Source organism: Curtobacterium sp. C1, assembly GCF_021049325.1.
GTDB classification, from domain to species: domain Bacteria; phylum Actinomycetota; class Actinomycetes; order Actinomycetales; family Microbacteriaceae; genus Curtobacterium; species Curtobacterium citreum.
This window is the reverse complement of sequence record NZ_CP088076.1, coordinates 2,718,594-2,832,294: the sequence shown is the minus strand read 5'-3', so window position 1 is coordinate 2,832,294 and position 113,701 is coordinate 2,718,594. Positions and strand designations below refer to the sequence as shown.

At 73.6% G+C, this 113,701-nt stretch carries 107 protein-coding genes (2 of these 107 only partly in view); 49 read left to right on the top strand and 58 right to left on the bottom strand.

All coding sequences use genetic code 11. From position 1 onward, the window contains the following. From LQK89_RS13540 to LQK89_RS13520, 5 genes are all read right to left on the bottom strand, one after another. Positions 1 to 373: the beginning of an ABC transporter permease gene (locus tag LQK89_RS13540; RefSeq protein ID WP_231049412.1), read on the bottom strand. Its footprint begins 704 nt before the window's first position; 373 of the gene's 1,077 nt are visible here — the first part of the coding sequence; its start codon is at positions 371 to 373; its stop codon lies beyond the left edge, outside the window. Then, entirely contained in the window at positions 370 to 1,251 is an 882-nt protein-coding gene (locus tag LQK89_RS13535) for an ABC transporter ATP-binding protein (protein ID WP_231049411.1), read from the bottom strand. Before LQK89_RS13535 ends, LQK89_RS13540 begins: the two co-directional genes overlap by 4 nt. A 128-nt stretch (positions 1,252 to 1,379) precedes the next feature. Continuing rightward, on the bottom strand, positions 1,380 to 2,111 hold the full coding sequence (locus LQK89_RS13530) for a response regulator (RefSeq protein WP_231049410.1): 732 nt from the start codon (positions 2,109 to 2,111) through the stop codon (positions 1,380 to 1,382). Then, positions 2,093 to 3,367, bottom strand: coding sequence for a sensor histidine kinase (locus LQK89_RS13525; protein ID WP_231049409.1), 1,275 nt, complete (start codon positions 3,365 to 3,367; stop codon positions 2,093 to 2,095). The genes LQK89_RS13530 and LQK89_RS13525 overlap by 19 nt, the downstream gene beginning before the upstream one ends. A gap of 31 nt (positions 3,368 to 3,398) precedes the next feature. Next, positions 3,399 to 4,058: a hypothetical protein gene (locus LQK89_RS13520; protein ID WP_231049408.1), complete on the bottom strand. Its 660-nt coding sequence runs from the start codon at positions 4,056 to 4,058 to the stop codon at positions 3,399 to 3,401. A 126-nt stretch (positions 4,059 to 4,184) separates the two neighbouring features. On the opposite strand from LQK89_RS13520, the gene LQK89_RS13515 reads away from it, so the two are divergent. Continuing rightward, positions 4,185 to 4,523 (top strand): YciI family protein, encoded by a 339-nt coding sequence (locus tag LQK89_RS13515; RefSeq protein ID WP_175325586.1) that lies wholly within the window; start codon positions 4,185 to 4,187, stop codon positions 4,521 to 4,523. Positions 4,524 to 4,530: 7 nt separating this feature from the next. On the opposite strand, the gene LQK89_RS13510 is transcribed toward LQK89_RS13515, so the two are convergent. Beyond that, positions 4,531 to 5,709: an MFS transporter gene (locus tag LQK89_RS13510; RefSeq protein WP_231049407.1), complete on the bottom strand. Its 1,179-nt coding sequence runs from the start codon at positions 5,707 to 5,709 to the stop codon at positions 4,531 to 4,533. Between the two features lie 29 nt (positions 5,710 to 5,738). On the opposite strand from LQK89_RS13510, the gene LQK89_RS13505 reads away from it, so the two are divergent. Then, entirely contained in the window at positions 5,739 to 6,287 is a 549-nt protein-coding gene (locus LQK89_RS13505) for a TetR/AcrR family transcriptional regulator (protein ID WP_229666961.1), read from the top strand. 148 nt (positions 6,288 to 6,435) lie between these two features. Here LQK89_RS13505 and LQK89_RS13500 read toward each other — a convergent pair whose 3' ends face one another. The 5 genes from LQK89_RS13500 to LQK89_RS13480 all read right to left on the bottom strand — a co-directional run bounded on the left by LQK89_RS13500 (position 6,436) and on the right by LQK89_RS13480 (position 11,097). Next, positions 6,436 to 7,107 carry a peroxiredoxin-like family protein gene (locus LQK89_RS13500; protein ID WP_231049406.1) on the bottom strand — a complete coding sequence of 224 codons (672 nt, stop codon included), beginning with the start codon at positions 7,105 to 7,107 and terminating at the stop codon, positions 6,436 to 6,438. Positions 7,108 to 7,228: 121 nt separating this feature from the next. Further along, positions 7,229 to 7,903 carry a hypothetical protein gene (locus tag LQK89_RS13495; protein WP_231049405.1) on the bottom strand — a complete coding sequence of 225 codons (675 nt, stop codon included), beginning with the start codon at positions 7,901 to 7,903 and terminating at the stop codon, positions 7,229 to 7,231. Beyond that, complete coding sequence (locus tag LQK89_RS13490) at positions 7,903 to 8,577, bottom strand: hypothetical protein (RefSeq protein WP_231049404.1); 675 nt, start codon at positions 8,575 to 8,577, stop codon at positions 7,903 to 7,905. Before LQK89_RS13490 ends, LQK89_RS13495 begins: the two co-directional genes overlap by 1 nt. Beyond that, complete coding sequence (locus LQK89_RS13485) at positions 8,574 to 10,397, bottom strand: alpha/beta hydrolase (RefSeq protein WP_231049403.1); 1,824 nt, start codon at positions 10,395 to 10,397, stop codon at positions 8,574 to 8,576. The genes LQK89_RS13490 and LQK89_RS13485 overlap by 4 nt, the downstream gene beginning before the upstream one ends. Before the next feature lie 238 nt (positions 10,398 to 10,635). After that, the gene (locus LQK89_RS13480) at positions 10,636 to 11,097 is read right to left on the bottom strand and encodes an ATP-dependent zinc protease family protein (RefSeq protein ID WP_058740852.1); all 462 of its coding nucleotides are present in this window, start codon (positions 11,095 to 11,097) and stop codon (positions 10,636 to 10,638) included. Between the two features lie 70 nt (positions 11,098 to 11,167). On the opposite strand from LQK89_RS13480, the gene rimK reads away from it, so the two are divergent. From rimK to LQK89_RS13460, 4 genes are read left to right on the top strand one after another with little or no spacing between them, the layout of a single operon-like run. Next, positions 11,168 to 12,346: a 30S ribosomal protein S6--L-glutamate ligase gene (rimK, locus tag LQK89_RS13475; protein WP_058740865.1), complete on the top strand. Its 1,179-nt coding sequence runs from the start codon at positions 11,168 to 11,170 to the stop codon at positions 12,344 to 12,346. Between the two features lie 57 nt (positions 12,347 to 12,403). After that, complete coding sequence (locus LQK89_RS13470) at positions 12,404 to 13,486, top strand: 3-oxoacyl-ACP synthase III (RefSeq protein ID WP_376983783.1); 1,083 nt, start codon at positions 12,404 to 12,406, stop codon at positions 13,484 to 13,486. Next, the gene (locus LQK89_RS13465; protein ID WP_231049402.1) at positions 13,483 to 16,254 is read left to right on the top strand and encodes an alpha/beta fold hydrolase; all 2,772 of its coding nucleotides are present in this window, start codon (positions 13,483 to 13,485) and stop codon (positions 16,252 to 16,254) included. The genes LQK89_RS13470 and LQK89_RS13465 overlap by 4 nt, the downstream gene beginning before the upstream one ends. Beyond that, complete coding sequence (locus LQK89_RS13460) at positions 16,251 to 17,216, top strand: NAD-dependent epimerase/dehydratase family protein (RefSeq protein WP_231049401.1); 966 nt, start codon at positions 16,251 to 16,253, stop codon at positions 17,214 to 17,216. The genes LQK89_RS13465 and LQK89_RS13460 overlap by 4 nt, the downstream gene beginning before the upstream one ends. Positions 17,217 to 17,382: 166 nt before the next feature. Here the strand turns inward: LQK89_RS13460 and LQK89_RS13455 are convergent, their stop codons facing one another. From LQK89_RS13455 to LQK89_RS13415, 9 genes are all read right to left on the bottom strand, one after another. Continuing rightward, on the bottom strand, positions 17,383 to 17,772 hold the full coding sequence (locus LQK89_RS13455) for an MFS transporter permease (RefSeq protein ID WP_231049400.1): 390 nt from the start codon (positions 17,770 to 17,772) through the stop codon (positions 17,383 to 17,385). Between the two features lie 29 nt (positions 17,773 to 17,801). Further along, entirely contained in the window at positions 17,802 to 18,905 is a 1,104-nt protein-coding gene (locus LQK89_RS13450; protein ID WP_231049399.1) for an Asp23/Gls24 family envelope stress response protein, read from the bottom strand. 61 nt (positions 18,906 to 18,966) lie between these two features. Next, on the bottom strand, positions 18,967 to 19,140 hold the full coding sequence (locus LQK89_RS13445; protein WP_058740858.1) for a CsbD family protein: 174 nt from the start codon (positions 19,138 to 19,140) through the stop codon (positions 18,967 to 18,969). 74 nt (positions 19,141 to 19,214) lie between these two features. Then, the gene (locus tag LQK89_RS13440; protein WP_231049398.1) at positions 19,215 to 19,778 is read right to left on the bottom strand and encodes an alkaline shock response membrane anchor protein AmaP; all 564 of its coding nucleotides are present in this window, start codon (positions 19,776 to 19,778) and stop codon (positions 19,215 to 19,217) included. Beyond that, positions 19,775 to 20,353, bottom strand: coding sequence for a DUF6286 domain-containing protein (locus LQK89_RS13435; protein WP_231049397.1), 579 nt, complete (start codon positions 20,351 to 20,353; stop codon positions 19,775 to 19,777). The genes LQK89_RS13440 and LQK89_RS13435 overlap by 4 nt, the downstream gene beginning before the upstream one ends. A gap of 13 nt (positions 20,354 to 20,366) precedes the next feature. Continuing rightward, positions 20,367 to 20,699: a hypothetical protein gene (locus tag LQK89_RS13430; RefSeq protein ID WP_114850590.1), complete on the bottom strand. Its 333-nt coding sequence runs from the start codon at positions 20,697 to 20,699 to the stop codon at positions 20,367 to 20,369. Next, a complete protein-coding gene (locus tag LQK89_RS13425) occupies positions 20,696 to 20,887 on the bottom strand; it encodes a DUF2273 domain-containing protein (protein ID WP_022902999.1) in 192 nt (63 codons plus the stop codon). The genes LQK89_RS13430 and LQK89_RS13425 overlap by 4 nt, the downstream gene beginning before the upstream one ends. After that, positions 20,880 to 21,335: an Asp23/Gls24 family envelope stress response protein gene (locus LQK89_RS13420; protein WP_114850588.1), complete on the bottom strand. Its 456-nt coding sequence runs from the start codon at positions 21,333 to 21,335 to the stop codon at positions 20,880 to 20,882. The genes LQK89_RS13425 and LQK89_RS13420 overlap by 8 nt, the downstream gene beginning before the upstream one ends. Before the next feature lie 162 nt (positions 21,336 to 21,497). After that, positions 21,498 to 22,691, bottom strand: coding sequence for a helix-turn-helix transcriptional regulator (locus LQK89_RS13415; RefSeq protein ID WP_144804875.1), 1,194 nt, complete (start codon positions 22,689 to 22,691; stop codon positions 21,498 to 21,500). Between the two features lie 180 nt (positions 22,692 to 22,871). Here LQK89_RS13415 and LQK89_RS13410 point away from each other — a divergent pair, with 180 nt between their 5' ends. From LQK89_RS13410 to pgi, 4 genes are all read left to right on the top strand, one after another. Beyond that, positions 22,872 to 23,183, top strand: a complete 312-nt coding sequence (locus LQK89_RS13410) for a metal-sensitive transcriptional regulator (protein ID WP_174777589.1) — start codon at positions 22,872 to 22,874, stop codon at positions 23,181 to 23,183. A 45-nt stretch (positions 23,184 to 23,228) separates the two neighbouring features. Beyond that, positions 23,229 to 23,447 (top strand): heavy-metal-associated domain-containing protein, encoded by a 219-nt coding sequence (locus LQK89_RS13405; RefSeq protein WP_114850586.1) that lies wholly within the window; start codon positions 23,229 to 23,231, stop codon positions 23,445 to 23,447. Then, positions 23,444 to 25,702, top strand: coding sequence for a heavy metal translocating P-type ATPase (locus LQK89_RS13400; RefSeq protein ID WP_231049396.1), 2,259 nt, complete (start codon positions 23,444 to 23,446; stop codon positions 25,700 to 25,702). The genes LQK89_RS13405 and LQK89_RS13400 overlap by 4 nt, the downstream gene beginning before the upstream one ends. Positions 25,703 to 26,093: 391 nt before the next feature. Then, complete coding sequence (gene pgi / locus LQK89_RS13395) at positions 26,094 to 27,800, top strand: glucose-6-phosphate isomerase (RefSeq protein WP_058742471.1); 1,707 nt, start codon at positions 26,094 to 26,096, stop codon at positions 27,798 to 27,800. 130 nt (positions 27,801 to 27,930) lie between these two features. Here pgi and LQK89_RS13390 read toward each other — a convergent pair whose 3' ends face one another. After that, on the bottom strand, positions 27,931 to 28,836 hold the full coding sequence (locus LQK89_RS13390) for a LysM peptidoglycan-binding domain-containing protein (protein ID WP_058742472.1): 906 nt from the start codon (positions 28,834 to 28,836) through the stop codon (positions 27,931 to 27,933). A gap of 111 nt (positions 28,837 to 28,947) precedes the next feature. Between LQK89_RS13390 and LQK89_RS13385 the strand changes: the two genes are divergently transcribed. From LQK89_RS13385 to LQK89_RS13365, 5 genes are all read left to right on the top strand, one after another. Continuing rightward, positions 28,948 to 29,451 (top strand): hypothetical protein, encoded by a 504-nt coding sequence (locus LQK89_RS13385; protein ID WP_141862700.1) that lies wholly within the window; start codon positions 28,948 to 28,950, stop codon positions 29,449 to 29,451. 354 nt (positions 29,452 to 29,805) lie between these two features. After that, on the top strand, positions 29,806 to 31,263 hold the full coding sequence (locus LQK89_RS13380) for a sugar porter family MFS transporter (protein ID WP_231049395.1): 1,458 nt from the start codon (positions 29,806 to 29,808) through the stop codon (positions 31,261 to 31,263). A 162-nt stretch (positions 31,264 to 31,425) separates the two neighbouring features. Continuing rightward, positions 31,426 to 32,130: a DUF4396 domain-containing protein gene (locus tag LQK89_RS13375; RefSeq protein WP_231049394.1), complete on the top strand. Its 705-nt coding sequence runs from the start codon at positions 31,426 to 31,428 to the stop codon at positions 32,128 to 32,130. Between the two features lie 20 nt (positions 32,131 to 32,150). After that, positions 32,151 to 32,615 (top strand): MarR family winged helix-turn-helix transcriptional regulator, encoded by a 465-nt coding sequence (locus LQK89_RS13370; protein ID WP_058742475.1) that lies wholly within the window; start codon positions 32,151 to 32,153, stop codon positions 32,613 to 32,615. Between the two features lie 49 nt (positions 32,616 to 32,664). Further along, complete coding sequence (locus tag LQK89_RS13365) at positions 32,665 to 34,467, top strand: chloride channel protein (protein ID WP_231049393.1); 1,803 nt, start codon at positions 32,665 to 32,667, stop codon at positions 34,465 to 34,467. 61 nt (positions 34,468 to 34,528) lie between these two features. Here LQK89_RS13365 and LQK89_RS13360 read toward each other — a convergent pair whose 3' ends face one another. The 4 genes from LQK89_RS13360 to LQK89_RS13345 all read right to left on the bottom strand — a co-directional run bounded on the left by LQK89_RS13360 (position 34,529) and on the right by LQK89_RS13345 (position 38,282). Beyond that, positions 34,529 to 35,503, bottom strand: coding sequence for a zinc-binding dehydrogenase (locus LQK89_RS13360; RefSeq protein WP_231050805.1), 975 nt, complete (start codon positions 35,501 to 35,503; stop codon positions 34,529 to 34,531). Between the two features lie 27 nt (positions 35,504 to 35,530). Then, positions 35,531 to 35,953 carry an organic hydroperoxide resistance protein gene (locus tag LQK89_RS13355; RefSeq protein WP_058729284.1) on the bottom strand — a complete coding sequence of 141 codons (423 nt, stop codon included), beginning with the start codon at positions 35,951 to 35,953 and terminating at the stop codon, positions 35,531 to 35,533. Between the two features lie 26 nt (positions 35,954 to 35,979). After that, a complete protein-coding gene (locus tag LQK89_RS13350) occupies positions 35,980 to 36,462 on the bottom strand; it encodes a MarR family winged helix-turn-helix transcriptional regulator (RefSeq protein ID WP_231049392.1) in 483 nt (160 codons plus the stop codon). Positions 36,463 to 36,623: 161 nt separating this feature from the next. After that, positions 36,624 to 38,282, bottom strand: a complete 1,659-nt coding sequence (locus tag LQK89_RS13345) for a DHA2 family efflux MFS transporter permease subunit (protein WP_231049391.1) — start codon at positions 38,280 to 38,282, stop codon at positions 36,624 to 36,626. 119 nt (positions 38,283 to 38,401) lie between these two features. Between LQK89_RS13345 and mvk the strand changes: the two genes are divergently transcribed. From mvk to LQK89_RS13305, 8 genes are all read left to right on the top strand, one after another. Further along, entirely contained in the window at positions 38,402 to 39,394 is a 993-nt protein-coding gene (gene mvk / locus LQK89_RS13340) for a mevalonate kinase (protein ID WP_231049390.1), read from the top strand. Continuing rightward, positions 39,391 to 40,398, top strand: a complete 1,008-nt coding sequence (mvaD, locus tag LQK89_RS13335) for a diphosphomevalonate decarboxylase (RefSeq protein WP_175326001.1) — start codon at positions 39,391 to 39,393, stop codon at positions 40,396 to 40,398. Before mvk ends, mvaD begins: the two co-directional genes overlap by 4 nt. Continuing rightward, positions 40,395 to 41,474, top strand: a complete 1,080-nt coding sequence (locus tag LQK89_RS13330; RefSeq protein ID WP_058742479.1) for a phosphomevalonate kinase — start codon at positions 40,395 to 40,397, stop codon at positions 41,472 to 41,474. The genes mvaD and LQK89_RS13330 overlap by 4 nt, the downstream gene beginning before the upstream one ends. Beyond that, positions 41,471 to 42,535 carry a hydroxymethylglutaryl-CoA reductase gene (locus LQK89_RS13325; protein WP_114850574.1) on the top strand — a complete coding sequence of 355 codons (1,065 nt, stop codon included), beginning with the start codon at positions 41,471 to 41,473 and terminating at the stop codon, positions 42,533 to 42,535. Before LQK89_RS13330 ends, LQK89_RS13325 begins: the two co-directional genes overlap by 4 nt. Continuing rightward, a complete protein-coding gene (locus LQK89_RS13320) occupies positions 42,532 to 43,707 on the top strand; it encodes a hydroxymethylglutaryl-CoA synthase (protein WP_141862684.1) in 1,176 nt (391 codons plus the stop codon). The genes LQK89_RS13325 and LQK89_RS13320 overlap by 4 nt, the downstream gene beginning before the upstream one ends. A 166-nt stretch (positions 43,708 to 43,873) precedes the next feature. After that, the gene (locus LQK89_RS13315; RefSeq protein ID WP_231049389.1) at positions 43,874 to 44,374 is read left to right on the top strand and encodes a hypothetical protein; all 501 of its coding nucleotides are present in this window, start codon (positions 43,874 to 43,876) and stop codon (positions 44,372 to 44,374) included. Continuing rightward, positions 44,374 to 45,279, top strand: a complete 906-nt coding sequence (locus tag LQK89_RS13310; RefSeq protein WP_231049388.1) for a hypothetical protein — start codon at positions 44,374 to 44,376, stop codon at positions 45,277 to 45,279. The genes LQK89_RS13315 and LQK89_RS13310 overlap by 1 nt, the downstream gene beginning before the upstream one ends. A 4-nt stretch (positions 45,280 to 45,283) precedes the next feature. Next, positions 45,284 to 46,417, top strand: coding sequence for an alpha/beta hydrolase (locus LQK89_RS13305; RefSeq protein ID WP_231049387.1), 1,134 nt, complete (start codon positions 45,284 to 45,286; stop codon positions 46,415 to 46,417). A gap of 38 nt (positions 46,418 to 46,455) precedes the next feature. Here the strand turns inward: LQK89_RS13305 and LQK89_RS13300 are convergent, their stop codons facing one another. The 9 genes from LQK89_RS13300 to LQK89_RS13260 form a co-directional block, all read right to left on the bottom strand. Next, on the bottom strand, positions 46,456 to 48,243 hold the full coding sequence (locus tag LQK89_RS13300) for a sulfite reductase subunit alpha (protein ID WP_231049386.1): 1,788 nt from the start codon (positions 48,241 to 48,243) through the stop codon (positions 46,456 to 46,458). Beyond that, entirely contained in the window at positions 48,240 to 53,846 is a 5,607-nt protein-coding gene (locus LQK89_RS13295) for a glutamate synthase-related protein (protein ID WP_231049385.1), read from the bottom strand. The genes LQK89_RS13300 and LQK89_RS13295 overlap by 4 nt, the downstream gene beginning before the upstream one ends. A gap of 319 nt (positions 53,847 to 54,165) precedes the next feature. Next, the gene (locus LQK89_RS13290) at positions 54,166 to 55,446 is read right to left on the bottom strand and encodes a bifunctional glycosyltransferase family 2/GtrA family protein (RefSeq protein ID WP_175326007.1); all 1,281 of its coding nucleotides are present in this window, start codon (positions 55,444 to 55,446) and stop codon (positions 54,166 to 54,168) included. A gap of 75 nt (positions 55,447 to 55,521) precedes the next feature. Further along, positions 55,522 to 55,797: a hypothetical protein gene (locus LQK89_RS13285; RefSeq protein ID WP_175326008.1), complete on the bottom strand. Its 276-nt coding sequence runs from the start codon at positions 55,795 to 55,797 to the stop codon at positions 55,522 to 55,524. A gap of 108 nt (positions 55,798 to 55,905) precedes the next feature. Continuing rightward, positions 55,906 to 57,468: a sensor histidine kinase gene (locus LQK89_RS13280; protein ID WP_231049384.1), complete on the bottom strand. Its 1,563-nt coding sequence runs from the start codon at positions 57,466 to 57,468 to the stop codon at positions 55,906 to 55,908. After that, positions 57,465 to 58,187, bottom strand: coding sequence for a response regulator transcription factor (locus tag LQK89_RS13275; protein ID WP_144804916.1), 723 nt, complete (start codon positions 58,185 to 58,187; stop codon positions 57,465 to 57,467). Before LQK89_RS13275 ends, LQK89_RS13280 begins: the two co-directional genes overlap by 4 nt. Before the next feature lie 32 nt (positions 58,188 to 58,219). After that, positions 58,220 to 60,358, bottom strand: coding sequence for an ArnT family glycosyltransferase (locus tag LQK89_RS18050; RefSeq protein WP_269145899.1), 2,139 nt, complete (start codon positions 60,356 to 60,358; stop codon positions 58,220 to 58,222). An 85-nt stretch (positions 60,359 to 60,443) separates the two neighbouring features. Next, a complete protein-coding gene (locus tag LQK89_RS13265) occupies positions 60,444 to 61,256 on the bottom strand; it encodes a fructosamine kinase family protein (RefSeq protein ID WP_231049383.1) in 813 nt (270 codons plus the stop codon). Between the two features lie 29 nt (positions 61,257 to 61,285). Then, the gene (locus tag LQK89_RS13260; RefSeq protein ID WP_231049382.1) at positions 61,286 to 62,134 is read right to left on the bottom strand and encodes a LysR family transcriptional regulator; all 849 of its coding nucleotides are present in this window, start codon (positions 62,132 to 62,134) and stop codon (positions 61,286 to 61,288) included. Positions 62,135 to 62,204: 70 nt separating this feature from the next. Here LQK89_RS13260 and LQK89_RS13255 point away from each other — a divergent pair, with 70 nt between their 5' ends. Next, entirely contained in the window at positions 62,205 to 63,137 is a 933-nt protein-coding gene (locus LQK89_RS13255; protein WP_174777608.1) for a DMT family transporter, read from the top strand. Here LQK89_RS13255 and LQK89_RS13250 read toward each other — a convergent pair. After that, a complete protein-coding gene (locus LQK89_RS13250) occupies positions 63,122 to 63,859 on the bottom strand; it encodes a GntR family transcriptional regulator (RefSeq protein WP_231049381.1) in 738 nt (245 codons plus the stop codon). The genes LQK89_RS13255 and LQK89_RS13250 overlap by 16 nt on opposite strands. Before the next feature lie 142 nt (positions 63,860 to 64,001). Here LQK89_RS13250 and LQK89_RS13245 point away from each other — a divergent pair, with 142 nt between their 5' ends. The 6 genes from LQK89_RS13245 to LQK89_RS13220 all read left to right on the top strand — a co-directional run bounded on the left by LQK89_RS13245 (position 64,002) and on the right by LQK89_RS13220 (position 69,658). Continuing rightward, a complete protein-coding gene (locus LQK89_RS13245) occupies positions 64,002 to 64,865 on the top strand; it encodes a class II fructose-bisphosphate aldolase (protein ID WP_231049380.1) in 864 nt (287 codons plus the stop codon). Next, positions 64,862 to 65,644: an HAD-IA family hydrolase gene (locus tag LQK89_RS13240; RefSeq protein ID WP_231049379.1), complete on the top strand. Its 783-nt coding sequence runs from the start codon at positions 64,862 to 64,864 to the stop codon at positions 65,642 to 65,644. Before LQK89_RS13245 ends, LQK89_RS13240 begins: the two co-directional genes overlap by 4 nt. Beyond that, positions 65,641 to 66,270 (top strand): dihydroxyacetone kinase subunit DhaL, encoded by a 630-nt coding sequence (gene dhaL, locus LQK89_RS13235; RefSeq protein WP_174777611.1) that lies wholly within the window; start codon positions 65,641 to 65,643, stop codon positions 66,268 to 66,270. Before LQK89_RS13240 ends, dhaL begins: the two co-directional genes overlap by 4 nt. An 83-nt stretch (positions 66,271 to 66,353) precedes the next feature. Then, complete coding sequence (dhaK, locus tag LQK89_RS13230) at positions 66,354 to 67,349, top strand: dihydroxyacetone kinase subunit DhaK (RefSeq protein ID WP_231049378.1); 996 nt, start codon at positions 66,354 to 66,356, stop codon at positions 67,347 to 67,349. Between the two features lie 101 nt (positions 67,350 to 67,450). Continuing rightward, the gene (gene fdhA, locus LQK89_RS13225) at positions 67,451 to 68,671 is read left to right on the top strand and encodes a formaldehyde dehydrogenase, glutathione-independent (RefSeq protein ID WP_058743180.1); all 1,221 of its coding nucleotides are present in this window, start codon (positions 67,451 to 67,453) and stop codon (positions 68,669 to 68,671) included. Between the two features lie 105 nt (positions 68,672 to 68,776). Next, on the top strand, positions 68,777 to 69,658 hold the full coding sequence (locus LQK89_RS13220) for a UbiA family prenyltransferase (RefSeq protein WP_231049377.1): 882 nt from the start codon (positions 68,777 to 68,779) through the stop codon (positions 69,656 to 69,658). Positions 69,659 to 69,668: 10 nt separating this feature from the next. On the opposite strand, the gene LQK89_RS13215 is transcribed toward LQK89_RS13220, so the two are convergent. From LQK89_RS13215 to LQK89_RS13205, 3 genes are all read right to left on the bottom strand, one after another. Beyond that, the gene (locus LQK89_RS13215; RefSeq protein ID WP_231049376.1) at positions 69,669 to 70,847 is read right to left on the bottom strand and encodes an FAD-dependent oxidoreductase; all 1,179 of its coding nucleotides are present in this window, start codon (positions 70,845 to 70,847) and stop codon (positions 69,669 to 69,671) included. A 49-nt stretch (positions 70,848 to 70,896) separates the two neighbouring features. Then, the gene (locus tag LQK89_RS13210) at positions 70,897 to 72,108 is read right to left on the bottom strand and encodes an acyltransferase family protein (protein WP_181819265.1); all 1,212 of its coding nucleotides are present in this window, start codon (positions 72,106 to 72,108) and stop codon (positions 70,897 to 70,899) included. A gap of 67 nt (positions 72,109 to 72,175) precedes the next feature. Continuing rightward, entirely contained in the window at positions 72,176 to 72,748 is a 573-nt protein-coding gene (locus tag LQK89_RS13205; RefSeq protein ID WP_231049375.1) for a TetR/AcrR family transcriptional regulator, read from the bottom strand. Between the two features lie 94 nt (positions 72,749 to 72,842). On the opposite strand from LQK89_RS13205, the gene LQK89_RS13200 reads away from it, so the two are divergent. Then, the gene (locus tag LQK89_RS13200) at positions 72,843 to 73,745 is read left to right on the top strand and encodes an SDR family oxidoreductase (RefSeq protein WP_231049374.1); all 903 of its coding nucleotides are present in this window, start codon (positions 72,843 to 72,845) and stop codon (positions 73,743 to 73,745) included. 35 nt (positions 73,746 to 73,780) lie between these two features. On the opposite strand, the gene LQK89_RS13195 is transcribed toward LQK89_RS13200, so the two are convergent. The 3 genes from LQK89_RS13195 to LQK89_RS13185 form a co-directional block, all read right to left on the bottom strand. Then, complete coding sequence (locus LQK89_RS13195) at positions 73,781 to 75,112, bottom strand: NAD(P)/FAD-dependent oxidoreductase (RefSeq protein WP_229666944.1); 1,332 nt, start codon at positions 75,110 to 75,112, stop codon at positions 73,781 to 73,783. Positions 75,113 to 75,224: 112 nt separating this feature from the next. Continuing rightward, positions 75,225 to 75,773 carry a dihydrofolate reductase family protein gene (locus LQK89_RS13190; RefSeq protein WP_141862643.1) on the bottom strand — a complete coding sequence of 183 codons (549 nt, stop codon included), beginning with the start codon at positions 75,771 to 75,773 and terminating at the stop codon, positions 75,225 to 75,227. A 39-nt stretch (positions 75,774 to 75,812) separates the two neighbouring features. Then, entirely contained in the window at positions 75,813 to 76,262 is a 450-nt protein-coding gene (locus LQK89_RS13185; RefSeq protein WP_231049373.1) for a hypothetical protein, read from the bottom strand. A gap of 83 nt (positions 76,263 to 76,345) precedes the next feature. Here LQK89_RS13185 and LQK89_RS13180 point away from each other — a divergent pair, with 83 nt between their 5' ends. Both LQK89_RS13180 and LQK89_RS13175 read left to right on the top strand, forming a co-directional pair. Further along, on the top strand, positions 76,346 to 77,119 hold the full coding sequence (locus LQK89_RS13180; protein ID WP_231049372.1) for an alpha/beta fold hydrolase: 774 nt from the start codon (positions 76,346 to 76,348) through the stop codon (positions 77,117 to 77,119). Beyond that, positions 77,116 to 77,883 (top strand): esterase/lipase family protein, encoded by a 768-nt coding sequence (locus LQK89_RS13175; protein WP_231049371.1) that lies wholly within the window; start codon positions 77,116 to 77,118, stop codon positions 77,881 to 77,883. Before LQK89_RS13180 ends, LQK89_RS13175 begins: the two co-directional genes overlap by 4 nt. Positions 77,884 to 78,028: 145 nt before the next feature. Here the strand turns inward: LQK89_RS13175 and LQK89_RS13170 are convergent, their stop codons facing one another. The 5 genes from LQK89_RS13170 to LQK89_RS13150 form a co-directional block, all read right to left on the bottom strand. Next, entirely contained in the window at positions 78,029 to 78,418 is a 390-nt protein-coding gene (locus LQK89_RS13170) for a VOC family protein (RefSeq protein ID WP_167510131.1), read from the bottom strand. Positions 78,419 to 78,480: 62 nt separating this feature from the next. Beyond that, positions 78,481 to 79,488: a LacI family DNA-binding transcriptional regulator gene (locus tag LQK89_RS13165; protein ID WP_231049370.1), complete on the bottom strand. Its 1,008-nt coding sequence runs from the start codon at positions 79,486 to 79,488 to the stop codon at positions 78,481 to 78,483. Between the two features lie 90 nt (positions 79,489 to 79,578). Next, positions 79,579 to 81,099 carry a tripartite tricarboxylate transporter permease gene (locus LQK89_RS13160; protein ID WP_231049369.1) on the bottom strand — a complete coding sequence of 507 codons (1,521 nt, stop codon included), beginning with the start codon at positions 81,097 to 81,099 and terminating at the stop codon, positions 79,579 to 79,581. A gap of 1 nt (position 81,100) precedes the next feature. After that, positions 81,101 to 81,700, bottom strand: a complete 600-nt coding sequence (locus tag LQK89_RS13155) for a tripartite tricarboxylate transporter TctB family protein (RefSeq protein WP_144804938.1) — start codon at positions 81,698 to 81,700, stop codon at positions 81,101 to 81,103. Further along, positions 81,697 to 82,746, bottom strand: coding sequence for a tripartite tricarboxylate transporter substrate binding protein (locus LQK89_RS13150; RefSeq protein ID WP_442874048.1), 1,050 nt, complete (start codon positions 82,744 to 82,746; stop codon positions 81,697 to 81,699). Before LQK89_RS13150 ends, LQK89_RS13155 begins: the two co-directional genes overlap by 4 nt. Positions 82,747 to 82,881: 135 nt before the next feature. Between LQK89_RS13150 and LQK89_RS13145 the strand changes: the two genes are divergently transcribed. Both LQK89_RS13145 and LQK89_RS13140 read left to right on the top strand, forming a co-directional pair. Further along, positions 82,882 to 84,186 (top strand): ATP-binding protein, encoded by a 1,305-nt coding sequence (locus LQK89_RS13145; protein ID WP_231049367.1) that lies wholly within the window; start codon positions 82,882 to 82,884, stop codon positions 84,184 to 84,186. Then, positions 84,183 to 84,920, top strand: coding sequence for a response regulator (locus LQK89_RS13140; RefSeq protein WP_174777624.1), 738 nt, complete (start codon positions 84,183 to 84,185; stop codon positions 84,918 to 84,920). The genes LQK89_RS13145 and LQK89_RS13140 overlap by 4 nt, the downstream gene beginning before the upstream one ends. Before the next feature lie 22 nt (positions 84,921 to 84,942). Here LQK89_RS13140 and LQK89_RS13135 read toward each other — a convergent pair whose 3' ends face one another. From LQK89_RS13135 to LQK89_RS13125, 3 genes are all read right to left on the bottom strand, one after another. Beyond that, a complete protein-coding gene (locus LQK89_RS13135) occupies positions 84,943 to 85,674 on the bottom strand; it encodes a class I SAM-dependent methyltransferase (protein WP_231049366.1) in 732 nt (243 codons plus the stop codon). Between the two features lie 139 nt (positions 85,675 to 85,813). Continuing rightward, positions 85,814 to 86,287 carry a nucleoside deaminase gene (locus tag LQK89_RS13130; RefSeq protein WP_231049365.1) on the bottom strand — a complete coding sequence of 158 codons (474 nt, stop codon included), beginning with the start codon at positions 86,285 to 86,287 and terminating at the stop codon, positions 85,814 to 85,816. A gap of 47 nt (positions 86,288 to 86,334) precedes the next feature. Next, positions 86,335 to 86,985 carry a CatA-like O-acetyltransferase gene (locus LQK89_RS13125; RefSeq protein ID WP_231049364.1) on the bottom strand — a complete coding sequence of 217 codons (651 nt, stop codon included), beginning with the start codon at positions 86,983 to 86,985 and terminating at the stop codon, positions 86,335 to 86,337. Between the two features lie 62 nt (positions 86,986 to 87,047). On the opposite strand from LQK89_RS13125, the gene LQK89_RS13120 reads away from it, so the two are divergent. The 3 genes from LQK89_RS13120 (at position 87,048) to LQK89_RS13110 (ending at position 89,230) form a co-directional block, all read left to right on the top strand. Further along, entirely contained in the window at positions 87,048 to 87,719 is a 672-nt protein-coding gene (locus tag LQK89_RS13120) for a DUF2461 domain-containing protein (protein ID WP_231049363.1), read from the top strand. Between the two features lie 69 nt (positions 87,720 to 87,788). Continuing rightward, on the top strand, positions 87,789 to 88,610 hold the full coding sequence (locus tag LQK89_RS13115) for a hypothetical protein (protein ID WP_231049362.1): 822 nt from the start codon (positions 87,789 to 87,791) through the stop codon (positions 88,608 to 88,610). A 62-nt stretch (positions 88,611 to 88,672) separates the two neighbouring features. Next, the gene (locus LQK89_RS13110) at positions 88,673 to 89,230 is read left to right on the top strand and encodes a YbaK/EbsC family protein (RefSeq protein ID WP_231049361.1); all 558 of its coding nucleotides are present in this window, start codon (positions 88,673 to 88,675) and stop codon (positions 89,228 to 89,230) included. A gap of 81 nt (positions 89,231 to 89,311) precedes the next feature. Here LQK89_RS13110 and hrpA read toward each other — a convergent pair whose 3' ends face one another. The 6 genes from hrpA to LQK89_RS13080 form a co-directional block, all read right to left on the bottom strand. Then, complete coding sequence (hrpA, locus tag LQK89_RS13105; protein ID WP_231049360.1) at positions 89,312 to 93,187, bottom strand: ATP-dependent RNA helicase HrpA; 3,876 nt, start codon at positions 93,185 to 93,187, stop codon at positions 89,312 to 89,314. A gap of 82 nt (positions 93,188 to 93,269) precedes the next feature. Further along, positions 93,270 to 95,114 (bottom strand): thioredoxin domain-containing protein, encoded by a 1,845-nt coding sequence (locus tag LQK89_RS13100; protein WP_231049359.1) that lies wholly within the window; start codon positions 95,112 to 95,114, stop codon positions 93,270 to 93,272. 82 nt (positions 95,115 to 95,196) lie between these two features. Next, positions 95,197 to 95,724 carry an AAA family ATPase gene (locus tag LQK89_RS13095; RefSeq protein ID WP_231049358.1) on the bottom strand — a complete coding sequence of 176 codons (528 nt, stop codon included), beginning with the start codon at positions 95,722 to 95,724 and terminating at the stop codon, positions 95,197 to 95,199. A gap of 4 nt (positions 95,725 to 95,728) precedes the next feature. Further along, complete coding sequence (locus LQK89_RS13090; RefSeq protein WP_231049357.1) at positions 95,729 to 96,796, bottom strand: NAD-dependent epimerase/dehydratase family protein; 1,068 nt, start codon at positions 96,794 to 96,796, stop codon at positions 95,729 to 95,731. Between the two features lie 28 nt (positions 96,797 to 96,824). Beyond that, positions 96,825 to 97,685 (bottom strand): sulfurtransferase, encoded by an 861-nt coding sequence (locus tag LQK89_RS13085; RefSeq protein WP_231049356.1) that lies wholly within the window; start codon positions 97,683 to 97,685, stop codon positions 96,825 to 96,827. 192 nt (positions 97,686 to 97,877) lie between these two features. After that, the gene (locus tag LQK89_RS13080) at positions 97,878 to 99,428 is read right to left on the bottom strand and encodes an MFS transporter (protein WP_231049355.1); all 1,551 of its coding nucleotides are present in this window, start codon (positions 99,426 to 99,428) and stop codon (positions 97,878 to 97,880) included. Between the two features lie 145 nt (positions 99,429 to 99,573). On the opposite strand from LQK89_RS13080, the gene LQK89_RS13075 reads away from it, so the two are divergent. Next, positions 99,574 to 100,233: a TetR/AcrR family transcriptional regulator gene (locus tag LQK89_RS13075; protein WP_231049354.1), complete on the top strand. Its 660-nt coding sequence runs from the start codon at positions 99,574 to 99,576 to the stop codon at positions 100,231 to 100,233. A 268-nt stretch (positions 100,234 to 100,501) separates the two neighbouring features. On the opposite strand, the gene LQK89_RS13070 is transcribed toward LQK89_RS13075, so the two are convergent. Beyond that, a complete protein-coding gene (locus LQK89_RS13070) occupies positions 100,502 to 102,133 on the bottom strand; it encodes a dolichyl-phosphate-mannose--protein mannosyltransferase (protein WP_231049353.1) in 1,632 nt (543 codons plus the stop codon). Between the two features lie 55 nt (positions 102,134 to 102,188). Between LQK89_RS13070 and rsmI the strand changes: the two genes are divergently transcribed. From rsmI to LQK89_RS13045, 5 genes are all read left to right on the top strand, one after another. Next, positions 102,189 to 103,010 carry a 16S rRNA (cytidine(1402)-2'-O)-methyltransferase gene (gene rsmI, locus LQK89_RS13065; RefSeq protein WP_175326040.1) on the top strand — a complete coding sequence of 274 codons (822 nt, stop codon included), beginning with the start codon at positions 102,189 to 102,191 and terminating at the stop codon, positions 103,008 to 103,010. Between the two features lie 129 nt (positions 103,011 to 103,139). Further along, a complete protein-coding gene (gene metG / locus LQK89_RS13060; RefSeq protein WP_144804969.1) occupies positions 103,140 to 104,720 on the top strand; it encodes a methionine--tRNA ligase in 1,581 nt (526 codons plus the stop codon). Further along, a complete protein-coding gene (locus tag LQK89_RS13055; RefSeq protein ID WP_231049352.1) occupies positions 104,717 to 105,655 on the top strand; it encodes a TatD family hydrolase in 939 nt (312 codons plus the stop codon). The genes metG and LQK89_RS13055 overlap by 4 nt, the downstream gene beginning before the upstream one ends. Positions 105,656 to 105,657: 2 nt before the next feature. Beyond that, positions 105,658 to 106,506, top strand: a complete 849-nt coding sequence (gene rsmA / locus LQK89_RS13050; RefSeq protein ID WP_231050804.1) for a 16S rRNA (adenine(1518)-N(6)/adenine(1519)-N(6))-dimethyltransferase RsmA — start codon at positions 105,658 to 105,660, stop codon at positions 106,504 to 106,506. 58 nt (positions 106,507 to 106,564) lie between these two features. After that, positions 106,565 to 106,981, top strand: a complete 417-nt coding sequence (locus LQK89_RS13045; RefSeq protein WP_231049351.1) for a hypothetical protein — start codon at positions 106,565 to 106,567, stop codon at positions 106,979 to 106,981. 86 nt (positions 106,982 to 107,067) lie between these two features. Here the strand turns inward: LQK89_RS13045 and LQK89_RS13040 are convergent, their stop codons facing one another. Continuing rightward, positions 107,068 to 107,808 carry an SDR family oxidoreductase gene (locus LQK89_RS13040; RefSeq protein WP_231049350.1) on the bottom strand — a complete coding sequence of 247 codons (741 nt, stop codon included), beginning with the start codon at positions 107,806 to 107,808 and terminating at the stop codon, positions 107,068 to 107,070. Between the two features lie 101 nt (positions 107,809 to 107,909). Between LQK89_RS13040 and LQK89_RS13035 the strand changes: the two genes are divergently transcribed. Continuing rightward, positions 107,910 to 108,752 (top strand): helix-turn-helix transcriptional regulator, encoded by an 843-nt coding sequence (locus LQK89_RS13035; RefSeq protein ID WP_231049349.1) that lies wholly within the window; start codon positions 107,910 to 107,912, stop codon positions 108,750 to 108,752. Here LQK89_RS13035 and LQK89_RS13030 read toward each other — a convergent pair. Next, positions 108,745 to 109,332, bottom strand: a complete 588-nt coding sequence (locus LQK89_RS13030; protein WP_231049348.1) for a hypothetical protein — start codon at positions 109,330 to 109,332, stop codon at positions 108,745 to 108,747. The two genes, LQK89_RS13035 and LQK89_RS13030, sit on opposite strands and share 8 nt — an antisense overlap. Before the next feature lie 170 nt (positions 109,333 to 109,502). Here LQK89_RS13030 and LQK89_RS13025 point away from each other — a divergent pair, with 170 nt between their 5' ends. The 4 genes from LQK89_RS13025 to LQK89_RS13010 form a co-directional block, all read left to right on the top strand. Beyond that, positions 109,503 to 110,189 carry a response regulator transcription factor gene (locus tag LQK89_RS13025; RefSeq protein ID WP_175326046.1) on the top strand — a complete coding sequence of 229 codons (687 nt, stop codon included), beginning with the start codon at positions 109,503 to 109,505 and terminating at the stop codon, positions 110,187 to 110,189. Continuing rightward, positions 110,186 to 111,673: a sensor histidine kinase gene (locus LQK89_RS13020; protein WP_231049347.1), complete on the top strand. Its 1,488-nt coding sequence runs from the start codon at positions 110,186 to 110,188 to the stop codon at positions 111,671 to 111,673. The genes LQK89_RS13025 and LQK89_RS13020 overlap by 4 nt, the downstream gene beginning before the upstream one ends. 52 nt (positions 111,674 to 111,725) lie before the next feature. Then, positions 111,726 to 112,721 (top strand): ATP-grasp domain-containing protein, encoded by a 996-nt coding sequence (locus LQK89_RS13015; RefSeq protein WP_175326048.1) that lies wholly within the window; start codon positions 111,726 to 111,728, stop codon positions 112,719 to 112,721. Positions 112,722 to 112,806: 85 nt separating this feature from the next. Continuing rightward, a protein-coding gene (locus LQK89_RS13010; protein ID WP_231049346.1) for an LLM class flavin-dependent oxidoreductase crosses the window boundary here: on the top strand, positions 112,807 to 113,701 show its 5' portion. It continues 197 nt past the right edge of the window; the window shows 895 of its 1,092 coding nt (coding positions 1-895); the start codon lies at positions 112,807 to 112,809; its stop codon lies off the right edge, out of view.

Sequence of the window (113,701 nt, the reverse complement as noted above, 5' to 3'; positions counted from 1 at the left end):
GCGTCTCGCTCAGCGCGGTCACGACACCGGTCGGGGCGTCGTCGAGGGCGACCACCGAGTAGCCGAGCGCGTCGTCCGCGGGCACGATCGCCGCGTCGACGTCGCCGCTGCGAACCAGCCGCTCGGCCTGGGCGACGGAGCTGGTCGGCGTGACGTCGAGGCCCGCCGTGGACTGCAGCGAGACACCGTCGACCACGGCCACCGGGGTGGTGTCGTCGGCGGTGGCCTTGCCGACGACGCCGCCGATCACGATCGAGGCGACGACCGCCACGAGCAGGATCGCGGCGGAGACGATGAACGCCTTGCTGCGGATGCGTGCCTGGATCTCGCGGACGGTGACGAGCTGCACCGCGCCGAGGAAGGAGCCGTTCACCGGACCACCTCGCGGAAGACCTCGCTGAGGCGGGGGACCCGCGGCGCGAACGACCCGACGGTGCCGTGCTGCACGGCCCGCTGGAGCACGGCCTGCGCGGTGGCGTCGTCGGCCTCGAACACGGCGTAGCCGCCGTCGAACTCGCGGACCGTGACGCCGGGCTCGATGCGGAGCCACGCCAGGTCCCCGTCGACCAGGAGCTCCCATGCCGCGGGGCCGGCCGCACGGCGCAGGTCCTCCTGCGGTCCTGCTGCGCGGATGGTGCCGTCGGCGATCACGACGACGTCGTCGCACAGGCGCTCGACGACGTCGAGCTGGTGGCTCGAGAACAGCACCGGCACGCCGCGGGCAGCGGTCTCGCGGAGCACCCCGAGGACGGTGTCGACGGCCATCGGGTCGAGGCCGGAGAACGGCTCGTCGAGCACGAGGACCTCCGGGTCGTGCGCGAGCGCCGCGGCGACCTGGACCCGCTGCTGGTTGCCGAGCGAGAGCTTCTCGACGGCGTCGTCGGCGTGCTGGGTCAGGTCGAGCCGCTCGAGCAGCGCGGCCGTGCGCTCCGCCGCGGTGCGCTTGTCGACCCCGTGCAGCCGCGCCAGGTACGTGACCTGCTCGGCCACCGGCATCTTCGGGTAGAGCCCACGTTCCTCGGGCATGTACCCGAAGCGGCGCCGGTCGGCCGGACCGACGGTCGTGCCGTCGATCGACACCGTGCCGGCGTCCGCCTGGAGCACGCCGAGCAGGATCCGCATGGTCGTCGTCTTGCCGGCGCCGTTGCCGCCGACGAACCCCGTCAGTCGGCCGCTGCCGACCGTGAACCCCACGTCGTGGAGCACCCGGCGGTCGCCGAAGTGCTTCGTGACGCCTGCGATGGTGAGCATCGTCGTCCCCTTCCGTCGACGGTCCTCGCCGACGGCTCGACGCTACGGGCCGGGAGGCACGGGACGCCTCCGGCGGGAGGCGGGACTTCCCGACGCGGCGGCTCCACCGCACGGGGGAGCAGGGGCCGTCAGCTCGAGGCGGTGATGCCGCGCTCGAACGCCCACACGACCGCCTGGATCCGGTCGCGGACGCCGGTCTTCTGGAGCACGTTCGACACGTGGGTCTTCACGGTGGCCTCGCCGACGTAGAGCGTCCGGGCGATCTCGGCGTTGCTCAGGCCACGGGCGAGCAGGCGCAGCACCTCGGTCTCGCGCTCGGTCAGGCCGACCGCGGCGATCGCGGCGGCGCCGGTGTTGGTCGCTGGATCGCTCCCGGTGCCGGTGGCCGGCGTTCGTACTGGGTCGGGGGCGTGGGCGGCAGCCGCGGTCGTCGCGGTTGCCCGGCTGATCACCCGGCGGGTGACGTCGGGGTCGAGGAGTGCGTCCCCGGCTGCCACCGTGCGGACGGCGTCGATCAGCCGTTCGGGGGAGGCGTTCTTGAGCAGGAACCCGCTCGCCCCGGCCTCGAGTGCCGCGAACAGCGCCCCGTCGTCGTCGAAGGTCGTCAGGACGAGGACCGCCGGCGGGTCCGGGAGCGCGGCGATCCGCCGGGCCGCCTCGAGCCCGTCGACGCCCGGCATCTGCACGTCCAGGCACACGACGTCCGGCCGCAGCGCGACGACGGCGTCGACCGCGGCCGCTCCGTCCGGGGCCTCGCCGACCACGCGGAAGCCCGGCTCGGACTCCAGGATGACGCGGAAGCCGGCGCGGACCAGGTCCTGGTCGTCCGCGAGCACGATCGTCAGGTCGTCGGCAGCCATGCCCGCACCAGGTACCCTCCCCGGGCCCGCGGCCCGATCTCCATGCGGCCGCCGACCGCCGCGACGCGCTCGCGCATCCCGACGTGTCCCAGGCCGCTCCCCGACGCCCGGCGGACCGCGCGCTCACCGTGTCCGTCGTCGGCCACCTCGACCTCGATGCCGTCGTCGAGGTACCGGAGCCGCACGTCCGCACGTGCCGTCGGCCCCGCGTGCTTGAGGACGTTCGTCACGGCCTCCTGTGCGATGCGGAACGCGACGGCGCCCACGGTCGGCGGGACGGGACGTTCGTCGCCGACCACGACCAGGTCCGCGGCGTGCCCGGCCGTCCGGACCGCGTCGACCAGCTCGGGCAGTCGCCCGAGTCCGGCGGTGCTCGGTGCGGTGTCCGGTCCGTCCGCCGGGCCGCCGGTGTCGTCGGCGCGCAGGGTACCGAGCATCCGACGGAGTTCCTCGACCGCCGTGCGCGCGCTGTCCTCGACGACCCCGAGCGACGCCGTCGCCTGGGCCGGGTCGCGGTCGATCACGCGCCGTGCCGCACCCGCCTGCACGCCCATGAGCGAGACGTGGTGGGCGACGACGTCGTGCAGTTCGCGGGCGATCCGCACGCGCTCGAGCGTGACCGCCTGCGCCGCCGTCCGCTCCCGCTCGGCCGCGAGCTCCGCGGTGCGCTCGTCGAGCTCGTGCTTCGCGACGGCCGAGGCCCAGGCCCGGTTGCCGGCGTACCAGGCGCCGCCGAAGTAGACGACGTTGATCAGGATGTTGAGCAACGAGTACGCCACGTACGGCGCGATGATCGCGTCCCGGTCGTTCGGCAGCGCGTTCGGGACCGCCCACCCGAACGAGATCGCGAGGAACAGCCACACGAACATGCCGACGATGACGACCCACCGCACGACCTCGGCGCGCACCCGGTCCGAGCACCACGCCCCGACCGTGTAGAGCGCGATGAACAGCGTGAAGTTGACGAGGAAGACCTCGGGCACGTGGAGCAGCTGCGTCCCGGCGAACGCCAGGGCCGACCAGACCGCGACGGTCATCGGCCAGCGGCGGCGGAACGCGATCGGGACCGAGTTGGCGAGGATCATCAGCCCGGAGACCCACCACGCGGCCTGGTCGTCCTCGTAGAAGCCGGACGCGCTGTACAGCGTCGTCGTCACGACCATCCCTGCGGCCAGGACCACCGCGAGCAGGGCGTCCCTCCGTTGCTCGCGCGGACCGACCGGCAGCCGTGCCCAGTCCGCCGTCACCCGCCCCATGCGGACCACGGTAGCGGCACGGACTCGCCGCTCACCAGTCGCCGAGCGTCTGCCCCACGAGCAGTGCAGCGAGGGCCAGCACGGCGACCGCGATCACCACCCAGGCGGCGGCGGAGCCCCACTGCCGCTCGACGAGCCGCGATCGTACCTGCACCGCCGACGCCGTTGCGATACCCAGGGTCGCGGCGAAGCCCGCCCAGTGCGCGGCGACCACGAGCGACGGGAGGAGGTCACCCACCACCCGCAGGACGAAGGCGAGGGCGGTCAGCCCACCGGCCACGAGGAACAGCGACTCGGCCAGGTCGGGCGATTTCCGAGCACGCGCGGGAACGTCCATGAGCGTGCGGTACCGGTCGACGTCGGGCAGCAGCTCGACGAGCTCGGACGGCAGGTCACCGTCGCCGGGGAGCACCAGGAACGCCCGCAGGTCCTGCCGCGCGACGCCCGACGACGCCAGCAGGCGCGCTGCCCGGTCCCGCTCGACGAGTGTCGCGACCCCCGGGAGGCCGATCGCCCAGCGCCCGGCCTGGTCCGGGTGTCCCATCGACCGGTACCGCTCGACGAGCGCGAGGCGCCGCGCGGTGTCCTCCGGCGCCGCCTCGACCATCCGACGGAGCAGCAGGAGCGCACCCCGGCGGTCTCCGTCGGCCCAGAGCCGATCGGCGTCCTCAGTGATCGGGGCGACGTGCACGCGACCATCATCCGGTCTCGGCGGCTCAGGTGACGACGTGCTGGCGTCCCCGCGGGTGCAGGCGTACCGTCCCGGACGACGGCGTGGTCGACGAGGACGGCGCCGCACCGAGCAGGGGAGTACGCCGTGCAGTTCCTTCTCAACGTCATCGACGACGGACAGTCCCAGGTCGCCGGACGCACCGAGTCCGCCACGCAGACCGAGTCCGACGCCGTCGACCGGTTCAACGCGGGACTCGGCGACGCCGTGGTGTTCGCCGCCGGGGTGTCCGCGCCCGCTGACGCCACCGTCGTTGACGGCCGCGGCGGGCAGGAGTCGCGCACCTCCGGTCCGGCGTCGAACACCCCCGGCTACGTCGCGGGCTTCTGGGTGCTGGAGCTGGCGGACGCCGAGACCGCGTTGCGCACCGCGACCGAGGCGTCCGCGGCGTGCAACCGACGGATCGAACTCCGACCGATCCTCTGACCCGCGGTCAGGCGGTCCGCGCCGGACGCCGCCGCCGCGCCAGGGGCAGGACGGCGGCCAGGAGCACGACCACCGCGGCGGCCGTGCACGTCGCGCCGGTGCCGAGCGGCCCGACGAACGAGCCCGCCACGGCGGCGCCGACCGCCTGCCCGGCGACGAGCAGCACGAAGAGCATGGAGGTGCCGGCCGCCGCGTGTGCGGCGTCGACCTCGGTGGTCCAGGCGATGAGTGCCCCGGTCGCCGCGGTGTAGCCCCACCCGAACACCGCGCAGGCGACCAGCACCACGGGCGCGACGCCGGGTGCCGAGCCGATCGCGAGCACCGCGGCGGCGGCGGCCACGGCGGTGATCGCCCACTGCCGCCCGGCGGTCAGCCCGGACGTCCACCGCGCGGTGACGGTGACCGCGGCGCCGCCGAGCCCGATCGCGACCCAGGCGACGATCGTCACCGCCATCGGCAGACCGGCGTCGACGAGGGCTGCCCGACCGAAGGTCCAGACGACCGCGGACCCGGCGCCGAAGGCCAGGGCGGCGACGACCGGGACGCGGTGCGCGACGACCCAGCGTCGACCGGGCCACCGGCCGGCGGACGTCCCGCTGCTCGGGTTCTCCGTCGCCGGTCGTCCGCTGGGACGCCCCGCCGCGAGCAGCGTCGCCGCGCCGACCAGCAGGGTCACGGCCCCGGCCGCCGTCCATGCGGCCCGCCACTCCGGCAGCAGCAGCGCGAGCAGACCCGCGACCACGAGTCCCGGACCGGTCCCGGCGTTCACCACCGCCTGCGCCCGCGACCGGCCCTCGGCCGCGACCCGTTCGCGCACGAGCTGCACGAGCGCGGGGGAGGCCAACCCAGCGCCGGTCGACGCCACGACCGCGGCGGAGCCGAACACGATCGCGGTCGGCGCTGCCGCCATCACGACCGCGCCGAGACCAGCGGCCAGGGTGGCCGCGGCGACGAGTCGGCGCGCGGAGCGTCCGGCGGACACGAACCCGACGAGGGCACCGACGCAGTAGAGGACGGACGCACCGGAGGACACGGCGCCGCCGACCGCCGCACCGAACCCGAGGTCGCGCTGCACGTCCGGCAGGAACAGCCCGAGGGCCAGGCGGACGAGGCCGTACGTCGCGGCGATGGTCCCCAGTCCGGTCGCCACCAGGATCCGGTCGGACGACGAAAACGATCGTTTCACTTCTGCGATCGTAGGCTGGCTCCGTGGTCATGCGTCCAGGTACCGAGCAGCGCGTGCTCGACGCCGCCGAGGAGCTCTTCTTCTCGCGGGGCATCGCCGCGACCCCGATCGACGTGGTCCTCGAGCGCGCGCACGTGTCGTCCGCGACCCTGTACCGCGGGTGGTCGAGCAAGGAAGCCCTGGTCGCCGCCGCCCTCGACCGCCGTCACGACGACTGGGTCGCCACCTGGGACCGTGCGGTCGACCGGGCGCGGGACGACCGCGGGCGGCTCCTCGCGGTCTTCGACGCCCTCGACGACTACCGCGCGACGCCGGCTGGGTCACGCTGGTGCGCGTTCCTCGGCACGGCCGCCGAGTACGTGGACGCCCCGGCCGACGTGCGCGCCGTCCTCGACCGCGAGACCGACACGCTGCGTCGACGGTTGGCCGAGGCGGCCCGCCCGCTCGTGGGCGGACGGGCGTCGGCGCTCGCCGAGCAGCTCCTGCTCGTGGTGTCCGGGTCCCTGGCCATGCGCCTCCGGGACCCGGCGGCCGGGACGGTGACGGCCCGCGCGGTCGCCGACGCACTCCTGCCCTGACGCGGGCCCGGCAGTGACGCCGGCCCGGCGCGCGGACGCGCGGACGCGCAGACCGGACTGGAGGCACGGTGCGGGTGACGCGCGCTGGTCACCCGCCACGCGCCTCCAGTCCGTCACCGCCGCGTCGACGGCGGGACCGGTCGTCGGATCAGCGCGTCGCGACGCTGAGCGCGTCGACGGCGGCGAGCACCTCGGCGACCTCGGTGCGCGTCGTGTAGTCGACGTGCACGTCCGCGAAGCGGACGACCCCCGAGTCGTCGAGGACGAAGACCGAGGGGAACGGGACGGCCGCCGTGTCGTCCGCGTTGCTGTCGGCCACGTCGAAGCCGAGCTGCGTGTGCGCCGCCCGCGCGGCGGCGCTCGGTTCGGTGACGATGCCGAACCGCCCCGCGAGGACGTTCTCCGGGTCCGTGAGCACCGGGAACGCGAGCTCGCCGTTCGCGATGGACTGCTCCGCGGCCTCCGGCGTCTGCGGCGAGACGGCGACGAGCTGCACGCCGCGCTCCTGCAGCGCCGGCAGGAGCTCCTGCTGGTACGTCCGGAGCGTGATGTTGCAGTACGGGCACCAGGCGCCCCGGTAGAAGACGAGGACGGTCGGGGCGTCCCCACGCACCGCCTGCAGCGAGGTCGTCTCGCCGGTCGAGGTGACGAGCGGCCCGTCGGGCGCAGCGTCACCCACCGCGACGACACCGCCGGGCACACCGGCGCTCCGCAGGTCGCGCTGCTCTCCGTCGAAGACCGCGGACAGCTCCGGGCCGATCTGGGCCGTGAAGCCCTTGTTGAACTCGTCCACCTGGCGGGCGATGGTCTGGTCGGTCACGGTCGGCTCCTCGGGTCGGGCGGGGCGGAACTGCGGCGTCGGTGCCGGTGCGTGGAGCGTAGGCACGGACGGTCGTCGCCGGCACCGACTGCGTCACGGGAGGTCACGGAGCGTGCCGGGCTCAGATCTTCGGGGGGTTGATTATCGGGTCGTCCCAGTCCGGGAACGGCGGGTACTCGCCCGGCAGGGACTCCTCCGGGTGGACGCCGTCGTTGCGGCCACCGACCGCCTCGGAGAGTGCGTCGCCGTCGTTGGTCCAGAAGGGTTCGCTGTACACGGTGAGGACGTATCGGCCGTTGGGCTGGACGACGTACTCGATCTGCCAGCCGTCGTCCGTCTTGGCCCAGGTGTCGTGGGTCCCGGCGGGGTGCCCCTCACGGTGGCGCCAGCCCTGTTCGTCGAAGTAGTCGACCATCGGCTGCAGATCCCGAGGGTCCCCGGTCGCTCCCGGGGGCGCCCAGATCCGGTCGGTGCGGAGGAAGTAGCTGTTCACGGCGTCCGAGCCCGCGAGCGGGGCGACGCCGTCGCCACCGACCTCTGTGCCACGATCGCTGCCGGTCCAGTCCCACGGGCCGTCGTTGACCGCGCGTTGTGCGCCCGCCAGCAGCTCCTGCATGTGGTGGTAGCGCTGCCGGTAGGCGTCGAACTCCTCGTGCAGGGACATCGCCGCGACGTCTTCCTGGGTCAGGCCGGCGGCGTCGACGGGCATGGATCCTCTTCGTGTCGAGCACCCGGTGAACAGCATCGACACCACGAGGGCAGTGCCGACGAGCGAGAGCCGGTTCGGCCGGCGCATCAGATCTTCGGGGGGTTGATGATCGGGTCCTCCCAGTCCGGGAACGGCGGGTACTCGCCCGGCAGGGATTCCTCCGGGTAGACGCCGTCGCTGCGGCCGCCGACCGCTTCCATGAGCGCGAGGTCGTCGTTGGTCCAGAAGAGTTCGCTGTACACGGTCAGGGAGTACCTGCCGTTGGGTTGGACGACGTACTCGATCTGCCAGCCGTCGTCGGTCTTGGCCCAGGTGTCGTGGTCGCGGCCGGGGTGGCCCTCGCGGTGTCGCCAGCCCTGTTCGTCGAAGTAGTCGACCATCGGCTGCAGGTCCCGAGCATCACCCGTGGCTCCCGGGGGCTCCCAGATCCGATCGGTCCGCAGGTCGTAGCTGTTGAGCGTGTCTGCGCCCGGGAGCGGCTCGAGGCCGTCGCCACCGATGCCCGGCACACGGTCCCCACCGATCCAGTCCCACGGGCCGTCGTTGACCGCGCGTTGTGCGCCCGCCAGCAGCTCCTGCATGTGGTGGTAGTGCTGGCGGTAGGCGTCGAACTCCTCGTGGAGGGACATCGCGGCGACGTCCTCCTGGGTCAGGCCGGCGGCGTCGGTGGGCATTGGTCCTCCTCGGAGCGAGCAGCCCGTCAGGGTCCCGACGAGCAGGGCGGCGGTCAGCAGGGCGTGCAGTCGTCTGGCGCGGTTCATCGAAGCGCTCCCGTGGCGATGATCGAGGCGATGGTGTGCTGCGCGGTCGCGTCCGGACTCAGGTACCCGACCTGGCCGTCGCCCTCGGGGAACATGTCGTGCCCGGTGACCGCATCCGTGCCCGGTGCCGCCTCGGCGCTGAAGACCTCGACGCCCGCGATGTCCCGAGGATCGGTCCGGCCGATACGCCCCCAGATCGCGGTGTGGTCGGCCGCGCCCTCCGTCGCGAACACGTGGCGAGCGTGCAGGTGTTCTGGCTCGGTCGCCTCCGTGAAGCCCACCGACCCGTACGTGACGAAGTTGTCGACCGGGTACCGCACCTGCTCGAGCGCCTCGGCCGCGGTGGTCGAGCCGTACGAGTGGCCGAGGACCGACAGAGAACGTGGTGTGGTCACCCGACTGTCGTGGATCCCGTCCAGGAAGGACGCGAGCGTCGCGCCGCCGGCCGCGGCGCGCTGCTGGGCGGGCACTTCGGCGAAGGCCGGCGCGCGGTACCCGAACCAGGAGACGACTGCGAAGGAGTCCGTTCCGCTCTTTCTGGCAGCCGCCCTCAGGAGCGCGGACGCCGCCCGGACCTTCTGGCCGCTGCTGTCGAGGGTCGTGGTGGCGCCGGGCACGTTGACCGTCAGGTTCGTCGCGGTGTCGAGGTTGCCGATCGAGATCGCTGCGACCAGCGCACCGTTCGCCACGCCGAAGCCGACGAGCTGGGCGACGGTGTCCGATGGTGTGTCCAGGTCCGCCGCGAGTTGGTCGGCCTGCCGCAACCCCGCCGCCAGAGCCTGCACCTGCTCGGTGAACTCCTCGAGGCTCACCGCGCCGTACGTGTACGCCAGCCCGAACACGCGGTACAGCCGTGCGGGGTCCCGCAGCGCCGCCGCGAGGACCGCGCGCGAGACGACGTCCCGCGCGGCCGCAGGGATCCCGTCGAGGGCCGCCACCCGGACCTGGGTCGTCAGCGGGAGGGCTCGGAGGTCGTCGGCGGTCAGGCCGAGCTCCCGCCACCGCTCGGCGACCTGCGCCGGGGTCAGCGACGCATCGAGCAGCCGCTCCACCGCGGGTGGCAGGACCGAGCTCCCCGCGGCATCGAGCACGGTGTCCGCGAGCGTCTCACCCCCCGCCGCCGCGAACGCGTCCGCGATCCGCTCGGCCCAGGCCGCGTCCTCCTCGTTCTCCGCCAGGAGCTCGCCGAACCCGAGCGGCAGGGTCGCGACGTCGATCGGGACCCACCCGCACCGGCTCGTGAACCCCGACCAGGCGTTCCGCAGGCGCACGAGGTCCTGCTCCATCGCGCCGTCGAGCGCCCGGGTGGTGGCGGCGAACCGTCGGAGGTGCTCCGGGTCGGCACTGCTCCGACCGCCCGAGTGCCCCGCGGTCCGGGGTCGACGCCGGGGACGGAACGCGGCGGACACCGGCGTCGGACGGACCGGCGCGTCGGACGGCTCGGGGTCGAGCACCGCGGCACCTGCGTCGAGCACGGGCTCCCACACGGCGCCGACGCCCACCAATGCGCGTTCGCGGTCCGCCGTCCGCGCGCGCCAGGCAGCATGATCAGCGAGCCGGCGCCGTTCCTGGTCCGCCTGGTGCCGCACGATCCGCACCTGGTCGGCCAGGTCGTCGAGGGCCGCGGCGAGCCGCACCCGGTCGCCGGACTCGATCACCCGAGCAGCCTCGAAACACCTCGCGTACCCGCCCGCGAAGTCGCGGAGCGCGGCTTCCGCCGCTCCTCGGCGCGGCAGCGCGCTCCCGCGGAGCGCCAGCGCGGCCTCCGTCGCGCACGCGACGAGCCGCGCTGCCGCGGCCTCGTCGAACTCGATCCCCATCGCCCACCCCCATCACCATTCGGCAATGTGTGGAACGTAGCATTTCAAGGGAGCGTGAACCAAACATGTTCATTCCGGACGGGAGGCACGGGGCGGGCCCGACCCGTGCCTCCCGTCCGTCAGCGGCGCACGCTGGTGCGCTCCGCACAGCGCCGCGCACGCCGCACCATGGGTCGACGCGGTGCGACGTGCTTCCGGTTGTGCGGAAGCACGCCGCACCCATTCCGCGCCGCGCGCCTCAGGCGCGACCGCGGTTGCGGCGCCGGATCTCCTTCGGGGCGCGCCCGGCGGTGAACGACCGCGCGGGGTCGACGAGGAACGCCTGCCGGAGCGCCTGCCGCCCCACGAGCATCCGGAAGCCCATCTGGTCGCGGTTGCTCAGCGTGACCTCGGCGTCGACCGTGACCCCGGCGAGGGTGATCGGCGTGAGCACGACGATGCGCTCCTGGGTGTGGCCCGTCGAGCTGCGGACGATGCGGCGGTCGTGCACGGCGCACTCGTAGGTGACGGCATCGGCGTCGGAGTCCTGCCACGGGTGCACCGAGAAGCGCACGCGGTCCCCGGGGAGTTCCTCGAGGTCGAACGCGTGCAGCGCCGAGCTGCGGGCTCCGGTGTCGAGCTTCACCTTGATCCAGGGCAGCTCCAGGGCGGGCAGGGCAGCCCACTCACGCCATCCTGCGATCGTCGGGTTCCGGGCCATGCGCCCATCCTGTCGCATGCTTTGATTGAGCGTCGCCGTCGACGTCCTCGAACCCCCGTGGAGCACCCCGATGAAACTCGCCATCCTGTCGCGCGCCCCGCACGCGTACTCGACGCAGCGCCTGCGTGCCGCGGCGATCGACCGCGGGCACGACGTCAAGGTGCTGAACACCCTGCGGTTCGCGATCGACCTGACCGCCGACGAGCCCGACCTGCTCTACCGCGGCCGGCTCCTCAGTGACTACGACGCCGTGCTGCCCCGGATCGGGAACTCGATCACCTACTACGGCACCGCGGTCGTGCGGCAGTTCGAGCAGATGGACGTGTACACGCCGAACACCGCGACGGGCATCACGAACTCGCGTGACAAGCTCCGGGCGAACCAGATCCTGTCGCGGCACCACATCGGCATGCCCGCGACGACGTTCGTGAACAGCCGCGCGGACGTCCGCGGCGCCATCGACCGGGTCGGCGGCGCGCCCGTGGTGATCAAGCTGCTCGAGGGCACGCAGGGCATCGGCGTGATCCTGGCGCCGGAGGCCAAGGTCGCCGAGTCGATCGTCGAGACGCTGCACTCCACGAAGCAGAACGTCCTCATCCAGTCGTTCATCTCGGAGAGCCGCGGCCGGGACATCCGCGCGCTCGTCGTCGGCGACCGCGTGGTGGCCGCGATGCGCCGGAGCGCGAGCGGGGACGAGTTCCGCTCGAACGTGCACCGGGGCGGGACCGTCGAGAAGGTCACGCTGTCGCCGGAGTACGAGGAAGCCGCGGTCCGCTCGGCCCAGATCATGGGACTCCGGGTCGCCGGCGTCGACATGCTCGAGGGCAACGAGGGACCGCTGGTGATGGAGGTCAACTCGTCGCCGGGCCTCGAGGGCATCGAGCGCGCCACCGGCCTCGACGTCGCCGGGGCGATCATCGACTTCATCGGCAACCAGGTCGCGTTCCCGGAGATCGACGTCCGCCAGCGCCTCAGCGTCTCGACCGGGTACGGCGTCGCCGAGCTGCTCGTGCACACGAACGCGGACCTGGTCGGCAAGACGATCAAGGAGTCCGGGCTGTGGGACCGGGACATCACCGTGCTGACGCTGCACCGCGGCGCGACCGTCATCCCGAACCCCCGCAGCGGCGTCGAACTGCAGGCGAGCGACCGTCTGCTGTGCTTCGGCAAGCTCGAGGAGATGCGCTCGATGATCCCCGACCGCCGCCGCCGTCGGAGCAAGGTGCGCAAGCTCCCCAAGGACGCCTGACCCTGCGTTCCGCGGAGACGGACCCCACACCCAGCCATGATGCGGAAGTATGAGCCGGTGACGATACTCGCTGACCGCCCCGTCGACCCCACCCCGAACGACGACGTGGAGCGCCCGGGCAACGCCACCGCCAAGCACCACAACGTGTCGCTGCTGTCGGTGGCGACCACGACGGCGGAGCGCGTCACGACCTCCGCCGACATCGAGGCACGCCTCCGTGGTGCCCTGCGCCGCCTGCGGCTGCCGATGGGCCTGCTCGAGCGCGTCGCCGGGGTCACCGAGCGCCGCAACTGGGGCGAGGGCCAGACGTTCCAGGACGCCGCGATCGACGCCGGCCGCCGTGCCATGGCCGAGGCGGGCATCCGCCCCGAGGACGTCGGGCTGCTCATCAACACCTCGGTGACGCGCCCGCACCTGGAGCCGAGCGTCGCCGTCCGCCTGCACCACGGGCTCGGACTGCCGTCGTCCGCGATCAACTTCGACATCGCGAACGCCTGCCTGGGCTTCGTCAACGCCATGAGCGTCGCCGCCGGCATGATCGACTCCGGGCAGATCAAGTACGCGCTGGTCGTCGACGGCGAGGACGCCGACCAGGTGCAGCTCAACACGATCGACCGCCTCAACCAGGGCGGTCGGAACCGCAAGGACTTCATGAGCGAGTTCGCGAGCCTGACCCTCGGGTCCGGTGCCGCGGCCGCCGTGCTCGGCCCGTCCGACGTGCACCCCGAGGGGCACCGGATCGTCGGCGGCGTCACCCGCGCGGCGACCCAGTGGTACGACCTGTGCGTCGGCAGCGTGGACGGCATGTTCACCGACGCGAAGATGCTGCTCAAGGGCGGCATGGAGCTCGTCGTCGCCGCCTGGAACGAGGCGCGTGCGCACTTCGACTGGGCCGACATGGACCGGTACGTGCTGCACCAGGTGTCCGACGTGCACACGAACGCCTTCGTCGAGGCGATCGGCATCCCGCGTGCGAAGGTCCCGACGACGTACCAGCGGTACGGCAACGTCGGCCCGGCGTCCATCCCGATCACCCTCGCCGACGAGGTCGCCCGTGGCGGCATCACCCGCGGCGACCGGGTGTTCCTGGGCGGTGTGGGCTCCGGCATCAACACGGCGATGATGGAACTGCGCTGGTGAGGTCCGGCCTCCCGCGCGTCGCCGCCGCAACGGCTCCGGCGACGCTCCCGCCGCCCCTGCCCGGACTCGACCCGGCCTGGTCGCGACTGGTCACCGTGCCCAGTGGCTTCGACCGGCGCGGTGACACGGACCGGCCTGGAGGATCGGATCGCCCCGCGCGGACCTGGCACCTCCTCGACACGGCCGGCTCCCTCGACGCCCTCGGCGTCACCCCGGTCGGCACCGTCCTCTGCGTCCACGGGAACCCGACGTGGTCCTACCTGTGGCGCTCCGTGGCCGCGCGGACCCTCGAGGTCGCCCGCGCCGGCGGCCCAGCCTGGCGCGTGGTCGCCGTGGACCAGCTCGACATGGGCTTCTCGGAGCGCACCGGCACGCTGCACCGGCTCGCCGACCGCGTCCGGGACCTCGGCGCCCTCACCGACACGCTCGCCCTGACCGGTCCCGTCGTCACCCTCGGACACGACTGGGGCGGCGTGGTGTCCCTCGGCTGGGCGGTCGACCACCCCGGCACCGTCGTCGGCGTCATGACGTGCAACACCGCGGTGCACCAGCCGGACGACGCCCCGATCCCCGCGCCGCTCCGGCTCGCGCTCCGGCCACAGGTGCTCGGCCGCGGCACCGTCCTGACGCCCGCGTTCCTCGAGACCACCCTCGCGATCGCCCACCCGCGGCTCGACCGTGCGACGGCGGACGCCTACCGGGCGCCCTACCGCGGTGCCGCACGGCGCGGCGGCATCGGTGGCTTCGTCGCCGACATCCCGGTCGACGCGGCGCACCCGAGCGCGGCCGAGCTCGACCGCATCGCCGCCGGGGTCGCCGCCCTCGACGTCCCGGCCCTGGTGCTCTGGGGCCCTCGTGACCCGGTGTTCCTGGAGCGGTACCTCGACGACCTCACCGCACGGCTGCCGCACGCCGACGTCCACCGCTTCGAGGGCGCCGGGCACCTGCTGCCCGACGACGCCGACGTCGCGGGGGCGGTCACCGACTGGCTCGGCGACCACCTGCCCGACGGAGGGCCGCGGGACGGCGCCCACCCGGGCCTCCCGTCCGTCCTTGCCGACCCCGCGGCGGAGGCGGGCCGCCCGCTGTGGGCCGCACTCGACGACCTGCGTGCGTCGGACGGCCCCGCGCTCGTCGAGATGGCCGCACCCGGCGGCCCGCGCACGGTCTCCTGGCGCCTGCTCGCCCGCCGCGTCGACGAGATCGCGGTGGGGCTCGTCGACCTCGGCGTCCGACACGGCGACCGCGTCTCGCTCCTCGTCACCCCGGGGGCCGACCTGACCGCGGTCCTGTACGCGTGCGTCCGGACCGGTGCCGTCGTCGTGGTCGCGGACGCCGGACTCGGCCTGCGCGGTCTCACCCGTGCGGTCCGCGGCGCGCGACCGGACTGGATCGTCGGCGCGCTGCCCGGTCTCGCTGCATCGCGCGCACTCGGCTGGCCCGGCCGTCGGATCGCGACCCTCGCGCTCCCCGCACCCGCCCGTCGGGCGCTCCGTGTCGAGCACTCGCTGGCGGAGGTCGCCCGCCGCGGCGCCCGCCTGCTCGCGTCGGGTCGAGCCCTGCCGGCTGCACCGTCCGCCGACGACCGGGCCGCCGTGCTCTTCACGTCCGGTTCGACCGGTCCGGCGAAGGGCGTCGTCTACACGCACCGTCAGCTCGGCGCGGTCCGGGACGTGCTCGCGGCGCAGTACGACGTGGGCGTCGGGACCGGACTCGTCGCCGGGTTCGCGCCGTTCGCGCTCCTCGGGCCGGCGCTCGGCGCGCGCTCGGTGGCGCCGGACATGGACGTCACCGCGCCTCGGACGCTCACGGCGCGGGCGGTCGCGGACGCCGTGGCCGCGGTCGACGCGACGGTCGTGTTCCTGTCTCCGGCGGCGCTCGCGAACGTGGTCGCCACCGCCGGTGCGCTGACCGACGCCGACCGGACGGTGCTCGCCGGGGTCCGCCTGTTCCTGTCCGCCGGGGCGCCGGTCTCCGCGGCGCTGCTGGAGGCCGCCGCGCGCCTGATGCCGAACGCCTCGGCGCACACGCCCTACGGCATGACCGAGGGCCTGCTCATGACCGACGTCGACCTCGACGGGGTGCGCGGTGCCGCCGCCGGGTCCGGGTCGGGCGGCACGGGCGGGTCCGGCGCCGCGTCCGGGATCTGCGTCGGCGTCCCCGCGCCGGGCGTCCGCGTCCGGGTCGCGCCGCTCGACGAGCACGGGGCGCCGACCGGCGCGCCGACGGACGAGCCCGGGGTGACGGGCGAGGTCGTCGTCGCGGCGCCGCACGTGCGCGACCGCTACGACCGGCTCTGGCGCACCGACCGGGTCTCCCGCGACGGTGTCGACGACCCGCGCGGCCACCGCACCGGGGACGTCGGGCACCTGGACGCCGAGGGCCGCCTGTGGATCGAGGGGCGCCTGCAGCACGTCGTGACCACGCCCGCCGGGGTCGTCACACCGGTCGGACCCGAGCAGCGGATCGAGGGCGTCGACGGGGTCGGCCGTGCCGGGATCGCCGGCATCGGACCCGCCGGCACGCAGCAGGTCGTCGCCGTCGTCGAGACCGTGCCGCCGGTCCGCCGACCGGGACCCGCGTCCGCCGACCTGTCCGCCGCCGTCCGTGCGGCCGCCGGGGTGCCCGTCGCCGCGGTGCTCGTCGTCCCGGTGCTGCCGACGGACGTCCGGCACAACTCGAAGGTCGACCGTGCCCGGCTGGCGCGCTGGGCCACGGGCGTGCTCGGCGGCGGGCGGGTGCGCGACCCGCGACGGACCCGCTCGTGAGGGTCCTGGTCACCGGCGCGAGCGGGTTCCTCGGCGCCGCGACCGCGACCGCCGTGCGGGACGCCGGACACACCGTGCGCACGCTGCAGCGCCGACCGTCCGGGGTCGAGGGCGTGACCGACGTGCTCGGCTCCGTGACCGACGCCGACACCGTCCGCGCGGCCGTGGCCGACGTCGACGCCGTCGTGCACCTCGCGGCGAAGGTGTCGCTCGCCGGTGACCGCGCGGACTTCGCACGCGTCAACGTCACGGGGACGCAGATCCTGCTCGACGCGGCACGCGCCTCGGGGGTGCAGCGCTTCGTCGCCGTGTCGTCCCCGTCCGTGGCGCACACGGGGTCGTCGCTCGCCGGCGTCGGCGCGGGTCCGGCCGAGCCCGAGGCCGCGCGCGGCGACTACGCCCGGACGAAGGCCGCGGCCGAGCTCCTCGCGCTCGCGGCGGACGGCCCCGGGTTCGCGGTCGTCGCGGTCCGCCCGCACCTGGTCTGGGGGCCGGGGGACACCCAGCTCGTCGGACGGATCGTCGAGCGGGCCCGAGCCGGTCGGCTGCCGCTCCTCGACTCCGGGGCGGCGCTCATCGACACGCTCTACGTCGACAACGCGGCCTCGGCGATGGTCGCGGCGCTCGAGCACGCGGCCGACCCGGACGTGCACGGCAACGCCTACGTCGTGACGAACGGCGAACCGCGGCCGGTGGGGGAGCTGCTCGCCGGGATCTGCACGGCGTCGAGCGTCCCGGCACCGCGGTGGCACGTGCCCGCCGGGCTCGCACGGGTCGCAGGTTCCGTCGTCGAGGCCGTGTGGCGGGTCCGACCGGGGGCGGACGAGCCGCCGATGACGCGGTTCCTCGCAGAGCAGCTGTCGACCGCGCACTGGTTCGACCAGCGGCGGACCCGAGCGGACCTGCAGTGGGCGCCGACGGTGTCGATCGACGAGGGGCTCCGGCGGCTCGCCGGTCGTTGAGCCGCGGGCGTGTCCACGCGCTCAGCGACACCTCACGCGCGTCGACGCGCGTGAGGTGTCGCTGAGGCCGTGGAGTGGCGGGCGGCCGGGCCGCGCCCGCCGGCGTGAGTGAGCCGCGGCGAACCCGTGTTCGGGTCACGGGGTCGCCGCGGCGGTCTGAGGGCGGTCAGCCGGTGAAGCGCTGCCAGAGCTCGGTGACGATCGGCCACACGTCACCGGCACGGTCGGCCGAGGCGATCGCCACGGTGACGACCGGGTACGCCGTCACCGCCAGGCTCACCAGCACGGCGAGCACGACGGCGAACACGGTCGTGACGGTGTGCCGACGGGTGAGCCCGAGGACGACCAGGGCGAGGACGACCACCGCGCCGAGCAGGGTCACGAGGGTGACCCGCAGGAACGGGAAGGGGACGAGGCCCGCGGTCGTCGCGGTCACGCCGCCGAGGAACCCGACGAGCGGCAGGTACGCGCCGAGGGCGATCGCGAGCACCAGGACGATGCCGATCCCGGAGGTGATCCAGACGCCCCGCGGCCGGGGCCGGGGCGGACGGGACACACGGCCCCGCCGACCCGACCACACGGCGCTCATCGTCCGGCCTCGGCTCCGCCCGTGTCGGCGTCGTGGTCACGGCGGGTGTCGGCCTCGTCACGGACGACGTCGGCGGCGTGCTCGATGCGGTCGGCGGCTTCGTCGAGGGCGTCGGCGACACGCTCGTCGGTGCTCGCACCGGCGGCGTCGCCGTCCCCGGCATCACGACCACGGACCGCGTCGGCGGCGGAGTCGGCGGCGTCGGACGCGGCGGCGCCGGCGTCGGCCGCTGCGTCGGTCGCGGCGGCTGCGGCGCCGGAGGCCCGGTCACGGACCTCCTCGGAGGCGGAGACGGCGGCGTCCTTCGCGGCACGCACCGCGTCCTTCGCGGCGTCGCCGGCCTCGGACGACTTCTCGGCCGCACGCTCTGCGGCGTCCGACGCGGTCGACCGGGCTGCATCCACGGCGTCGGCGGTACGCTCCCGTGCCGTGTCCGCGGCGTCGGCGATGCGGTCACCAGCGTCGGCGGCGGCATCACGGGCGCGGTCGGCGACGTCGCCTGCGGCGTCCTTCGCCTTGCCGGCGGCCTCGCGCGTGGCGTCGGCGGCGTCCTGTGCGACGTCCTTCGCCCGCTCGGCGACCTCGGCAGCGCCCTCGCGGACGTTCTCCGCGGCCCCGGTGACGGCGTCCTTCGTGCGGTCCACGGCGTCGCCGACGGCGTCCTTGGCCTTGTCGATGGCGGTGGGCTCGTCGTCGAAGGGCCCGTGCACGTCGAGCACGCGGACGTCGACCGTGGCGGTCTGCCCGGCGCCGAGCTGCGAGACCGCGGCGGTCACCTGGCGGCGGACCTCCTCGGCGACCTCGCGGACTGGCTGCGGGTACGTCACGACGAGCGACACGGTGACGTCGAGCGTCCCGTCGACCTCGTCGACCTGCACCCCAGGCGCCCCGGCGGAGCGCCCGAGCTGGGAGCGCACGCGGTCGGCTGCGCGGGCGACGAGTCCGCCCAGGTGGTGGACGCCCGGCACGCCGAGCGCCGTCTCCGCGGCGGTCCGCGCGGCGACCGCGAGGGGGCCGGCGTCCTCGGGGAGCGGAGTGGTGAGTCCGGACGGCAGGTCGACCTCGGTGATCTGCGTCCGGGCGTTCGGATCGTGCTGCATGGCTTCCTCCTCGAACAGGACGGCCGTCGCTCCCGTGACGGGAGCGACGGCCGTCGGCTGCTTACTTCTTGAAGACGTCCTTGATGTCCTCGCCGGTCTGCTTCGTGCTCGCGGCGGCCTGGTCCTTCTTGCCCTCGGCGACCTTGGAGTCGTCGTTGGTGGCGTTGCCGAAGGCCTCCTTCGCCTTGCCGGCGATGTCCTGAGCGGCGTTCTTGATCTTGTCGTCGAGTCCCATGGTGGGTTCCTTCCTGTGTGGGCGGGTGCGCCTTCCGGACGCCCCGGTGGTGGTGGTGCGCTGAGTGGATGGTCCTAGTGGACGCGGGTGGTCTTGGCCAGTGCGGTGCGGGTGCCGCCGGTGAGGTGGACCAGGACCGGGAGTTGCTGGCCGAGGGTGGTGTCCAGGGTGGTGACGGCGTGGTCGACGGCGTCGAGGACGGTGACGGCGTCACCGCCGCGGCGGACGTGGACCCGGATCCGGGCGGCGCGCTGCTGCTTGACGGTGTACGTGTCGACCTTCGCGGCGACGACGTCGTGGACGCCGTCGAGTTCGTGGTCGATGACGTCCCGCACGAGGGCGACGTTCACGGTGACCTGGTCGTCGCCGGTCTTCGTGCGGGCAGCGACGGACGTGCCGCCGCCGCCGCGGGTGAAGACCACGATCAGCGCCAGGATGATCACGACCGCGCACACGGCGGCGATGATCCACAGCGATGCCGCGGGGACGGTGACCTTGTCGGGCAGGGTGAGGTATGGCTGGAGGGCGTCGCGGACGGGGGTGAGGACCCCGGCGCCGATGGTGACCCCGACGATGACCGCGACCAGGCCCAGCAGGAGCAGGATGATGCGGTTCAGGGTGCGGTTGGTGGTGGTCATGCCAGCGTTCCCTTCTGCTCCACGTGCACCTTCACGTGGGTGCCGTGCTTGCCGCCGAGCCGACCGAGACGGTCCTGGACGGCTTGCTGGACGACGTGGGTGTCGACGGGGATGCCGGACAGGGGCACCACCCGCACCTCGGTGCGGTGCCCCCTCGCGGAGGCGCTGGTGTTGGACTCGGGGACGCCCGCGGCGAGGGCTGCTGCGTTCGCGGCGGTGGAAGCCAGGATCCTGGTGTCGATCACGACCGCGCCGCGGTCGTGGTCCACGACCGAGCGGGGCTGCCGGCCGGGCCCCACCGCGAGGACGATCAGGATGATCCCGACGATCACGAGGACTCCGGCGATCACCTCGGCGATGGTCGTGAACGCGGCGTCGGGCTTGAGGGCGGCGTCGACGATGGTCTGCGGGTCGGCCAGCAGCGGGGGCTGGCCGATGGCCTTCAGGACCGCTTCGACGCCGATCCACGCCGCGACCAGGGCGGTGACGATCAGGGTGATCGCGACCGCGGTGGACCGGGACCGGTGCACGCTCCGACGGCGCAGGCGCCGCTCGAGCGAAGAAGTGCTGCTCATCAGTGTCTCCCCTTTACCGGACCCGGTCCTCGTGCTCACGCACGATCCCGGTCAGTTCGATGTGGGCACTGCCCACCTGCCGCCCCGACAACTCCGACACCCGCGAGCGGACCCGCTCGGCGGCGGCCGAAGCCGCTCCGAGGACGTCCGCCTGGGCGCGGATGGGGCCGGTGACGTCCAGCGCCAGGGCGCCGGCGTGGTCACCGAGTCCGACACGGACTCGCTTCGCGGGAGCGCCGAGCCGTTCGGCTGCGACTGCCCGGGCGAGGGCGGTCAGTGCACGAGCGGTGATCTCGACGCGGCCCGGGACGGAGCTCTGGGCGAGGCCCTCCGGGCCGGCGTTCACCGGGAGCTCCGGCGTCCGGTCAGCACGTCGGTCAGGGCACCGCGGTCGATCTTGCCCGAGCTGATCGCGGCCACGAGGGCACCGATCGCACCGAACACGATCACCAGGACGAAGCCCCAGAAACCGAACTGCAGGGCCACGACGGCCAGGATGGCGCCGATCAGGGCGCCGACGAGTGTGTTACTCAACGCGCGACTCCTTCTTGTCCTCGTTGTCGTCGTCGTCACCCGGGATGTGGACGTCCTGGACGGTCACGTTGACCTCCGCGACCTCCATGCCGACGATCTGCGTGAGGGCACGGGCGACCGAGGAGCGGACGCCGTCGGCGACCTGCTGCAGCGACACGGGGTACTCGGCGACGATCACCACGTCGGCGGCGACCTGCTTCTCGCCGACCTCGACCTTGACGCCCTGGCCGTAGTCGCGCTGGCCGATCGCGTCGCGCAGGGCGCCGATCGCACGGGCCGCGCCGTTGCCGAGGGAGTGGACCCCGTTGACCTCGCGGGCGGCGATGCCGGCGACCTTCGAGACGACGGTGTCGTCGATCGTGGTCTTGCCCGAGGTCGAACCCGAGGCGTGCGAGCCGGTCGCGCGGGCGGCGGTGGTGGCGGGGGTGGTGTTCGTGGTGTCAGCCATTGGTTGCTCCTTCCGAGGTGTCCGCCGGGCGATCCCAGCGGATGCTGTTCACGAGTGGGACGGACTGCCACCGAGGTTCGTCACGCTCGGTTCAGCGGTTCCAGAGAACTTCCAGCCAGGACGCCAGAACGGCGGTTCTCGATGTACCCCGTGAGCGGAGGCTCAGGCCCGGCCGCCGATTCCGGCCCGGGTGTTGCGCCGTGCAGCGGAGCGGAGGGCGCGCACGTACGCCATGGGGGACTGCCCGCACTCCTCCTGGAAGAGCTGCTGCAGCCGGCGCGGTCGCACACCGGCGGCCTCGGCGATCTGCTCGACCGTCAACTCGGCGTCGACGTGCCGTTCGATGTGCGCCACGGCCCGTCGCACCCGCCAGGACGACCGGCCCGTCTCGGGCTGCGCCGCGCGCGACGCCCGCAGGGTCGCGGCCGGGTCCTCGCCGAAGCGCTCCCGGTACGCCGCAGCGAAGCGCCCCGGGTTCGTGAAGCCCCACTGCCGCGCGATCGGGGTCACGCCGTCGTCGCCGGCGGCGTGCAGGAGTGCCCGGCGGACGCAGTCCAGGCGGTGGTCGCGGAGGAACCGGTTCGGCGTCGTCCCGAGGGTGCGCGCGAAGACGTCCTGCAGCCCGCGCTGGCTCAGGCCGCACGCGGCGGCGATCTCGGGCACCGAGGGGCGGTCGGCCGCGTGGGCCTCGACGTACCGGATCGCGTCCCGCAGCCGGTTCGCGACGGGGACGTCGTCCCCGCGGTTCCGCACCGGGAAGGTGTCGAGGACGACGGTCGCCAGCCGTCGGTTGAGCGCCGTGCGCATCGGGCCGACCACGCGGTCGTCGAGGAGCGCCGGCGCGAGGTCCTGCACGAGCCGCCGCAGTGGTTCACGCTGGGCGACGGCCTCGTCCTGCTGGTCGAACAGGAGCGGCCCGGACGGCAGCCGGTAGCCGAGCTCGTCGCCGACGGACCGCAGGAAGGCGTCGGACAGGTGCAGGCCGTTGTAGACGGTGTCCGCCGACTCGAACCGGTAGGCCTCGGACGCCGAGGCGATGTAGGCGCTGCCCGGCTCGATGACCCGGGACCGGTCCGCGAAGTGCATCTCGAGCAGGCCCTTGGTGAGCCAGAAGACCACGTGGTCGTCGCGCGGCCCGATGACGCCGCCCCGCCGCCCGCCCTCGGAGCGCATGGTCCGCAGCGTGAGGTCGTCGTCGCCCACGATCGTGTACTCGTAGTGGGTCCCCTCGGTCACGAAGGTGTCCGTCCCGAGGTCACGACCGTTGTACTCCGCGGAGAAGATCCGCTCGTACGAGGTGCCGTCGCCGTCGGTGAACCGCAGTCGGCGGAATCCGTTCGTCGACGAGGTGCTCACCCGCGCATCATGACAGCACTGTCCGGGAACCGCGCTGACGACTACGGATCGCGGACCGCAGACAGGCCCGGACACCCCCGGCCGGGAGGCACGTGGCGGGCCCGCCACGTGCCTCCCGGCCGATCCGCAGCACCTGCGCAAACCGCACGCGGAATACCCCAGGGGGGTACCATGTTGCCCATGCCGGAGGACAGCATGCACGACCACGCGCACGTCGGGTACATCGACGACAAGGACGACCTGCTCAAGCGGCTCCGCCGCGCCGAGGGGCAGGTGCGCGGCATCGCGCGCATGGTCGAGGACGAGACGTACTGCATCGACGTCCTCACCCAGATCTCCGCGGCCAACCGCGCGCTCGAGCGCGTGGCGCTGTCGCTGCTCGAGGACCACCTGCGGCACTGCGTCGCCGAGGCGGTCGCCGAGGGCGGCGACGCCGCCGACGCCAAGGTGCGCGAGGCGAGCGACGCGATCGCCCGCCTCGTGCGCTCCTGACCACCCCTGCTGACGATCACTGATGCACCGACCGGAAGGAACCCCATGAGCACCGAGACCCTCGCCGTCACCGGCATGACCTGCGAGCACTGCGTGGCGAGCGTCACCGAGGAGGTGTCCGAACTCGAGGGCGTCACCGACGTCGCGGTCGAGCTCGTGCCGGGCGGCTCCTCGGCCGTGACCGTCACCTCCGACCGTCCGCTCGACCCCGCGGCCGTGCGCGCCGCCGTCGCCGAGGCGGGCTACGAGGTCGTGGCGCGGTGAGCGACGGGGTCGTCGAGCTCGACATCACCGGCATGACCTGCGCCTCGTGCGTGAACCGGATCGAGCGCAAGCTCGGCAAGCTCCCGGGGGTCACGGCGACGGTGAACTACGCCACGGAACAGGCGCAGGTCGAGGTCGCCGGCCCGGACGCGGCGGACACCGCCGCCCTCATCGCCGCGGTCGAGGCCGCCGGGTACGGCGCGACCGTGCACGCGCAGGCGGCACCCGAGTCGGACGGCGAGGCCCCGCCCGCTGATCCGACCGCGGCCCTGCGGCAGCGACTCCTGGTGTCCGCGGCGCTCGCGGTGCCCGTCGTGCTGCTCTCGATGGTGCCCGTGCTGCAGTTCCCGAACTGGCAGTGGGCAGCGCTCGCCCTCGCGGCCCCCGTCGCGGTGTGGGGTGCCCTGCCCTTCCACCGTGCGGCGTGGACGAACGCGCGCCACGGTGCGGCGACCATGGACACCCTGGTCAGCGTCGGGGTGGGCGCGGCGTTCCTCTGGTCGCTGTACGCGCTGTTCCTCGGCGACGCCGGGCGGCCGGGGATGCACATGGCGTTCTCGTGGTTCGCGACCGACCCCGAGGCGAGCGACCTTTACCTCGAGGTCGCGGCGGCCGTGACCGTCTTCATCCTCGCCGGGCGGTACATGGAGGCCCGCGCCAAGCAGCGCTCGGGCGAGGCGCTGCGTGCGCTGCTCGCCCTCGGAGCGAAGGACGCCTCGGTGCTCCGCGACGGTCCCGGTGGCCCGGTCGAGCAGCGGGTCCCGACCGCCTCGCTCGTCGTCGGTGACGTCGTGGTCGTCCGACCGGGGGAGCGGATCCCGAGCGACGGCGTCGTCCGGGACGGCTCCTCGGCGGTCGACCTCGGCATGCTCACCGGCGAGTCCGTCCCCGTCGAGGTCCGGCCGGGCGGCCGTGTGACCGGGGCGACCGTCAACGTGGGCGGTCGGCTCGTGGTCGAGGTCACCGCGGTCGGCGCCGACACCGAGCTCGCGCGGATGGGCAAGCTCGTCGAGGACGCGCAGACCGGCAAGGCCGCGGTGCAGCGCCTGGCCGACCGGGTCTCCGCCGTGTTCGTGCCCGTCGTCATCGGACTCGCCGTCGTCGCGTTCGTCGGGTGGCTCGTCGCGGGCGGCTCGGTGACGGCCGCCTTCACCGCGGCCGTCGCGACGCTCATCATCGCCTGCCCGTGCGCCCTCGGCCTGGCGACCCCGACGGCACTGCTCGTCGGGACCGGTCGGGGATCGCAGCTCGGCATCCTGATCGGTGGACCGCAGGCACTCGAGCGGACCCGGACGGTCGACACGATCGTGCTCGACAAGACCGGCACCGTGACGACCGGCGAGATGACGGTCCGGGACGTGCGGGCCGTCGCGTCGGCCGAGGCCGCCACGGTGCTCGCGCTCGCGGCGTCCGTCGAGGACGGCTCCGAGCACCCCGTCGGCCGCGCCGTGGTCGAGGCGGCACGCGTCCGGGGGCTCGACGCGCCCCGCGCGGCGGACTTCCGCGCGGTCCCCGGTGCCGGCGTGCAGGCGCTCGTCGAGACCGGGGACGCCGCCGAGGTCGTGCTCGTCGGCACCGCGTCCTGGCTGGTGTCGGACTGGGCGGTCGCGCTCCCCGACGACCTCGCTGCCGCCGTGTCCGCAGCCGAGACCGCCGGCGGCACCGCGGTCGTGGTCGCCCGCGGTGGCGCCGCCCTCGGAGTCGTCGTGGTCGGCGACACCGTCAAGCCCGAGGCCGCCGACGCGGTCCGGCGCTTCCGGGAGCTCGGGCTCCGCCCGGTCCTGCTGACCGGCGACAACGCGGGTGCCGCCCGTGCGGTCGCCGAACAGGTCGGCATCGACGAGGTGCACGCCCGGGCCACACCGGCGTCGAAGCTCGAGACCGTCCGGCGGTTGCAGGCCGAGGGACGGACCGTGGCGATGGTCGGCGACGGCGTGAACGACGCGGCGGCCCTGGCGGCGGCCGACCTCGGGATCGCGATGGGCGCCGGCACCGACGCGGCGATCGCGGCGAGCGACATCACGGTGGTGAGCGGCCGACTGAACGTCGTCGCCGACGCGGTCCGGCTCGCGCGGGCGACGCTGCGGACGATCCGGGGCAACCTGTTCTGGGCGTTCGCGTACAACGTCGCGGCGATCCCGCTCGCGATGGCGGGGCTGCTCAACCCGGTGCTGGCCGGTGCGGCGATGGCGTTCTCGTCGGTCTTCGTCGTGACGAACAGCCTGCGGCTCCGCCGGTTCGCCGCTCGGTCCTGACCGCAGCGACTCCCGGTGTGGGCGGTCGCGCGCGGTGCGCGGCTCCACCTGCGGGCCGGTCGCGCCTGGCGGTCGGCTCCCGCGGGACCGGTCGCGGACGTCCTGGAGGCGCTGCTCGCGGGACGCGCGTGGCGGACGCAGGTCGTGCCTCCCGTCCGGCGGTTCCTGCCCATCGCACGTGACGTGGGATGCAGGACCGCGCGTCGGAGGACGGAAGGTCCGGCACCCGATGCGCGGAACGGTCACCCGTGCGCGGAACGGTCCGCCACGAGCGGAACGGCCGCTGTGCGCGCGCCTGTACCGACGGCACTACGCTCGGGAGTGGTCCGCGACGCAGCGCTGCGGTGACCCGCGGGCTCGATTGATCGAACGCGATCCCAGGAGGACCGAAGTGACCGAATCTGCTCCCGTCGACCCCACGTCGACCGACGGCTGGAAGAAGCTCGCCGGCATCGCCGACGGCTTCACCCCCGACCTGCGCGGTTGGTTCGACAGCGACCCCGGTCGTGCCGAGCAGTACACGTTCCAGGCCGCCGACCTGACCGTCGACCTGTCCAAGGGCCTCGTGACGCCCGAGATCCTCGACGCGCTGCTCGAGGTCGCGAAGGACACGAAGGTCGCCGAGCGTTTCCGTGCGATGCTCGCCGGCGAGCACATCAACGTGACCGAGGACCGCGCCGTCCTGCACACCGCGCTCCGTCGTCCGAAGGGCATCGAGCCGGCGCTCGTCGTGGACGGCCAGGACGTCGACGCCGATGTGCACGCCACCCTCGACAAGGTCTACGCGTTCGCCGAGCAGGTCCGCTCCGGCGCCTGGACCGGCGTCTCGGGCAAGCGCATCGAGACCGTCGTGAACATCGGCATCGGCGGCTCGGACCTCGGGCCGGTCATGGTCTACGAGGCCCTGAAGCCGTACGTGCAGCCCGGGCTCGAGGCGCGCTTCGTCTCGAACATCGACCCCGCCGACATCTACGAGAAGACCGCGGACCTCGACCCCGAGACCACGCTCTTCATCGTCGCGTCGAAGACCTTCGGCACCCTCGAGACCCTGACGAACGCCCGCCTGGCGCGCCAGTGGCTCTGGGAGCGGCTCGGCCTGACCGACGCGTCCGAGGACGAGAAGTCGAACGCCGTCGCGAAGCACTTCGTCGCCGTGTCGACCGCGCTCGACAAGGTCGCCGCGTTCGGCATCGACCCGGAGAACGCCTTCGGCTTCTGGGACTGGGTGGGCGGCCGCTACTCGGTCGACTCCGCCATCGGGACCTCGGTCGTGATCGCCATCGGCAAGGAGAACTGGGAGCAGTTCCTCGCCGGCTTCCACGCCATCGACGAGCACGTCCGCACCACCCCGCTCGAGCAGAACGTCCCCGTCCTGATGGGCCTGCTCAACGTCTGGTACACGAACTTCCTCGGCGCCCAGAGCCACGCGGTCCTGCCGTACACGCAGTACCTGCACCGCTTCGCCGCGTACCTGCAGCAGCTCACGATGGAGTCGAACGGCAAGCGCGTCCGCTGGGACGGCAGCCCGGTCACGACGGACACCGGCGAGGTCTTCTGGGGCGAGCCCGGCACGAACGGTCAGCACGCGTTCTACCAGCTCATCCACCAGGGCACGCGCCTGATCCCGGCGGACTTCATCACGGTCGCGAAGCCGGCCCGTCCGCTCAAGGACGAGTCCGGCGACGGGAAGGCCGTGCAGCCGGGCCAGGACGTGCACGCCCTGTTCCTCGCGAACTTCTTCGCGCAGACGAAGGCGCTCGCGTTCGGCAAGACCGCCGACGAGGTCCGCGCCGAGGGCACCACGGACGAGGGGATCGTCGCGGCCCGCACCTTCACCGGCAACAAGCCGTCGACGTCGATCCTCGCGCCGGAGCTCACCCCGAGCGTCCTCGGCCAGCTCATCGCGCTCTACGAGCACATCGTGTTCACCGAGGGCACCATCTGGGGCATCGACTCGTTCGACCAGTGGGGCGTGGAGCTCGGCAAGCAGCTCGCGCTGCAGATCGCCCCGGCGGTCGACGGCGACCAGTCCGCGCTCGACGCGCAGGACTCGTCGACCAAGGCGCTCATCGCGAAGTACCTGGAGCTGCGCGGCTAGACCGCGTCACCCCGAGACGGACTGGCGCGCCCCGCTCAGTGACGACGCGAAGCGTCGTGCGGGGCGCGCCGACCGAGCCTGCGAGGGCGCGTGGCGGGTCCGCCACGCGCCTCCCGTCCGTCTGCCGAGGTCAGCGACCGAGCGGGTCGAGGTTCAGCGACGTGTCCTGGTAGAGCTCCTGGTCGTCACCGAAGACCTGCAGCCCCTGGTTCAGCCAGACGAGGTCCTTCACGGTGATCCCGAACCGGAGCGCGACGTCCGCGATGAGGTCCCCGGACCGCACCGTGTAGGCCTTCGGCGCTCCGGACGCCGTCGTCGCCGTGACCGGACCCGAGGCGTTCGCCCGCACGCCGCCGTCCACCGGGTGCACGTTCGTCTGCCGTGCGGGCACGGACCACCGCACCGTCGAGACGGCGAGCACCTTGTCGAGCGCGATCTCGACGGGGACGTCCTGCCCCTGCGCGGCGGCCGAGGCGACGACGAGCTCGGTGAGCCCGGACGGGTCGACGCCGGAGCCGTCCAGCGGGACGTCGACCGACTGCGGCCCGGACGTCGGTCCGCCGAGGACGTGGTCCCCGACGCCGTGGTACGTCAGGGCGTCACCGACCTGACGGGCCTTCTCGAAGAACCCGACCCCCACGGGCACCGGCAGCGTCGAGGTGAAGCCCGTGTACTGCGCCGTGAAGGTGTCGTCGCCGTCGGCCACGACCCGGAGGTGGAAGTGGATGCTGCCCTTGGGCGATGCGACGTCGGCCTCGGTGAGCACGGTCCCGGCCGGGATCGGCGTGAGCTCGGGGTCGGGCGCCGCGGCCTCGGTCGGGGCGGGGGTCGGCACGCGCGGGGTGGCGGAGGCGGCCAGTCGCTCGGCGTCGGACGTGCCGTCGGCGGTCGCGGACGGCGTGGGGGTCGCGGTGGCCGACGCCGTCGCCGGGTCCGAGGGCACCGGGAGCGCTCCGTCGGACCCGCGCAACAGCGAGCAGCCGGACAGTGCGACCAGGGTCAGTGCAGCGACGCTGATCGCGGCCGTTCGGTTCATGATTCCCCCTCGGGTCCGAGCGTACCGAGCCGCTCGCGACTGCACGAGTCCGAGGTGCACGGATGTGTCGCCGGACCCATGCTGTCGGTCGGAGCGGCTACCGTCGAGGGCATGGACCGCCACGAGATCCTCGCCGCCGCCGCAGCCGCCCACGCCGCACGGATCGCGGCCGCCGGCGGGGACGCCACCGACGCCCGACAGCGTGCCGAGGCGGTCGCCGGTCGGGAGCCCGGGTCGGACGCCGCCGACGCTGCCCGGTCGGTCGAGCGCCGTCGCGCGGGAGAGGTCGAGCGCGCGGCCTCGCGGACCGAGGGCGCCCTGTCCGACTGGCACCGGATGGGCACCCGCCGCGGGGTCACACCGGACGACCAGCTCCGGAGCGCGTGGGCCGTCACCGGCGTCCCGGAGTCCGGCGACGCCCGGGCACTCGCGAACGTCCTGCTGTCCACCGCCGGGCACGCGGGACGGGTGGCGGACGCCGCGCGGCGGAACCCGGCGCTCGCGGGGGCTGCGAGTGCCGCGGCCCGTCGGACGGTGCGGCGGTACACGGACCACGGAGCGGGCATGGCCTCGCTCGGGGACGTCCTGGGCGACGGGGCGACGGCAGCCGAGTAGCGCGCCGTGGCGCGGTGACGGTCACGGCTGTGCGGTGCCGTGCGTCTCGACTGGACCGAGGTGCGTTGTGACTCCGCACAACCGGAAGCAGCTCGCGCCACGGGCTTCCGTGGCGCGACGTGCTTCCGGTTGTGCCGAACGTCCCGGCCGGGTCGGTCGGCCGCCGACCGATCTACCGACCACCCGCCGGCCGTGGCGCGCGCCCGGGTGAATGGACCGCTCCCGCGCTGATCGGGGCTTTCGTGGAGCGATCCAAACGTCAGATTGGCTTAATGTGTGATTGACAGGACATGAAACGGGGCTACCATCGGTCCCACGCGAAGACGCGCGATCACCCGACGAAGGAGTCACCGCATGGTCGACATCAAGCCGACAGCACCGAAGGTCGCACTGCCCCCGGTGGGCACCGGCCCGCACCGTCGCCGCCTCGGCGTCCTGGCCCTCGTCGCCACGTTCGGCGGCCTGCTGTTCGGCTACGACACCGGCGTGATCAACGGTGCTCTGCTGCCCATGAAGCAGGAGCTCGGGCTGACGAACCTCACCGAGGGTGTCGTCACCAGCTCCCTGCTGTTCGGCGCCGCGATCGGCGCGATGCTCGGCGGCCGGATCGCCGACGGGTGGGGGCGTCGCGGGACGATCATCGCCCTGGCCGTCACGTTCTTCCTCGGCACGCTCATCTGCGTCGCCGCCCCGACCTTCGGCGTGATCGTCGTCGGCCGTGTGCTGCTCGGTCTCGCGGTGGGCGGCGCCTCGACCGTGGTGCCGGTGTTCCTGGCCGAACTCGCCCCGTACGAGATCCGCGGATCGCTGTCGGGTCGCAACGAGTTGATGATCGTGATCGGCCAGCTCGCGGCCTTCCTGGTCAACGCCGTCATCGGCAACCTGTGGGGCGAGGGCAACGGCGTCTGGCGCATCATGCTCGCCGTCTGCGCGCTCCCCGCGATCGCCCTGTTCGTCGGCATGCTCCGCGTCCCCGAGTCGCCCCGCTGGCTGGCGTCGAAGGGCCGCAACGACGAGGCGCTCGCCGTCCTGTCGCAGATCCGCTCCGAGGAGCGCGCGGTCGCCGAGCTCGAGGACATCAAGCGGACGAACGAGTTCGAGGCGACGGTCCAGCGCGAGAGCGGCTGGCGCGTGCTGCTCGGCAACAAGTGGCTCATCCGCATCGTGCTCATCGGCGCCGGCCTCGGTGTCGCCCAGCAGCTGACCGGCATCAACTCGATCATGTACTACGGGCAGACCGTGCTGATCGAGTCGGGCTTCCAGGCGTCGGCGGCGCTCATCGCCAACATCGCACCCGGCGTGATCGCCGTCGTCGGTGGCGTGATCGCCCTCGCGAACATGGAGCGGATCAACCGTCGCACCACGCTCATCATCGGCTTCACGCTGACGACGGTCTGCCACTTCCTGATCGGCATCGCCTCGGTCGCGCTGCCCGGGGGCAACCCGGCACGCCCCTGGGTGATCCTGTTCCTCGTCGTCGCGTTCGTCGGCTCGATGCAGACCTTCCTGAACATCGCCGTCTGGGTGGTCCTGTCCGAGATCTTCCCGACGCAGATCCGGGCGCTCGGCATGGGCATCGCGGTGTTCTGCCTCTGGATCGCGAACGCGTTCCTCGGGCTGTACTTCCCGACGATCGTCGCCGCCACCGGGATCACGGGGACGTTCTTCGGCTTCGGCGTCGTCGGCCTGCTGGCGCTGTTCTTCATCTGGAAGTTCGTCCCGGAGAGCCGCGGGCGCACCCTCGAGGAGGTCGAGGAGGGCGTCACCACCGGCAACATCTTCGTGGTCGACAAGAAGCAGGTGCGCGGCTGACGGACGCGCGCACGGGACGGACGGGAGGCGCGGTGCCAGCGGGCACCGCGCCTCCCGTCCGTCTGCCGGTCACCCGGGGGACGCGAGCCCGGGAACCGACGTCGGTGGCGTCGGTACGCTCGGCGGTTGTACGGGTACAACCATGCGCGGAGGGTGGACAGGGTGACCGGACTGCAGGTGGCGGACCTCCCGCCCGCGCTCACGGCCGTCTGCGCCGTCCTGCTCGTCGTGGCGGTCGGCTGCGCCGCGTTCGTGGCCGTCGACGTCGTCCGCCACCCACCGCACATGCGGGTGATGGCGCTCGTCTGGCCGCTCACGATGCTGTTCGGCAGCGTCGTGTGGCTCGTCTTCTACCTGCGCCGCGGCCGGGCGACCGTCGACGGACACGGCCGCTGGGCGGGTACCGCGATCGACACGAGCCACTGCGGTGCCGGGTGTGCGCTCGGCGACCTGGTGGGGGAGTTCGGGCTCGTCGCGTTCCCGGCACTCGGTACCCTCGTCGGGCTCGGCTCGCTGTACCGGGACCCGATCTTCGCGGGCTGGATCATCGACTTCGTGATCGCCTTCGTGGTGGGGATCGCGTTCCAGTACGCGGCCATCGCCCCGATGCGCGGGCTCGGGTGGCGGGACGGGCTGGTCGCCGCGCTCAAGGCCGACACGCTGAGCATCACGGCGTGGCAGGTCGGGATGTACGGCGTGATGGCGCTGCTGCAGTTCGCGGTGCTGCCGGCGGTCCTGGGCGGTCGGCTCGCGGTGACGACGCCCGAGTTCTGGGTCGCGATGCAGCTGGCCATGGTCGCGGGCTTCGTGTGCTCCTACCCGGTGAACGCGCTCCTGGTGCGGTGGGGGCTCAAGGAGGCGATGTGACCGCCTGCCAGGATGAGGGCATGTCGGAGCACGCTGTCCAGGGGATCGACGAGGTCCTCGCCGCCTCCCGGGGGCTCCTCGGGGTCGTCGCCCGGTCCCTGGCCCCCGCGCTCGAGGACGTCACCGTGCCGCAGTTCCGGCTCATCGTCCTCGTCGTCTCCCTCGGGCCGACGCGCTCCGGCGACCTGGCCGACCGGCTCGCGGTCGGCCCCTCGACCCTGACCCGGAACGTCGACCGGCTCGTCGCGGGCGGCTGGGTCGAGCGGCGTCCCGGCGCCGACAACCGGCGCGAGGTCCGCATCGCCGCCACCGACCGCGGGCGCGCCCTGGTGGACGAGGTGACCGAGCGCCGCCGTCGTGAACTCGAGGCGATCGTCGCGGGGATGCCCGAGCAGGACCGGGCGGTCGCGGTCGCGGGCATGGCGGCGTTCCGCCGGGCGATGGGGGAGCCGGCGCCCGAGGAGGTCTCCGCCTTCGGGGGCTGACGCCGACCGCTCTTGTGGGGAGCGACAGTTGCATGCGTACAATCATTGCTTGTATGCAACTGATCGGAGGACCGTGCCCGCCCGCTTCCCCACCGTCCACGCCCACGTCCGGCTCGCCGGGACCCGCTTCGGGTCCGCGGCGCTCCGCCTCGCACTCCCCGCACTCGTCGTCGGCGCCGGTGCCGGAGCCGCCGCCGTGGTCTTCCGCTGGCTGATCGAGCACGCGACGCTCCTGTTCAGCGGCCACGCCGACTACGCAGCGACGACCGGGCACCCGCCGAACCCCTGGGTCCCGTGGCTCGGCGCCGGGTTCGTCGTCCTCGCCCCGGCCGTCGGTGGACTCCTGTACGGACCACTCATCCAGCGTTTCGCCCGGGAGGCCCGCGGCCACGGCGTTCCCGAGGTGATGTTCGCCATCGCCCGGAACGGCGGCCGGATCCGTGGCGGCGTCGCCGTGGTCAAGGCCCTCGCGAGTGCGATCTGCATCGGGTCGGGCGGCTCGGTCGGCCGCGAGGGGCCGATCATCCAGATCGGTTCGGCGCTCGGCTCGACGATCGGCCGGTGGATGCGGATGCCCGAGGGTCGGCTCCGCACGCTCGTGGCCTGCGGCGCGGCCGGGGGCATCTCGGCGACGTTCAACGCCCCGGTCGCCGGGGTGTTCTTCGCGCTCGAGCTCCTGCTCCGCGACTTCACCCCGACGTCGTTCGGGGCGGTCGCCGTCGCGAGCGTCACGGCGGCCCTGATCGGTCGCGCGGCCTTCGGGGACACGGCCTTCCTGCACCTGCCGACGATCGGCGCCGTGACCCCGCCGGAGTACCTGCTGTTCGCCCTGCTCGGGTTGCTCGCGGGCGCGGTCGGCATCGGCTTCACGCGCGTGCTGTACCTGGTCGAGGACCTCTGCGACGTGGCCTGGCGGGCGACCCGGGGCCCGGAGTGGCTGCGGCCCGTGGTCGGCGGGCTGCTGCTCGGCGCGCTGCTCCTGGTGCTGCCGCAGATGTACGGCGTCGGCTACCCGGTGCTCGAGGACGGGGTCGCCGGTCGGTACGAGCTCGGCTTCCTCGCGGTGCTCGTGGTCGGCAAGGTGCTCGCGACCTCGTTGACGCTCGGCATCGGCGGCTCCGGCGGGGTGTTCGCGCCGTCGCTGTTCGTCGGCGCGATGACGGGCGCGGCCTTCGGCGAGGTCGTGGCGTCGGTGGCGCCCGGGATGCACGGCCAGGTCGGCGCGTTCGCGGTCGTCGGGATGGGTGCGGTGTTCGCCGGGTCGACGCGGGCGCCGATCACGGCGGGGATCATGTTGTTCGAGCTGACGGGTGACTACGCCCTCGTGCTCCCGCTGTTCGTCGCGATCGTCGTCGCCACCGCGGTCTCGCGGGTGCTGTCCCGAGACACGATCTACACGCTCAAGCTCAGCCGCCGCGGGGTGGACCTGACCGACTCGGCACCGCTGCCGACCGAGGGTGCCAGGTCGGACGTGCCCGTCGGTGCGGCGGTCCGGCCGCTCGGACCGGTGCTGCCCGCCACGGCGACCGCGGACGAGGCACTCGCCCGGCTCGGTGCGGCGGACGTGGGGGCGCTGGTCGTCGTGGACGCGGACGGTCGCCTGACCGGGGTGGTGACGGCGCGGTCGGTCGGTGACGCGCTGCTCGCCGACGAGGGCTTCGGCACCCGCGTGGTCGGGGACGTCCTGGCGGACGTCGAGGCCGTCCCGGCCGACGCGCGGCTCGCCGACGTCGTCGAGCGGGTCGTCGACGCCGACGGCGGGACCGGACTGCCGGTCGTGGACGGCGACGGTCGGCCGGTCGGGTGGCTGGGCACCACGGACGCGCTGCGGGCCCTGGTCCCGACCCCGTGACGGACTGGAGGCCCGTGGCGGTGTCGCCACGGGCCTCCAGTCCGTCTGTGGTCCGGACCCGCTACGGGCGCAGGAGGACCTTGCCGACGCGACCGGCGGTGTCGCTGGCGCGGGCGGCGTCACGGGCGTCCTCGAAGACGAAGGTCTCGGAGACGGGGAGCGTCAGCGAGCCGTCGAGCACGCGCGTGATGAGCTCGCCGAAGAGCTGGCCCTTGAGCTCGGCGGGCATCGTCTTGCTGACGACCGCACCCCAGAAGCCCTTGACGGTGAGCTGGCCGAAGATGACCTTGCCCGACGGGATCTCGAGCGTGGGGGAGGCCATCGCACCGAACACGACGAGCGTGCCGTTCTCGCCCAACACCGAGGCGATGTCGCCGGCGGCCTTGCCGCCGACGGACTCGACGCCCGCGACGATCGGGGCGCCGCCGGTGATGGCCGCGACCTGGTCCTTCCAGTCGTCCGCGTCGGTGGCGACGATCCGGTCGATGCCCTGGGCGCGGAGTTCCTCGACGCCCTCGGCGCGACGGACCAGGCCGATCACGTTGATGCCGCGGGCCTTGCCGAGCTGTGCGACCATGCGGCCGACGGCGCCGTTCGCGGCGTTCTGGATGATCCAGTCACCCTCGTGCAGGTCGAGCGAGTGCAGCAGGCTGATCGCGCTGAACGGCATCGAGACGAGCTGCGCGGCGGACTCGTCGTCCATCGCCTCGGGGACCGGGACGAGCCCGGCGGCGTCGGCCACGTAGTACTCGGCCCAGACGCCGAAGGTGCCGCCGGCGACGCGCTGGCCGACCTGCAGGCGGTCGACGCCCTCGCCCAGGGCCTCGACGACGCCGAGCGCCTCGGTGCCGCTGGCTGCGGGCAGCTCGGGCTTGAAGCCGTAGGTGCCGCGGATGGTCCACAGGTCGTGGTTGTGGATCGGGGAGAGGACGGTGCGGACGAGCACCTGGCCGGGGCCGGGCTGCGGGACCGGGCGCTCGGCGACGGTCAGGACGTCGGCGGGCTCACCGAAGGTCTCGTGCACGACGGCGCGCATGGTGGTGGGGGTGGTGTCGGTCATGGGTCAGTCCTCCGAGACGACGATGGTGACGTCGATGTTGCCGCGGGTCGCGTTCGAGTAGGGGCAGACCTGGTGTGCGGCGTCCGCGAGGGCCTGCGCGACGTCGTGCTCGACGTCCGGGATGACGACCTCGAGCATGACGGCGAGCTGGTAGCCGCCCTGGCCGTTCGGGCCGATGGACACGCGGCCGCCGACGGTCGAGTCGGTGATCTTCACCTTCTGCGCGCGGGCGACGCCCTGCAGCGCGGAGTGGAAGCACGCGGCGTAGCCGGCGGCGAAGAGCTGCTCGGGGTTCGCACCGTTGCCGGAGCCGCCCATCTCCTTCGGGATGGCCAGGTCGTGCTCGACGCGGCCGTCGCTGGTGGCGACGTGGCCGTTGCGGCCTTCGCCCGTGGCGAGGGCCTCGGCGGTGTAGAGGACGTCCATGTGGGTCCTTCCTTCCTTCGTGGGGGTCAGTGGGCCGGCGACGCAGGCCCGGGGCCGGGCGTGGGCGCGGCGGCGGGCGCGTCGGCGGCGGCGTGCATGGTGGCCGTCAGGCGCTGCAGGTTCGCGATGAGCTCGAGCGCGGCCCGCTCGTCCGGCAGGCCCATCCCGGCGGCGATGCGCGCGGGGACGTGTGCGAGTTCGGGCCGGATCGAGCGGCCCCGGTCGCCGAGGGTCACGGTGACGACGCGCTCGTCGGTGCTGCGGCGTTCGCGGCGGACCAGGTCGGACTGCTCCATGCGGCGGAGCAGCGGCGAGAGCGTGCCCGAGTCGAGCTGCAGGTGCTCGCCGAGGCTCGACACGGTCTGGTCGCCCTCGATCCACAGGGTCACGAGGACGAGGTACTGCGGGTAGGTCAGGCCCCAGGGCTCGAGCAGCGCGCGGTACGCCTGGGTGGTGGCCCGGGACGCCGCGTACAGCGAGAAGCACACCATCTCGTCGGTCACCGGCATGCCCCCAGTGTGCCACGCAACCCAGTTGTGCACAACCCGGTTGCGCGCAGTGCTGAGCTGTGGCGGGTTGCGCTTCCGCAAGACGCAACGTGGGCGGTTCCTCGCAGCGACGTTCCGCTGCGAGGAACCGCCGAGGTTGCGTTTCGCGGGGGAGGGCGGGGTCAGACGGGGGAGGCGGCCGAACGGGCGGTCGGCTGGTCGTCCCGGGTCGGGTCGGGGCGACGGAGCCGGAGCGTCGCGGCCAGGCCGAGCACGAGGAACCCGGCGGCGGACCACGCTGCGGCACGGGTCCCGTCGCTGAAGGCCGTGGCGGCGACGTCGGCGGTCGCTGCGTCGCGCTCCCGGAGGCCGGCGATCGCCCCGCCCGAGGACGTCACGACTGCGTCGGACACCCGGGACGCGACGCCGGACGGGGTCCCGGCGTCCTCGAGCCGCTGCTGGAGGAGTCCGCCCGTGCTGGTGAAGAGCACCGTCCCGAGCACCGCGATGCCGAGCGCCGACCCGATCTGCCGCGCGGTGCTCTGGGCGCCGGACGCCTCGCCGCTGCGCTCCACCGGGATGTCCTGCAGCACGACCCCGGTCAGCTGTGCGGTCGCGAGCCCGACGCCGAACCCGTAGACGAACAGGCACGGCACGACCGCCCACCACGGCGTGTCCGCGGAGACGACGAACCCGATCGCCGCGACCCCGACGATCTCCGCGGCGATGCCGATGCGGACGATGGGGAGGGGGCCGATCCGCTGGCCGGCGGTGGCCGCGAACCCGCTCGCCACGAACGAGCCGATCGCCAGTGCGAGCAGGACGAAGCCGGTCTGCAGTGCCGAGTAGCCGAGCACGTTCTGCAGCCAGAGCGGCAGTGACAGGACGATCCCGAACTCGCCGAGCGACACGATCAGGGCTGCGATCGACCCTTTCCGGAACGAGCCGATGCGGAACAGGTCGAGCGCGATCAGGGTCGAGCGTCCCGAGCGCTGCCGGCGTCGGGACCAGGCGACGAAGGCGATCCCGGCGACGATCGTCAGCGCGAAGGCGAACGGGATCGGGGAGGTGTCCGCCGGCCACGCCCAGTCGCCGACGCGGAAGCGCTCCGCGGGCGTCCACCACCCGTACGTCCGCCCCTCGATCAAGCCGAACACGAGCGACGCGCTCGTCAGCACGCTGAGCACGGCACCGACCACGTCGGTCCCGCCGGCGTGTGCGGCGTCCCGGGACTCCCGGACGGTGAGGAACGCACCGACGACGATCGCGATGCCGAGCGGCACGTTGATCCCGAAGGCCCAGCGCCACGAGAAGTCCGTCGTCAGCCAGCCGCCGAGCAGCGGGCCGACCGCGACCATGCCGCCGATGGTCGATCCCCAGACCGCGAAGGCGATGCCACGCTCGCGCCCGGTGAAGGTCGCGTTGACGAGCGACAGCGTGGTCGGGAGCACCATCGCGCCGCCCAGGCCCTGCAGGATGCGGGCCGCGACGAGCAGGTCTCCCGTCGGCGCGATCGCCGCGAGCACCGAGGCCACCACGAAGACCGAGACGCCGATCGTCAGCAGGCGCCGGCGTCCGTAGCGGTCGGCGAGCGACCCGAACACGAGCAGCAGTGCGGCGAACACCAGGGTGTAGCTCTCCTGGACCCACTGCACGAGCGTCGAGCCGATGTCCAGGTCGGCGACGATGCTCGGGATCGCGACGTTCACGATCGTCGAGTCGACGATGATCAGGGAGACCGCGACGCTGATGACGACGAGTCCTGCCCAGCGGCGGCGGTCGGGGACGGACGGGGTGTGCACGAGCCCTCCTGGTGGTCGGCCGACGGAGATCGTCAGCATGCTGACGACACTGTACGCCTGCGGCCCGTGCGCGTCCGGGAACGATGTGTCCGGGGACGCGTCCGGCCGGCGCACACGTCCCGTACCGCCCGCGTCCGGTTAGGCTGACCTGAGCCACGATGACCAACCACGACACCGACCGCACCGCGACCCCGCACCCGGGCACCAGCCTCCGCACCGGGATCGGGTCCTCCCACGGCAAGACGATCCTGATCGGCGAGCACGCCGTGGTGTACGGCGTACCCGCACTCGTGCTGCCCGTCCTGGACGTCCGCGTGACCGCGACCGCGACCCCGGTACCGTCGACCTCGGGCAGCGCGCTCGAGTCCACCGTGCACACCGGTCCGCTCGACACCGCGCCCGCCGCCGTGCTGCCGACCGTCACGGCGGTCACGGCCACGCTGCTGCACCTCGGCGCCCCCGAGCAGCACCTGCACGTCCGCGTCGACAGCGCCGTGCCGACCGCCCGCGGCATGGGGTCGAGCGCCGCGGTTGCCGCCGCCGTCACGGCCGCCGTCGCCGACGTCTTCGACCGGACCCTGGAAGCGCAGGAGCACCACGAGCTCGTGCAGGAGTGCGAGCGGGTCGCCCACGGCCGACCGTCCGGGCTCGACGCCCGCGGCGTCGTCGCCGACGTCCCGGTGTGGTTCGAGGCCGGCGTCGTCGAACCCGTCCCGCTCGGTGCCTCGTTCACGTTCGTCGTCGCCGACACCGGCGTCCCCGGGCACACGCGCGAGGCCGTCGCCGCCGTGCGGGAGCGGCACGACCGCGACCCGCAGGCCGTCGACGCCGTGGTCGCGGCGATCGGCGACCTGGCCCGTCGCGCACGGGGGACACTCGTGGACGGCGACGCACAGGGCCTCGGTGCCACGATGGACGCCGCGCACGGACTGCTCACCGAACTCGACGTGTCGAGCGCGGACCTCGACCGGCTCGTCGACGCCGCACGCCGTGCGGACGCCCTCGGCGCGAAGCTCACCGGCGGTGGGCGCGGCGGATGCGTCCTCGCGCTCGTCGCCGACGCCGCGCACGCCGACCGCGTCGCGACGGCCCTCCGTGCCGCCGGCGCGACGGAGACCTGGACCACCACGATCGGAGCCCGCGCCCTATGACCGCCACCGCCGTCGCGCACCCCAACATCGCGCTCGTGAAGTACTGGGGCAAGGCCGACGCGCAGCTCGCCCTCCCGGCGACGGGCAGCGTGTCCATGGGCCTCGACGTGTTCCCGACGACCACCACCGTCACGCTCGACGGTGCCGCGGCGGCGGACTCGCTCGTGCTGAACGGCGGCGCGGCCCCGGACGGCGCCCTGCTCCGCGTGCAGCAGTTCCTCGACCTCGTGCGCCAGGCAGCGGGGTCGTCCGTGCACGCCGCGGTGGTGTCGGAGAACACCGTGCCGACCGGCGCCGGGCTGGCGTCGAGCGCGTCCGGGTTCGCGGCGCTCGCGACGGCCGCGGCCGCCGCGTACGGGCTCGACCTGTCCGAGCGCGACCTGTCCCGGCTCGCCCGTCGCGGCTCCGGCTCCGCCACCCGGTCGATCCCCGGCGGCGTCGCGGTGTGGCACGCGGGCGACGACCAGGCCTCGTTCGCCGAGCGCGTCCCCGCGCCGCCGATGGCGATGGTCGTCGTCACGATCTCGGCCGGCGAGAAGGCGATCGGGTCGCGCGAGGCGATGCGCCGCACGATCGCGACCTCGCCGTTCTACCCGGCGTGGGTCGAGTCGACCACGGCCACCGTCGACGACATGCTCGCCGCCTGCGCCGCCGGGGACTTCGCCCGCATCGGCGAGCTCACCGAGAGCAACGCGCTCCGCATGCACGCCACCATCGAGGGCGCGTTCCCGCCGATCCGCTACCTGAACGCCCGGAGCGTCGCCGTGTTCGACGCCGTCGCCGGGCTCCGTGCCGACGGGCTGACCGCGTACGCCACGGCCGACGCCGGGCCGAACGTCGTCGTGCTCACCACGCCCGAGGACCGCGGCGCCGTCGCTGCCGCGCTCGCCGACCTGGGAGACGTCATCGAGTCCGGTACCGGACCAGGCGCGCACCTGCTCCGCTCCGAAGGAACGGAGGCACCTGGAGCGGGTGCCGTCCGACCGGAGGAGACCGCCGAGTGATCGAGTTCCGCGCCCACGGCAAGCTGTTCGTCGCGGGCGAGTACGCCGTCGTCGAGCCCGGGCAGCCGTCCGTGCTCATCGCCCTCGACCGCGCCATCACGGCCCGGGTCGCCGAGGGCCACGGCTCGGGCAGCGTGCACTCCGAGGAGTACGGCCACCTGCCGCTCACCTGGACCCGCGCGGACGACGGGCTCGCACTCGACCGCGAGCACCACCCGTACGACTACGTGATGGCGACGATCGACCTCGTCGAGAAGCTCCGCGCCGAGCGGGGGATCGCCCCGCGGTTCCACGACCTGCGGATCGAGAGCCAGCTCGACGACGCCAGCGGTCGGAAGTTCGGGCTCGGGTCCTCCGCCGCCGTGACCGTCGCGACCGTCGGTGCGCTCGACCGCTTCTACGGCATCGGGCTGTCCCAGCGCGACCGCTTCCGGGTCGCCCTGCTCGCCACCATCCGGGTGAACCCCCGGGCGTCCGGCGGCGACCTCGCGGCGAGCACGTTCGGCGGGTGGCTGCGGTACAGCGCGCCCGACCGGGAGCGCCTCGCGGGGATGCTCGGCGGCCGGACGGTGTCCGAGGTCCTGGCCGACGCGGACGCGTGGACCGGGTTCGACGTCGAACGGCTGCCGGCGCCGAAGGACCTCGAACTGCTGGTCGGCTGGACCGGTTCGCCCGCGTCCACGACGAAGCTCGTCGACGTCGTGCGGCGCCACCGCAACGGTGGCTACCCGGCGTTCCTCGACGAGAGCCGGACCTGCGTCGACGACCTGACCACGGGCCTCCGCTCCGGCGACGCGGCGCAGACGCTCGACGCCCTGCGACGCGCCCGCACGCTCCTGCAGGGGCTCGGCGCCTCGGTCGGGTCGCAGATCGAGACCGAGCGGCTCGCGACCCTGTGCGACGTGGTCGAGGCGGCCGGTGGGGCGGCGAAGCCGTCCGGCGCCGGCGGCGGCGACTGCGGCATCGCGCTCGTCCCGGCGGACACCGACCTCGCCGGCATCCACCGCGCCTGGGAGGCGCACGACATCAGACACCTCAGCGTCGCGGTGCAAGCGCCCGAAGGGAGCGTCGAATGACCGACCTGCTGACCCCGATCCCCACGAAGTGGGTGGGGCCGATCCGCGTGAGCGGCAACGCCGTCGAGGGCGAGCACGAGGTGCCGCTCGCGACGTACGAGTCGCCGCTCTGGCCGTCCGTCGGCCGCGGTGCCCGTGTCTCGCGGATGGTCGAGGGCGGGATCGTCGCGACCGTCGTCGACGAGCGCATGACCCGCTCCGTCGTCGTGAAGGCCGACAGTGCCGCCGCCGCGCACATCGCCGCGGGGCGGATCCTGGCGCGCCAGGACGAGCTCGAGCAGCTCGTCGCCGGGCAGAGCCGGTTCGCGAAGCTGATCGAGGTGCACCCGGAGATCGTCGGCGACCTGCTGTTCCTGCGCTTCGCGTTCACCACGGGCGACGCCTCCGGCCACAACATGGTCACGCAGGCGGCGGACAAGCTGCTGCCGGCGATCCTCGCGTGGGAGCCGGGCCTGCGGTACGTCAGCGTCTCGGGCAACTTCTGCACCGACAAGAAGGCCACGGCGGTGAACGGGATCCGCGGACGCGGCCGGAACACCATCGCCGAGATCGTCATCCCGGGCGAGGTCGTCGAGAAGCGGCTCCGGTCGAGTGCCGCGCGGATCGCCGAGCTCAACGTCGCGAAGAACCTCGTCGGGTCGACGATCGCCGGAGCCCTGCGCTCCGCGAACGCTCACTACGCGAACATGCTCCTCGGCTTCTACCTGGCCACCGGGCAGGACGCCGCGAACATCGTCGAAGGCTCGCAGGGCATCACCTACGCCGAGGCCCGCGGCGACGACCTGTACTTCTCGACCGCGCTGCCGCACCTGATCGTCGGCACGGTCGGCAACGGCAAGGGCGGCGACCTGCCGGTCGTCGAGGACGCGCTCGTGCGGCTCGGCTGCCGCGAGGAACGCGAACCCGGCGCGAACGCCCGACGCCTGGCGGCCCTGTGCGCCGCCACGGTCCTCTGCGGTGAGCTCTCCCTGCTCGCCGCCCAGACGAACCCCGGAGAACTGATGGCGGCCCACGTCGCCATGGAACGCCGGGGCTCCCGGCCTGCAGGAGGTGCAGCATGACCGCGCAGCAGCCGCTGAGCATCGGCATCCACGACATCGCGATCGCCACCGGCCACCACGTGCTCGAGCTCGACGACCTCGCCGAGCGCCTGGGTGTCGACCCCGCGAAGTACCACGTCGGCATCGGCCAGGACGCCTTCAGCGTGCCCGCGCCCGACGAGGACATCGTCACGATGGGGGCCGCCGCCGCGAAGGAGGTCATCGACCGCCACGGCGTCGAGGGCATCCGCACCGTGCTGTTCGCCACCGAGTCCGGCGTCGACCAGTCCAAGGCCGCCGGCGTCTTCGTGCACGGGCTGCTCGGCCTGCCGCAGTCGGTGCGCGTCGTCGAGCTCAAGCAGGCCTGCTACGGCGGGACCGCGGCCGTGCAGCTCGCGCTCGGCATCGTCGCGCGCGCCCCGCACGAGCGGGTGCTCGTGATCGCCGCCGACGTCGCGCGCTACGACGTCGACACCGCGGCCGAGCCCACGCAGGGCGCCGGTGCCGCCGCGATCCTGGTGTCCGCGGACCCGGACCTCGTCGAGCTCGAGCCGGCCGCCGGTGTCTTCACCGCCGACGTCGACGACTTCTGGCGTCCGAACGACCGCTCCACGGCGCTCGTCGACGGGCGGCTCTCGGTGAGCGCGTACGTCGACGCCTTCGTCGGTGCCTGGGACGACCTCGCCGCGCAGGGCGGTCCCGCGTACGCCGACATCACCCGCTTCGTGCACCACCAGCCGTTCACGAAGATGGCCCTCAAGGCGCACCGGAAGCTGACGCAGCACGTCGGGGAGCCCTTCGACGAGTCCGAGCTCGCGATCGGCTTCACCTACAACCGGCAGACCGGCAACACCTACACGGCGTCGATCTGGATCGGCCTCGCGGCACTCCTCGATCTGGACGACGAGCTCGGCGGGCAGCGCATCGCGATGTTCAGCTACGGCTCCGGCAGCGTCGGCGAGCTCATGACGGGCATCGTGCAGCCCGACTACCGGTCGCACCGCCGCGAGGGTCGCGTGCGCGCGGTGCTCGACGCGCGCGTCCGGCTGACCGTCGACGAGTACCGCGCGCTGCACGCCGGCGGCGCCGCCACCAGCGAGGACGTCGAGCGTCCCCGGGTCACCGCCGGTCCGTACCGGTTCGCCGGGGTGCGCGGTGGCGCGCGCCACTACGAGGCGGTCGCGCAGGACTGAGCGGGTCCGGCCCACCAGGACGCGGACGGGAGGATCGTGGCGGGCCCGCCACGATCCTCCCGTTCGTCGTCCGGGCACCCCGCGACCGCCCGCGCCGACGTCGGGACCGCACCGCCCGCCGCGTGGACCGGCGCCGGTAGGCTGTCCACGGGACGAGGGGGGTCCGATGGCAGGGCGGAACGTGACGACGGTGGTCGCCGACCTCGTGCGCACGCTGCCGACCGACCCGCGTCTCGACGACGTCGTCGCCGCGGTCGCCCGCTCCGTCGGCACGCCGACCCGCGTCGTCGACGTGGACGGCCCGTCGTGGGGCAGCCTCACCGCACTCGTCTCGCAGGCGCCCCACGAGAACCTCGTGCTCGTCCCCGCCGCCGTGCCGCCCCTGTACCGCATGCACTGCGTGCTGCACGAGCTCGGGCACCTGCTGCACGGCGACGCCGGGGCGCCGACGCCCGCATCGGTCGCGTCGCTCGCCGCGGGAACGAACGTGTGCCAGCGGGACGTCGACGGCCGGAGCGCGGCGCACGCGGACGACCCGACGCAGGCCGCCGGGCACGGGCTCGCGCGCGTGTCCGGCGACGACGAGCACTTCGCGGAGCGCTTCGCGTACGAGGTCGCCACCGTCCTGCTCGGCGCGGGGTCGTCGGACGAGCGGGCCTACGGCTGATGGGTGCCCTGCACGCCGCCACCTTCTGGTGCGCGGCCCTCATCTTCGTGGCGCGGACGCCGTCGGTGCGGCGGAACCCGCGCGGTCGTGCGGCCTGGGCGGCGACCGGGGTGGGCGCCCTCGGGCTCCTCACCCTCGGCAGCGTCGTGCCGCAGCCCGTGCTCGACGGGTGGCTCGGCGGCACGAACCTCGTCAACCTCGTGCAGAACGTCTGCGCGACCACCGCCTTCTGGCTCATGCTCCGCGCGTCCACGGGCGACCTGCCGCGCCGACCGGTCCTGGCGCACCCCCTCGCGCTGCTCGCCATGGTCACCGCGTTCACGATCCCGTTCGCCTGCATCACCGACCGGGGCACGACCGCGTTCCACTTCATCGTGCTCGGCATCGACCAGACCGCGATGTGGCTCTACGCCTCGGTCTACATGGCCTGCGTGGCCGCGATCACGGTGACCACGCTCGTGCGCGGGATGCCGACCGGGCGCGGGGCACTCGGGGTCTTCCGGGTCGGACTCGTGCTCGTCACCCTGGCCAGCGTCGAGGAGATCGTGTCGCTGACGGCCGACCACCTCGGCCTGGCCACCCCCGGCGTCCGCGACGCGTTGCGGTTCGCGTTCGACCCGCCCTTCTACCTCGGCATCGTGCTCGTCGTCGTCGGGATGGCCTCGTTCACGGTGCGCCGGTGGGTCCGCGACCTGCGGCTCGGTCGGCACCACCGTCGGCTCGCCCGCGTCGTCCGACACCACGGTCTGCGGCCCGTCGAGCGCCGTGCCGACCTGCGGGTGCGGACGTACGACCTCGTCATCGCGATCCGCGACGCCGAGGTGCAGGGACGGACGATCGACCCGGGCGAGCTCGCGCACGTGCGGTCGGCGGAGCGGCTGCTCGCTCGGAACCTCGGAGGATGACGGCATGACGGTCGTGGAGTGGGTGCTCGTCGCCCTGGTGGTGCTCGTGGTGGTCGGCGGGCTGCTGGCCGTCCGTGCGGTGGTCGGCAAGATCGTCCTGCCCGGGCGGCACCGGTGGACGCCGGTGCTCGACGCGGACGCCGACTCGGTGCAGCTGCCCCTGACCGCCGACACGCTGCGGCCGGGGGAGTACGGCCTGTGGCACGAGGGCGACGGTCACACCACGGTCGGGCCGGTGCTCGAGGTCGACGAGGCCGCCGGCACCGTCCGCCGCGCCGTGGTGCGGACGACCGGCGCGGTGTCCGCCCGCATCCGGTGGAGCGGTCACGTGCACCCCGACCCCGCCGCGATGGAGGTCGACTGGTCCGAGGTGTCGATCCCGACACCGCTCGGCGCGGCACCCGCGTGGGTGGTGCGCCCCGCCCGCCCCGACGACGACGCCGCGGCCACGTGGGCCGTCCACGTGCACGGCATCCGGACGACCCGGGTGACCGCGCTCCGTACCGTCCCGGCGGCGCTCGAGGCCGGCTGGACCTCGATCGTGCCGTCGTTCCGCGGAGACGGTGAGGCGCCGTGGGAGGGACGCGCGTCGCACCTCGGTGCCCGGGAGTGGGTCGACGTCGAGGCAGCCCTCGACCACGCGGTCGCGAACGGTGCGCGGCGGATCGTGCTGGTCGGCTGGTCGATGGGCGCCACGATCACCCACGAGCTGCTGCTGCGCTCGGCCCACCGCGACCTGGTCACGGGCGTGCTGCTCGTGGCGCCGGCGCTCGACTGGGAGGCGGCCGTCCGCTTCCAGGCGGCCCGCACCCCGGTGCCCGGGTTCGTCGTCTCCGCGGCCCTCGCGGCGATGCGCACGCCGCTGCTGCACCGCGTGGTCGGGCTCCGGGCGCCCGTCGACGTCCGGGCGCTGTCGTGGCTCCGGGTCCCGCCGCCCCTGCCGCCGACGCTGCTCGTGCACTCCGACGGGGACCGCACCGTGCCGTTCGCCGTGAGCCAGCAGTTCGCCGCGGGGGAGCCCGACCGGGTGACCCTGGCGGTCAGCGGGTCGGCCGAGCACGCGTGGGAGCGGAACCTCGACGCGGCGTGGTTCGACGCGCAGGTCGCCGGGTGGATCGCAGGGCTGCCGGCGCGCTGAGGGGCACCCCACGCGCGGATCGGCGCCCCGCGCGCGGGTCAGTAGACGTCGCGGACGTACCGCTTCGCGCGCCGCAGGTCGGCCAGGTACCCGAGCGCGTCGTCGGCGCCCCGGCCCCGCTGCTCGGCGACGACGTCGAGCAGCGCCTGCTCGACGTCCTTCGCCATCCGCGAGGCGTCGCCGCACACGTACACGAACGCGCCGTCCTCGAGCCACCGGTACAGCTCGACGGCCTGCTCCCGCATCCGGGTCTGCACGTAGACCTTCTCGGCCTGGTCGCGTGAGAACGCCAGGTCGAGCCGGTCGAGCACGCCGGACTCCCGGAACGCGGTGAGCTCGTCCTCGTAGACGAAGTCCGTGTCGCGGTGCTGGTCGCCGAAGAACAGCCAGTTGCGCCCGGTCGCCCCGGCGGCGGCCCGCTCGTGCAGGAACCCGCGGAACGGCGCGATCCCGGTCCCGGGGCCGATCATCACCATCGGGGCGTCGCCGTCCGCCGGCACCCCGAACGCGGCGTTCGGCTGCAGGTACACGCCGACCTCGCCGTCCGCCTGCACCCGGTCCGCCAGGTACGTCGACGCGACGCCGTGGTGGGTGCGTCGGGTGTCCCCGTACCGGACGCTCGCGACGGTCAGGTGCACGCGGCCGGGATGGGCGAGCGGGCTCGACGAGATCGAGTACTGCCGCGCCTGCAGTCCGCGGAGGTTCGGCAGCAGCTCGTCGAGCGACGGCGCCGCGGGTCCGGCGTCCACGAGCAGGTCGAGGACGTCCCGCCCCCACAGCCACCGGTCGAGCTCCTGCTTGTCGCCGTGCGCCACGACCGCGGCGAGCTCCGACGCGGGCGCACGCTGCACCAGGTCGGCGACGAGGTCCTTCGACGGCGTCCGGATCTCGCGCTCGACGCGCAGGACCTCGGCGAGCGGTCGGCCGTCGACGTCCGCCGCACCGTCCGCGCCGAGGTGGTCGAGCAGCTGGTCGACGAGCGCCGGGTCGTTGTGCGGCACCACGGCCAGCGCGTCGCCGGCCGCGTACGTGATCCCGGAGTCACCGAGGTCGAACTCCAGGTGCCGGATCTCCTTCGCGCTCTGCGGCGCACTGAGCACCCGGTTCACGACGAGCGGCGCCCGGTACGGGGTGCGCTTGGTCCACTGCGCACCCGGCCGGGAGGCACGACCCGCGCCCGCCCCGCCGGCTGCGGTCGCGGTCGGCGCGGCCCCGGCAGCGGCGGTCCCGCCCGTCGCGGCGACGCCGGCCTGGGCGGCGATCCGGTCGAGGACGGCGGCGCTCCACAGGGCTGCCGGGTCCTCGTAGTCGACGTCGCAGTCCACCCGGTCGTGCACGCGCGTCGCACCGAGCTGCTCGAACCGCAGGTCCAGGAGCTTCCCGGCCTGGCAGAACTCGTCGTAGCTCGTGTCGCCGAGCCCGAGCACCGCGTACTGCACGCCCTCGAGACGGGGGACCGCGGGGGACTGCAGCGCCTCCCAGAACAGGCCGGCGTTGTCGGGCATCTCGCCCTCGCCGTACGTCGAGGTGACGACGAGCACGTGCGACATGCCGGCGAGCTGCTCCGGCGACACGGCGTCGAGCGGGGTCGCCCGACCGCCGAGGCCCCTGGCGGTCGCGCCGGCGACGAGGTCCTCGGCGAGGAGTTCCGCGTTGCCGGTCTGCGTGCCGAACAGCACGTCGATCGTCGTGGTCGGCGCTGCCGGGGCGGCCTTCTTCCCCGCGGCGGCGATGCCCGCGATGAACCCGGCGAGCCAGGACTCCTGCGCGGCCGAGAACGGGGCGTCGACGGGGATGAGCGACCCGGTCGGGGGCATGGTCGTCATGCCGTCACCGCCTCGACCGGGGCGAGCGGCGCGCGGCGGGCGATGTCCTCGAGCGCCGCTGTGGCGAGCAGCTCGTCGAACCGTGCGGCTCGGCGTCGGCCGGCGTTCTTGGCGGTCTGGTGCATGATCCACCCCGTGGTTCCCGGCATGTCCGCGCTGCGGTTGTTCCGCTGCGCGAGCGCACGCTTGGCGTCGTCGAGCCGCTTCGTCGCGATGAGCGTCGCGAGCTCGTCGTCCGCGAAGGACTCGAGCGTGCGGCGCAGGTACTTCACGACCCGCTGCTTGACCTGGAAGTCCTCGGTCAGGACGAGGTTGCGGACCGCCTCGGTGACCCGGGGGTCGTTCGGCGCGGCCCCCGGCACCCGCTCCTGCGCCACGTCCTGGGCGACTCCGAGCACGGTGTACGACGACAGCAGCGAGAACGTGTCGTCGCCCTGGTCCCCGAGCGCCGGGGCACGGCCGTCGAGCACGGTCCGGCGGTCGCGGTAGTCGACCTTGAACGACCGGAGCTTGTCCGTCGCGACGGAGCCCGCGAGCTCGTCGAGCAGCTCGTTCCGGGTCGCGGCGGCGAGGATCTCGTCGGCGTCCTGGCTGAGCAGGAGCGCGCGCGGCATGCCGACGTACACGTGGTCGCGGGTGGTCTCCCACGCCGCGAGCAGCCGCTCGGCGAGCGCCGAGCCCGTCGCCTCGAGGTGCCACTCGAGCAGGAGCTTCGCGGCCGCCTCGTGGAACGCCCCGCGCCCGGTCTCCGTGACGGGGAACACCAGGAGCGAGTCGGTGCTCGCGCGCTCGGTCACCTGCCCCGAGGGGTCGTACTGGTACAGGAAGCCGCCGGACATGCCGTTCCCGAGCCCCTTGCCGAAGCCGCCGAGGTTGAGCACGGCACCGCCGGTCATGTACTCGCAGCCGAAGTCGCCGAGGCCCTCGACGACCGCGGTCGCCCCGGAGTTGCGCACGGCGAAGCGGTCGCCGGCCTCGCCCTCGACGAACGTCCGGCCGCCCGTGGCCCCGAACAGCGCGAAGTTGCCGACGAGGACGTTGCCGCCGCGCTCGGCACTGCCGCCGCCCGGCGCGCGGACGACGATCCGGCCGCCGGACTGGCTCTTGCCGACGCCGTCGTTCGCGGTGCCGGTGTGGTCGAGCGTCGTGCCGTCGTTCGTGAAGACCCCGTAGGACTGCCCCGCGGACCCGCGCGTGCGGATCGTCAGGGCGCCGTCGACCAGCCGACGGCGACCGCGGTCGTCGTCGGCGATCGCCGGGTGCCCGGACAGGTCGACCCCGCGGAGCTCGTGGTTCAGGATCCGCTCGAGGTCGATGCCGAGCTGGCCGCCGACGGACTTGTCCGCGTTGCCGAGGACGACGCCGTCGACCACGAGCGCGTGCTCGTGTCCGTCGACGAGCGCCGCACGCGCCTGGTCGATGAGCGCGTCGTCGGTCCGGTAGTCCTTCTCGAGGTACTCCGGGTCCGCGACGACCTTCTCCGGCACCTGCGCCAGGAGGTCCCGCACGTCGAGCCGGCCGACGCTCGCCGGGTGGTCGAGCAGCTGCAGCAGGTCGGTGCGCCCGCGCGCCTCGCGGAGCGACCGCAGCCCGAGGCGCGCGAGGATCTGCCGAACGTCGTGCGCGATGTTGAGCAGGTACTGCGCGAGCGCACGCGGGTCGCCCTCGAACGCCTCGGCGTTCGTGGTCAGGCCGGCGGGGCACTTCACGTTGCAGTTCTTCGCCATCACGCAGCCGAGCATCATGAGCGCGGTCGTGCCGAACTCGAACGAGTCGCCGCCGAGCAGCGCGCTCGTGACGACGTCCGATCCGGTCTGGTGGGCGCCGGAGCAGCGGAGCGTGACCTTCTGCCGCAGGCCGTTCGCGACGAGGGCCTGGTGCACCTCGGCGACGCCGATCTCCGCGGAGCGGCCCGCGTACTTCAGGCTCGTGACCGCCGCGGCACCCGTCCCGCCGGTGTTCCCCGCGACGTTGATGACGTCCGCGCCGGCCTTCGCCACGCCGACGGCGATCGTCCCGATGCCCTCGGAGGACACGAGCTTCACGACGACCCGGACGCGGGCGGCCTTGCAGTCGTGGATGAGCTGCGCGAGGTCCTCGATCGAGTACGTGTCGTGGTGCGGCGGCGGCGAGATGAGCTCGACGCCGGGCGTGCCTCCGCGTGCGGCGGCGATGTCCACCGTGACCTTCGGCGCGGGCAGCTGACCGCCCTCGCCGGGCTTGGCGCCCTGGCCGATCTTGATCTCGAGCTCCTCGAGCATCGGGTCGGCCAGGTAGCCCGCCCAGATGCCGAACCGCCCCGAGGCGAACTGCTTGATCTTCGAGCCGCGGATCGTCCCGTAGCGGGAGTGGTGCTCGCCGCCCTCGCCCGAGTTCGACATGCCGCCGACCATGTTCGTGCCGTGCGCGACGGCCTCGTGCGCCGTGGCGACGAGGGCGCCGTGGCTCATCGCCCCGGACGCGAGCGTGCGGGTGATCTCGTGCGCGGGCTGCACCCGGTCGAGGTCCACGCTCGCCGGGGCCGCCTGCAGCAGCGCGAGGAGCGCGGCGGCGGCGCCGGTGGCGCGGAGCGTCACCTGGTCGTCGTCGACGGCGTCGACGTCGACCTGGCCCGGGTGCAGCAGGGCGAGCCCGTCCGCGAGGGCCCGGTGGCGTGCGGAACCCGTGGGCCCCGTCGACGTGAGCTGCAGGCGGAAGCGGGTCGTGCCTCCCGGCAGTCCGTCGGTCGAGGCGGGCCGCGAGCCGGACAGGCCGCGCACCGTGATGCTGGCGTTGCCGGTCGTCGAGAACCGGCCGAGCTCGCGTGCGAAGTCCTCGGCCTCGTCGATGCCCGTGACGTCCGCGGGCAGCGCGAGCACGTCGCGGAGCGCGGCGGGACGGCGGGACCGCTCGTCGTGGGTGGTCTGCAGGAACGACACGTAGCCGGGCGTGATGCGGTGCGCGTCGACCTCGGCGTCGCTCAGCCGGTCGTAGCCGGTGCTCCGGTACGCGCTGTCGGTGATGCCGAAGGCGTCGTCGAGCTGGCCGAGGGTCAGCAGGCGGAGCGCCTCGGAGTCGCCGGCACGCTCGAAGGCCGGGCGCTCCTCGGTCATCCCGCCGAAGCCGCGGACGCTCGCGACGCCGAACGAGTGCCCGGCGCCGTCGGAGCGCTCCTTGAACAGGCCGAGCAGCGGGACCTGGGCCTCGGTCGCGACCGAGCGGGCGCGCTCGTGCCACTCCGTCGCGGCCTGCGCGATGCGGGTGAAGCCGACACCGCCGACCGGGGCCTGCATGTACGGGAACACCCGGGCGAACAGGTCGTCCCCGGTGTCCAGGTAGTTCGGCTCGAAGAACGCGCCGCCGATGTAGCTCTCCGCGGTGCACAGGCCGACGCGGCCCATCGTCTTGGCGAGGGCCTTCTCGGCCGCCTTCCGGAAGCGCCGCAGGGCCAGGTCGGTCGCGGTGACCTCGCCGGCGGGGGCGGCCTCGGCGGGGTACTGCTCCTCGGCGCGGAGCCGGGCCGACAGACTGTAGACCGCCGACGCACCGAAGCCGAGCGCCGTGGCCACGTGGTGCGAGGACGGGAGCTGCCCGGACTCGGCGACGATCGACAGGCGCAGGCGCAGGCCGGTCTCGATGAGCCGCTGGTTCACGGCCGCGACCGCCAGGATCACCGGGAGCGGTGCGCGGGTCGAGGACACCGCGCGGTCGGTCAGGACCGCGATGCCGCCCGTGCTGCGGGCGAACGCCTCGACCCGGTCGCACAGGGCCTCGACGGCGGAGCGGACGGCGTCGGCGTTGGCGTGCTCGTCGTCGACGACGGGCACGTAGAGCATGTCGAAGCGCTCGAGCGGGACGACGTCCTGGTCGCGCAGGCGGACCATGTCGAGGTGGCCGAGCACGGGGGACCGCACGACGATCTGGCGGGTCGGGACGGCGGCCGTGCCGGTGTCGGCCTGCGCGCTGGTGTGTCCACCAGCAGCCGCCTGCGTGTGGGCGTCGAGCTTGGCGCCGAGGGCCACGCGCATCGACATGCCGTCCGCCTCGCGGATCGAGTCGAGCGGCGGGTTCGTCACCTGGGCGAAGCGCTGCGAGAAGTACTTCGCCATGCCGCCCTCGGTGTCGCTCAGGGCGTTGATCGCGTTGCCGTAGCCCATCGCCGAGATGCGCTCCGAGCCGTTCGCGAGCATCGGGTCGAGCATGAACCGGAAGCTCTCCTGGTTCAGCGAGTACGCGACGTAGCGCCCGGCGAGCGACAGGTCCCCGTCGTAGCCGAGCGTGCTCGTGCCGCGCTCGTACGCGGGCGCGGGCAGGGCGTCGAGCTCCACCCGGGCGGCGTCGAGCAGCGCGCCGAAGGGCCTGCGGGCGGCGAGCAGCTCGAGGGCCTCGCGCGTGCGCAGCACCGAACCCGTGCGGTGGTCGACGACGAGCATGCCGCCGGCCTCGATCCGGCCGCGGTGCACGACCTCGTCCGCGGCGAACGCCACCTGGCCGGACTCCGACGCGACCATCAGGTACTCGGCGGTCTGCACCGTGCGGAGCGGCCGGAGGCCGAGCCGGTCGAGGCGGGCGCCGACCACGTCGCCGTCGCTGAAGATCACGGCGGCGGGACCGTCGTTCTTCTCCTCGTACAGCGAGTGGTACTCAAGCATGTCGCGCACCGCCGGGGTGAGCGTGCGGTCGTTCTCCCACGCCGGGGGCATGAGCGTCACGACGGCCTCGACCAGGTCCAGGCCGTCGTCGAACACCCGGCTCTGCAGGGTCTGGTCGAGCCGGCTCGAGTCCGACTGCCCTGGCGGCCGGACGATGCTGCGCGTGCGGGCGCGCGCCGAGGCCTCGTCGGACAGCCGGTTCTTGCGGTCGGTGTTCAGCTCGCCGTTGTGCGCCATCAGGCGGAACGGCTGCGCCATCGTCGGGTGCGGCTCGGTGTTCGTCGAGAACCGGGTGTGGAAGTACAGCGTCCGGACCGAGTGCCGCGGGTCGCGCAGGTCGGTGAAGTAGCCGATCACCTCGCCCGAGTTCAGCCGGCCCTTCAGCACCTGGGTCCGGGCGCTGAGCGACAGCGGGTACAGGGCCGCGTGCGGTGCGTGCTCCTCGGCGGCGCGGGCGTAGGACACCGCCTCGATCGCGAGGAGCGCGCGGTTCGCCGCGGCGTCGACGTCGGCGCGGGACCAGGACTCCGGGGCGCGGAAGACCCACTGCACGATCGGCAGCTGGTACTGCTCGGCCTCCGGGCGGGCGACGCCGTGGTCGACCGGGACGTCACGGACCAGGAGCAGCTCGAAGCCCTGCTCCGTCAGCTCCGCCGTCACGAGGCGTTCGGCGTCGGCGCGCTCGTCGCGGTCGGACGGCACGAAGCAGTTCGCGACGCCGAAGTGCCCGGCGCGCAGGGTCTGGCCGGTGATCGCGCTGAAGAACTCCACCGACAGGTCGATGCTCACGCCCGCGCCATCACCGACGCCCTCGGCGGACTTCCCGCCGCGGTGGGGGATCGCGCACAGCGCCTCGTCGCCCTTCACCAGGACGTCGTGGCTCGGGGTCCCGTCGAGACGGGTGATGAAGCCGACGCCACAGTCGCTCGATTCGCGAGCAGGGTCGTACAGGCCGAAGGGGGAGGGGTTCACGAGCGGGTCCAGTGGAGCGAGTGCCGGCAGCGGTCGGCCAGGCTGCATCGGTGGAGCGCTCGCCGCGGGCAGACCGTCGGGTGGTGGCCGGGCCCTGTGGGGGTGGTGCGGTAGGGCGATGCTACGGGTTGGTATACCGCGCACGCAACAGACCGACCGGACGGGAGGCACGGGTCGGGTCCGGCGGGCGGGCGGCGGTCCCGGTGCGGGTCCGGTTCTGGTTCGGGTCCCAGTTCCGCAGGACGCAACGTCGGCCGCTGCTCGCAGCGACATACCGCTGCGAGCAGCCGCCGACGTCGCGTTCCGCGGGGCGGGGCGGTCAGTTCGTGCGTTCCTCCACGACCTGCCGCTCGCCCCCGGTTGCGGGAGCGGCTGCGGGCGCGGGCGCGGGTGCGTCGCCCGGCCGCACGAGCACGGGGCGACGCCGCGTGCGGAACACCCACGCCTTGAAGAGCACGAACCGGACCCCGGTCGCGACGAGGTTCGCCCCCGTGAGCACGAGCACCTCGGCCCCGTGCGACGCCCCGGGCGTCGTCGCGTGCAGCACCACGAGCGACCCGGACGTGATCGCCCAGGCGATCCCGAACACGACGAGCCCCTGCACGTGGTGTCGGCCGGCACCGGCACGGCCGCGCACACCGAACGTGAACCGTCGGTTGAGGGCGGTGTTGCCGATCGCCGTCACCAGGAGCGCCAGGAAGTCCGCGGTCTGCGCGCCGATCGCCGGGCGGAAGAGCGCGTAGAGCAGCGCGAAGGCCAGCGTGGAGAGGACCCCGATCGTGCCGAACCGCAGCACCTGTCCGAGGATCCCGACGTGCGGCGTGCTGAACGGACGCCGGCCGATCGCGTCGTACACCGGGGCGATCGGGATCCGTCCGGTGGCCAGGCCACGCGAGACCCGCCACATGCCCTTGAGGTCCTCGGTCGCGGTCGAGGCGATGTGCACCGAGGAGTTCACGTCGTCGACCCAGTCGACCGGGACCTCGTGGATGCGCAGTCCCGCGTGCTCCGCCAGCACGAGCAGCTCGGTGTCGAAGAACCAGGCGTCGTCCTCGCAGAGCGGCAGCAGGTGCTCCGCGGCCTCGCGGGTGACGGCCTTGAACCCGCACTGCGCGTCGGAGAACGAGACCCCCATGGTGCTGCGGAGGAGCAGGTTGTACGAGCGGGAGATGAACTCGCGCTTGCTGCCCCGGACCACGCGCGAGGACCCGACCAGCCGCGTGCCGATCGCCACGTCGGAGTGGCCGGACAGCAGCGGCGCGACGAGGGGCTCGAGTGCCGCGAGGTCCGTCGACAGGTCCTCGTCCACGTACACGAGCACCGCGGCGGGGGAGTCACCCCACACCGCCTTGAGCGCGCGCCCACGTCCCTTGCGCGCCAGGTGCACCGCGTGCACCTCGGGCAGCATGGCCGCGAGGTCGTCGGCGATGCGCGCGGTGTCGTCGGTCGAGGCGTTGTCCGCGATCGTGATCCGCCACGAGTGCTGCAACGAGGTCCGGCAGAACTGGTGCAGGCGCCGGACGTGTGCGGCGAGCGTGTCCTGCTCGTTGTGGCAGGGCACCACGATGTCGATGTCGAGGGTCTGGTCCGAGTCCGTCATGCCGATCAGGCTCGGCAGCGCTCCGATGCGGACCGCAGCAGCACCCTGTGCCGCGCGTAAGAAGCGGCGCCCGGCTCAGTCGCCGAGGCCGAGCAGCACCTGCACCACCGCGACGACCGCGAGCGCCGCGATCGGGACGCCCGCGATCCAGGCGCCCGCGCGCATCTGGGTCCTGCGGATGGTCGGTGGCTCGTGCGAGGCCTGCGCGAAGCGCGTCGCCGCGACGAGCTCGGGAGCGCCGGCGGGCGGCTCCGGCTCGGGCTGCGGGCGGTCGTCCTCGAACGCCGGGACCTCGACCACGAGGTCCTCCGGCCGGGGGTGCTCCGGCAGGTGGCCGTACCGGTTCTCCATCGCGTCCGCCCTCCGCTCGTGCCCGCAGCGTACCCGCCGGAGCGGCGGACCGGAACGGTCAGGACGACGGACGACCGGATCGGTCAGGACGACGGACGACCGGATCGGTCAGGACGCGGGGCGGACCGGCAGCTCCACCGTGAACGCCGTGCGCCCCGGCTCGGAGACGACCCGCACCGTGCCGCCGTGCGCCTCGACGACCGCGCGCACGATCGCGAGCCCGAGGCCGCTCGTCCCGTGCTCCCGCGTCCGGGACGCCGACCCCCTGGTGAACCGGTCGAACAGCGTCGGCAGGACGTCCGCGTCGATCGGCGGCCCGTCGTTCGCGACCACGAGCCGCACGAGCGGAACGCCGCCGGATTCGTGCTGCAGCGAGTCCTGCTGCAGCGCGACCTGCTGGAGTGAGACCACGACCGTCGTGCCCTCGGGGGTGTGCGTCCGCGCGTTCGACAGCAGGTTCGTCACCACGCGCCGCAGCTGCCCGGGGTCGCCGGACACCGCGACCGGGTGGTCGTCCGCGAGTTGCAGCGTCCACCGGTGTCCCGGCGCCGTGGCCCGGGCGTCCACGGTGGCCTCGACGACCGTCGCGGTCAGGTCGACGACCTCGCGCACGGGGTCAGGTCCGGCGGCCAGCGCGGTCGCGTCCAGCCGGGCGAGCAGCAGGAGCTCCTCGACGAGGTCGCCCATGCGCCGGGCCTCGCGGCCGATCCGGTCGACGTTGCGGTGCAGGTCGTCGACGTCGTCGGTGGTCCGGGACAGCTCGGCGTAGGCCCGGACGGTGGCGATCGGCGTGCGCAGCTCGTGCGAGGCGTCGGCGACGAAGGTCCGCATCCCGCGCTCGGCGTCCCGTCGGACGGTCAGTGCCCGGGCGACGTGCCCGAGCAGCCGGTTCAGGGCCGAGCCGACCTGGCCGACCTCGCGGTTCACGACGAGGTCCGCCGGCGCGACCCGGGCCGCGATGTCCGGGTCACCGCGCTCGAGGTCCAGGTCGGTGACGCTCGACGCGACCGACGCCACGCGCTCGAGCGGACGCAGCGACCGACGCACCGTCAGGGTCAGCGCCCACGCGGCGACGACCAGCGCGAGGAGCGTGACGCTCCCGACCACGACGACCAGTCGCACGATGCCGGCGTCGAGGTCGCCGAGCGGCAGGGCGGTCACGAACACGTCGCCGTCGTCGCCGACCGCCTGCGCCCGGTACGAGCCGAGCGACCCGAGCGTCACCGTCACGGGCTCGCCGTCGGCCGCCACGGTGCCGAGCTGCCGTCGCTGCGCGGCGGTCAGCGCGTGCTGCCGCCCCTCGTCGTCGGTGTACCCCGCCAGCACGGCGTCGCCGTCCCGGAAGATCGCCACCACCGTGTCGGCCGCCTGCCCGGGGGCGCCGATGAAGGTGTTGTCCGGGTCGGGCCGTGCCGACGACGTCCCGTCCGACCCCGGCGGCGGTCCGCTCGGCCGCTCGCCGTCGCGGCCGCCTGGTGTCCGCCCCGCGGCCGTCGCCAGCTCGGCGTCGAGCCGCCCGACCAGGTACTCCCGGTAGGCGACGACGGTGACCGCGCCGACGACGACGTTCGTCACGACGAGCAGGAGCGCCACGGCCCCCACGATCCGCCACCGCAGCGACGGGGTGCGGACCGGCCGGGAGGCACGGGTCGGCTCCGCGGGACCGGTCACGTCGTCGGCCGCAGCACGTAGCCGGCCCCGCGGACCGTCTGGAGCATCGGCTCGCGTCCGGCGTCGAGCTTCTTCCGCAGGTACGAGACGTACATGTCGACCAGGTTCGAGGACGTGCCGAAGTCCATGCCCCAGACGCTCGCCAGGATCTGCTCGCGGGAGAGCACCCGGTTCGCGTTGCGGGCGAGGTGCCGGAGCAGCTCGTACTCGGTCGGCGTGAGGTCGACCGGCTCGTCCCCGCGGCGGACGGAGCGGTCCTCCTCGTCGAGCCGGAGGTCGCCGACGACGACCGCCGACGAGCCGGGCGCCGCGACGACCTGGGGTGCGGTGCGGGCGAGGATGCGCGCCCGGACCAGCAGCTCGTCGATGCCGAAGGGCTTGGTCAGGTAGTCGTCACCGCCGCCAGTGAGCCCGGCGAGCCGGTCCTCGGGGGCGTCCCGCGCGGTGAGGAACAGCACGCGGACCGGGTCCCGGGCGTCACGGAGGCGCTCGAGGACCTCGAACCCGTCGATGTCCGGCAGCATCACGTCGAGCACGACCACGTCCGGCAGGAACTCCCGCGCGGCGAAGAGCACGTCTCGGCCCCGGTGCACGGTGCGCACGGCCCAGCCGTCGCCCGTGAACGCGAGGGCGACGGCCTCGGCGAGCGCGTGCTCGTCGTCGACGACGAGGACCCGGACGGGCGTGCCGTCGGTCCGCCGCAGTGCTCGGTCGGCCATGTCGGCGAGCCTATCCGGGCCCTCGTCGTGCATCACTTCGCGGTGGTCAGGTCGTAGACCGTCGACCCGCCGACGGTGGTGCTGTCGTAGTTCGCTGCCACCCACTCCTGGATCGCCGAGGCGGTGGACGAGCCGCCGCCCATCCCGCGGCCGCTGCCGGAGCTGATGTAGTAGCCGATCTTGCCCTCGGCGACCAGCGCCTTGAACTCGGCGAGGGTCGGCGTCGGGTCGCTCGACCAGCCGCCGATCGCCATCACCGCGGTGTCGGAGTCGAGTTCGAGCTGTGCGGCCGACTGGGAACCGTTCACCGCGGCGGACCACGTCGTGTCCGTCGCCGCGAGGAGCTTCGTGAGCGCCGCGGAGGTCGTCGCACCCTCGACGCCAGCGCCGCCACCCGTCCGGCCATCCACGCCGGTCGTGCCCTCGCCGGTGGTGCCGCCGGGCATCGTCGGCATCGAGCCGGTCGGCGGCTGGCCGCCGGGACCCTGTTGGGTGCCGTCGGAGCCGTCGGAGCCGTCGGTCTCGGAACCGGCGGCCGACCCGCCGGGGCCTGCCGTGCCTCCCGGCATGCCGCCGCCCCCGGGACCGCCACCGAACCCACCGGAGCTGCTGCCCGCCGGACCGACGCTCGGGATCGACCCGGAGTGCGCGACGGTGGTCGTGACGAGGGCGTAGGCGGTGGTGCCGGTCAGGCCGAACAGCGTGCCGGCGAGGACGCCCACGGCGACCAGGCGGCGGAGGGTCGGCACGCTGCCGACCACGATCGCGGCCGCGGCGAGGAGTCCGCCGAACAGCACCACCCAGCGCAGCCAGGGGAGCCAGGTGGGGTCCTCGTTCAGCAGGCACCAGCTCCAGAACGCGGTCCCGCCGACCATCGCGGCGAGGCCGAGGCGGCCGGTGACGCGCTCGCGGGCGTGCCAGAGCAGGGCGCCGCCGGTGCCGAGGAGGCCGGCGATCGCCGGGGCGAGGGCCACCGTGTAGTACGGGTGGATCGTGCCGGACATGAACGAGAAGACGAGCCCGGTGACGAGCAGCCAGCCGCCCCACAGCACCAGGCCGGCGCGGGCGGGATCGGCGAGGTGCCGACGGCCGACGACCACCAGGCCGAGGACGAGCGCGACGAGTGCGGCGGGCAGGAGCCAGGAGATCTCGAGCCCCATCTCGGACGAGAACAGGCGGTCCAGGCCGGTCGAGCCGCCGAACGACGAACCCGCGGTGCCGCCGCCCATGCCGCCGCCGCCGCCGTTGCCCGAGCCGCCGAAGATCCGGCCGAGGCCGTTGTACCCGAAGACGAGGTCGAGGACGGTGTTGTTCGTCGACCCGCCGATGTACGGACGGGACTCCGCGGGCCAGAGTGCCACGGCGACGACCCACCAGCCGGCGGACACGACGAGGGACACCGCCGCGATGCCGAGGCCGATCGCGCGCTTCCCCCACGACGTGCGGGCGGCGACCAGGTACACGAGCCCGAAGGCCGGCAGGACGAGCAGGCCCTGCAGCATCTTCGTCAGGAACGCGAAGCCGAGGGCGACCCCCGCGAGGGCGATCCACCGCCAGCTGCCCCGGGGCAGGGCGCGGACCGTGCAGTACGCACCCGCGGTCATGAGCAGGACGAGCAGCGCGTCCGGGTTGTCGAAGCGGAACATCAGCGCCGCCGCCGGGGTCGCCGCGACGACGAACCCGGCGAGGAGCGCACCGACGTTCGCGGTGGTCGTGCCGAGGCGGGCGAGGGTCCGTCGGACGGTTCCCCACACGAGGGCGACCGAGGCGACGGCCATGAGCGCTTGGGGCAGCAGCAGGCTCGTCGACGAGAAGCCGAAGAGCCGCGCGGACAGCACCATCACCCAGAGCGAGGCCGGGGGCTTGTCGACGGTGATGAAGTTCGACGAGTCGAGCGAGCCGAAGAAGAACGCCTCCCACGACTTCGTACCGGCCTGCACGGCGGCGGCGTAGAAGCTGTTCGCGTACCCGGAGACGCTGAGGTCCCAGCAGTACACGACGGCGGTCAGGGCGAGGAGGGCCCAGAAGGCCGGCCGGAGCCAGCGGGCGTCCTCGCGCTCGCCGGCGAACAGGCGGACGAGCGGCGGCCGACGCCGGTCCCGCGCGGCGGTGGTCCCGCCGGGACGTGCGTGGCCCGGACGGTCGGTCACGGGGGTCGGGTACGTGGTCATGCCGGTGAGCCTCCACGGCGTTCCCCGTGCGACCCGATGCGCTGCCTTGGCGCTCCCTAAGACCGTCGGTGGGGTGGGGTGGGGTTCAGGCGTAGCGGCGGGCGACGCGCAGGGCTGCGGCCGTGTACGACCCGCCGAACAGGTACACGTGGAGCAGCAGCGGTGCGAGCTGGTGCAGCTCGACCCGCTCCTGCCAGCCGTCGGCGAGCCGGGACTCCTCGTCGTACGCGGCCAGCACCGTCTCGAGCCGCGCGAGCCCGAACAGCCCCAGCAGCGCGAGGTCGGTCTCCGCGTGCCCGCCGTGCGGCGTCGCGTCGATGAGCACCGCGCCGGTCGGCTCCGAGCTGTCCGTCGGCCAGAGGACGTTCCCGGCCCACAGGTCCCCGTGCACCCGGGCGGGTCCGTCCCCGACGAGCGTGGGCTGCGGCGACCCGAGCGAACCGTCCTCCAGCCGGTCGGCGACCCGGTCGAACACCGCGGCCTCGGCACCGTCGAACCCGCCCCGGTCGACGATCCGCTGCACGAAGTCGCGGATCCGGTACTCGGCGAAGAACGCGCCCCACGTCGCCGGTGCGTCCGCCGCGGCGGTGAACGGCGTGCGCGAGCGCCCCATCCGCAGCCCCGCGCTCGCGGGGAACCCGGGGGACGGCGCGCCCCAGTGCGCGGCACCGGCGGCGTGGGTGTGCGCGAGCGACCGGCCGAAGCGCTCGGCCTGGGCCCGGGTCGGGGCGCCGTCGCTGATGCGCTCGAGGTGCAGGACCGTGGGAGACGGGTGCGCGAGGACCCGGGCGGTGCGGGTGCCGCCGGTGTCCTCGGCCTCGGCGAGCCAGCGCAGGCCGGCGGCCTCGGCGGTCGCCTCGTCCGGGTCGGTGAAGGTCTTCACGTGGGTGTCGGGCACGTGTCCATCCTGCCGACGGCGGCTGGGCGTCACACCGAGTCCACCAGCGCCTGCGCCAACGGGTGCCACGGCCGCGACGACGGCCCGCTCAGCACCAGCGTCCGCACGTACCGCGGCTCGACCGGCAGCATCACGAGGTCGGCGGGCAGCATCACGCGCCCGAGCGACGGCACGATCGACACCCCCTCGCCGCGCTGGATCATCCCGAACATCGTGCTCATCTCGCGGACCCGGTGCGCCCAGCGGAACGGCTGCCCGGCCAGTTCGTGCATCCGCTGGATCTGGTGCTCGCACCCGCCGCCGCCCGCGACCAGTCCGTCGTCGTGCAGGTCGTCGAGCGTCAGCTGCTCGGTCCCGGCGAGCGGGTGGTCACGGCGCACGACGGCGGCCATCTCGTCCCGCGCGACCACCACGCCGCCGGCCGGCACCGGGGACGGGTCGACGAGCACCGCGGCGTCCACCGTCCCGCCCTCGAGCCACTCGGGCATCTCGTCGTCGTCGCCCTCGTAGACCTGCACGTCGACGCCCGGCAGCGTCACCGCCCACAGTTCGCGGAGCCGCGGGAGCAGCCCCTGGCAGACCGTCGGCACGGCGGCCAACCGGACCGTGCCGCGGTCCGTGGCGGGCCGGACCACCGCCTCCAGGGCGTCGACGGAGGCGAGCACGCTGCGGGCGTGGGCCAGCAGCCGGTCCCCGAGCGGGGTGGGCGCGGTCGCCGCGCCGCGGCGCAGCACGCTCCCGCCGACCTCGCGCTCGAGTCCCGCGACGGCGTGCGAGACGGCGGACTGCCCGACGCCGAGCGCGGTCGCGGCACCGGTGAACGACCCGGCGTCGACGGTCGCGACGAACGCACGGAGCTGCGGGATCGAGACGGTCATGCGCTTCCTTCATGGACCCATGCAGCACATTCGTTCGACACATGCGCCGCGGTGCTCGATGCTAACCCTCGTGAACGCCCTCCTCTACGTGCTCGTCGCCCTCACCTGGGGGTCCAGCTTCTTCTTCGCGAAGATCGGGCTCGAGGGGCTCGCCCCGCAGCAGGTCGCGACCGTGCGGACCGTGCTCGGCGCCCTGACGCTCGTGGTCGTGCTGCTCGTCACGCGGCGTCGGTGGCCGCGGGAACGCCGGGTGTGGGGGCACCTGCTCGTCGTCGCGGTGTTCCTCAACGCGGTGCCGTCGTCGCTGATGGCCTGGGCGGAGCAGACCGTGCCGTCGGGGCTCGCGAGCATCTACAACGCGACGACGCCGATCATGACCCTGCTGGCGCTCGCCGTCCTGGTGCCGAGCGAACGCCTGTCGCGTCGGCAGGTCGGCGGCGTCGTGCTCGGGATCGTCGGCGTGCTCGTCCTGGTCGGCCCGTGGAGCCTGGTGGGGGACCCCGCGGTGCTCGCGACCGTCCCGGGACAGGTCGCCCTGCTCGGGATGACCGCGTCCTACGGCGTCGGCCTGGCGTGGCTCCGCCGCTTCGGCGTCGGCAGCGGGCAGGACCCGACGACCGTCGCGACGGTGCAGCTCACCCTGGCGGCGTTGCTCATGCTGCTGGTCGCGCCCGTCGTCGCGACGGGTCCGGTGCAGCTGGACTGGAGGATCGTGGCCGCGATGGTCGCGCTCGGTGCGGTCGGCACAGGGTTGGCCTACGCGTGGAACACGCGCCTGGTCGGCGCGTGGGGTGCCGGTCGGGCGTCGACCGTGACGTACCTGACCCCGGTGGTCGGGGTCGCGCTCGGCGTGCTCGTGCTCGGTGAGCCGCTGCGGTGGAACGAGCCCGTCGGCGGAGTCGTCGTGCTCGCCGGGATCGCGCTGGCGTCGGGACGGCTGGCCTTCCGGAGGCGCCGGGTGTCCGCCGTGGCCCCGGCCGGTGCCGGTCAGGGGCGCGTGTAGTCGAACTGCAGCCGCATCCGGTCGCCACGGAACACGATCGTCGAGTACTCGAACGTCGTCCCGGCCCGGTCGGCGATGACGTCGGTGAGCTGCAGCGCCGGGTCGCCCCGACGCAGGCCGAGCAGCCCGGCGTCGGCCTCGGCCACGGCGACGGCCTCGAGCCCCTCCGCGACGTCGTGCATCGCCAGGCCGAAGGCGTCCTCGAGCACGACGCAGAGCTGCTCCTCGACGACGTCCAGCGCGTCGAGGGTGGGCGCGAGGGCCGCCGGGACGAACGACCGGTGCACGCTGAGGGGCTTGCCGTCGACGGACCGCAGCCGGACGATCGCGAAGACGTCGTCGGTGCGGCCGAGGCCCAGGCGGTCCCGGATGCGGGCTGGCGCCGGGGCCCGGTCGATCGACACGAGCGTCGTGGTGATGTCGTAGCCGAGCACCTCGAGCTGCTCGCGGATGCCGCGGTACGCCGGGGAGACCGCGCTGATCTTCTCGGGCGCGACGAACGTGCCCTTGCCGGGGACCCGGTGGAGCAAGCCGTCGGTGGTCAGCTTCGTCAGGACGCCGCGCACCGTCATCCGGCTGGTCCCGTAGTGCCGGTTCAGCTCGTTCTCGGACGGGATCCGTTGGCTCGGCGCCCACTCGCCGCTCGCGATCTTCGCCGTGAAGATGTCCTCGAGCTGCTGGTAGATGGGCACGGCGGAGTCGCGGTCCACCTCGTCGACCACGGTCCACCTCCTGTCGGCCGGACGGTCGTCCGATAGCCGCTCATGATACTTGTCGAGTCCGGTCTAGACAGGTACAGTCCGAGCAGTCGTCGACGCTGACGGCGACATCCCACGACGCAGCGACGCAAGAGGGGACCCAGGCATGGACGTGTCCACCAGGACGTTGACCAGGACCGCACGGGACGGCGGGTACGCCGTACCGGCCGTGAACGTGTTCGACGAGCTGAGCATGCGGGCGGTGATCGCCGCGGCGGTCCGGACCCGGGCGCCGCTCGTCGTGCAGATCTCCGTGAAGACCGTGAAGGCCTCCGGGACCGCCTTCACCACCGACCTGTTCCGCGCGCTCACCCGGGACGTCCCGGTGCCGGTCGCGCTGCACCTCGACCACTGTCCGGACCGGGCGGTGCTCGACGACGTCATCGCCGCGGGGTGGTCCAGCGTGCTGTTCGACGCGTCCGACCGCGGGTTCGACGACGCGGTCCGCGAGACCGCCGAGGTCACCGCCGCGGCGCACGCCGCCGGGCTCGACGTCGAGTCGGAGATCGAGAACATCCTCGGGGTCGAGGACGGCGTGGGCAGCGACGAGTCCCGGCACGCGTACTCGGTCGAGCAACTGGCGGAGGTCGCCGAGCGGACCGACAGCGACCTGCTCGCGCCGCAGCTGGGCACGAGCCACGGACTGTACAAGGCGGACCCGGTGCTGCTGCCCGAGCGCGCCGCCGAGCTCGCCGCCCTGACCGACCGGCCGATCGTGCTCCACGGCGGCACGGGGCTGAGCCGCGACGACTTCCGGTCGTTCATCGACGCCGGGGTGTCGAAGATCAACATCTCGACCGCGGTGAAGCACGCGTACATGCGCGCGTCGCTCGAGCACCTCGAACAGGCACGGGCGACGGACAGCTGGGACCCGCCGAAGCTCGTCACCGCGATCGAGTCCGCCGTCACCGACGTGATCGCCGAGCACGTCACGTGGTTCGGCGCGGACGGCAAGGCCGGTCGGTCGTGACCCGCGCGCTCGTCTTCGACTGCGACGGCGTGCTCGCCGACACCGAGCGCGACGGGCACCTGCCGGCGTTCAACCAGACGTTCGAGCACTTCGACCTGCCGGTCCGGTGGAGCCAGGACGACTACGCCGAGGTGCTCCGGATCGGCGGCGGGAAGGAGCGGCTGGCGTCGCTGCTGACGCCGGAGTTCGTCGAGCGCGCCGGCCTGCCGACCGATCCCGAGGAACAGCGGGCCCTGGTGGCCGAGTGGCACGCCGAGAAGACCCGGCGGTACACCGCGATGGTCCGCGACGGGGTGATGCCCGGTCGGCCCGGCATCGCCAGGATCGTGCACGAGGCACACGACGCGGGCTGGCTGCTCGCGGTGGCCTCGACCTCGGCCGAGGCGTCGGTCCGCGCGGTGCTCGAGCACGCCGTGGGCGAGGAAGCCGCCGGCTGGTTCGCGGTCTTCGCGGGCGACGTCGTCCCGCGCAAGAAGCCCGCGCCCGACGTGTACGAGCTGGCGCTCCGGGAGCTCGGCGTCACCGCGGCGGACGCGGTCGTCGTCGAGGACAGCGCGAACGGGCTCCGGGCAGCGCTCGGCGCCGGACTCACCACCGTCGTGACCGTCAGCAGCTACACGGCCGACGAGGACTTCACCGGCGCGGCGCTCGTCGTCGACCGGCTCGGCGACCTGCCCGACGAGCCGGCACACGTGCTCGCGGACCCCCACCACGTCGAGGTGCCCGGACGGGTGACCCTCGACACCCTCACCCAGCTCCCGACCGGAGGACGACGATGACCACCGAAGCCACCACCCACCTCGAGTCCACCGTGCGGCTCATCGCGAGCACCTGCGTCGAGAACGAGCGGTACTTCTGCGACCTCGACGCGGTGGCCGGCGACGGCGACTTCGGCTACTCCCTCGCCCGCGGGTTCGAGAACGTGCTCGCCGGGTTCGACGACTACGACCGGTCGGACCCCGGGACCTTCCTGCAGCAGGTCGCGATGACGATGAGCAGCCGCATCGGCGGGACGTCCGGTCCGATCTGGGGCACCGCGTTCCTGCGGGCGGCCGGGGTCGTCAAGGGCAAGGACGACCTGACCGCAGAGGACGTCGTGGCGATGCTCCGCGCCGCGGTCGAGGGGATCAAGAAGCGCGGTGGCGCCGACCTCGGCGACAAGACGCTCCTCGACGCGATCGTCCCGATGACCGACGCGATCGAGTCCGACGCGGCGGACGGCCGGGACGGCGCCGCGATCGCCCGACACGCCGCCGAGGTCGCACGCCAGGCAGCGGACGCCACCTCGACGCTCGAGGCCCGCCGTGGGCGCGCGTCGTACACGGGGGAGCGCAGCATCGGCTCGCCCGACCCCGGCGCGGTCGCCGTCGCGGTGCTCGCGGAGCGCATCGCCGACGAGTGGTGACGCGAGCCGACCAGATCCGATCCGCCCCCACCAGCACGACCCTTCGCAGTACCCGACCACCACGATGAAGTGAGGCAACCGCAGTGAAGAAGTTCGTCAACGACCCGAAGCAGTTCGTCCCGGACATGCTGAAGGGTCTGGCCCTCGCCAACCCCGACACCCTGACCTACGACCCGAAGGCGAACCTGATCGTCCGCACCGACGCCCCGCGCGACGACAAGGTCTCGATCGTCCAGGGGTCCGGCTCCGGGCACGAGCCCGCGCACGTCATGGTCGTCGGCAAGGGCATGCTCGACGCGGCCTGCCCCGGGGACGTGTTCGCCGCGCCGCCGACCGACTACGTCATCGAGGCCGCCCGCCGGGTGAACAGCCCCAAGGGCGTGCTCCTGCTGGTCAACAACTACACGGGCGACAAGATGGCCTTCGAGATGGCGGAGGAGTTCGCCGAGGCCGAGGGCATCAAGGTCGCGACCCTGTTCATCGACGACGACGTCGCCGTGAAGGACTCCACGTACACGATCGGCCGTCGTGGCGTCGCCGGGAACTTCTTCGTGATCAAGGCGGTCGGCGCCGCGGCCGAGGCCGGCGCCGACCTCGACGAGGTCGTCCGGGTCGGGAAGAAGGTCAACTCGGTGACCCGGACCATGGGCGTCGCCCTCACGGCGTGCACCCCGCCCGCCAAGGGCTCGCCGCTGTTCGAGCTCGGCGACGACGAGATCGAGGTCGGCGTCGGCATCCACGGTGAACCCGGACGCGCTCGGCAGAAGATCGTCCCGGCGGACGAGATCGTCGACATCCTGCTCGACCCGATCGTGTCCGACCTGCCCTTCTCCGACGGCGACGAGGTCGCGCTCATGGTGAACGGACTCGGCGGCACCCCGATCAGCGAGCTCTACCTGCTCTACGGGATCGCGCACGAGAAGCTCGTCGCGCAGGGCATCACACCCGTCCGGAGCTACGTCGGCGAGTACTGCACCTCGCTCGACATGGCCGGCGCCTCGATCACGCTCGTGAAGCTCGACGACGAGGTCAAGGAGCTCCTCGCCGCCCCCGCCGAGATCCCGATCCGCACGTTCTGACGGACCACCCGTCGGCGCGCACCAGCCCGCCCGTCGACGGCTCCCACACCAGGACGCCCGCGACCGCGGGCGTCCCGACGCCGACGATCGAGGAGGATCACATGGCGAGCAACCACGCAGTCGCGTACAAGGGGCCGGGGAAGGTCGAGGTCATCGAGACCGACTACCCGACGTTCGAACTCAAGGACGGACCCGGTGTGAACCCGGCGAACGTCGGACGCAAGGTCAACCACGGGGCGATCCTCCGCACGGTGGCGACGAACATCTGCGGCAGCGACCAGCACATGGTCCGCGGCCGCACCACCGCGCCGAGCGACCTCGTCCTCGGTCACGAGATCACCGGCGAGGTCGTCGAGGTGGGCTCGGACGTCGAGTTCATCAAGGTCGGCGACATCGTCTCCGTCCCGTTCAACATCGCGTGCGGTCGCTGTCGGAACTGCAAGGAGCGGAAGACCGGCATCTGCCTCAACGTCAACCCGGACCGACCGGGCAGCGCGTACGGCTACGTCGACATGGGCGGCTGGGTCGGCGGTCAGGCCGAGTACGTCCTCGTGCCGTACGCCGACTGGAACCTGCTGAAGTTCCCGGACCGCGACCAGGCGCTCGAGAAGATCCTCGACCTCGCGATGCTCTCCGACATCTTCCCGACCGGGTTCCACGGCGCGGTCACGGCCGGCGTCGAGGTCGGTTCGACCGTGTACGTCGCCGGTGCGGGGCCGGTCGGCCTCGCGGCTGCGACCGGGGCGATGCTGCTCGGCGCCAGCGTGGTGATCGTCGGCGACATGAACGCCGACCGCCTGGCCCAGGCGCGCAGCTTCGGCTGCGAGACCGTCGACCTGACGAAGGGCGACCCCGCCGACCAGATCGACCAGATCCTCGGCGAACCGCTCGTCGACTGCGGCATCGACGCCGTCGGCTTCGAGGCCAAGGGCCACGGCGCCGGATCCGGGGAAGAGGCACCGGCGACGGTCCTCAACTCGCTCATGGACATCACGGCAGCCGGTGGCGCCCTGGGCATCCCCGGGCTCTACGTCACGGGTGACCCGGGCGGCGTCGACGAGGCCGCCAAGAAGGGTGCCCTGTCGCTCAGCCTCGGCACCGGCTGGGCGAAGTCGCTGTCCTTCACGACGGGGCAGTGCCCGGTCATGAAGTACAACCGGCAGCTGATGATGGCGATCCTGCACGACCGCACGAGCATCGCGAAGAACGTGAACGCGAAGCCGATCGGCCTCGACGAGGCCCCGCGTGGCTACGAGGAGTTCGACAAGGGCGCGGCGACGAAGTACGTCCTCAACCCGAACGGCCTCATCCCCGCGGCCTGACCCGGCGGTCCCACCGGCCCCTGCACCGTCGACACCCGGCGGCGCAGGGGCCGTCCGTCATCCGGGCCCGACCGCGTGCAGCCGTCCGTCCGTACGCTCGCCCGTGTGGACGCACCGCACCGACCCCGGGCCAGCCGACCGTCGACCCTGCGGCTGCTGTTCGCGTCCTCGCACCCCGGGCCGACCGTCACCGTCACGGTCCTCGCCACGGTGATCGCCGTCGCGGTCGGGCACCCGTTCGGCACCGTGCTGCTCGTGGCGCTCGCCGTGGTGGCGGGGCAGCTGTCGATCGGCCTGGCGAACGACTGGATCGACGCGGACCGCGACCGGGCCGTCGGCCGCTCCGACAAGCCCGTCGCACGGGGCCTCGTCGCAGCCTCGACCGTCCGGACCGCCGCGTTCGTCACGGCCGCGGTCGCGGTGCTCGCGAGCGTGTTCCTCGGTCCGGTCGCGGCCGTCGCGCACCTCCTGCTCGTCGCCGCGGGGTGGGCCTACGACGCGGGGCTCAAGCGCACGGCCTGGTCCGTCGCACCGTTCCTGGTGGCCTTCGGACTGCTGCCCGTCGTCGCGGTCGCCGCCGGCGGTGGCGCCTGGCCGGCCTGGTGGGCGGTCGCGACCGGGGCGGTGTTCGGCATCGCGATCCACTGCACGAACGTCCTCCCGGACCTGCTCGACGACGCGGCCACGGGTGTCCGGGGCTTCCCGCACCGCCTCGGCCTGCGCGGTGCCGGTGTCCTCGCGTTCGGGTCGCTCGTCGTCGCGGCGGGGCTCGTGCTCGGCGGGCAGCTGGCCGGGGCTGACCCGGCTCGCGGCGCGGCGGCGGTCCTCGCGGTCGTCGGGGCGCTCGTGGTGGTGGTGCTCGCGGTGGTCGGGGTCCGGCTCGTCCTGGTGGGGCGACCGACCCGCGCCCTGTTCCGGCTCGTGATCGCGTCGTCCCTCGTCCTCGTGGTCGAGCTCGGCGTCGCCGGTGCCCGACTCGTCGCCTGAGCCGATCCGCTCAGGCCCACCCCATCGCGTAGGTCGCAGCGAGCCACCTGGCGGACGGGAGTGCCAGGACGGACCGGAGCAGTGCCTCCCGTCCGACCAGCAGCGCACCGCGAGCCGGGCGACCGAGTGCCGCGTTCGCCTCCGCCTGCCGCGCGGCGCGCGCCGCGGCCGCCTGCCGGGTCGCCGCGTAGGCGGGCCACGGACCCGCGTCACCGGAGCGGACCGCGTCGGCCAGGAGCGGCGCGAGCGCCGCGACGTCCAGCCACCCGAGGTTCATGCCCTGCCCGCCGATCGGGCTGATCTCGTGCGCTGCGTCGCCGACCAGGACGACGCGCCCGACGCCCACCCGCTCGGCGGTGCGCCGCCGGGTCCGGAACGCGCTCACCATCGAGCAGGTCGCCGGGTCGGGAGCCGTGCCGGTGCGCTCGCGGACGAGCGTGGCCAGCCGGGAGGCACGCCCCGCCTCGGTCCCGTCGGTGCCGGACGGTCGCGTGGCCGGGCCGGTGACGAGCGCGACGGAGCGGCGGCGACCGCCGGGCAGCGGGAAGGACTCGAGGACGCCGCCGGGGCCGACGTCGACGACCGCGGTGTCCGCCGGGGCGACGCCGGTGTCCGCGAAGTCGCCCATCACGTACTGCTCGCGGTAGGTCCGGCCGGTGGTGCGGATGCCGAGCAGGTCGCGCACGGTGCTCCTGGCACCGTCCGCGCCGACGACGAACCGCGCGCGGACCCGCACCCGCTCGTCGTCCGGACCGGCGCCGGACACGGCGACGTGCCCGCGTTCCGGGTCGAGCGCGGTGACCGTCGTGCCGGTGCGGAGGGCGTCCGGTGCGAGGGCCGCGAGACGGTCCCGCAGGAGCGTCTCGGTGCGGTGCTGGTCGAGCGCGGCGACGAACGGGAACGGGTCGGACACATGGTCGAACGACAGCGTCCCGAGGGCGCGACCGCGGCTCGTGGCCACACCGCGGCGGACGGGGACCGCCTCGGCCAGGACGGGACCGGCGACCCCGACCCGGTCGAACACGGCGAGCGAGGGCGGGTGGATGCCGATCGCCCGCGAGCCCGTCGGCGCCGAGTCTCGGCGTTCCCAGACGCGCACGTCGACGCCCTCGGCGGCGAGCAGCACGGCGGCGAGGAGGCCGACCGGGCCGCCGCCCACCACGAGGACGTCGGTCGGGTCGGAGGTCACGCGCCGAGCCTACGGAGGGGCGGTCCGGTGGCTGCCAGCCACGCAGCGGTCAGTTCGTGACGCTCGCGCGCTCGGCCCGGTCGGCGGCGACGAGGGACCGTGCTTCGCGGACGCGCTTGCGGGCCTTCTCGACCGGGACCTCGACCGCGTAGGCGGCGCCGACGGCCACGAGCAGCGCGACGGCGATGAGCCACACCGTGCCCCACGGCCCGATCGCGAAGGGGTCGAGCAGGGCGATCACGAGCGGGTGCCAGAGGTACGCCGAGTACGAGACGCGGCGGCCGAACCACGACACCGGTGTCCAGGCGAGCGCGGCGGAGAGCGGTGACCGGACCGAGACGAGCCCGGCGATGAGCACCGACGACACGACCCCGGTCAGGGGCAGGACGACGCCGAAGGTCCACGCGTGCTGCGTCCAGTCGTCGCCGATCCAGAGCAGGATGCCGACGAGGAGCGCCAGGCCCGCCCAGCTCGCGACGTGCCCGGCGACCCCGGCCGCCCACGTGCGGACGCGCGCGTCGTCGAGGAGCAGGGCGAGCAGGCAGCCCGTCGCGAGCGGCACGACGCCGAGCACGGGGGAGAAGTACACGTCCGGCGTCGACCCGCCGTTGGGTGTCTGGTAGACGAGTCCGGCGGCGATCGAGCAGCCCACGATGACCGCACCGAGGCCGGCCATCAGCCACCGACGTCGAGCGCGCACCATGAAGAGCAGCACGAGCACGGGCGGCCACACCAGGTAGAACTGCTCCTCCATGGACAGGCTCCACGTGTGCGCGAAGACGCCCTGCGTGGTGTCCCAGAACGAGCGGAACAGGTTGCCCGTGTAGGTGAGGGCGATGAACGCGGCCTCGCCCGGACCGAACGACGCGCCCTTGTAGTCGCCGACCCAGTTCCACAGCAGCAGTCCGACCGCCACGAGGGCGAGGAGTGCCGGGTACAGCCGGAGCAGGCGCTTCCACCAGAACGAGCCGAGGCGGATGCGGCCGGTCTTCCGGTGCTCGCCGAGCAGCAGCGTCGTGATGAGGAACCCGGACAGGGCGAAGAACACGGTGACGCCGATGAAGCCGCCCTCGAACTGCGGGACGTGCAGGTGGTACAGGATCACCGCGAGGATCGCGATCGTGCGGAGGCCGTCGAGTGCCGGAGCCCGGTTCGTCAGGGGCGGTGGTGGCGTCGTCCGGGCAGCACCGATCCCTCGACCGACCGCGGTGGCGCGGCGGGTCGTGCTGGAGCGCTCGGGGGCGAGCGTGTTCGTCGTCACGGGTCCTCCCTGCGAGGATCGGTCTTCCGGGTGACGACCAGCGTGCTCCACCCAGGTAAGAGGACCCTCAGTGATCGGGGTGCACGAGCGCGGTCAGCGCTGCGAGCCGCTCCTCGACCAGGGTCCGGAAGTCGCGGTCCTCGGGTTCGGCGATCCACTGCGCGAACGCCAGGTGGAACACGGTGACCGCCGTCTCGGCGGCGATCGTGGCGAGGGGCTCGTCGATCCCGTGCGCCCGCAGGGTGTCGCCCAGACGGACCTTCAGGTTCGCGAGCTTGCCGAGTTCGCGCTCCTCGAGGGCGGGGACGGCGTCGATCACGGCCTGGCGTGACCGGGACCACGAGCGGCGGTCCTCGGGGAAGAAGTCGGCGGCCGAGTCGAGCGCCCGCCGGACCAGGTCGAACGCGGGCGTGCCGTCCGGGGCCTGCTCGACCGGGGTCGTGAACATCGCGGTGAAGTCGGTCTGGCCGGCGAACAGGACCTCGGGCTTGTCCGCGAAGTGCCGGAAGAAGGTGCGCTCGGTGACGTCGGCGGCCGCGGCGATCTGCGCGACGGTCGTCTCGTCGTAGCCCTGCTCGGCGAAGAGCCGGAGTGCGGTCGACTGCAGGCGTTCGCGGGTGCCGGGTTGCCAACGAGCCATGGACGCAGTCTACTGATGACAGTGGCTGACATCGAGTGCTACGGTGATGTCAGTCCGTGACATCGCGCCACGGACCCTGTGAAGGGAGACACTCATGCACGTGTTCGTCACCGGGGCCTCCGGCTGGATCGGCTCCCACACCGTCGACGAGCTCCTCGCCACCGGGCACACCGTCACCGGGCTCGCCCGGTCCGATGCGTCCGCCGCCGCACTCGAGTCCCGCGGTGCCGCCGTCCTGCGCGGCGACCTGGACGACCTCGACGTCCTGCGCCGCGGGGCGGAGGGCGCCGAGGGCGTCCTGCACCTCGCGAACAAGCACGACTGGGGCAACCCGGCGGCCACGAACGCGAGCGAGCGGGCCGCCGTCGAGACGCTCGGGAGCGCCCTGGCCGGTTCCGACCGTCCGCTCGTGGTGGCCTCCGGGGTGGCCGGCCTGGCCCCGGGCCGACCTGCCACCGAACAGGACCCCTCGCCGTTCGTCGGCCCGGACAGCATGCGCGGCGGCAGCGAGAACCGCGCGTTCGACTTCACGGCGGACGGTGTCCGGGCCGTCAGCGCGCGCTTCAGCCCGACCACGCACGGCGTCGGCGACCACGGGTTCATCGCCGCGATCGTCGCCGCAGCCGTCCGGACCGGGGTGTCCGGCTACCTGGGGGAGGGCACGAACCGGTGGGCCGCCGTGCACGTGGACGACGCCGCGCGGCTCGTGCGCCTCGGGCTCGAGGACGCCCCGGCTGGAACGCGGTTGCACGCCGTCGCCGAGACGGGTGTCCCGACCCGGGACATCGCGCAGGCGATCGGCGACGCCCTCGGGCTCCCGGTCACGAGCATCGAACCCGCGGACGCCGAGCAGCACTTCGGGTTCATCGGCCGGTTCTTCGCGCTCGAGATGTCCGCGACGGCCGATGCCACGCGGGGGCGCTTCGGCTGGACCCCGACCGGGCCGACCCTGCTCGAGGACATCGCCGCCGGGGCGTACGCGCACGTCGCGCGCTGACCCGCTCGCGGGCCCGGCGCCCTGGCTGGGGGAGGCTACTCGGCCTTCTGCATCTGCCAGGGCTCGGGCTCGCGGTCCCCGTTCGGGCGCACCGGACGGACGTCTCCGACGATCGGGATGGAACGCTTCCGCATGAACCACAGGTAGCGGACGAAGAAGTGCGACAGGGTCGACAGCCGGTTGCCGTTGCCGAGCAGCGACGCGATGTGCACGGCCACCCAGGCGGCCCACGCGACGGGGCCGACCATCGTGATGCCACCGCGGAGCTGGGCGACCGCGGCGTTCGTGCCGATCGTCGCCATGGTGCCCTTGTCGAAGTACTTGAAGTGCTCGGTCTGCTTGCCCTCGAGCAGGCGGACGACCTGCCGGGCGACGTGCCGACCACCCTGCAGCGCCGGCTGGGCGAGCTGGGCGAGGGCGTCGTCCTGGGCGGCGATGTCGCCGGCGGAGAAGATCCGCTCGACGCCCTTCACGCTGAGGTCGTCGTTCACCTGGATCCGCCCGCCGTGGGTCTGCGGCAGACCCCAGCCCGAGACCTCCTTGTGGGCCGCGACCCCGGTCGCCCAGATCACCTGGGACGCGGGGATGAACTCGCCGTCGGCCGTGACGACGCCGTCGGGCTTGACCTCGGCGACCCCGGTGTTCAGCCGCAGCACGACGCCGCGCTTCCGCAGGACCTTGGCCGCGTACCGGCGCAGGCGCGGGGCGAACGGCTTGAGGAGTTCGCCGCTGCGGTGCACGAGCGTGATCGTGATCGCGCCCTCGTCGAGCTCGGGGTACGCGCCCTCGAGGGCCTGGTCGCGGAGCTCCGCGAGGGCACCGGCCATCTCGACGCCCGTCGCACCGCCGCCGACGATGACCACGCGGATCTCGTCGGGGCCCTGGTTCGCCGCGGCCTCCTCGAGCCGGGTGAACAGCTCGTCGCGGATCCGCAGCGCCTGCGAGCGGGAGTACATCGAGTACGCGTACTCGTACGCGCCGGGGGTGCCGAAGTAGCTCGTGTTGACGCCGTTCGCCAGGATGAGCCAGTCGTAGTGCAGGTGCTCGCCGTCGGACATCTCGGCGACGCGGTGCTCGGCGTCGATGCCGGTGAGCAGCCCGTGGCGGAAGTCGGCGTTCGACTGCTTCGCGCGCAGGCTCCGCAGGAAGTACGTCACGTCGCCGGCGTTGAGGCCGCCCGTCGCCACCTGGTACATGAGCGGCTGGAACATGTTGTAGACGTGGCGGTCGACCAGGGTCACCCGGACCGGTGCGTCCGCGAGTTCACGCATCGCCGCGATGCCGGCGAAGCCTCCGCCGACGATGACGACGTGCGGGCGGGTGTCCTCGGACATGCTGATCTCCAGGGTGGTGCGGTCGACGGCCACCCAGAAGGGTACGCCGATCGGGAGCCGTGTCCGTCCACCCGCCCGTCACCGTGCCGATGGAGCGGTCCCGCCGGCCCTGCGGCCCTGCGGCCTGCGTCAGGCGCGGCCTGCGTCAGGCCTCGAACGGCGCGTACGTGCTCAGCACGTTGCCCTTGCTCGTCACGACGCTCTGCACCAGGCGCAGCCGCGTGGGCGGATCGGTCGGCTCGAACAGCTTCCGGCCGGCGCCCGCGATCGCCGGGTGCGTCATGAGCTGCAGCTCGTCGAGCAGCCCCGCGAACAGCAGGTGCCGCACGAGCGTGACGCTCCCCGTCACCGCGACGTCGCCGCCGTCGCCGGCCTTGAGCTCGCGCACGAACGCGTCGACGTCACCCTGGATCAGGTGCGCGTTCTCCCACGTCAGGTCCGGGTCGAGCGTGGTCGAGGCGACGTGCTTCTCGATCGGGTTGATCCAGCGGCCGAACGGGTCGTCGGCGTGCGACGGCCACCACTCGGACCACTCGAGGTAGCTCTGCTTGCCGAGCAGGACCGTGTCGGTGCGGTCCATCCACGCCGTCATCGCCGTGCCGAGCTCGGCGTCGAAGGAGTCGTACTGGAACGTGTACGGGTCCTGCACGACACCGTCGACCGACGTGAAGAGCCCCGAGGTGACCTTGCGCATGCCCCGGAGCCTAGGGGCCTGGGCGTCCTGCGTCGAGGGTCAACTCCCCGTGCCGCTCCCGCCGCCCTGCACGCCACCGGGCAGCTGTCCGCCCTGACCGTTCTGCCCGCCCTGCCCGCTCTGCCCGTCCTGCCCGGGGAACCCGCCGCGCCCGCCGCCCGGGACGGTCACGGAGCCCGAGTGCGACGCGCCGATGGCGTGGCCGACGGCGTACCCGACGCCACCGCCCGCGAGCAGGGCTCCGAGCCCGACCGCCACGGCCACCACGGGCCAGAACCACGGCGGCTTCGGACGCGTGCGCCCCGCGGTCCCCGACGGCTGTCCGGTCCAGGCGGCGGGACCGACCGGGGCCGCGGCCCACGAGGGCTGGCCGGTTGCGGCGGGCGGCCCGTCGAGCGTGGCGGTCGGACCGGCGGCGGGCGCCGCGCCCCAGCCGTGCGGCGGGACGGGCGCGTGGCTCGGTGCGGTGTTCGGGGAGTGGTCGCTCATGCGCGCCAGTGCACTCTGCTCGGCCAAGAGGAACCGATGACGACCCTGACCCGGCGCTGCGAACCCGCGGGTAGGTTCGGGTCGTGCGCGCACGGGTCGGGTCGTTCCAGGTCGGGGACCTCCGCGTGCGCCTCCGGACCCTGGCGCCGGCCGGCCGTCTGCACGACTCCCTGGCCCCGACCGTCGTCCTGGTGCACGGCATCGGGATGTCGCACCGGTCCTTCGCCCGCACGCAGCGGGTCCTCGCCCGGACCCACCGCACGGTCGCCGTCGACCTGCCGGGGTTCGGCGGCCTCCCGCCGGCCTGCCGCCGGCTGCAGGTCGAGGAGCTCGCGGACCTCGTCGTCGCGGCGGTCCGGGACGGCGGCGCGGAGACCGTCGTCGCGATCGGGCAGTCGATGGGGACGCAGGTCGTCGCGGAGGCCGCGCTCCGTCACCCCGACGTCGTCCGGGCCGTCGTCCTGGTCGGCCCCGTGTGCGACCGGTCCCGGCGCACCCTGCTCCGGCAGGCGCTCGACCTGGCTCGGGACACCGTCGTCGAGACCCCGCGCATGAACGCCGTCGTCACGACCGACTACCTGCGGAGCATCCGGCAGTACGTCCGCGAACTCGGCCCGATGCTCCGGTACCGGCTCGAGGACGTGCTGCCCCGGCTCACCCAACCCGTGCTCGTCGTGCGCGGCGACCGCGACCCGATTGCGCGGCGGGAGTGGTCGGAGTCCCTCGCGCACGCGGCCCCGCGCGGGGCGCTCGTCGAGCTGCCCGGCGGGCACCACGTGCAGGAGCGGCACCCGGAGGCGTTCGGACGACTCGTCGAGGAGTTCCGCCGCGTGCAGACCCTGGAGGACGCACGGTGACGGACCCGACCGCCCGCTCGGCCGCGGCGGCGGGACCGACGCGAGCCGTGCCTCCAGGCCGTCTGCCGGTGGACCGCGTGCCGGTGCTGCGGCGCGCGTGGTGGGCCGTCCTCGACTGGTGGTACGCGGCGCGGTGGCAGCTGCGGAGTGCCGGCCCGACGACCGCCGAGGACTACCGGACCGGCGAGGGCCAGCCGGTCGTCGTCGTGCCGGGCGTCTACGAGACCTGGCACTTCATGCGTCCCCTGATGGACGCGCTGCACGACGCCGGGCACCCCGTCCACGTGCTGCCCGTGCTGCGGCACAACATCCGGCCGGTGCCGGAGTCCGCGCGCGAGGTGCTCGCGTACCTCGAGGCGGAGGGCCTGCGCGACGTCCTCGTCGTGGCGCACAGCAAGGGCGGGCTGATCGGGAAGTACGCGATGACCCTGCCCGAGGGGGACCGCATCGACCGGATGGTCGCCGTGTCGACGCCGTTCGCCGGGTCGGCCTACGCGCGGCTCGCGCCGGTGCGGCACCTGCGGGTGTTCCGTGCCGCGGACCCGGTGCTCGCGGCGCTCGGGCGGGACCTCGCGGTGAACGCGCGGATCACGTCGGTATGGGGGGTCTTCGACACGCTCATCCCGGCCGGGAGCGAGCTCGCGGGTGCGACGAACGTGCGCGTCCCGGTGGGCGGGCACTTCCGGATCCTGGCCGCGCGGCAGACGCGCGAGGCGGTGCTGGCCGCCGCCGCGGGGCCGGGGCAGGCCCGAGACTCGGCCTGACGGACAGATCCGTGCCTCGGAGGCCCGAGTCTCGTCCGCGGAACCGGGTCTCGCTGCGGTCCGCCGTCGCGGCGCGACCCGGCCTGGAGGCACGTGGTGCGCCCGGCGCGTCGGCCCGGTCGGGCGTGCTGCCCTGGTCGCCGGGTCAGGCGCCCGGCAGGAACAGGCAGAACGGGTGGCCGTCCGGGTCGAGGAGCACCCGGACGTCGTCCTGGGGCTGGAACGCGTGCTCGGTCGCCCCGAGCTCGAGGGCGCGGGCGGTCGCCGCGGGCAGGTCCTCCACCTGGAAGTCGAGGTGCAGCTGCATGCCCTGGCGTCCGGACTCGGGCGGCCACACCGGCGGGACGTAGGCGTCGTCGTACTGCACCGACAGACCGGGACCGCCGTCGGCCGGGCGGACCCGGAGCCACGTCGGTCCGTCCTCGTGCACGGTCCACCCGGTCAGCGCGCCGTAGAAGCGGGCGAGGGCGACCGGCTCCGGGGACTGCAGCACGGTCGCGGTCAGGACGGGCATCGCGGGGTCGTCGGCGCTCATGGCGCGGACGGTACCCCCGGCCGTCGCACCACTCGTCCAGCGCGCCCGGGCGGTGCGTCCGGTCAGCGTTCCCGGACGCTCGCGCGCTCGACGATTCGGTGCGGCACCACGACCGTCTCCGGTGCTGCCGACGGGTCCGCGATCCGCCGGGTGAGGAGATCGAGCGCAGCGGTCGCGAAGGCCCGACGGTCGAACGACACGGTGGTCAGCGCGGGGATCGCGTAGGCCGCCGCGTCGACGTCGTCGAACCCGACGACGCTCACCTGCCCCGGGACCCGGACGCCCCGCGCCGCGAGCACGTGCAGCACGCCGAAGGCGATGGAGTCCGTGTAGGCGAACACCGCGTCCGGCAGCGGGTTCGTGTCCAGCCATGCGGCGAACGCCGTCGCCGCCGCACTCGTCGTCCACGCCGGCAGCGGCACGCGCAGCGCGGGGTCGACCACGAGGCCGGCACTGCCGAGCGCGTCCGCGTGGCCCTGGTCGCGGAGTTCGCTCGTGGCGGTGGCGTCCGTCGGGCGCGCTGCCCCGACGACGGCGATCCGCCGGTGCCCGCGGTCGAGCAGGTGGGTCGTGACCTCGCGTGCGGCGAGCCGGCTGTCGACGTGCACCTGGTCGACGTGCTCCGGCTCGACCTCGCCGATCACCACGGTCGGCGGCAGCCCCTCGGTCTCGGCGAGCACGCTCGCGCTGAGGGACACCGGGTTGAGCACGAGCCCGTCCACCAGGTGCGCGCGGGCCCGCGAGACCAGTTCGCGCTCGCGGTCCGGGTCGTTGCCGGTCTGGTCGAGCTGCACCGTCCAGCCGCGCTCGCGCGCCAGCTCGACGAACCACTGGGCGAGCTCAGCGGAGTAGGCGTTCCCGAGCTCGGGCAGCGTCAGCGCGATCGCCCCGGACCGTCCGTTGCGCAGCCCGCGGGCGGACAGGTTCGGGACGTATTCGAGCTCGGCGAGGGCACGTTCGACGCGCTCCCGGGTCGCCGGGCGCACCGCGACGCCACCGTTGATGACGTTGGAGACGGTCTTCGGCGACACCCCGGCCATGGCCGCCACGTCCCGCACGGTCGCGCGCATCCGACGAGCGTAGCGCGGACCTCCGGACGTCTGGTGGCCCGGAGGTCCGGTCGCGGGGACGGGCCCCGGACCTGACGACCGACGACCTGACTACGCGTCGACCAGATCGCGCCGCGCAGCGCGTCGCGCCCGGATGCGGCTGGTCACGGTGGCCGCGACCACGACCGCCAGCACGGCGTACAGCACGATCGGGATCGGCCCGGCCACCAGCACCGAGAAGTCCCCGTCCGCGCTCAGCGCCGCGTCCCGCAGGCTCGTCTCGGCGAGCGGACCGAGCACCATGCCGATGATGAGCGGCGCGAGGGGGATGTCGAGCGCCCGCATCAGGAAGCCGACGAGCCCGATGCCGAGCAGCATGAGCAGGTCGAACACCGAGCCGCTTGTCGCGTAGATGCCGAGCCCGCAGAAGACCGCGATCCCCGCGTACAGGTACGCCCGCGGGATGCGCAGCAGCTTCGCCCACAGCATCGCGAACGGCAGGTTGATGACGAGCAGCACCACCATCGCGATGAAGAACGACGCGAGCAGCGCCCAGACCAGGTCGGGGGAGCGGTCGAACAGCAGCGGTCCCGGCTGCAGGCCGTACTGGCGGAAGGCGGCGAGCATGATCGCCGCCGTGGCCGACACCGGCAGGCCGAGCGACAGCAGCGCGCCCATCGCCATGCCGGTCGTCGAGTTGCCCGCTGCCTCCGGCGCGGCCAGACCGCGGATCGCCCCGCGGCCGAACTGCGGGTCCTTCCGGCGGGCGTCGAGTCGCTTCTCGAGCCCGAACGCCAGGAAGGTCGGGATCTCGGACCCACCCGCGGGCACGACGCCGAAGGGCAACCCGATCGCGGTGCCGCGGAGCCAGGCGGGCGCCGCCTCGCGCAGCTCCCGCTTCGACAGCCACGGACGCCCGGTGGCCTGCACCATCCGACCGTCCTTCAGGTGCCGGGCGAGGCATGCGACGTAGATGACCTCGCCGAGTGCGAGCACCGCGACCGTCACCGTGACGAGCGAGATGCCGTCGAACAGCTCCGGGACGCCCATCGTGAAGCGCGGTGCGCCGGAGATGCCGTCGACGCCGATCACGGCGATGCCGAGGCCGAGACACAGCGACCCGAGGCCCTTCAGCGCGTCGTCGGTGACGACCGACGACGTCGTGACGAACGCGAACAGCGCGAGGGCGAAGAACTCGGCGGGTCCGAAGCTCGACGAGAAGGACGCCAACGCCGGTGCGAGGAAGACCACCAGCACGGACGCGATCATCCCGCCGACGAACGCGCCGATCGCCGCCGTCGCCAGCGCCTGGGCAGCGCGTCCGTTCAGCGCCATCTTGTGGCCCTCGAACGTCGACGCGATCGCCGAGGCCTGGCCCGGCGTGTTCATCAGGATGCCCATCGTGGAGTCGCCGAACAGGCCGCCGAAGTAGACGCCGGCGAACATGATGAACGCCGCCGTCGGGTCGAGGGAGAACGTCACCGGCAGCAGCAGCGCGACCGCCATCGAGGAACCGAGGCCGGGGAGCACGCCGACGGCGGTGCCGAGCAGGCACCCGACGACGACCCAGAGCAGGTTGGCGGGGCTGAGGGCACCGGCGAAGCCGTCCCCGAGCAGACCGAGCACGTCCACGTCAGAACTCCCATCCGACGATGCCCGAGGGCAGCGACAGGTCGAGCAGCATGTCGAAGGCGATGTAGCTGATCGCGCTCACCGTCAGTCCGACGACGAGCGGCCGCAGCCAACCGGGGGCGCCGAGTCCCTTCGCGACACCGAGGAACAGCAGCCCGGCACCGACGATCCAGCCGAGCACGCCGAGCAGCAGCGCGAACCCGGCGAAGGACAGCACGACCCAGGCCAGGGAGCGCCAGTCGACGCGGACCGAGCGCACCTCGACGGCGGGACCCGCCGTGTCGGCATCGGTGGCGACGACCGGCTCCGCTCCGACCCGTCGCCCGCGCGCGGTCCGGACGGACCGGACGACGAGCAGGGCGGCGAGCAGCAGGAGTGCAGCGGCGACGAGCCCGGGGAAGACCGCCGGCCCGGGGAACGCGGTGCCCGCGGGGACCTCCATCGTGACGATGCCGACGACGAGGTAGACCGCGAACGCGGTGAAGAGCGCCGGGGTGGTCAGCTCCCTGGCGACCGCGGCGACGCGGCCGGGGTCGGCCCGCAGCGTGAGCCGCTGCCCGACGACCGCGGAGGACGACGTGGGGTTGCTCGGACGGGTCATCGGCCCAGCTCCTCGTACAGTGCGGTGATGCGCTCGCGCTCGGCGTCGATGAACGCGTCGAGCTCGTCGCCGGTGATGATCCGTTCGGTCCAGTGGTAGCGCTCGACGGCATCGGCCCACTCGGGGGTGTCGAGCGTGTCCAGCACGATGTCGGTGAGCTTCGCCCGTTGCTCGTCGTCGAGCCCGCCGGGTGCCGCGACCTCGCGCCAGTTCGTCAGCGTCACGTCGTGTCCCTGCTCGACGGCCGTGGGGATGTCGATGCCGTCGACCGGTTCCGCGGCGACGAGCGCGAGTGCCCGCAGGCGGCCGGACTCGATCTGGTCGATGTTGTCCGGGTAGCCCCCGGAGGCCGCGGCGGCCGTGCCGTTCAGCAGCGCCTGGATGGCCTCGCCGCCGCCGTCCGACGGGATGTAGTTCGTCTGCTTCGGATCGATCCCGGCCGACACGGCGAGGTCCGTGACGACCAGCTGGTCGAACGAGCCGCCGCCCGTCCACGGCACCGAGCCGGGCCGCTCGCGCCACGCGGCGACGAGGTCGTCGAGCGTCTCGTACGGCGAGTCGGCGGGGACGACGATGACGTCGTACTCCTCGACGGTGACCGCGAGCGGCGTGACGTCGTCGTGGGTGACCGCCGAGCCGAACTGGATCTCGGCGGCGAGCAGTCCGGTGCCGCCGATGAGCAGCGTGTCCGTCTGCCCCGACAGCCGCGCCACGTTGCCGAGCGCGATGGTGCCACCGGCACCCGGCATGTTCACGACCTGGACCGAGTTCACGATGCCGTTCGCGCGCTGCGCCTGCTGCATGGACCGTGCGACGCCGTCCCAGCCGCCGCCGGCCGCCGCGGGCGCGACGAGCGTGACGGACCGGGTGGGGTCGCCGCCGGCCGCCGCCGACGTCACCGACCCGAACGCGGCGACCGCGATGGAGACCGCCGCGACGGCGGCCCCGACCACGCGGGCGACGGGACGAGGTGCACGAGGCCCGGCCGGCGTCGACGGTACCGACTGCCCGGGCCCCGACTCCCTGGACACTGACTGCTCTGTCATGGATGGCTCCCTCCTGCGCACGTCGTCGTGCCGCAGGTCGAGAAGTACGATGGCAGCCGCCGACCGGACGAGCACCCGGCGGCGGAGTTGTGCTCATTGACGCTCACGGCGTCGCGGCCGAAGGGGGACGCCACGGTGACCAGGGCACGTTCCGGGCGGCTGCGGCGCGCCGCCCGTCCCGGACGCCTGCGGCGCACCGCGGTGCTCGCGCTGCCGAGCGTGATCGTGCTCGCGGCGACGGGCGTCACGACCGGGGTCGCCGCGGTGGTGCAGGAGCGCAGCATCCGCACGTCCGTCGTCGAGCAGGTCTCGGGCGTCGCCTCGAGCCTGGCCGACCTGCCCGAGGTGCGGGACGCGGTGGCGTCGGTCGTCGACCAGGGCGCTCCCGGCGCGCTCGCCGACGCCGAGGACCTCGCCCTGGCGACCGCGGCGCTCCAGCCGATCGCGACGCTCGTCGAGGGCGCGTCCGGCGTCTCGTACGCCGTGGTCACCGACGACGAGGGCGTGCGCATCACCCACCCGGACCCCGCGGAACGTGGCCAGCCCGTCGAGACGACCATCGCGCCCGTGCTCCGGGGTGCGGAGTTCGTCGGCACCGAGACCGGCCCGTCCGGCGAGACCCTGCGCGCGAAGGTACCGGTCGTCGCCGCGGACGGCGAGGTCGTCGGCGCCGTGGCGGTCGGCGTGCTCGAGTCGACCATCGCGGCCGACCGGGAACGCGCTCTCGGCACCCTGCTGCCGTGGAGCACCGGCGCCCTGGTCGCGGCGACCCTGGCGAGCGTGCTGCTGTCGCTCGTCATCGCCCGTCGGCTGCGCCGAGCGGACGCGGTCGACGCGGAGAGCCGGCAGGTGCGGTGGACGACCGAGGCGCTGCGCGAACAGGCCCACGAGTTCGGCACACGACTGCACGTGGTCCGCGGGCTCGTCGAGCAGGGGGACGACGAGGACGCGATGGCCTACATCGACGCCGTGGCACCCGGGCTGACGAGCGGCGGCGGCGCCGGTTCGCCGCGCCGCGGTGCCGTCGCGACGGCCTCCGTCGCCGCGGTGCGCTCCGAGCTCGCCGTGGCCGGCGCCACGCTCGACCTGCGGGTCGCCGAGGACGTCGTGCTCGACGACGCCGTGCTGCTCGTCCTGACCAACCTCTGCCGGAACGCCGCCGAGGCCGGTGCGGGCACGGTCGTCGCCACCGTCGGCGCACGGGACGGCCGCGTCACGGTCACGGTCGAGGACGACGGACCGGGCATCGACCCGGCCGACGCCCACCGTGTGCTGTCCCGCGGGTGGTCGTCGAAGTCCGACGAGACCGGCCTCGGCCGCGGCATCGGGCTGGCGGTCGTCCGACGCACGGCCACCGACCGGGACGGGTCGGTGGTCGTCGGCCGTTCGGCGGCGCTCGGAGGGGCCCGTCTCGACGTCGAGATGGCGGCGGGGTCGTGACCGCGTCCGGAGCCCCGCCGCTGCGCGTGCTCGTGGTCGACGACGACGCCGGTGCCCGCGCGCTGCACACCCGGTGGGTCGCCGCGACCGAGGGCTTCACGGTCGTCGGCGCGGTCGCCTCCGGCGGTGCCGCCCTGGCCTCCGTGGACCGCGGGGTCGACCTCGTGCTCCTGGACATGCGGCTGCCCGACATCAGCGGGATCGAGGTGCTGCACCGCATGCACGTCGCCGGCGTCGACCGGACGGACGTGCTCGTCGTCAGCTCGTCCCGCGACCAGGTCACCGTCCGGCAGGCACTCGCGGCGCACCCCGTCGGCTACCTGCTCAAGCCGTTCGACCGCCAGGCGCTGCAGGACCGACTGCACGCGTACGCCGCGGAGCGTCGGTCGCGCGACACCGCGCAGCGCGACGTGCCGATGGGGCAGGGCGACGTCGACCGGCTGCTCACGACCGGTTCGGTCCGCGTGGTCGGGCCGGCCCACGGCGCGACGCACGCCGCGCAGGACGGTTTGCCGAAGGGCGTCAGCGCCACCACGCTCGAACGGATCGTCGCGGCACTCGACCCGGTGGTGGGCCGCTCGGCGGACGAGGTCGCGGCGACGACGGGGACGTCGCGCGCCACCGCTCGGCGCTACCTCGACCACCTCGTCGCGACGGGCGCGATCGACCTCGCGCACCGGTACGGTCGCCGCGGTCGCCCCCAGGTGCTCTACCGCCTGACCCCGGCGCCCTGAGACGACCGCCCGCGCAGGGTCCTCAGGACCGGACGTACCGGTGCACGTGCGCGACGTAGTCGACGGGGATCGTCGGACGCCCCGCCGTCTCCGGGTCCTCGTCGACCACCCGGCGGACGGCGTCGAGCACCGCCCGCCGCTCGTCCTCCGGCAGGACGATGACGTAGCTGCGCGAGGCGATCGCGTCGAGGAACGCCCCGCGGTCCTGCTCGTGCGTCCACCGCACGGTCTCGTGCACGCCCGCGTCGAAGGGCGGCCCGACGAGCGGCTGCACCTGCTGCCCCGTGCGCGCCTCCGGCTGCGCGACGATCGCGCCGACCCGGGCGGCCCACGGACGCGTCTCGTCGCGGACGTTCCAGACGAGCCCGAGGGTCCCGCCCGGTCGCAGCACCCGCCAGGCCTCGGCAGCGCCCGCCGCTCGGTCGACCCAGTGCCAGGACTGCGCGAACGTCACGACGTCCGCGGCGCCGTCCGGCAGCGGGACCGCCTCGCCGGTACCGTCGAGCGCGCGGACGGTCGGCAGCAGGTCGGCCAGTCGGGCGCGCATGGCCGGGTCCGGTTCGACCGCCACGACCTCGGCCGCGCGGCCGAGCAGGGACCGCGTGAACTTGCCGGTCCCCGCGCCGACGTCGACCACGAGCGCCGTCCCGTCCGGCACCAGCGCCGCCGCGACGGCGTCCGGGTACCCCGGGCGGCCGCGCTCGTAGGCGTCGACGGCGGATCCGAAGGAGCGGGCGAAGCGGTCGTCGGTCACGGACCCAGCCTGGTCCGTCCGGCCGCCGCCGTCGATGCGAGACGCCACAGGACCGGCTCACGCGGGTGCGTGGCGACGGACGGGAGGATCGTGGCGGGGCCCGCCACGATCCTCCCGGCCGGTGGTGGGTGCGCCGGGCTCAGGCCGGGTGGCGGGCGGTCCACTCGCGGAACGGGGCCGTCGGGTCGTCGACCCGTCCCTGCTCCATCCGCAGGGTGCGGTCCTCCACGGGCTTCGCGTACTCGTCGTAGAACGTGGCGAGCGTCATCAGGCGGTTGCCGTCCTCGTAGTGCTCGCCCTCCTGCTCACGGGTCGCGGCGAAGACGACGCGGTCCGGCTGCGCGTAGTAGAGCGCGCCGAGGCACATCGGGCACGGGGACGCCGTGACGAAGACCTCGTACCCGGTCAGGTCGGTGATCCCCCGCTCCGCTGCCGCCCGGATCGCGCGGATCTCGGCGTGCGCCGTGGGGTCGCCGGTCTGCGCGACGTGGTTCACCGCCTCGACGACGACCTCGCCGCCCCGGACGATCAGGCAGGCGAACGGCTTGCCGCCGTCCCGGACGTTGTCGAGGGCACGGGAGACCGCCAGGGCGGTGAGGTCGTCGTCGTTCATGCCGACCACGGTGCTCCCGACGGGTGTGCGACCGGGGGACGGGCCGGTCAGGCGAGCCAGGATGGGTCGGCGAAGAGCTCCTCGACCTCGGTGACGAAGCGTGAGGCGTGGAAGCCGTCCACCGCCGAATGGTTGATCCGGAGCGCCAGGGGCATGACCGTCCGCCCGTCGACCTGCCGGTACCGCCCGAGCGTGATCACGGGCGCCAGGTGGTCCTCGGCGCCGGTGAGGTGCAGCGCGAACCCGGTGAAGGACGTCCGGGGGAGCGTCGAGACGTCGAAGGTGTCCGTGCGCTCCGAACCCTGCGGGAACATCCGGTGGTCGTCGCGGTACCGCTCCGTCGTCGCGACCACGGCGTCGTGGAACGTCCGGGCGTCCGGGTCGTACTCGACCACGAGCACCGAGAAGGTCTCGGTGTCGGGGTGGAACACCGTGAAGGTCGGGTGCACCACGTCCCACACCGCCGGGTGGCCGTCCTCGGTGAGCTGCATGCGGAACTCCTCGTGGCGGTTCACGACCGTCGCGAGCACCCAGATCTGGGACGGGTACGTCTTCGCCCCCGCCGTCCGGGCGGCCTCGACGAAGGCCGTGACGTCGACGTCGACGGTGAGCTCCCAGGCGCACGGCTCTCGCCGGTAGTGCGCGAAGTGCTCCCGACGGGGCCACGTCTCGAGGTCGATCGGTCGGAGTTCGCTCATCCGGTCAGTCTCGTACCCCGGGCTGCCGACGAGCGTGCACCCGGCCGCGGTTCACTGCGAGGATGACCGAGACGCCGTTCTCGCCCGCGCTGGCGACCTTCTTCCGCGGGCTCGCCGCACACAACGAGAAGTCCTGGTTCGAGGACCACCGCGACGACTGGGAGCGGCACGTCCGCGACCCGATGGACGCGCTGCTGCACGAGGCCGAACGGCGGTACGGGCCCGGCCGGGTGCTCCGCCAGCACCGCGACCTGCGCTTCACGCCGGACAAGCGGCCGTACCGCGAGGACACCGGCCTGACCGCGGGCGGGATGTACCTCAGCGCCGGAGCCGACGGGCTCCAGGTCGGCGGCGGCCTCTACGAGCCGTCGCGGGCGCAGCTGCACGCGGCGCGGACGACCATCGACGAGCACCCGCAGGCCGCCGCCGCCCTGCAGCGGGAGCTCGACGACCTGACCGACGCCGGGTACGAGCTCGCCGGGCCGCCGCTGAAGACCGCCCCGCGCGGGTTCGACGCCGACCACCCGCGGATCGACCTGCTCCGGATGCAGCACTACGCCGCGCTCGTGCACCTGCCGCTCGACAGCTCGCTCGACGCGATCGTCGCCGCGTGGGACCGGGTGCAGCCGCTCGTGCGGTGGACGGTGAAGTGGGCGCGGGCCGACGACCCCCAGGCCGCGGACGACCCGGCGCCGCCCGTGCCGGGGGCACGGTCGGTCCACGAGCGCGCCTGAGCACTCCGCGGTGCGGCGAGCACTCCGGGCGCTCGCCTGTCAGGATGGGCCCGGGGTGAGGGGGACAACGTGGGGACTGACGATCCGGTCGTCGGGCGGGCGGGAGCCGTCGGGCTCGCCGTGGCGCTGCCGGTCCTGCTCGTCGTGAGCTGGCTCGTTCAGCTCGGCGTGCTGCTGCAGGCCTCGTTCGGGGCGGACGACACCCGACCGGGACCAGGCGGTGTCCTCGCGGGGTTGCTCGTCGGGACGTTGCTCGCGGTCGGGGTGCCGGTCGTGGTCATCGTCGTGTACGTCCTGAAGCGCCGGCGGCAGCCGCGGACCTCACTCGCCGCGGTGATCTCGGCGATCGTCGTGCTCGTCGTCGCGGTCCCGCTGAACACGCTCGGGATCGCCGGGCAGGTCGGGACGGTCGCCGAGGACGCCCGGGTCCGCGCGCAGCCGGCGACCGCGGCCGAGCGTCACTTCGCGCACAGCGAGGGCGGCGCCGAGGCCGCGCTGAACCGGATCGGCGACCGCACCGTGGAGATGCTCGGCTCCCGGCGGTCCGAGGGCTTCCGGTCCGACGGCTCCCCGAAGGGCGGCGCGTACTCGGAACCGTGCCTGCTCGACAACCGGCACGAGGGCCTGGAGTGGGAGTACTGGTTCATCGCAGCCGAACTCCACGACGCCTCGGGCGCCGACCTGCTGCCCGAGGGGGCCTCGACCGTGCCGGGCGGCGCGACCGACCTGGCGGCGGTCCGAGCAGCATGGCAGGCCGAGGGCATCGGTGCGGAGCGCAGTGCCGTCGGTTCGGAGGAGCAGTACGAGCCGCGGGCGGACTGGCTCGCGTCGTCGTCCTACGCGCGCCCGGGGCCGACGGTGGTGCTCAGGACGATCTGCCTGGAGCGCTGACGGCCGCGCGTGCGGGTGTGGACCTCCGACGCCGTCGGGGGAGGACTCCCTACGGTGGGGGCATGCCGACGCTCGACCGTTCCCCTGCCCTCGTCGCCACCGGGTTCCTGGCGATCCCCGTCGCCCAGGCCCTCGTCGGGCTGCCGAGCGACCTGCTCGCGCGGATCGAGGCGGCACCGATCGACCCCGAGCTCGCGGACACGGCGGCGTTCTCCGAGGCGTACGGGTACCCGCTCGACGGCGGCGCGAACTGCATCGTCGTGGCGGGCCGGCGCGGGGACGAGACCCGGTACGCGGCGTGCGTCGTGCTCGCGTCGACGAAGCTCGACGTCAACCGCGTGGTGAAGCGACTGCTCGACGTGCGCAAGGCGAGCTTCGCGCCGATGGACCAGGCGGTCGAGCTGACCGGGATGGAGTACGGCGGGATCACCCCCATCGGGCTCCCGGCCGACTGGCCGGTGTACGTGGACGCGCGGGTGCTCGACGCACCCGAGGTCGTCGTGGGCGCCGGTCTCCGCGGCGCGAAGGTGTTCCTGCCCGGGGTCGTCCTGGCAGCCCTGCCGAACGTCACGGTCGTCGAGGGGCTCGCGACCGAGCCGCCGCCGAGCAGCTCGGCGTAGAAGGGCGCGAGCACGCGGGGGTCGGAGCAGTCCAGGACGACGACGTCGAGTGTGCCGATCATGCGGCGCACGCTGGCCCCGTCAGCGGGCGGCGGCCAGGGCCTTCGTGATGCGCTGCAGCGAGACCGTCTCGGCCGTCCCGAGCTCCTGCGCGAACAGGCTGAGCCGGAACTCCTCGAGCATCCACCGCGCGTGGACGAGCTCCGGGTGCGCGCCGATCGACGGCGGGAAGGTCCCGCCGGCGTCGGTGTAGCGGTCCGTCGCGACGGACACCTCGCGCATCCAGCCGGCGTCACGGCCGGGGTTCTGCAGGAGCTTCTGCACGCGGGCGTCGATGCCCTGCAGGTACACGCGGATGCGCCGGAGGCGGTCGAGGCCGGCGACGCTGACGAAGCCCGGGAACACCAGGCGTTCCGACTGCTGGCGCATGTCGCTGAGCGCCGGCAGGAGCGCCATGGCGTTCGCCTGCTTGAGGGCCTTGTCGGCAGCGCGCTGCGCGGTGAGGACCGCGGCGACCTCGGACACCGCCGTGAACATCGTGTCGACGACCGTCGCGGACACGGCGTCCCGCACGGCCTCGAACTCGGCCTTCGTGAAGATCAGTCCGTCCGGGTGCGCTCGACGGATGCCCGCGTCGACGACCGCGGCGAGCACGTCGTCGAAGAGCGCCGCGGTGGAGGGGTACGGGCTCGCGGCGAGCGCGAGCTTCTCCTGCGCGGTGAGGTGCGACTGCACGTACGACACGGGTGACGGCACCGCGTGCATCACCAGACGCCGGACACCGGCCGGCATCCGGACGGCCCGGTCGCCCGGGGTCGCGAGCAGCTCGACGCCGACCGTCGCCTTCGGCCCGTCGCCCTCCTCGACCAGGGACGGGTAGGCGCGGATCACCCCGCCGGCCTGCTTCGTGTCGAGCACCTGCGGCAGGTCCTGCGGCGGCCACGCCGTCATGCCGGACCGCTCCAGCTGCACACCGGAGGACGCCCCGGCGACGCGCGCCGCGCCTCCAGGCCGGGACGCGGCCTTCGCCGTGGCGGACGCGACGCTCTGCCGGGTCCGGTCCTTGAGCTTGGTCTGCAGGGCCGACAGGTCCTTGCCGGACTCGACCCGCCGACCGCGCTCGTCGACGACGGCCCAGGTCGGGAGCAGGTGCGCCGGGACCCGCGCGAGGTCGAAGTCGGACTCGTCGACGGTGACGTAGGTCATCCGCTGGATCGCCTTGGCGAGCGTCGCGCGGAAGGACTCGGTCGGCTCCGTCGGGGCGTCGTCCGGCAGCTCCGCAACGATTTTCTCGGCCCAGTCCGCCGCGGGCACGACGTTCTTGCGGATCTGCTTCGGCAGCGACTTGATGAGCGCCGTGACGAGCTCCTTCCGGAGGCCGCGCACCTGCCAGTCGAAGCCTTCCTCGCGCATCCGGGGGAGCAGCGCGAGCGGCACCTGCACGCTCACGCCGTCGTCCTGCGCGCCGGGCTCGAAGCGGTACTTGATCGCGAGGCGCTGGTCGCCCGAGCGCCACTGCGTCGGGTACTCCTGCTGGTCCTGGGCGGCCTCGGCCGCGTCCTCGTCGAGCAGGTCCGACCGGCGCATCGTGAGGAGGTCCGGCTGGTCGCGCCGCGCCTGGCGCCACCACCCCTCGAAGTCGCGCGTCGTGGCGACGTCCGCGGGGATGCGGGCGTCGTAGAAGTCGTACACGCGCTCGTCGTCGAACAGGATGTCCCGCCGACGGGTGCGTTCCTCGAGCTGTTCGAGCTCGCGGCGGAGCTTCCGGTTGTCGCGGTCGAAGGCCTGCTGGGCGTCCCACTCGCCCTCGACCAGGGCGTGCCGGATGAACAGCTCGCGCGAGTGCTCCGGGTCGACGCGCTTGTACTGAACGCGACGCCGCTGCACCACGGGGACGCCGAACAGGGTCACCCGCTCGTACGCGACGGCGGCGCCCTGCTTCTTCTCCCAGTGCGGTTCACCGTGGGTGCGCTTCAACAGGTCCCCCGCCAGCGGCTCGACCCACGCGGGGTCGATCCGCCCGACGGTCCGGGCGAACAGGCGACTCGTCTCGACGAGCTCGGCGGCCATCACGGCGTCGGGCTGCTTCTTCGCGAGGACACTGCCGGGGAACACCACGAAGCGGGTGTTGCGGGAGCCGAGGTAGTCGCGCTTCTCCTTGTCGCGCAGGCCGATCTGGCTGAGGAGCCCGGCGAGCAACGACCGGTGCACCGCGTCGCCGTCCTCGCTGCGGGACTGCCCGACGCGGACGTCGACCTGCTTCGCCGCGCGGGCCAGCTGGCGGTACAGGTCCTGCCATTCGCGGATGCGCAGGTAGTTGAGGAACTCGGCCTTGCAGAGCCGCCGGAACGCGCTCGACGACATGGCTTCCTGCTGGTCCTCGATGTGGTTCCAGAGGTTGAGCAGGGTGAGGAAGTCGCTTGTCGGGTCGGCGAACCGCGCGTGCAGCTGGTCGGCGTGCGCGCGCTTCTCGAGCGGACGCTCGCGGGGGTCCTGGATGCTCAGGGCGCTGACGATCGCGATGACCTCGCGCCCGACGCCCTGCCGGCCCGCCTCGAGGACCATCCGGCCGAGCCGCGGGTCGATCGGGAGCCGGGTCAGCTGCCGCCCGGTCTTCGTGATGCGCCCGTCGCCGTCCACGGCCCGGAGCTCGCGGAGCAGGTCGAGCCCGTCCTTCACACCACGGGAGTCCGGCGGCTGCAGGAAGGGGAACGACTCGATGTCACCGAAGCCGAGCGAGATCATCTGCAGGATCACGGCTGCGAGGTTCGTGCGGAGGATCTCGGGGTCGGTGAACTCCGGGCGACGGTCGAAGTCGGGCTCGGAGTACAGCCGGATCGCGATGCCGGCGCTCGTCCGGCCGGCACGACCCGAGCGCTGGTTCGCGCTGGCCTGCGAGATCGCCTCGATCGGGAGCCGCTGCACCTTGGCGCGCGGGGAGTACCGGGAGATGCGCGCGGTGCCGGTGTCGACGACGTACTTGATGCCCGGCACCGTGAGGCTCGTCTCCGCCACGTTCGTCGCGAGGACCACGCGGCGGCGGATGCCCGGGGTGCTCCGCCGTTCGAAGACGCGGTGCTGGTCGGCTGCGGACAGCCGGCCGTACAGGGGCAGGACCTCGGTGCCCGGGTACTTCCGCCCCTCGATCGCGTCCTGCGCGTCGCGGATCTCGTTCTCGCCGGACAGGAACACGAGGACGTCGCCCGGGTCCTCCTGCGCCAGCTCGTCGAGCGCGTCGGTGATGCCCTGCAGGACGTCGCGGTCGTCCGCGCCCGCACCGCCGCGGCTGCCGCTGTCGTCGGTCCGCGGGTCGGTGTCGTCGTTTCGCGCGTCGGTGTCGTCGTCCGCGTCGGTGGCGTCGTCCGCCACGAGCGGGCGGTAGCGGACCTCGACCGGGTACGTCCGCCCGGACACCTCGATGATGGGCGCGCCGCCGAAGTGCTGCGAGAACGACTCCGGGTCGATCGTCGCCGACGTGATGACGACCTTCAGGTCGGGACGTCGGGGCAGCAGTCGCTTGAGGTAGCCGAGCAGGAAGTCGATCGTCAGCGAGCGCTCGTGCGCCTCGTCGATGATGATCGTGTCGTAGCGCTTCAGGTCGCGGTCGAAGTGGATCTCGTTGAGCAGGATCCCGTCGGTCATCAGCTTGATGCGGGTGTTCGCCGACACCTTGTCGGTGAAGCGCACCTGGTAGCCGACCAGGTCGCCGAGCTCGCCGCCGAGTTCCTCGGACACGCGCTCGGCGATCGTCCGCGCCGCGATCCGACGGGGCTGCGTGTGACCGATCGACTCGCGCCCGAGCTCCAGGCAGATCTTCGGCAGCTGCGTCGTCTTGCCGGAACCCGTGGCGCCCGCGACGATGACGACCTGGTGGTCGCGGATCGCGGCGGCGATGTCGTCCCGCCGCTGCGAGACGGGCAGTTCCGGCGGGTACGTGATGACGGGTGCGGCAGACATGAGCCTTCCAGGATAGCGGGCCGTCAGGCTCCGGTCAGTCGGCGCCGTCGGGTCCCGGTCAGCCGGGGCCGTCGGGCCTCGGTCAGCCGGTCGCTCCGGCGGCCAGTTGCGCGGCGAGGTCCGTCGCGGAGCGTGCCGGCAGGCCGCACACCCGGTCGTGGCAGACGTACGCCGCGGCACCCGGCAGGTCGCGGCCCGCGAACAGTTCGAAGCCCGCCGCCGTCCAGGCAGCGGCCTGCTCCCCGGTCACCGTGGCGACCACGGTGCCCGGCCGCCGCGCGGCGAGGGCGGCCGCGCGCATCGGAGAGTCGACCGGGGCCACGACGACGACCTCACGCGACGGGCGCTGGAGCGCGAGCGCGACGCCGAGCGCGTCCGCGTGCCCCAGCGGACGCTCCGTGCCGGTGTGTGCCCGGTCCGCGACCAGGACCGCGGCGGCCTCGCGGTACCCGGCGTCGCCGGTCAGCGCCGCGAGCACGGCCGCCGCAGCGGCGAGTGCCACCGTGCCCGACCGCAGCGCCGTCTGCGGCTGTTCCCCCGTCACGGTCCCGGCCGCGGCGAGCACCGGGTCGACGGCGAAGCGTCCCGCGAGGCCGTCGTCCACCAGGGAGCGTGCGACCTGGGCGAACGCGACGTCGCCGGTGACCAGGGCGAGCTCGAGCAGCCCCTCGGCCAGGAGCCCCACGTCCTCGATCGTCGGCGGCGCACTCGAGGCTCCCCGCGGGGTGCTCGAGCGGACCGTGACGTGTCCGTCGCGCACGTGCCCGGCGACGATCGCGTCCGCGGCGCCGCGGGCGAGCGCGATCATCTCGGCGTCACCGCGCCGTGCGCCGGCGATCGCCAGGCCGCGGATCGCCAGGCCGTTCCACCCGGTGAGCACCTGGTCGTCGAGCGGCGGCGGGTCGAATCGTCCGCGCTCGTCGAGGGGCAGCCGGTACCACGCGCCCTCGACCCGCTGGCCGTCCATCGTGGACTCGCTGTCCTGCGCCGCCACGAACGCGCCGTCGTCGCGCCGCAGGGTGTCGCGCAGGAAGTCCGTGATGCCTCGGGCTTGGCCCTGCTCGGCGACGGCGAGCAGCCCGGCGTTGTCGTACAGCATCCGCTCGTAGTGCGGCACGCTCCAGTCGCGCTTGGTCGCGTACCGGAAGACGCCGCCGTCGGCGTCGGTCAGCTCGGCGTCCCGGACCGCGCGCAGGCTGCGGTCCAGGAGCGCGGCAGCGTCGTCGTCGCCGTCGGCCGCGACGTCGCCGAGGAACTCGAGGAGGGGTGCGCTGGGGAACTTCGGTGCGCCCCCGAAGCCGCCGTACGTCGCGTCCTCGGCCGTCGCCAGCTGTCCGGTCACCGAGCGGATCGCGTCGACGGACGGGAGGCGCGGCTCGCCCTGGTCGCTCGCGGCACCCCCCTGGGCGGCCGCGTCCGCCTCGGCGCCCTGCCGGATCGCCGCCGCGATGGCGGTCGCGTTCGCGTCGACCTCGGACCGCCGCTCCCGCCACGCGTCGAGCACCGCGGCCAGGACCTGCCGGAAGGAGCCGACCTGCCCGACCGGGACCGGCGGGTAGTAGGTCCCGGCGAAGAACACCCGGCCCTCGGGTGTCGCGAACACCGTCAGGGGCCAGCCCAGCTGCTGGGTGAACGCGCTCGCGGCGGCCATCAGGCTCGCGTCGACGTCCGGCCGTTCCTCGCGGTCGACCTTCACGGCGACGAAGTCCCGGCGCAGGAGCTCGCCGATCTCCGGGTCGGAGAAGCTCTCCCGCGCCATCACGTGGCACCAGTGGCACGTCGCGTACCCGACCGACACCAGCACCGGGACGTCCCGCTCCCGTGCCTCGGCGAAGGCGTCCGGGCCCCACTCGCGCCAGTCCACCGGGTTCGCGGCGTGCTGCCGCAGGTAGGGGCTGACCGCGGTGCCGAGTCGGTTGTCGCTCATGGGTCCAGCCTGCCCCGGCGCCGCTGGGCGCACCGGGCGGGGCGGGTGGTCTGTGGACGAGCGGCGCCGTGCACAGCTGCGGTCACACGAGCCAGCCGGTCAGGGTGGCGAGTCGACGCGCGACCTGCTGCGGGGTCAGGTCGTCGGTGTCCACCCGGGTGACGCCGTCCGCGGTGGCCGCGTCGAGCCTCCCGGCCGTCGCCGTGCTGTGTGCGAGCTGCGCCTCGGGGACCCGGCCACCTGCCCGTCGGGCGAGGCGACCGGCCGTGGTGTCGTCGGCGGCGCGCAGCAGGACGGCCGTGACCACCGGGTCGTCCCCCATCGCGGCGGCCAGGGCCGGCCACTCGAGGACGGACACCGTGTTCGTGAACACGAGCCGGTGGTGCCCGAGTTCCCGGTACGCCGCCCAGAGTGCCGCGAGGTTCCGTTCCGCGAGACGCGCCTCGGGGTGCTCGACGTGCGGCGCGGGGTGCGCGAGGTCGAGGAAGTCGCCCTCGACGACCGCGTGCCGGACGTCCGCGGCGACCAGCAGGTCGTGCAGTGCCTCGGCCGCGGTGGTCTTCCCGACGCCCGAGCGGCCGCCGACGAAGAGCACCTCGGACCGCGGCACCGGCTCAGTCCCGTCCGAGCGACAGCAGCAGCAGCGCCGCGTCCTCCGGGCCGTAGTCGAACATCCGCTCCCAGAACGGGTCCTCCGCCCACGGGACGTCGCCGCCCGACGGTACCGCGTGGGCGGTCTCCAGCAGCCACGCGACCTCGGGTCGGACGGCCTCGGCGTACCGCGGCGGCTGCCAGCCGAGGGCGCGCGCTGCGGTGGTGTCGAGCACGAACGGCGTCGGCGAGCTCCACGGGGTCGTCCCGACGAACGCCGGGGCCTCCTGGTCGAGCAGGACCTCGTCGAACCGGTGGTCGACCAGACCCGCGACGGTCCGGACGATCTCGAGCACGCTCGGGGCGGTCTCGTCGGCGACGTTGAGGATGCGGCGGTCCGGGGCGTCCGCGACGAGCCGGACGAGCGACGCGATGCCGGACGCCGCGGTCGTGTGGTCGACGCCACGGCCGCGGTCGGCGAGCAGGATCCGCTCCCGACCGTCGAGCGCACGACGGACCACGAACCACTCGCGCGGGCGGCCGATGCCCACGCCGTACACCTTCGAGGGACGCAGCACCGTGACGGGGGCGCCGTGGTCGAGCAGCACCTGCTCGGCGGCGATCTTGGCGGCGCCGTAGCCCTCGCGGCTCGTGGGGTCGCCGTCCCCGGCGGGCACGGTCGGCTGCAGTTCGGTCACGGCACCGCCGAAGACCGGCCGGTCGACCGAGTTCGCGTGCCGCCCCTGCTCGTCGGCGTAGACGGCCTTCGACGAGACGAAGACCGTGGAGCCGACGTCGTCGAGGAACGGACGGAGCTGCAGGGCATCGTCGCGGGTGGCGCCGACCGCGTCCACGAGCAGGTCCGCACCCGGGCGCAGGAGCTCCCGCAGTACGGCGGTGTCCCGACGGTCCCCGGCGGCGAACGTCGCTCCGCCGGCCGTCAGCGCGTCCGCGGCGGGGCCGCCGTGCCGGGCGACGACGTCGACCTGCCAGTCGTCACCCCCGCGGCCGGACGCGTCGAGGAGGTCGCGGACCACGGCCGAGCCGATGCCGCCGGTACCGCCGAGGACGACGGCGCGCCTGGTGCTCATGGCAGCAACGGTAGTGCCGCCGCCGCGGTCAGGACGCCAGTCGCTCCGGCTCCCGCCGCCACCAGTCGAGCAGGGAGCCGTCGTAGACCTTGACGTCGTCGTGCCCGAGGACCGTCAGCGCGAGCGCGTCGACGCAGGCCGCGTTGCCCACCCCGCAGTAGGTGACGATCTGCGACGCGTCGAGGACCGGCGCGAACACCTCGGCCAGGGCCGGACGGCGCAGGAACGTGTTCGTGCGGGGGTCGACGACGTCGTCCGTCGTGATCGACGCGCTTCCCGGGACCACCGCGGGGTGGGTGTCGCCGAGCGACGCCGGGGGAGCGGCGAGCACGAGGGCCGCGGGTTCCTCGCCGCGGACCGCGCGCAGGACACGGTCGTGGTCGACCCACACCGGGCGTTCCTCACCCGCCAGGAAGGGTGCACCGATCGTCGGGGCCGTCCCGTCGCGCAGGGCGCCGACGCGGACCGGTCGGCCCTCGTCCCGCCACTTGGTGAACCCGCCGTCCAGGACCGCCACGCGGTCGTGTCCGAACGCCCGGAAGATCCACCACAGCCGCGCGGCCCACTCGCCGACGCTGTCGTCGTAGACCACGACGCACGACTCGTTCGTCACGCCGAGTGCCTGGACGGCGGACTCGAACTGCTCCACCGTCGGTCGGGTGAACGGCAGGTCGGCGCCGGCGTCCGACAGGTCGTGCACGAGGTCGGCGTAGCGGGCACCCGGGACGTGCCCGTGCTGCTCGTACGCGTCGCGGGCGTCCTGCCACCGCATGTCCAGGCCGGCCCCCGTGGTGTGCACGGACGCGTCGAGGACGACGAGTTCGTCAGCACCGAGGTGGTCGGCGAGCCACTGCGTCGACACGAGCGGCGAGGTCAGGACGGGGGCCATGGCGCTCACGATATCCGGGGCCTCCGACGGGTCCCAGCAGGATCGACACAGTGCGCAACGCCGTCGTCCGGCAGGCGCGGTTCCCCGAACTTCCGATCACCAGGACGGCCCGGGTCGCGCAGAAGTTCTGCGAGGCCCGGGCCGTCGGTGGTCGTCGCGACGCGTGGTGTGTGCGACTGGTGGTGCGTGCGGCTAGTGCGCCGCGGCCGGGATGCTGCCCGTCGCGGTCGACGCCGCGTGCTCGAGCTTCGCGAGCCGCACCGACTGCCGGTTGATGAGCAGCCCGCCCGCCAGCGCCACCAGGACGAGCACGCCCGCCGAGATCGCGAACGCCGCGTGGTACCCGTCGAGCACCGCCTGCGCCTGCTGCAGCTTCGTCGGCGCCGAGGCGAGCCCGGAGAGCCGGTCCGCGACGACGTCCGCGAAGATCGTCGAGAGGAGCGCCGTGCCGATCGAGCCGCCGACCTGCTGCGCGGTGTTCACCGTCGCCGAGGCCACACCGGCGTCGGCGCGGGCCACCCCGGTCGTCGCGGTGTTCATGGCGGAGGAGAAGATCGTGCCCATCCCGAGCCCGATGACGATCAGCGCCGGTAGGACCGTGCCCGCGTAGGTGCTGTCGACGTCGGTGCGCAGGAGCAGCAGGAGTCCGGTCGCAGCGACGAGTCCACCCGCGAAGACGAGCACCTTCGGCCCGACGCGCGGCAGCAGGCGGCCACCGATCTGCGTCGAGGACAGCATGATCGACGCCGGCATCGGCAGGAACGCCAGACCCGTCTGCAGCGAGGTGAACCCGAGGGTCTGCTCGAGGTAGTAGGTCAGGAACAGGAAGATGCCGAACATGCCGATCGCCACGAGGCCGATCGCGATGAACGAGCCACCACGGTCGCGGTCGAGCACGACCCGGAGCGGGAGCAGCGGGTGCGCGACCCGGGTCTCGATGAGCACGAAGGCGGCGACCAGGACGACACCGGCGGCGAGCATCACGATGGTGACCGGGCTGTCCCACCCGTTCGTCTCGGCGTTGGAGAAGCCGTAGACGATGCCGACCAGGCCGGCCGTGATCGTCAGGACGCCGGCGACGTCGATGCGGGGTCGGTCGACCTTCGGCGGGCGCGCCATGAACACGAGCGCACCGATGACACCGAGCACCGCGAACACGACGTTGACGTAGAGGCACCAGCGCCACGAGGCGTACTCGGTCAGCACACCACCGAGCAGCAGGCCGATCGCGGCACCCGAGCCCGCGATGGAGCCGAAGATGCCGAACGCGCGACCGCGCTCCTTCGGGTCGCGGAAGGTCGTCGTGAGCATGCCGAGGGCGGACGGGGCGAGGAGCGCGCCGAAGACGCCCTGCAGCGCGCGGGCCGCGACGAGGAGTCCGAAGGAGTCGGCCAGGCCGCCGAGGACCGACGCCGCCGCGAAGCCGACGAGCCCGATGATGAAGGTGTTCTTGCGGCCGAAGAGGTCGCCGAGCCGCCCGCCCAGGAGGAGCAGGGAGCCGAACGCCAGGGAGTAGGCGGTGACGATCCACTGCCGCTGGTCGGTGGCGAAGCCGAGGTCGGCCTGGGCCGAGGGGAGCGCGATGTTCACGATGGTCGCGTCGAGCACGACCATGAGCTGGGCCAGTGCGATCACCGCGAGGGCGATCCACCGGTGCTGCGGGCGGTCGGGCGCTGCGCCGGTGCCGCTCGCGATGGTGGGAGCGGAGCCCGTTCGGGGTGCCGCGGTCTGTTCTGCCGTCACGGCAGCCTCCTTCGAGAAGGTGGAGGGGAGAGGTGGTCTGATGGACCGGGAAAACGGATGCGCTGCATCCGGTTCGACCCACTGTAGCCCAAAACGGAGCAGCCGCATCCACTTGTTCCCAGAAAGTTCAACTACATTCGTCGGCGTGAGCACCACCGAGTCCGCCGCCGACGTCGAGCGGCCACTCCGCGCCGACGCCGCGCGGAACCGTGAGCTGATCCTGCAGACGGCGCGTCGCTGCTTCGCAGAACGCGGCACCTCGGTCACCCTCAACGACATCGCGCACGAGGCCGGGGTCGGCGTCGGCACCGTCTACCGACGCTTCGCCGACAAGGACTCCCTGATCGAGGCGCTCCTCGCCGCCAAGTTCGAGGCGCTCAACGACGCCGCGGCGCTCGCCGCCGACGAACCCGACCCGCGCGAGGCCCTGCGTGTCTACCTGATGGGCGTGTTCGCGTTCCGCGCCCGCGACCGGGCACTCGCGGACACCATCGTGCGTGCCGGCAGGGGTCGGCCGTCGATCGTGCGGGAGCGCGACCGCCTCGAGCAGCAGGTCGGTCGGATCATCGAGCGTGCGCGGGAGGCCGGGGTCGTCCGGGTCGGGTTCGACTACCGCGACCTGCCGATGCTCACGACGATGGTCGGGGCGGTCGCCGACGCCACACGCGAGACCGATCCGGAAGCGTGGCGGCGGTACGCGCAGGTGATCGTCGACGGGGTGCTGCCGCAGACGCCCGTGTCGGGGCTGCCCGGTACGCCGCTCGACCGCGAGGCGCTCGAGCGCGCGCTGCACGCGTCCCCCTGACGGACGCGGCCTGCCGCGCGCCGATCGGGGACCAGCGCCGCACGTCCGGCCGGTGACCGCCCACCGGCCGGGAGGCGCGTGGCGGGGCCGACCCGTGCCTCCCGTCCGTCCCACCGGTCGCGTCGCGACGTTCCTGCCCATCGCACGCGTGATGGGAGGACGGATCGCGCGTCGGAGGACGGAAGGAACGCCCTTCCACGCGCGGATCGGTCAACCATGCGCGGATCGGTCGACCACGCGCGGATCGGCACCCCACGCGCGGGACCGCCTACAACCAGCTGGGCAGCCAGTAGTGCGACCGGATGAAGTCCCACGGCATCTGCATCCCGGTCCACATCGGGTACCAGTACGCCGATGCGAGCACCACGACGCCCAGGTACACCCCGACCCAGGTGAGCGCGAGCGTCCGACGGTGCCGGGGATCGTCGCGCCGCCCGACCACCAGCCCGATCGCCGCCGCGAGCGCCATCACCATGAAGGGCTCGAACGCCACCGTGTAGAACTGGAACACCGTACGGTCGGTGTACATCAGCCACGGCAGGTACCCCGCCGCGACCCCGACGAGCACGAAGCCGTACTCCCATCGGCGCCGCAGCACGAACAGCACCAGGAGTGCCACGGTCGCGACCACCGCCGCGTACCAGACGAACGGGTTCGCGATGCCGGTGATGGCCTCGCCGCAGCGGGATGACCCGCAGCCGCCCTGCCCGGCGTCCGTGCCGACGTAGTACATCGACGTCGGCCGTTGCATGAGCAGCCAGAGCAGCGGGTTCGCCTGGTACGAGTGCGGGGTGTGCAGGCCGATGTTGAAGCCGTAGATCTCGGACTGGTAATGCCACCAGTTCTGCACACTGTCCGGCACCCACGCCAGCAGGCCCGTCCACCGCTCCCCGCCGGACGCGATCCAGTTCCGGTCCCAGCCGTCCTTCGACACGAACCAGCCGGTCCACGACGCCAGGTAGGTCGCGGCGGCGATCGGCACGGTGAGCAGGAACGTCACGGGTGCCTGCTGCAGGAACGCGCTCGACGACCAGAAGGCCACGCCCGCCCGGCGGCGCATCATCATGTCGGCGAGCACCGAGTACAGCGCGAAGAACGCCAGGAAGTACAGCCCGGACCACTTCACGGCCGACGCGGCCCCGAGCGCCAGGCCCATCGCCAGCAGCCAGGGCCGCCAGAGCAGCACCGGCCCCCAGAGCGTGTCCCGGTCGGCCGCGGTCCGTGCGGCCACCCAGCGGTCGAGCCGCCGCTGCGCCCACCGCCGGTCGAGCAGCAGTGCGCCGGCGCCGAGCACGACGAAGAACGTCAGGACGCCGTCGAGCAGGGACACCCGGCTCAGGACGATCGCCTGGCCGTCGACCGCGAGCAGGAAGCCGGCGAGTGTGCCGATCGCGGTGGAGCGGAACAGGGCCCGGGCGATGAGGGCCGTGAGCAGGACGGTCGCGGTGCCGAGCACGGCGACCGTGATGCGCCAGCCGAACGAGCTGTCGGCGCCGAACAGCAGCATGCCGAGCCCGATCAGGTACTTCCCGAGCGGCGGGTGCGCGATGAACTCGGCGGCGCTCGAGTAGAGGTCGGTCTGCCCGCTCGCGAACCGCTGGTCGGTGGTCGGAGCGCCCTCGTCCGTGGCGTTGGCCGGCCAGGTGCCCTCGTACCCGAGGTGCACGATCGACCAGCTGTCCTTCACGTAGTACGTCTCGTCGAACACGAGCGAGTGCGGGTGCCCGAGCCCGACGAGCCGCAGCACCGCGGCGAGGAGCGTCACGGCGAGCGGACCCGTCCAGCGCCAGACGGCGACCCGCCGCGACGTCGAGAGCACCCGGCCCCACCAGTCGTCCAGGCGGGAGCCGACCGGCCCGGAGGGCGTGGTCGTCGGGTCGTCGGTCAGCTCCGTGGTCATCGAGAGGTCATCCTACGGATCGCCCTCGAGCCGGGCCTGCCACCACAATGGGGAGGTGATCGTCCTCGCAGCAACCCCCATCGGCAACCTCGGCGACGCGTCCCGCCGGCTGGTCGAGACCCTCTCGAACGCGAGCGTGGTGGCCGCCGAGGACACCCGGACCGCGATCCACCTGATGCGGGCGCTCGGCATCGAGAACCGTCCTCGGCTCATCGCGCTGCACGAGCACAACGAGCGGGCGAAGGCGGCCGAGGTCGTCGAGTTCGCCCGGGACGAGGACGTCGTGGTCCTCACCGACGCGGGCATGCCGGCGATCAGCGACCCGGGGTTCCCGCTCGTCGAGGCCGCTGCGGCTGCCGGGGTCACCGTGACGGCGCTGCCCGGACCGTCCGCGGTGCTCATGGCGCTCGCCGTCTCCGGACTGCCGACCGACCGCTTCACGTTCGAGGGCTTCCCGACGCGGAAGGGCGGTGAGCGGCGGCGGCTGTTCGCCTCGCTCGCGGGGGAGCAGCGGACGATGGTCTTCTTCGAGTCGCCGCACCGTCTGGCGGACACGCTCACCGACATGGCATCCGGCTTCGGGGACGACCGCCGTGCGGTGGTGTGCCGGGAGCTGACGAAGCTCCACGAGGAGGTGCGCCGCGGGACGCTCGCCGAGCTCGCTGCCTGGGCGGCGGACGGGGTGCGCGGCGAGATCTGCGTCGTCGTCCAGGGCGCCGCGGGGGAGTCGGACGTCACGAGCATCGAGGACGGCGTCCGGCTCGTGCTCGAGCGGGTCGCCGCTGGTGCCCGGATGAAGGAGGCGGCGTCCGCCGTCGCGGACGCGACGGGGCTGTCGAAGCGCGACCTGTACGAGGGCGCGCTCGCCGCGCGCTGACGGGACCGGCCACGGCCTGGAGGATCGGGGCGGGCCCGCCACGATCCTCCCGTCCGGTGCCCGGCCGGGTTCTCCACAGGCCCGCGGGGGCGCGTCATCCGGTCCGCGCCCGCCCGTAGGATGGTCCGCATGTCCGACGGGTCCTCGTTCAGCATCACCACGCCGATCTTCTACGTGAACGACGTGCCCCACATCGGGCACGCCTACACCGAGGTCGCCGCGGACTTCATGGCGCGCTGGCACCGGCAGCGGGGTGACGACACCTGGCTCCTGACCGGCACCGACGAGCACGGCCAGAAGATCCTCCGGACGGCGTCGGCGAACGACGTGTCGCCGAAGGAGTGGGCGGACCGGCTCGTCACCGACGCGTGGAAGCCGCTGCTCGACACGGTCGACGTCGCGAACGACGACTTCATCCGCACCACCGACGAGCGGCACGAGCGCGGCGTGACCGCGTTCCTGCAGAAGCTGTACGACGACGGCTTCATCTACGCCGGCGAGTTCGAGGGCTTCTACTGCGTGGGCTGCGAGGAGTACAAGCAGCCGAGCGACCTCGTGCCCGGTACCGGGGCGTACGAGGGCCAGCAGGTCTGCGCGATCCACTCGATCCCGGTCGAGGTCCTGGCCGAGCGCAACTACTTCTTCCGCATGAGCGACTTCGAGCAGCGGCTCCTCGACCTGTACGAGTCGAACCCGCTGTTCATCCAGCCGGAGAGCGTCCGGAACGAGATCGTCTCGTTCGTCAAGCAGGGCCTCCGTGACCTCTCGATCTCGCGGTCGAGCTTCGACTGGGGCATCCAGATCCCCTGGGACCACGACCACGTCCTGTACGTGTGGTTCGACGCCCTCCTCAACTACGTCACGGCGCTCGGCTACGGCTCCGACGACGACGAGGCGTTCCGGCGCCTCTGGCCGAGCGTGCACGTCGTCGGCAAGGACATCGCCCGGTTCCACGCGGTGATCTGGCCCGCGATGCTCATGGCCGCGGGGCTGCCGGTCCCGGAGCGCGTGTTCGGCCACGGGTGGCTGCTCGTCGGCGGCGAGAAGATGTCGAAGTCGAAGCTGACGGGCATCGCACCGTCGGAGATCACCGACACGTTCGGCTCGGACGCGTTCCGCTACTACTTCCTCCGCGCGATCACCTTCGGGCAGGACGGCAACTTCAGCTGGGAGGACATCTCCGCCCGCTACGCCGCCGACCTCGCCAACGGGTTCGGCAACCTCGCGTCGCGCCTGGTCGCCATGCTCCAGAAGTACTTCGACGGTGCGGTCCCCGCCCGGGGCGAGCTGACCGACTCGGACCGGGCGATCGACGCCCTCGCGGTGTCGGTCACCGAGCGTGCCGACGCGGCAGTCCAGGCCTTCGCGCCGCACGACGCGATCGCGATCGTGTGGGAGCTCGTCGACGCCCTGAACGGGTACATCACCGAGCAGGAGCCGTGGGCCCTCGCCAAGGACGAGGCACAGCGCGAGCGGCTCGGCACGGTGCTGGCGACGGCGCTGCGCGGGCTCGGCACCGTGAACGTGCTCGTCTCGCCGGTGATGCCGAAGGCGACCGAGAAGCTCTGGTCGGCCATCGGCGCCGGCGGCTCCGTGACGGAGCAGCGCGTCGACCGTGCGTACGAGTGGCAGGGCGCCGAGACCGTCGTGCCGCTCGAGTCGGGGCTCTTCCCGCGCATCGAGCCGCAGCACGAGCAGGGCGCCGCGTGACCGACGCGGCGGACGGCTCGCACGTCCGGGCGCGTGGCGACGGGTCGTCGGGCGGGTCGAAGCGGGACCTGAGCTACCCGCCGCTGCCCCAGGCGCTCGTGGTGCCGGTCTACGACAACCACACGCACATGGAGATCGCCGACGGCGTGGGCGAGGGCGGTGACGGTCCGCTCGACTACCGGGAGCACCTCGACCGTGCGTCGAGCGTCGGCGTGCGCGGTGTCGTGCAGGTCGGCACCGACCTCGCCACCTCGGAGTGGTCCGCGCAGATCGCCGCGCGCGAGCCCCGCGTCCTCGCCGCCGTCGCGCTGCACCCGAACGAAGCACCCGCGCTGGCGGAACAGGGGCTGCTCGACGAGCACCTCGCCGGGATCGAACGGCTCGCGGCGCTGCCCCGGGTCCGGGCGATCGGCGAGACCGGGCTCGACTTCTTCCGCACCGGCGAGGACGGCCGCGCCGCCCAGGTCCGGTCGTTCGAGGAGCACATCCGCATCGCGAAGGAGCACGACCTCGCGCTGACCATCCACGACCGCGACGCGCACGACGCCGTGGTCGAGGTGCTCGACCGTGTCGGCGCTCCCGCCAAGACGGTCTTCCACTGCTTCTCCGGCGGCCCCGACCTCGCGCGCCTCTGCGCCGAGCGCGGGTGGTACATGTCGTTCGCCGGCACGGTCACGTTCAAGAACGCCCAGCTCCTGCGCGACGCGCTCCAGGTGGTGCCGCGCCACCTCGTGATGATCGAGACCGACGCGCCGTTCCTGACGCCGACGCCGTACCGCGGTCGGCCGAACGCGCCGTACCTCATCCCGCTCACCCTGCGGTCGATGGCCGAGACCCTCGGCACCGACGCCTCGATGCTCGCCGCGCAGATCGCGTCGACCACGGAGCTCGTCTACGGCGCGTGGGACGCCGAGCCCGTCACGGTGGACGAGTGACGATGGGTGCCCTGCTCGGCCCGGCGGAGATCCGGGACCTCGCAGCCAAGCTCGACGTCACCCCGACGAAGAAGCTCGGCCAGAACTTCGTGCACGACGCCAACACCGTCCGCCGGATCGTCGCCGCCGGGCGGGTCACCGCGGACTCCCGCGTGCTCGAGATCGGTCCAGGGCTGGGGTCGCTCACCCTCGGGCTGACCGAGACCGGCGCATCCGTCACGGCGGTCGAGATCGACGGCCGGCTCGCGGCGCAGCTGCCGGCCACCGTCGCCGCGATGCAGCCGGACGCGCGCCTGCAGGTCGTGCACCAGGACGCCCTGACCGTCGCCGTCGACGACGTGCCCGAGCAGCCCACCCACGTGGTCGCGAACCTGCCGTACAACGTGTCCGTCCCCGTGCTCCTGCACCTGCTCGCGACCTTCCCGACCATCGAGCGCGTGCTCGTGATGGTGCAGGCCGAGGTCGGGTACCGGATCGCCGCGGGTCCGGGCAGCAAGGTCTACGGGGCGCCGAGCGTCAAGGCCGCCTGGTACGGCTCGTGGTCGACCGCGGGGCAGATCAGCCGGCAGGTCTTCTGGCCGGTGCCGAACGTCGACAGTGTGCTCGTCGGGTTCGACCGGCACGACCAGCCCGGCGACGAGGCCCTGCGGGCGCAGGTGTTCGCGCTCGTCGACGGTGCGTTCCAGCAGCGGCGGAAGATGCTGCGCCAGAGCCTGTCCGGGGAGCTCGGCAGCAGCGCCCGGGCGACAGAACTGCTCACGGCCGCCGGGATCGACCCGACCGCGCGCGGCGAGGCCCTGTCGCCGGAGGACTTCGTCCGCCTGGGGCGCACGGTCCTCGACGCGTCCTGACGCTCGGCGCCTGGCGCGGCCGGAGCCCGGCGCGGACCGGAGCCCCAGGCTCAGAGGCGTGCACCCTCCTCGCGCCCGGACCGCCGACGCGATCACGCTCGGGTTCCTCGTGGTGGGGCTGGCGGTGATCGTGCTCGCCCTCGTCGCCCTCGTGCGGGACGTCCGGGACGACGCCGCGTGGGCAGCCGTGCTGCTCGGCCTGGGACTCGGCGTGTGGGGGCTGTGGTTCCGACGGCTCGGGACCGAGGACGCTGCCGACGAAGCGACCCCGAACCGCTCCGCCACGGGCCGGATCGGCACCGTCGCGATCGTCGGGATCATCGCGGGCGGCGCGTACTGGTTGCTCCGAGGGACCCTCGACCGCACGGCCGCCGAGGCGTCCGTCGTCACGGGGATCACGCTCGCGCTCTGGCTGGTGAACCGCGTCCTCGACGCACAGATCCGCCGTCGACGCGCCGCCGGCGACACCAACTGACCGGCAGCCCGCACCGTCCGCCCCGGCGCGGACCGCCCGGACGCAGACCATCCGGGCGCGGGACCCCGGTGGGCCGCCGGACGCGCTCAGTGCCCGCGGCCGGCCATCGCCTCGAGGATCTGCTGGTGCGTCCCGTCGCGCTCGGCCCATCGGAGCGGCAGGACGTTCTCGACGAGGACCTCGGGCGCCGCACCGGAGCGCAGCAGGTCCATGACCTCGTCGGCGAAGGCGTCGAGGGGCATCCCGCCGAAGTCCGCGCCGCCCATCAGGTCGGTCCGGACGGCCGGGGGCGCCAGCTCGAGCACCTCGACCGTGCTGCCGACGAGCTGCTGCCGAAGGGCCTGCGTGTAGGAGTGCACGGCGGCCTTCGTCGCGCTGTACGTCGGCGTCGCCGTGAGCGGCACGTACGCGAGCCCCGAGGTGACGGTCACCAGGGTCGATGCCGGCCGTGAGAGCAGCTGCGGCAGGAACGCGTCGATGAGCCGGATCGTGCCGAGCAGGTTCGTCTCGACGGTCGCCACGGCGTCGTCGACGTGCCGGGGATCGCGCAGGTCCTCGTTCCGCATGATGCCGGACATCGTGACGAGGCCGTCGAGCACGGGGTGACGGTCGAGGACCTCGGCGGCCGCGCTGCGGATCGAGGCGGGGTCGGCGACGTCGATCGCGACGGTGTCGAAGCCGTGCTCGGCGGCCAGGGTGTCGAGCAGGGAGCGGCGCCGCCCGCCGATGACGACGGTGCTGCCCGCTGCCTGCAGACGCTGGGCGAGCGCGAGTCCGATGCCGGAGGTCGCGCCGGGGATGAAGACGGTGCTGGTCGTGGTGTCCATGACGACCACGATGCGCTCCCCGCCCGCCCGGCACCAGGACGCGCGCATCGGGGGACGGGCGATCCCTGGTTCCGGGCCGCGGGACGGAGGAGCATGGGCGCATGGACCGCCACGCCCTCGCCGACTTCCTGCGTCGCCGCCGCGAGCTGCTCCGGCCCGAGGACGTCGGGCTCGGCGCGGGGGCCCGGCGCCGCACGCCCGGCCTGCGGCGCGAGGAGGTCGCCGCCCTCGCGGGCATGAGCGTCGACTACTACACGCGGCTCGAACAGCAGCGCGGGCCGCAGCCGTCCGAGCAGATGGTCGCGGCCATCGCGCGGGCGCTCCGGTGCAGCCTCGACGAGCGCGACCACCTGTTCCACCTCGCCGGCCACACCGCGCCGGTCCGGATGCACCGCGCCGACCACGTCGACCCCGCGATCCTCCGGGTGCTCGACCGGCTCGAGGACACCCCCGCGATCGTGGTGAGCGACCTCGGCGAGACCCTCGTCGAGAACCGGCTCGCCAAGGCGTTGCTCGGCGGGTCGGTCGACCTGCCCGGCAACGAGCGCTACCAGGCGTGGCGGTGGTTCGTCACCGGCACCGAGCCGGCGAAGTACGCACCCGAGCAGCACGAGCGCCTGGGCCGGGTGGTCGTCGCGTCGCTGCGGGCGGCCGTCGGGCTCGCCGGGCCCGGGGATCGCCGCGCGACCGAGCTCGTCGCCGAGCTGCAGCGCCGGAGCCCCGCGTTCGCCGAGGTCTGGGAGCGGCACGAGGTCGCGACGCGGTGGTCGGACAACAAGACGATCGTGCAGCCCGAACTCGGACGAATCACGGTCGACTGCCAGGTCCTGCACACGGACGACCAGGCGCAGGCCCTGCTGCTGTTCACCGCTCCCCCCGGGAGCGAGGACGCCCAGAAGCTCGAGCTCCTGGGCGTCCTCGGGCAGCAGACCTTCGCTAGCTGACGGAGGCCGACCCGGACGCCGTGCCGGACGCCGACCCCGACCCCGAGCGCGTGACCGCCGGCAGCGACGACCCGAGCGACTCCAGCTGCTGCTGCAGCGTGCTCCCGTACCGTCCGTCGATCGCGCGCCGCAGGAACGTGCGCAGCTCGCGGTCCGCCGGCGCGCGCTTCCCGGCCTCGACCGCCGTGATCCGCTTCGCGACCGCGGCGGGCCAGGCGCCCGTGCCGTCCTGCTGGACGTCCCGCAGCAGGGTCTGTGCCGTCGTGCCGTACGTGCCCGCCATCACACCGCGTTCGACGGTCGCGAGCGCGTCGTGCCGCTCGGCCTTCGTCCGGTGGTGCTCGGCTGCACGGAGCGCCGTCCGGAGCGACGTCGGCAGTGCGTGCTCGATGCGCCGCAGGTCGGTTCGCTCGACCGTCGTCAGCCGGTGCGCGGCGGACCGGGCAGCAGCAGAGGCCGACGACGACGGGGTGCCGGTGTCGGCGTTCGCGATCTCGACCCCGCCGACCGCTGCGGCGCAGACGCCGACGGCCGCCGCGACGACGAGCAGGCTCCGGCCCCGTGAGGTGGTGGTGCGCATGGTGGGTCCTTCCTCGACCTGCGGACCGGGCCTTCCCCGATCCGACACGTCGATGGTCGGGCGCGCGTGCACGGCCGAGGTCAGGCCCGTGTTCGGGTCCTGTACGGACCCGCACGCACCGCGGTCCGGCCGCTGCCGATCTCCGGACTCGGCGGGCGATCATCGTCCGCATGGGAACGCTGCAGGGACTGGTGGTCGTCGCCGAGGACGAACCCGCCATCGCCGACGTCGAGCGGCTCTACCTGCAGGACGCCGGGTTCACGGTGACGGTGGTCCGGGACGGCCAGGACGCGCTCGCGCTCATCCGCCGCGCCGCACCCGTGGCCGCCGTCGTGGACATCGGGCTGCCCGGGCTCGACGGCATCGCCGTGGTCCGCGCCCTCCGCGAGGCGGACGACTGGACGCCGGTCGTCCTCGTCACGGCGCGCGACGCCGAGGTCGACCGGGTCCTCGGCATCGAGCTCGGCGCCGACGACTACGTCACGAAGCCGTTCTCCGGACGGGAGCTCGCCGCACGCGTCCGCGGGCTCGTGCGTCGGTCGTCCGTGCGGGCGGCGCCGGTCCTCGACGCGGGGCGGCTCCGGATCGACCGCGACCGCCGGACGGTGACCGCCGACGGCGCGCCGGTCGCCCTGACGGCGACGGAGTTCGACCTCCTCGCGCACCTCGCGGCCGAGCCCGGACGGGTGTTCGAGCGGGCACAGCTGCTCAGCGCCGTGTGGGGGGTCGCGGACTTCAGCGGGACGCGCACGGTCGACGTGCACGTCGCGCAGCTGCGCGGGAAGCTCGGCGACGCCGCGGGCCTGCGCACCGTCCGCGGCGTCGGCTACGCCTTCGACCCGGACGCGCAGCCGTGACCGATCCAGCAGCCGTGACCGACCCGGCAACCGTGACCGACCCCGCAACCGTGACCGACCCCGCAACCGTGACCGACACGGCAGCCCGGACGCACCGGTCGCCACGGCGTCGTGGCAGCCTGACCGGCCGCACGGTCGCGACGACGGTCGCGGTCGCCGTGATCGCCGCCCTCGCGGTCGCCGTCGTCGCCTTCCAGCTCCTCCGGCAGGAGTCCATCGGCCAGACCCGGCTCGTGCTGCGCTCGTCGGCGCAGGCCGTCGCGGTCGCCCCGTCGGACGAGCGAGCCGCCTTCGCGGCCCGCATCGAGCGGCGCAGCGGTCACCGGATCGACGTGGGGTTCGGCGGGGACGGCGAGGTCGTGCAGCTCGCCACGCCCCTGCCGGCCGGCCTGGAGGCACGGCTCGCCACCGCCACGCGGCTGTCCGTCCGGCAGACGGACGGGTGGCGCACGCTGCTCGTCGAGGCGGTCCCGGCCCGCGGCGGCGGCTCGGTGGTCGCGGTGGAGGACGTCTCGGTGCTGCACCAGGACACCGTCCTGGGCCGGACCGCCGTCGCGCTGCTCGTCGGTGTCCTCGTCGCGGTCGTGCTCGGCATCGGGGTCGCGCGGCTCGTCACCCGCCCGCTCCGGTCCGCGGCCGCGGCCGCCACCCGTCTCGCGGGCGGGGAACGGGGCGTGCACGGAGCACTCCCCGGGGCGACCGCACCCGTCCGCGAGGTCGCGGAGATCGAGCAGGCGCTCGGCGTGCTCGACGCAGAACTCGCCCGGTCCGAGGCCGCCCAGCGGGAGTTCCTGCTCTCGATCTCGCACGAGTTCCGCACACCCCTCGCCGCGGTCCGGGGCTACGCCGACGCGCTCGTCGACGGCCTCGTCCCGGCGGACGACGTCGCCCGGGTCGGCGGTGTCCTGCGTGCCGAAACCGAGCGACTCGACGCCTTCGTGGCCGACCTGCTCGCGCTCGCCCGCACCGAGGCGGACGACTTCCCGGTGCACCCGGTCGACACCGACGCCGTCGTGCTCGCGACCGACGCGGTCACGGCGTGGTCCGGGCGCGCGACGACGCTCGGGGTGAGGGTCCGGGTGACGTCATCGGTCCCAGCGGCGCCGCTGCGGTCGGACCCGCAGCGCGTCCGGCAGCTGCTCGACGGCCTGCTCGAGAACGCGCTGCGCGTCGCCCAGGCGGACGGGACGGTCGAGGTCCGGGTCGCAGAACATCCCGACGGGATCGCGTTGACCGTGCTGGACGACGGCCCGGGCATCGACGCCGGGGACCTGCACCGGGCGTTCGTGCGCGGCGCCCTGCGCGACCGGCACCGGTCGGACCGCCCGGTCGGCACCGGGCTCGGGCTCTCCATCGCCGCTCGTCTCGCGGAGCGCCTGGGCGGGACGATCGAGGCCGTGCCGCGCACGACGGGCGCCGAGTTCCGGGTGGTGCTGCCCCGGTCCGTCGGCGGGACCACCCCGCCCCGGACCCCGGCGCGGTAGCACCGCGTCACACTCCTGGCACCTCCCGACCACCCGTGCCTAGGGTGGGGCGGTGAGCACTCCGCGCGTGTACGTCATCCACGAGAACCCCGAGTGGTTCCCGCCGCTCGCCGCCGCCTTCGCAGCCGAGGGCGTCCCGGTGCAGGAGATCCTGCTGACCGAGGGGCAGATCGACCTCGGGGCCGAGCCGGAGCCCGGCGTGTACTGGAGCCGCATGTCGGCCAGCAGCCACACCCGCGGGCACGAGCACAGCAAGGAGTACACCCGCGCCGTGCTCGGCTGGTTGGAGCGTGCCGGTCGCACGGTCGTCGGCGGCAGCCACGTGCTCGAGCTCGAGGTCTCCAAGGTCGCCCAGCACGGACTGCTGCAGGCCGCGGGCTTCGACGTTCCGCGCACCACCGCCGTCTTCGGCACGGCGCCGCTCAAGGACGCCGCCCGCACCTTCACCGGCGGGCAGGACGTCCCCTTCATCACGAAGCACAACCAGGGCGGCAAGGGCCTCGGCGTCCGCCGGTTCGACTCGCTCGCCGAGTTCGACGCGTACGTCGACAGCCCCGAGTTCGAGGCCCCGGTCGACGGCATCACCCTGCTGCAGGAGTACCTGACGGCACGCGAGCCGTTCATCACGCGCGCTGAGTTCGTCGGCGGCGAGTTCGTCTACGCGGTGCGGGTCGACACGAGCGCGGGCAGCTTCGAGCTCTGCCCGGCGGACGCGTGCGAGGTCCCCCAGGTCATCGCGGGGGCGGTCTGCGACGTGCCCGGAGTCGAGGCACCCGGCGCTCCCGCGGCGTTCAGCCTCCGCGAGGAGGTCACGGCCGAGCACCCGCTCGTCCAGCGCCTCCGCACGTTCCTGGCCGACCAGGGCATCCAGATCGCGGGCGTCGAGTTCATGGAGACCACCGACGGTCGCACCGTCGTCTACGACATCAACACCAACACGAACTACAACCCCGCCGTCGAGGCGGTCGCGCCGGTCTCCGGACCGCGCGCCATCGCGCGCTTCACGGGCGCGCTCCTCGAGCGCGACCACGCGGTCGCCGCGGTCTGAGACGAACCACCCACCGGACTGGAGGCACGGTGCGGGCCCGCCCCGTGCCTCCCGTCCGTCCCTCCCCACCAGCAAGGAACCACTCGTGCGATTCGGATACTGGACCCCGCTCTTCGGCGGTTGGCTGCGCAACGTCGAGGACGAGGACATGCCCGTCACCTTCGACTACGTGAAGCGGCTCGCGCAGCGAGCCGAGCGCATCGGCTTCGACCTGACGCTCGTGCCGGAGCTCAACCTCAACGACATCAAGGGGACGGCGGCACCGAGCCTCGAGGCGTGGGCGCTCGCGGCCGCGCTCGCGGCGACGACCGAGCGCCTGGAGATCATGGCGGCGATGCGGCCGGGCTACCACCTGCCGGCCGTGACGGCGAAGCAGGCGGCGACCATCGACGAGATCTCGTGCGGCCGGTTCACGTTCAACGTGGTGAGCGCCTGGTGGGCGGAGGAGGCGCGCCAGTACGGCGGCATCTTCTCGGAGCACGACGACCGGTACGCGCGCACCGAGGAGTTCGTCCAGATCCTCAAGGGGCTGTGGTCGGAGACGCCGTACTCGTTCTCGGGCGAGTACTACGACGTGCAGAACGCGCACCTCGAGCCGAAGCCCCGGGTCACGCCGCGGATCTACGCCGGCGGCGAGAGCGAGGCGGGCAAGAGCTCGATCACGCGCTTCGCCGACGCGTACCTGACACACGGCGGCACGGTCGACGAGCTCCGGACGAAGATCGCCGAGATGCGCCGCCGACGCGAGGACGCCGGAGCAGCGCCGTTCGAGGCGTTCGGCATGGCCGCGTACGTCATCGTGCGCGAGACCGAGGTGGAGGCCCAGGCCGAGCTCGCGCGCATCACCGACGTGCAGCACGGCAAGGCGTACGAGTCGTACCAGGACTTCATCTCGAAGTCGCAGCTCGAGCACGTGCCGTCGCTCGAGGACTACTCGGTGTCGAACCGCGGCCTGCGCCCCGGGTTCGTCGGGACGCCGC

Bases quoted from the DNA above. Each gene is read 5' to 3' on its own strand.
- LQK89_RS13535 (WP_231049411.1), bottom strand. From the start codon at position 1,251: ATGCTCACCATCGCAGGCGTCACGAAGCACTTCGGCGACCGCCGGGTG.
- LQK89_RS13530 (WP_231049410.1), bottom strand. From the start codon at position 2,111: ATGGCTGCCGACGACCTGACGATCGTGCTCGCGGACGACCAGGACCTG.
- LQK89_RS13525 (WP_231049409.1), bottom strand. From the start codon at position 3,367: ATGGGGCGGGTGACGGCGGACTGGGCACGGCTGCCGGTCGGTCCGCGC.
- LQK89_RS13505 (WP_229666961.1), top strand. From the start codon at position 5,739: ATGCGTCCAGGTACCGAGCAGCGCGTGCTCGACGCCGCCGAGGAGCTC.
- LQK89_RS13495 (WP_231049405.1), bottom strand. From the start codon at position 7,903: ATGCGCCGGCCGAACCGGCTCTCGCTCGTCGGCACTGCCCTCGTGGTG.
- LQK89_RS13490 (WP_231049404.1), bottom strand. From the start codon at position 8,577: ATGAACCGCGCCAGACGACTGCACGCCCTGCTGACCGCCGCCCTGCTC.
- LQK89_RS13485 (WP_231049403.1), bottom strand. From the start codon at position 10,397: ATGGGGATCGAGTTCGACGAGGCCGCGGCAGCGCGGCTCGTCGCGTGC.
- LQK89_RS13480 (WP_058740852.1), bottom strand. From the start codon at position 11,097: ATGGCCCGGAACCCGACGATCGCAGGATGGCGTGAGTGGGCTGCCCTG.
- rimK (WP_058740865.1), top strand. From the start codon at position 11,168: ATGAAACTCGCCATCCTGTCGCGCGCCCCGCACGCGTACTCGACGCAG.
- LQK89_RS13450 (WP_231049399.1), bottom strand. From the start codon at position 18,905: ATGCAGCACGATCCGAACGCCCGGACGCAGATCACCGAGGTCGACCTG.
- LQK89_RS13445 (WP_058740858.1), bottom strand. From the start codon at position 19,140: ATGGGACTCGACGACAAGATCAAGAACGCCGCTCAGGACATCGCCGGC.
- LQK89_RS13440 (WP_231049398.1), bottom strand. From the start codon at position 19,778: ATGACCACCACCAACCGCACCCTGAACCGCATCATCCTGCTCCTGCTG.
- LQK89_RS13435 (WP_231049397.1), bottom strand. From the start codon at position 20,353: ATGAGCAGCACTTCTTCGCTCGAGCGGCGCCTGCGCCGTCGGAGCGTG.
- LQK89_RS13420 (WP_114850588.1), bottom strand. From the start codon at position 21,335: ATGGCTGACACCACGAACACCACCCCCGCCACCACCGCCGCCCGCGCG.
- LQK89_RS13410 (WP_174777589.1), top strand. From the start codon at position 22,872: ATGCCGGAGGACAGCATGCACGACCACGCGCACGTCGGGTACATCGAC.
- LQK89_RS13405 (WP_114850586.1), top strand. From the start codon at position 23,229: ATGAGCACCGAGACCCTCGCCGTCACCGGCATGACCTGCGAGCACTGC.
- LQK89_RS13390 (WP_058742472.1), bottom strand. From the start codon at position 28,836: ATGAACCGAACGGCCGCGATCAGCGTCGCTGCACTGACCCTGGTCGCA.
- LQK89_RS13385 (WP_141862700.1), top strand. From the start codon at position 28,948: ATGGACCGCCACGAGATCCTCGCCGCCGCCGCAGCCGCCCACGCCGCA.
- LQK89_RS13380 (WP_231049395.1), top strand. From the start codon at position 29,806: ATGGTCGACATCAAGCCGACAGCACCGAAGGTCGCACTGCCCCCGGTG.
- LQK89_RS13370 (WP_058742475.1), top strand. From the start codon at position 32,151: ATGTCGGAGCACGCTGTCCAGGGGATCGACGAGGTCCTCGCCGCCTCC.
- LQK89_RS13360 (WP_231050805.1), bottom strand. From the start codon at position 35,503: ATGCGCGCCGTCGTGCACGAGACCTTCGGTGAGCCCGCCGACGTCCTG.
- LQK89_RS13355 (WP_058729284.1), bottom strand. From the start codon at position 35,953: ATGGACGTCCTCTACACCGCCGAGGCCCTCGCCACGGGCGAAGGCCGC.
- LQK89_RS13350 (WP_231049392.1), bottom strand. From the start codon at position 36,462: ATGCCGGTGACCGACGAGATGGTGTGCTTCTCGCTGTACGCGGCGTCC.
- LQK89_RS13345 (WP_231049391.1), bottom strand. From the start codon at position 38,282: ATGCTGACGATCTCCGTCGGCCGACCACCAGGAGGGCTCGTGCACACC.
- mvk (WP_231049390.1), top strand. From the start codon at position 38,402: ATGACCAACCACGACACCGACCGCACCGCGACCCCGCACCCGGGCACC.
- mvaD (WP_175326001.1), top strand. From the start codon at position 39,391: ATGACCGCCACCGCCGTCGCGCACCCCAACATCGCGCTCGTGAAGTAC.
- LQK89_RS13325 (WP_114850574.1), top strand. From the start codon at position 41,471: ATGACCGACCTGCTGACCCCGATCCCCACGAAGTGGGTGGGGCCGATC.
- LQK89_RS13320 (WP_141862684.1), top strand. From the start codon at position 42,532: ATGACCGCGCAGCAGCCGCTGAGCATCGGCATCCACGACATCGCGATC.
- LQK89_RS13315 (WP_231049389.1), top strand. From the start codon at position 43,874: ATGGCAGGGCGGAACGTGACGACGGTGGTCGCCGACCTCGTGCGCACG.
- LQK89_RS13310 (WP_231049388.1), top strand. From the start codon at position 44,374: ATGGGTGCCCTGCACGCCGCCACCTTCTGGTGCGCGGCCCTCATCTTC.
- LQK89_RS13305 (WP_231049387.1), top strand. From the start codon at position 45,284: ATGACGGTCGTGGAGTGGGTGCTCGTCGCCCTGGTGGTGCTCGTGGTG.
- LQK89_RS13300 (WP_231049386.1), bottom strand. From the start codon at position 48,243: ATGACGACCATGCCCCCGACCGGGTCGCTCATCCCCGTCGACGCCCCG.
- LQK89_RS13290 (WP_175326007.1), bottom strand. From the start codon at position 55,446: ATGACGGACTCGGACCAGACCCTCGACATCGACATCGTGGTGCCCTGC.
- LQK89_RS13285 (WP_175326008.1), bottom strand. From the start codon at position 55,797: ATGGAGAACCGGTACGGCCACCTGCCGGAGCACCCCCGGCCGGAGGAC.
- LQK89_RS13275 (WP_144804916.1), bottom strand. From the start codon at position 58,187: ATGGCCGACCGAGCACTGCGGCGGACCGACGGCACGCCCGTCCGGGTC.
- LQK89_RS18050 (WP_269145899.1), bottom strand. From the start codon at position 60,358: ATGACCACGTACCCGACCCCCGTGACCGACCGTCCGGGCCACGCACGT.
- LQK89_RS13260 (WP_231049382.1), bottom strand. From the start codon at position 62,134: ATGACCGTCTCGATCCCGCAGCTCCGTGCGTTCGTCGCGACCGTCGAC.
- LQK89_RS13245 (WP_231049380.1), top strand. From the start codon at position 64,002: ATGGACGTGTCCACCAGGACGTTGACCAGGACCGCACGGGACGGCGGG.
- dhaL (WP_174777611.1), top strand. From the start codon at position 65,641: ATGACCACCGAAGCCACCACCCACCTCGAGTCCACCGTGCGGCTCATC.
- fdhA (WP_058743180.1), top strand. From the start codon at position 67,451: ATGGCGAGCAACCACGCAGTCGCGTACAAGGGGCCGGGGAAGGTCGAG.
- LQK89_RS13205 (WP_231049375.1), bottom strand. From the start codon at position 72,748: ATGGCTCGTTGGCAACCCGGCACCCGCGAACGCCTGCAGTCGACCGCA.
- LQK89_RS13200 (WP_231049374.1), top strand. From the start codon at position 72,843: ATGCACGTGTTCGTCACCGGGGCCTCCGGCTGGATCGGCTCCCACACC.
- LQK89_RS13190 (WP_141862643.1), bottom strand. From the start codon at position 75,773: ATGCGCAAGGTCACCTCGGGGCTCTTCACGTCGGTCGACGGTGTCGTG.
- LQK89_RS13185 (WP_231049373.1), bottom strand. From the start codon at position 76,262: ATGAGCGACCACTCCCCGAACACCGCACCGAGCCACGCGCCCGTCCCG.
- LQK89_RS13170 (WP_167510131.1), bottom strand. From the start codon at position 78,418: ATGAGCGCCGACGACCCCGCGATGCCCGTCCTGACCGCGACCGTGCTG.
- LQK89_RS13165 (WP_231049370.1), bottom strand. From the start codon at position 79,488: ATGCGCGCGACCGTGCGGGACGTGGCGGCCATGGCCGGGGTGTCGCCG.
- LQK89_RS13155 (WP_144804938.1), bottom strand. From the start codon at position 81,700: ATGACCCGTCCGAGCAACCCCACGTCGTCCTCCGCGGTCGTCGGGCAG.
- LQK89_RS13150 (WP_442874048.1), bottom strand. From the start codon at position 82,746: ATGACAGAGCAGTCAGTGTCCAGGGAGTCGGGGCCCGGGCAGTCGGTA.
- LQK89_RS13130 (WP_231049365.1), bottom strand. From the start codon at position 86,287: ATGAACGACGACGACCTCACCGCCCTGGCGGTCTCCCGTGCCCTCGAC.
- LQK89_RS13125 (WP_231049364.1), bottom strand. From the start codon at position 86,985: ATGAGCGAACTCCGACCGATCGACCTCGAGACGTGGCCCCGTCGGGAG.
- LQK89_RS13120 (WP_231049363.1), top strand. From the start codon at position 87,048: ATGACCGAGACGCCGTTCTCGCCCGCGCTGGCGACCTTCTTCCGCGGG.
- LQK89_RS13110 (WP_231049361.1), top strand. From the start codon at position 88,673: ATGCCGACGCTCGACCGTTCCCCTGCCCTCGTCGCCACCGGGTTCCTG.
- hrpA (WP_231049360.1), bottom strand. From the start codon at position 93,187: ATGTCTGCCGCACCCGTCATCACGTACCCGCCGGAACTGCCCGTCTCG.
- LQK89_RS13100 (WP_231049359.1), bottom strand. From the start codon at position 95,114: ATGAGCGACAACCGACTCGGCACCGCGGTCAGCCCCTACCTGCGGCAG.
- LQK89_RS13090 (WP_231049357.1), bottom strand. From the start codon at position 96,796: ATGAGCACCAGGCGCGCCGTCGTCCTCGGCGGTACCGGCGGCATCGGC.
- LQK89_RS13085 (WP_231049356.1), bottom strand. From the start codon at position 97,685: ATGGCCCCCGTCCTGACCTCGCCGCTCGTGTCGACGCAGTGGCTCGCC.
- LQK89_RS13070 (WP_231049353.1), bottom strand. From the start codon at position 102,133: ATGACCACGGAGCTGACCGACGACCCGACGACCACGCCCTCCGGGCCG.
- metG (WP_144804969.1), top strand. From the start codon at position 103,140: ATGTCCGACGGGTCCTCGTTCAGCATCACCACGCCGATCTTCTACGTG.
- rsmA (WP_231050804.1), top strand. From the start codon at position 105,658: ATGGGTGCCCTGCTCGGCCCGGCGGAGATCCGGGACCTCGCAGCCAAG.
- LQK89_RS13040 (WP_231049350.1), bottom strand. From the start codon at position 107,808: ATGGACACCACGACCAGCACCGTCTTCATCCCCGGCGCGACCTCCGGC.
- LQK89_RS13035 (WP_231049349.1), top strand. From the start codon at position 107,910: ATGGACCGCCACGCCCTCGCCGACTTCCTGCGTCGCCGCCGCGAGCTG.
- LQK89_RS13030 (WP_231049348.1), bottom strand. From the start codon at position 109,332: ATGCGCACCACCACCTCACGGGGCCGGAGCCTGCTCGTCGTCGCGGCG.
- LQK89_RS13025 (WP_175326046.1), top strand. From the start codon at position 109,503: ATGGGAACGCTGCAGGGACTGGTGGTCGTCGCCGAGGACGAACCCGCC.